This window comes from Dactylosporangium sp. NPDC005572 (assembly GCF_040605515.1).
Taxonomy (GTDB): Bacteria; Actinomycetota; Actinomycetes; order Mycobacteriales; family Micromonosporaceae; genus Dactylosporangium.
In genome coordinates, this window is the sequence record NZ_JBEXCY010000015.1 from 1 (window position 1) to 106,016 (window position 106,016).

Consider the following 106,016-nt stretch of genomic DNA (forward strand, 5'->3'; position numbering starts at 1 on the left):
CGGCGCTGCTCGCCCGCGACCGCGGCGGCCCCGCGCTGGCCTTCCAGCTGCTCTCGCAGCCGGTCCTCGACGACCGCCTCGGCACCGCGTCGATGCGCGCGGGCGCGGACGCCGCCGTGTTCAACCGCTCCGACGCGGCGACCTGCTGGTCCCACTATCTGCGCGGTCTGGACGGCGCTCCGGTACCGGTGTACGCCGCGCCGCTGCGGGCCACCGACCTGAGCGGCGTCGCCCCCGCGTACGTCCTCGCCGCCGGCCTGGACTGCCTGCGCGACGAGGCGGTCGCGTACGCCCTGGCCATGCAGCGCGACGGCGTCCCGGTCGAGCTGCACGTCGTCCCCGGCGTGCCGCACGGCTTCGGCGCGGTGGCGCCCAGGGCCCGGGTGAGCCGGGCCGCCGTCGCCGAGTACGTGTCCGTGCTGCGCGCCGCACTGCACCGAGGGGAGCCGACGTGATCGAGCCGAACAACTGGGGCCGCTGGGGTCCGGACGACGAGCGCGGCACCCTGAACCTGCTGACCCCGGAGGTGGTGCTGGCGGCGACGCGCAGCGTCCGTCAGGGCCGGGTGGTGAGCCTGGCGCTGCCGATCCGCGGCTCGACGTCAAGCCCGGCCCGCCTGGGCGTGCCCCACCTCCCGGGCCGCCCGCTGCCGCAGCACTTCATGTCGGTGGACGGCGGCGACTACGCGGCCGGCACCCGCCCGATCGGCCCCGGCCTGTGCGTCTGCGACGACGCGCTGGTGGTCTCCCCGCACGGCACGACGACGCACCTGGACGCCCTGTGCCACATGTGGACGGGCGACCAGCTCTACAACGGCCACGCCGCGTCCCGCGTCCGCAGCTACGGCGCGACCCGCTGCGGTATCGACAAGGCGGGCGGCATCGTCACCCGCGGCGTCTTCCTGGACGTGGCCGCCCGCCTCGGCGTGCCCCACCTGGACGGCGGCTTCCGCATCGGCGCCGACCACCTCGAAGCGTGCGGCGCGCAGCTCCGCCCGGGCGACGCGGTGGTCATCCGCACCGGCTGGCCACTGGTCCACGAGTCGGACCCGTCCAGCTACGCCCACCCGCAGCCCGGCCTGTCCTACGAGGCCGGCCTGTGGCTGGCCGAGCGCGACGTGGCCCTGGTGGCCATGGACAACGCCGCGATCGCGGCCCTGGACGACCACGGCCGCTGCACGGAGCCCCTGGAGGAGGACCTGCACCTGCTGTTCCTCTGGCGCCACGGCATCCACCTGCTGGAGATGCTCTGGCTGGAGGAGCTGCACGCGCTGGCCGCGACGGACTTCCTGTTCACGCTGGCCCCACTGACCATCGAGGGCGGCACGGCGAGCCCGGTCAACCCCCTCGCCGTCCTCTAGCCGACCGTACAGCGGATGCGTACCACCGGTCGCCGCCGATAGGTTGGCCGGATGCAGATCTCGGTCGATGATCGTGAGCGCCTCGACGATCTCTGGTCGCTGCAGGAGTGGCTCGGCCACGAGCCCGACCTCGCCGGCGCCGTCCGCCTGACCACGGCCCGCCCGGAGGGCCACGAGCTCGGCGCCGCGGACGTGCTCAGCGTGGCCGTCGGGAGCGGCGGGGCGATCGCGGTGCTCGCCGCGTCGCTGCGCGCCTGGTTCGCGCAGCCGCGCCGCTCGGACGTCAAGCTCACCCTCTCCCGCGGCGACACCCGGATCGAACTGGACGCCAAGCGGGTCGCCGACGTGGCGGAGGTGATCCGCGCGCTCAGCGAGCTCGAGAACGGCGGCGACCGCGGTGTCCCTGCCTGACCCGCGACGCTCCCGGGCGGTGCTGATCGGCACCAGCCGGTACGCGCACGACGACCTGCCGGACCAGCCCGTCGTGCGCAACAACCTCACCGACCTCGCCGCGGTCCTGACCGACCCCGAGTTCGGCGTGCTTCCGGCCGAGCACTGCATGGTGGTCCACGACGAGACCAACCTGACCTTCATCGGCCGGCAACTGCGGTCGGCGGCGAGCGCCGCGACCGACCTGCTGCTGGTCTACTACGCCGGCCACGGCTGCCTGCACCCGCGACTGCACACCCTCCACCTGGCGCTGCCCGAGACGGACCCCGACGACCTCGGCTTCAGCGCCGTCGCCATCGACGTGCTGAAGGACTCGATCGCCCGCAGCCCCGCCCGGAGCAAAGTGCTGATCATCGACTCGTGCTTCTCGGGCCGTGCTTTCACCGGTCACCTGGCCAGCACCGCAGACCGCGTCCGGGCACAGATCGCGGTGCGGGGCACCTACACGTTCGCGTCAGCGGCCGGCAACACCGCTGCGGTGGTCATGCCTGGCGAGCGGCACACGGCGTTCACCGGCCGCCTGCTGCGGCTGCTGCGCCACGGCGTGCCCGACGGTCCGGCCGAGCTTGATCTTGAACTGCTCTACGGTCGCATCGACCAGCTGATGCTGGCCGAGTCCCTGCCCCGTCCGGAGCGGTTCGTCGTCGGTGACATCGGGCGGCTGGTACTGGCCGGCAACCGCGCCTACGTGCCCGAACCCCCGCCGGGCAGCGACGCCGAGCGACCGGACGTGGGCCTGCGGTGGGCGGTGTTCACCAGAGCGCCCGGGACCATGTCGGACTACGGTGTGGTCGCGTCCGGCGCCGACCTGCCCGGCGACCTCGCGGCCACGATCCGGGACCACCTCGGCGGGGTGCCCGACCCCGGCGCGTTCGGCCAGGCCGGCGCGCTGCCGTGGATCAGTTTCAGCGGCTGCACCGCGGTCGACGGCGAGCCGCTGCTGGCGGTGGCGGTGACGACGGCGTCCGACGCCCGCGACGGCCTCGGCCGGGTGATCACGGCGACCCGGTTCTACGCCCTGCCGTGGCAGACGGCCGCCGACACCGGCCTGACCTGGACCGGCCTGTACCGCACGATCCGCGACATCCGCTTCGCCGACGTCGACGCGGCGCCCGCGGAGCTGGACGCGCACGACCGGGTCGCGGTCCCGCTGCACCGGATGGCGCCGCCGGTCCTGTCCGAGTCCGACCTGTCGAGGTGGGCGACGGTCGCGGCGGCGATCGTCGACGGCCGGTCCGTCGTGATCGTGGTCGACGCACTGGACCCGCCGTCCGTCGACGAGCGACTCCGGCTGCTCGACGCGATCGGTGCGCTGATGCCGTACGGCTCCCGGGCCCGCCTCCGCGCCGGCACCTGGGCCGACCATCGGGCCCAGCACCGCCTGCAGCTCCACTTCGGCCTGCGGGCCGGGCCCGGCCAGATCGCGGTGGCCTGGCATGACGACGAGTTCGAGATCCCCGTCGGCCCCCGGGGACGCATGCACCTGGACCGGCTCCGGGCGATGCGCGCCGCGGGCGCCACGGCGGCCGACCTCGTCGCCGAGCTGGCCGGGCAGCGCGAGTTCCGCGACGTCGCCCTCCCGGTGGCGCAACCGGCACCGCCGCCTCAGGACGAAGCGCACGACGAAGCGCACGACGAAGCGCCGCCCGTCGCACCGTCGTTGTCGCTGGCAGCCGACCCCGGTCCGTCGGCGCCCTCCCATCGTCGGACGGCCGTGACGCCGGGGGAGACCGCGGCACTCGTCGCGGACGTGACGCTGGCGTCGATCCGCAACGGCTTCGCCGCCGCCCTGCTGGCGGCGGTGGGCCTGCTGGTCTTCTCGTTCGGCATCGGCTCGGCCAGCGGCACCGCGGTGCTCACCGGACTCGGGCTGCTCGCCGGCGCGGTGCTGATGACCGTCGTCGTCAACGCCGTCAAGCGGGCCCGGGCCCGACGACGGTTCGTGGCCGGCACCGCGTTCGTGATGGACGTGACCCCGCAGCCCACGGTTGACGCGGTGTTCGCTCGCTGTCAGCTCCAGTTGGTGGTCAACGCACCCGGAGTCGCCGCGGTCGCCGTTCGCGTGCGGGACCCACGGGTGCCCGTCGACAGGTGGCCCGAGGTGGGTGCGCAACTCCCGGTCCTTGTACGGCAGGGTGACCCGCGGAGGGTCCTGGTCATGTGGGATCGCGTGCAGACCCACGACGAGGCCGCCGCCTCCTGACGGTTGAACGACGAGCGTCTATTGACAGGAACCCTTACAGCTTCGTAGCGTGAGAGCGCTCTCGCGGACCTGCCCTCCTCGTCCGCAGGGCTTGCTCTCGCGTGCCGGAGAGCGATTTCTGGGCCCGGGTCCGCCAGCCCGCGCCCGTCCGCCAACGACCTCGAAAGTGAGGTGCCCCCGTCATGCATCGTCTTCGCAGGGTGCTCCGCCGGGTCGCGGCGCTTGTCGTCGCGATACCCGCCGCCCTGGTCGTCGCCGGCACGCCGGCGCAGGCCATCGGGCCCAACCCGCTACCCGTCACCGTCACCAACAGCACCGGCCGCGGGGAAGCGGTCTTCCTCTACGTCATCGGCATCAACCTGGCCACCGGGCGGCTCGGCTACGTCAACTCCGCGGGCACCTTCATCGCCTGGAGCGGCGGCGCCATCCCGCCCGCGCCGGCTCCCGACGTCTCGATCGCCGGGCCCGGCAACGGCGGCAGCACGACGATCCGGTTCCCGCGCGGGTTCTCCGGCCGGGTGTACTTCTCGTTCGGAGAGCGGATCAAGTTCTTCCTGACGCCCGACGGCCTGGTCCAGCCGGCGCCGTGGGCGGCCGGCGACGCCAACCAGAACATCCTGTTCGACTGGAGCGAGTTCACCTACAACGACGCCGGCCTGTGGCTCAACAGCTCGCAGGTCGACATGTTCGCGATCCCGCACGCCGTCACCGTGACCGGCGCGAACGGCGTCACGAAGCGGACCGGCGACGTCGTCGCCAACGGGCGCACGAACGTCATCAACTCCATCAAGGCGCAGTCCGGGTGGGCGAACACCGTCGACACCCGGGCCGACGGCACCGTCCTGCGGGTGCTCGCGCCGGGCAAGGCGGCCGGCGCCGGCCGGTTCAGCGCCACCTACCTCGACTCGTACATCACGAGCGCCTGGAACGCCTACACGACCAAGACCCTGACCGTGGTGCCGTTCGCCGACCAGCCGAACACGCGGTACTTCGGACGCACCAGCGGCAACGTCATGACCTTCACCAACTCGTCGGGCGCGGTGGTGGCCCAGTTCAACAAGCCCTCCAGCGCCAACGTGTGGGGGTGCGACGGCAACCTGGCCGCGCCCAACGACCTCGTCGTCGGGCCGATCTCCCGCACCCTCTGCGCCGCGCTCAACCGGGGCACGCTGGGCACCATCGACACCCAGCCGAGCCTGAACGCGGCCGACTTCTACAAGAGCAACCCGACCAACCAGTACGCGAAGATCATCCACGCGAACATGACCGACGGGAAGGCGTACGCGTTCGCGTTCGACGACGTGGGCGCGTTCGAGTCGCTGGTCAACGACGGTGACCCGCGCTCGGCATCGATCATCCTCAGCCCGTTCACGGGCGGCGGCGGTGGCGGCGGCGGTGGCGGCCAGCCGGGCGCGAAGGCCCTGGTCAACGCCAACGGTCCATGCCTGGACGTGCGCTCCAGTGGTACCGCGAACGGCACGCCCGTGCAGATCTACACCTGCAACGGCACCGGGGCCCAGCAGTGGACCTACGTCGAGGCCGGCAGCACGCTGCGGGCGCTCGGCAAGTGCCTCGACATCCCGAACGGCGCCACGGCGAACGGCACGAAGCTGCAGCTGTGGGACTGCAACGCCACCGGCGCGCAGGTGTTCGTCAAACGGGCCGACGGCTCGTTCTACAACCCGCAGGCCAACCGCTGCCTCGACGTCCCGAGCGGCTCGACGACGCCGGGCACCCAGGTGCAGATCTGGGACTGCAACGGCAGCAACGCCCAGCGCTGGACCCTGCTGACGTAGCCACCACCGCCGCGGCTCACAACCGCGGGTCCGGCGGCACCGGCCCGCCACGCCGGTGCCGCCGGACATAGGTGTACCCCTCGGGCAGCGCCCGCTCGACGACCTCGAAGGTGCGGACCGCCTGCCGGTGCAGTTCGACCTGCTCCGCCGACGCCTGCGCACCCGGCTGCAGCCGCCGGACGAACCCGGCCACCAGGTGGGAGCGCCGAGGCCCGGCGGGTAGGCCCGGGTCCGGGAGCTGCGTGGACGCGCTGGTCTCGAGCCGTGGCAGGTACTGCAGCAGCGGCGTGCGGAGGTGCCCCGGCCGGGCCGGAAGCCAGGGCCGGCCGTACGCGTCGGTGCCGCCGTCGACCCGGCGCACCCGGCCGTCCCGGAGCAGTTCGTCGATCGCCCGCCCCACGCCGGCCAGCCGCCGCTGCGGCATGCCGAGGCGGGCACAGTCACGGATCAGGGCGTCCTCGGCGAGCGTCGCGCTGCCGTCGATCGCCAGGTACCCGACCGTCCGCAGCGTCCGCAGCACCCAGCCGGTCACCGGAAGCTCCTGGCCGGCGCCCGGCGCGCCGTCCCGGGTCACCACCCGGACGTCATAGCGATGCTGGTAGACCACGTCGTCGACCCGCTCCGGCTGCGGCAGCCGGGCGGTCTGCGCGGTGACGACGTCGGTGTCGGTGCGCCACTTGAACGTCACGAGGACGCCGGGCCGAAGGTCCGGTGGCCAGACCACGCCGGTCAGCTCCAGCTCGCCGCCGCGGCGGCGGCGCAGCGTCACGTCGTGCGCCGGCGGACGCGCGGTGTCGCCCTGGTGCTCGACGCGCAGCCGCAGCCGCCGGCCGGGCTGGATCGGCACCGGCATTCCGGCCGGGACGGAGCACCATCCGCCGTCGAGGTGGACGCTGCGCACCGCCGTCTGCCAGACGACAACCGGGTGGCCGAGCGCGTCACGGCGGCTGTTGCCGAGCAGCCAGGCGTGGTCGTCGTCCTCGGCCGGAGCGGTCAGCCGCGGGCCGGCGCCGCGGATGAGGTCCTGCGCGATCCGGTCGGCCAGCGCCTGAACCTGCTTCCCGCCGCCCTTGCCGCCACCGGCCCGCAACGCCAGCTGGGCGAGGTCGGCGGCGGCGCTCGCACCCCGGTGCGGCTCGGGGCAGCCGTCAGCCCTGACGCTCACCTGCCGGCGGTGGGCCGGGAGCTGCGCGAGCATGGCGGTCGCCCGCTCCGGCAGCGTGACGCCGGCCGGTGGTGCGCCGGTGTCGAGCACCGCCTGGACCACAGCGACGGCTGCAGTGTCGCGGCACGTCACGTGTACCCACGTGCCGCCGTCGGCGAGATCCAGCGCCGCCCGGCAGATGACCTGGACCGCGCCGTCAAGCTCGCCGGCGACGGCGTCGGTGCCTGTCCGCAGCTCGCCGTCGGCGGTGACCCAGGCGAAGCCGGACACCCGCCCGCCCGAGGCGGTCCGGGACTCGGCGGCCACCAGCGCGTGGGCCCGGCCGGCCGGAAGCCGATCCACGGTCGCCGCGCACGCGAACGGCTCCTCCTGCAAGGACGAGGACGGGGGTGAGGGCGAGGCCTTGGGCGCGGTCCGGGCCTGCGCCGGTGCCACGGTGCCGGTCGCGCCGACCGTGGCCGCGATCCGGTCGACGCAGTGCCGGCACCGCACCGGCGTCTTCGCGTGCGGGCAGGTCGCCCGGTGCGCCGCGCATGCCGCCGTGACCATGCGGGCCAGCACCGGATCGTCGTCGGCCAGCGCCTGGAAGGCCTCGTTGCCGCAGTCGGCGCGCAGCTGCTCCATCGGCAACTGGTGGCCGAACCGCATGAACTGTATCCGCAGCTCGTCGGCGGCGATCGTCGCCGCGGTGGACGCGGCGGCGGCGCGGGCGTGCGCCACGGCGGCGGAGGCCAGGCGCCTGCGCTGCGCTGCCGTCCGGGCCTCGGGCCGGGTCTCGGTCACCTCCCGCTCGACGTCGCGGAGCGTACGCCGCAGCCAGGCAGACACGCTGCCGATGGCGGTGTTCCACCGTTCGGCTACCGCCGCATGTGACAGGCCCGGACGCTGGGCCGTGCCGGCGGCGTCGGCGGCGACCGCGATGCGGAACGCGTCGTCGTCGAGCTGGCGCAGGTGGCGGACCTCCACCGTGAGCAACTGCTCTCCGACGCGCTGCCCGGCGTCGAGCGTCGCGAGCCAGGACCAGTACCGCTGCACCGGGACGTCGAGCGCGTCCGCGGGCAGGCCGCGCCGCTGCAGCGCGGCGCGCAGCCGCTCGTCGAACGGCGCACGCGCGACGTGTCGCAGCACCCTGGCGGCGAGATGATCGGGCGCCTCGCGCGGACGGAGCGCTTGCCGCTCCTGCCGCTGGCGCAGGACGCCGAGCCGGAGCCGAACCGCCCGGCGCTGGGCCGCGGCCCACTGCGCCACGCGGTGCAACCCGTCCACGTCGCTGGTGCCGAACAGCGCCGCCGCCCTGAGTTCCCCGGCGACGACCAGCTCGAGGTACCGCAGCCCCACGATCATCGCCTCGGGCCGGTCGGCGAGCGTCCCGGGCGCCGGCTGCGAGCCCTCGGCGTGGGCCCGCAGCAGCCCGCCGACGGCCTCGGTGTCATGGTGATACGGCTCGCCGGCCGGCCGCGCAGCGGCGAAGCACGGATCGCACACGAGCATCAGCCAGTTGCCGCCAGCGGCATTGACCCGGTTCGAGTCGACCTCGCGGCCGCACCGCCAGCAGGTGTACTCGAGGGACCGCGTCAGCAGGTGCCGATGCCACGGCTCCGGCGCCGGGAAGCTGGTCTTGACGCGATGTCCGGCAGGCATGGCGAACGACACCGATGGATCGTAAAGCAGCAGGCCAGACCGGTCGCCCGGCCGACCGGACAACCTTGGAAGCCCGGTGAGTCGGCCCGGACAACCGGCGAACTTCGAACGTTCGGGTGAGATATACCGCGTAACGGGCCGGATAGTGTCAGGGCCGTGACGTGGGCGGCCCGGCTCTACGTGCTGGCCACGGCCGCTGTTGCCGCCGTGGGCACGGCCTGGACCGTCGTGGGTGTCGGCACTGAGGCATTCGCATACGTCTTCGTCCCGGTCGGTGGGGCCTTCGCGACCGCCGCGGTCCATCACCTGCTCCGCCGGGGCACCCTCGACCCCGTCGCCCGCCGGTTCTGGCGGGCGCTGCTCGTCGCGTTCGGGGCGATGACCGTGGGCTACGGCTGGCTGGCGGCCGACATGCTCACGCACGCGGCCCAGGCCCGCACCCGCAGCATGCCGGTGCCGGCCGCGGCGTGTGTGGCCATCGGGTTCGGCATCGCCATCTGGGCGGTCGCCCGGGTGCCGGTCGTCCCGGCCGAGCGGACCGACCGCCGGCGCATCGTGCTCGACCGCGTCATCGCCTTCCTCGGCTGCTCGGCGGTCCTGTGGTACCTCGGGCTGGCCCCGATGCTGTCGGCCCGCGAGCCGTGGAGCCGGCAGGCGATGGTGCTGGTCGGGCTGGCCTTCCTGGTCGCCGTCGGCGCCGCGACCAAGGTGTCCTACGTGGCCGGCGGCCCGGTCGACCGGGTGGCGCTGCGCTGCGTCGCCGCCGCCGGTGGCATCACCGCCGGGCTGGTCGCCGTGCTCGGGGTCTGGTTCGGCTACGACGCCGGCGTGCCCACCGCGGCCGTCGTGATGCCGCTCGCCCCGGTGCTGGCCACGATCGGCGTCGCGGCGCAGTGGCGCGGCAGCCGCGACCCGGCCCGCGCCGGCGAGCTGCTGCCCTACCTGGCCGTGGCGGCGGCCGACGTGCCGCTGCTCGCGATCGCGTTCGGTGCACCGCCGCGCTGGCCGGGCCGGGTGGCCGTGATCGCGGCCGTGGTGGTCACCGCCCTCGTCACCCTGCGGCAGTTCATCGCGTACCGGGAGAACGCCCGGCTGCTGGCCAACACGCGCCGGCAGGAGGAGCGCCTGCAGTACGAGGTGAGCCACGACGGCCTCACCGGGCTGGCCAACCGGGCGCTGTTCCGCGAACGGCTCGCGACCGCCCTCGCCGGAAGCGGCCGGGCCGCGGTGCTGCTCGTCGACCTCGACGACTTCAAGGCCGTCAACGACCTGCTCGGCCACGGCGTCGGCGACCGGCTGCTCGTCTCGGTCGCGCAGCTGCTGCGGGCCGAGACCGGCGACGACGGCCTGCCGGTGCGGGTCGGCGGCGACGAGTTCGCCGTGCTGCTCACCGGCGACGCGGCCGACCCGGCGGAGCTGGCCGGCCGGCTGCTGGCCGCGCTCGGCCGGCCGATCAGCGAGCACCGCCTGCTGGTGCAGGCCAGCATCGGCATCGCGGTCGCCGGCCCGCACCGGCCCGGCGCCACCGTCGACTCGGTCCTGCGCGACGCCGACATCGCGATGTACACGGCCAAGCAGCGCGGCAAGGCGGGGTTCGTGCGGTACGAGGACGGCCTCGGTGAACCCGTCCTGGCCCACATGCAGCTCGGCGCCGAGCTGCGCCGGGCCCTCGACGACGGCGAGCTCGAGGTGATGTACCAGCCGATCCTGCGCCTCGACGACGGCCGGGTGGCCGGCGTGGAGGCGCTGGTCCGCTGGCAGCACCCGGCGCGCGGCGCCGTCCGCCCGGCCGAGTTCATCCCGGCGGCCGAGCAGACCGGCCTCATCGTGCCGCTGGGCCGGTTCGTGCTGCGCGAGGCCTGCCGCCAGGCGGCCGCGTGGGCGGCCGAGTTCGGGCCGGACGCGCTGCCCGAGACCGGGGTGAACGTGTCGGCGCGGCAGCTGCACGACCCCGACTTCGTCGCCGACGTCGCCGCCGCGCTCGCCGACAGCGGGCTGCCCTGCGAGCGGCTGGTGCTGGAGGTGACCGAGTCGGCGGTCCTGCGCGGCCAGCAGGTCTCCCGGACGCTGTACGAGCTCGACCGCCTGGGCATCCGCCTGGCCCTGGACGACTTCGGTACCGGCGAGTCGTCGCTGAGCCTGCTGCGGTCGTTCCCGGCCGCGATCGTCAAGCTGGATAAGTCGTTCGTCGACGGCATCGAGATCGACGACGGCCGCCCGGCCGCCGCCGACGCCCGGCGGGCGGTGGCCCGCGCGGTCATCCAGCTCGCCCACGCGCTCGGGCTGGAGACCGTCGCCGAGGGCGTGGAGAGCCCGGAGCAGGCGGCCGTGCTCCGGGAGCTCGGCTACACGCTGGGCCAGGGGTACCACCTGGCCCAGCCGATGACCGCGGAGGAGGTCTCGCGCCTCCTACACGATCGGGTAGCCGCCCCCGCCGTGGGCCTCGTCGAGGGCGTCGTAGTCGGGAGTGAAGCCGCGTCTCGGTAGCGAGTCGGCGAAGACGACGTGGCTCGGCTTTTTGTACGAGGCGATCTGCTCGCGCACGTGGGCGACGACGTCCTCGGCGGTGAGTGCCGGGTCGGTCGCGACCACGATGGCCTTCACGGTCTGGCCCCACCGCTCGTCGGGCACGCCGATGACGGCGGCCTCCCTGATGCCGGGATGCGTGGCGAGCGCGCGCTCCACCTCGGCCGGGTAGACGTTCTCGCCGCCCGACTTGATCATGCGCAGCTTCGGACCGATGAACGTGATCGTGCCGTCGGTCTCGCGGCGGGCGAGATCGCCGGTGTGGTGCCAGCCGCCGGCCTGCTTCGCCGCGTTGAGCTCGGGGCGGTTCCAGTACCCGCTGAACATGATCGGGCCGCGGGCGACCATCTCGCCGACCTCACCGGCCGGCAGCTCGGCGCCCCCGGCATCGACGATGCGGACCTGCGCGAACGGCGACGGGCGGCCGTGCGAGCCGAGCGCGCCGAGGCCCAGGCCGGTGAACGTGAGCATCCCGGCCACCTCGGACTGGCCGTAGCCGCCGAGGGCGCGGCCCCACGGGCTCTCGTCGACGGTGATCATCGCGTTCCAGGCGTCGCTGCCGGCGCTGAAGTGCAGGCTCGACAGGTCGTGCCGGGACTTGCCGTCCTCGCCGGTGTTCGCCTCGACCAACTGGTCGAGCATCGGGCCGTAGAGGAACGCCGACGTGCAGCGCTCCTGCTCGACGAGCCGGCAGACCTCGGCCGGCACGAACCCCGGCGTGAACACGTTCGTGCCGCCCAGGTGGAGCGTGGCGAGGCAGAACATCATCGTGCCGACGTGGAACAGCGGGCCGGAGTTGAGGTACGTGAACCCGGGTTCGATCTGGCGGATCCAGCCGATCGACACGCTGTGGGTGAGCAGCGCGGTGTGCGACAGCAGCGCGGCGCTCGGCCGGCCGTCGAAGGCGGCGGTGTAGAGGGCGAGCACCGGCAGGTCCGGGTCGACCGGCCGCTCGTCGTCGTTGCCGTCCACGGCACCGAGCCACTGTTCGTAGTCGTCGCCGTCCTCGATCCACCGCGCGTCCGGCGCCGCGTCCCGGGACTCGCGGGCCGCGTCGCCCAGCGCCGACTGCCAGACGACGGCACGCGGGTCCAGGTCGCGCAGCACGAACCGCAGCTCGTCGGCCGACTGCCGGGCGTTGGCGGGGCAGAGCACGGCGCCGAGCTTGGCGCAGCCGAGCAGCAGCTCGAGGACCCGGACCGAGGTCTGCCCGAGCCACAGCACCCGGTCGCCGGCCTCGACGCCGGCCGCGGCGAGCGCGTTGGCGACCCGGTTGGCGCGGTCGTCGAGCTCCACATAGGACAGCCGCTCGGCGCCGTCCACCGCCGCGGTCACCCCGGGTCGGCTGCGGCGGTGCTCGCGCGCCAGGTCGCCCAGCGTGAGCCGGTGGAGCGTATTCATGTGTGCCTCCTAGTAGGCGCCCTGTGGCGCGAAGATCCGCCGCGGGTTGTCGACCATCATCGTGTGGATCTGCTCCTCGGTGACCCCGCGGGCGCGCAGCGCCGGCAGGACGTCCTGGGAGATGTGCAGCATGTGGTAGTTGGGGAACATCTGGCGCTGCTTGACGGCGTCGATGCGGTCGCTGAAGCAGAACGCGTCGTGGGAGAGCACCATCCGGTCGGCGTGGCCCCGCTCGCACAGCGTCGCGACCGTGGCCACCCGGGTCTCGAACGGGCAGATGCTGTCGATGCCGAAGCGGTCCATGCCGAGGTACGAGCCGGCGGCGATGAGCTCTTCGAGGTACGCGATGTCGGTGGAGTCGCCGGCGTGGCCGATGACGACCCGGGTCAGGTCGACGCCCTCCTCGGCGAAGATGCGCTGCTGGTCGAGGCCGCGCCGGGTGCTCGACTCGGTGTGGGTCGAGATCGGCGCGCCGGTCTCCCGGTGGGCCTGGGCGACCGCCCGCAGCACGCGCTCGACGCCGGGGGTCACGCCCTGGTGGTCGGTGGCGCACTTGAGGATCCCGGCGCGCACGCCGGTGCGGCCGATGCCCTCGGTGATGTCGCGGACGAAGAACTCCACCATGCGGTCCGCGCCGCCGAAGATGGTGCCGGGGCCGCGATGGGCGAAGTACCCGGGCAGGGTGTCGTAGGTGTATACGCCCGTCGCGACGATGATGTTGACGTCGGTCAGCTCGGCGACCCGCTGGACGGCGGGCACGAACCGGCCGAGGCCGATGACCGTGAGGTCGACGATCGTGTCGATGCCGGCCCGCTTGAGCGCGTTGAGCTTGTCCGCGGCCTCCTGGGCCCGGGACAGCTCGTCCCAGCCCTCGGGGATGTCGGGCCAGTTCCACAGGATCTCGGGGGAGAGGCCGAAGACGTGCTCGTGCATGAGCGTCGTGCCCAGCGTCTCGGCCGGCACGGGCCCCTTGACGGTCGGGACGGCGCTCATGCCCGCGCGACGATCGGGAAGTCGGGGTGGTCGAACACCTCGTTGATCCTCAGGCCGAGGTCGTCGGTCTGCTTGAACGGCGAGCCGGTGTAGAGCGTGCCGGCGTCGAAGTAGGTCCAGGCGAACGACAGTCGCGGGCTGGTGTGGACGTTGGGGGCGGCGCCGTGGACGGTCAGCGCGGTGTGGATGGTCGCGTCGCCCGGCTTGAGGTGCAGCGGCGGCGACAGTTCGAGGTCGCCGAGCCACGGGTGCTGCTCGACCGCGGCGTCGCCGTCGCGGACGAACGAGCGCCCGAGCGGGCCGTAGCGGTGCGAGCGGTCGTAGAAGCGCAGCGAGCCCATGTCGGCCGGAGTGTCGACCAGGGCCATCCAGACCGTGAGCATGACGGCCCGGTCCATCGGGAACCAGGGGAAGTCCTGGTGGAACTGGGTGGCGCCGTGGGTGCCGCCGGCGGGCTCCTTGATGAGCAGGTTGTTGATCTGGAGCCGGACCTGCGGCGTGCCGGGCATGAGCCGGGCCGCGTTGTCGGCCATCACGGGCGAGAACACCGGCTGGGCGAAGTCGGTGTCGACCTCGGCGAGGCCGCGGTTCTGCCCGAAGGCCTGGGCCACGGCGGAGACGGAGACCGCGCCGCTGGGCCGGTGCAGCTCGTGCGCCTTGGCGGCGAGGCGCTCGATCAGGTCGCCGGAGACGAGCGCCGGTGCGTACAGCCAGCCGTGCTCGGTGTAAAACTCGACCTCTTCGTCACTGAGGCGGCGGACCGGGTCGGTCATGACGTCCTCCTTCGATTATGTTTACAATGCGACACGTAAATAAGAGCAACGGAAGGAGCGGCATGTCAAGGGAGCGGGGCCGTCCGCGGGTGGCGACGACCGACACCGAGGTGCTGCAGGCGACGCGCGAATTGCTGGTCGAGGTCGGGTACGAACGGCTGAGCTACGAGCTGGTGGCGCAGCGGGCCGGCGTCACCCGGCCGACGATCTACCGGCGCTGGCCGTCGAAGGCGCTGCTGGTGTACGACGCGGCGTTCCCGGCCGACGACATCAGGCCGATCAGTGACAGCGGCGACTTCCGCCGCGACGTGCTGCGACTGGTCGAGGCGGCGGTGCGCTCCTACTCGCGGCCGGAGACCCGGGCCGCGCTGCCTGGCCTGCTCCCGCTGTTCTCGCCCGGCTCGGAGCTTCGTGAGCACGCGCGCGACCCGCTGGAGGCGGCGGCCCGCGGCCAGTTCCGTGCTGTGGTCTCGGGCGCCGTCGCGCGCGGCGAGACGCCGGCGTCGACCGACCCGGACCTGCTCTTCGACGTGCTGGTCGGCGCGGTCGTGTTTCACCTGGTCTTCCGCGGCGGCGACCGGCCCGACCTCGCGGCGGCGATCGTTGATCTGGTCCTCGGTGTTGACGGAAATCAACATTGAGGCGTCAACATCGTCAATGTTGATTCTGCGGAGGTTGACGAAAATCAACATGGCCTGACCGTCAGGTCCCGGCGAGGGCCTTGACGACCGGCAGGAAGTCGTCGAGGTCGCGGTCGTTGTGCAGGACGAAGTAGTTCAGGCCGTGCTCGTCGCGCCAGTAGCGCAGCTTGTCGATGCGCTCCTCGACGCTGCCCAGCAGCACCTGCGGCGTCTCGGCCTGCGGGCCGACGTTGGCCGCGCTCCACTCGCCGAGGCGGCTCGCCGCGCCGATCTGCTGCACGCTCGTGCCGACGTCGAGCCTGGCCCACCGCTCGCCGGCCGCCTCGCGGACCAGGTCGATCTTGCGGACGAACGCGGCCACCCCGGCGTCGGCCTCGGACGGCGCGGTGCCGTCGGCGCGCACCTGGACGGCCAGGTTGATCGCGTCGGCCTCGCGGGCGGCCAGTCGCAGCATCGCCGGACCGCCGCCGCCGAGCAGGATCCGCGGGTACGGGCGCTGCTTCGGCAGCGGCTCCATGGCCAGCTCGTCGATGAGGTAGTGCTCGCCGGTGTACGAGAACGGGCCGCCGCTCCACAGTCCCTTGAGGACGGTCAGCGCCTCGGCCAGGCGGGCCACCCGCACGGCCGGCGGGTCGAACGTGAGCCCCGCCTTGTCGTACTCCATCCGCATCCAGCCGGTGCCGATGCCCAGTTCGAGCCGGCCCTCGGAGAGCAGGTCGACGGTGGCCGCCTCCTTGGCCAGGGCCACCGGGTGCCGGTAGTCGTTGGACAGCACCATCGTGCCCAGCCGCAGCCGGGTGGTGGCGCACGCGGCGGCGGTCAGCGCCGGCATCGGGGCGAAGCGCGGGCCGACGAAGTGGTCGGGGACGAAGAGGATGTCGAAGCCCGAGTCCTCCAGCATGCGGGCCTTCTCGGCCCAGGCCTTGGCCGAGTCGGCGAGCCGGACGACGGCCCCGAACCTGAACTCCCGGCGGGTCATGGGTTCCTGCCTTCCATCGCGTGGACGCCGGTCCACCGCTTGACCGCGGCGATCGCGGTCGCGGCGGCGTCGAGCGTGCCGTAGAGGGGGACGCCGGCGGCGACGGCGGCGGCACCGATGCGGTCGGCCGCGTCGCCGGGGGCGGTGTCGAGGTTGCGGGCGGCGACGGTCACCCGCGCCGCGCCGGTCAGCTCGGGCAGCCGGCCGAGCAGGTCGACCAGCGGGGCGAGGTCGCCGGTGCCGTAGCTGAAGTAGCTCTGCACGTTGACGTGCAGGAGCACGTCCGGATAGGACTGCCCGGCCAGGACGGGGCCGAGCACGCGGGCCGCCAGGTCCGGCGGGGAGGCCGGCCCGATCGGCACCTCGACCGGGTTGGCCACGCTCGTTCCCGCGCCGAACCCGTTGTCGCGCAACGCCTGCCGGGTCGCCTCGACGATCGGGGCGAGGGTCAGGCCGGCCCGGTCGCACGCGTCGGTCGCCAGCACCGAGGCGCCGCCGCCGGGGCCCACCACCAGCACGTCGGAGCCCGCCACGGCGGGGCGGTGCGCGTACACCTGGAGCATCCGCAGCACGCCCAGGAAGTCCTCCAGCGTGGACACCCGGATCGCCCCGGTGCCGGCGGCGATCGCGTCCCACAGCCGGTCGTCGCCGGCGAGCGAGCCGGTGTGCGAGGCGACCGCGTCGGCGCCCTGGCGGCTCAGGCCGCCGGGCAGGAGCACGACCGGCTTGCGGCTGCGGCGCAACGCCCGCACCAGCCGGGCGCCGTCGCGGGGGCCCTCCAGGTAGCAGCCGACGACCCCGGTCTCGGGGTCGTCGACCAGCCATTCCAGCAGCTCGCCCGCGGCGACGTCGATCCCGTTGCCGAGGCTCACCACCCGGGCGAAGCGGATCCCGCGCCGGCCGCCGGCGGTGGTGATGTCGCCGGCCAGGCCGCCGCTCTGCGACAGGACGCTGACCGGCCCGGGCTCCAGGCTCTGCCCGAACGTGAAGACCTGGCGGCCGCGGGGCGCGTACGTGCCGAGGCAGTTGGGCCCGAGCAGCCGGGTCTTCGCCGAGCGCAGCGCGCCGAGCAGCTCCCGCTCCCGGTCGGCACCGCCGGCCCCGGTCTCGCCGAAGCCGCCGCTGACCACCTGCACGAACCGCGCCGCACCGGCGGTGCCGGCGACGAGTGCCGGGGCCTGCGCGGCGGGGACGGTGACGAGCAGGTAGTCGACGCCGCCGGGGATGTCGGCGACCGAGGGCACCGCCGGCACCCCGTCGATCCGGTCGGCGCTCGGGTGGATCGCGAACAGGGTGCCATCCGTCCACCCCGCGGCCCGGTACGCCTGGAGGAACCGGTTCCCGAACCCCTGTTTGGTCGCCGAGGCCCCGGCCACCGCCACGGCGCGCGGCGAGAAGAGCGGCGTGAAGTCGGTACCGGCAGGCTCAGGCGGGGAAGGTTCCGAGCTGTCTCGAAGGAGCAGGCGCGCGTCCAACGCGACGGCACCCGACGGGCCGAGGGCGACCGGGTTGCATTCGAACTCGGCGAGCCGTTCGCCGAAGTGGTCGAGCAAGGGTCCGGACACCGCGACGAGCAGGGCGGCCAGGGCAGCGCGGTCCAGGGGCGGGCCGCCGCGGACGCCGTCGAGCAGGGCCGCCGCCGGGAAGGCGGCGATCATCTCCTCGGCGCCGGCCGGTGTGAGCGGGGCGAGGCGGGTGACGGTGCGGTCGATGACCTCGGCGAGGGTGCCGCCGAGGCCGAGCAGGACCAGGTGGCCGAACGGCGGCCGGTGCACGACGCCGACGATGAGCTCCAGGCCGATCGGCAGCTGCTCCTCGACGAGGAAGCCGGCGAGGGAGGGGATCCGCTCGCGCATGCGGGCCGCGGCGGCGGCGACGGTGGTGGCGTCGTGGCCCAGCTCGACGGCGCCGATGTCGGACTTGTGCACGATGTCGGGGCCGAACGCCTTGAGCACCAGCGGTGGGGTGAGGCCGGCGGGGTCGGTGCCGACGGTGCCCTTGGGAACCTGCACGCCTAAGCGGCGCAGGAAGTCCTTGACCTCGGGCTCCGGCACTACGACGGTCATGGGGCAGCCTCCCAGCTCAGCAGCGTCAGGCCCGGCTCGATGTCGTCGAAACACAGCCGCACGGCCGATCCCGTCCGGGGTTCGCCGGTGCCGGTCCAGCCGCCGGGCAGCAGCAGATCGGGCTGGTCGGCCAGGCGCACGAGGACGGTGACGTTCGGCAGCGGCACGCCGGGCGCGAAGGGCCGGTGGCTGCGGATCCAGCTCGCGACCGTGCCGTTGCCGGCGCTGGGCCGCCAGGTCCAGTCGAAGCCGCCACAGCGGGCGCACATCGCGCGCGGCGGCCAGCGCAGGTCGCCGCAGCCGGCGCAGCGCTGCAGCAGCAGCTCATGCCGGGCGACCGCCGCCCACCACTCGGCGGAGTCACGATCGGTCCGCGGCTGCCGCCAGCTCGGCGCCGGCCGCCCGGAACCAGCCGCCGCGCTCGTAGCGGGCTGCTCGGGAGTGAGCGCCGCGCTCGTCGCGGGCTGTTCGGGAGTGAGCGCGGCGCTCGTTGCGGGCTGTTTGGGGATGAGCGCCGCGTTCGCCGCGGGCTGTTCGGGAGTGAGTGCCGCGTTCGCCGCGGGCTGTTCGGGCGTGAGCGCGGCGCTCATTGCGGGCCGCCCAGGATCAGGGCCGACGTGACGCCGCCGACGTAGCCGGGCTGGGCGCTCACCAGGGCGGTGCGGGCGCCGGCCACCTGGCGCTCGCCGGCGTCGCCGCGGAGCTGGTCGACGGCCTCGGCGACGTGGTTCAGGCCGTGCACGTACCCCTCGGAGAGGTGGCCGCCGTGGGTGTTGACCGGCAACGCGCCGCCGAGGGCAGTCTCGCCGGCCAGGATGAACTCGGCCGCGCCGCCCGGCGGGCAGAAGCCGTAGTCCTCCAGTTGCAACGGCACGAGCGGGGTGAACGCGTCGTACAGCTCGGCGACGTCGATGTCCGACGGGGTCAGCCCGGCCGCGCGGAACAGCCGCGGCGCCATCAGGGCGGCGGCGCTCGGGGCCAGCGTCGAGCGGCCGGTCGAGTACAGCGTGTCGCCCCCACCGGTCGCGAACGCGCGAATGTGCACGGACGGCCGAGCCAGGTCCCGGGCGCGCGCGGCCGACGTGAGGACCACCGCGACCGCGGCGTCCGTCTCCAGGCAGCAGTCCAGCAGCCGCAGCGGCTCGACCACCCACGGGGACGCGAGATAGTCGTCCAGCGACAGGGGAGTGCGCAGCATCGCCCGCGGGTTGCGGGCAGCGTGCGAGCGCTGGGTCACCGACACCGTGCCGAGCACGCGCTCGTCGAGGGCGCCGCCGTCGAGCAGTTCGCGGGCGAGCATCGCGAACTGCTGCGGCGGTGCCAGGTAGCCGTAGGGCACCTGGTACTGGAACTCGGCGAGCGGCGGCGCGTCGCGGCCGGAGCCGCCCATCCGGAACTCCGAGCGGGCGTTGATCGCCCGCCAGCACACGATGACCGACGCCTGCCCGGTGGCGATGGCCGCGGCGGCGTAGCCGACCACCGTCGCCGACAGCCCGCCGCCGCCCGACTGGTTGAGCAGGAACGCCACGTCGCGGATGCCGAGCGCCGACGCCACCACCGGTGCCGGGGCGGAGTCGCCGACGCTGTGCGTCGCGACCCCGTCCACGTCCCGGACCTGCAGGCCGGCGTCGTCGAGCGCGGCGCGGATCGCCCGCAGCGCGAGCGTGAGCGTGCTGACGCCGGAGTTCTTCGACAGCTCGGTCCGCCCGACGCCCGCGATGGCGACCGTCGTCATGCGGACGCGTAGAGGACGAACGGGTTCCCGGCCGGGTCGTGCAGGACGGCCCGTACCTCGTGGGGACCACGCGACGGGCCGCTCACCAGCGAGGCGCCGAGCGCCGTGAGCCGCGCCACGGATGAAGCCACGTCGGTCACCTTGAACGAGGCCATCGGTGTCGTACCGAGCGCCTCGTCGCCGGCCGCGAGCGCGAACGTGACCCCGCCGCCGTCCAGCGCCGCGAACCGCTCGCCGTCGGCGAACTTGACGGCAAGGCCGAGCCCGTCGCGGTAGAACGCGACCGAGCTGTTCAAATCGCCGGTGGGGTAGAGAATGTTGCCAACACGGGCCTGACCTGGCTGCATGTCGCGCTCCTGGCGGTACCGAATGCGCTCAATGTTGACCGAGCGCTTGCTTGGTTATCGTAGTGTTGTGTTGCGGGGACGGTCAACGCGTCACATCCGCTTGATGTAACGCTTGTTCGATCAGGCATACTCGGCGGCATGACCACGACTGAGGGGCGCAAGTCCGCGCGGCCCCGCCGCGGCGGCGGTTCGGCGCCGGAGGGCTCGGAGCGGCGGCAGTCCCTGCTCGCCACCGCGGCCGGCCTGTTCGCCGACAACGGCTTCAGCGCCACGACGGTGCGCGAGATCGCCGACGCCGCCGGTGTGCTGCCGGGCAGCCTCTACCACCACTTCGACTCCAAGGAGGCGATCGTCGACGAGCTGCTGGCCAACTACCTGGACCAGCTCGTGGCGACCTACCGGAAGATCGTCGCCGAGCCGACGCCGAGCGACCTGACGCTGAGCCGGCTGATCATCGCCGCGTTCGAGTCGCTCGTCGAGCACCGCGCGGCCGTGATCGTGCTCCAGCACGAGCAGCTGCAGCTGTCGCGGTTCCCGCGGTTCGCCTACCTCGCCGAGCGCGAGGCGGAGGTGGAGCGGATCTGGACCGGCGTCATCCGCCAGGGCGTCGAGGAGGGCGTGTTCCGCCGCTACCCCGAGCCCGGCATCGTCTACCGGCACGCCCGCGACTGCATCTCCGCCGTCGCCCGCTGGTACCGCGAGGACGGCGAGCTGACGATCGCCGACGTCGCCAAGCGGTACCTCACGCTGCTGCTGCACGGTTTGAACACCTGATCACGGCGAGAGCGGCCCGCCCCAGCGGGTCCGGATCTCTCGCCGCAGCAGCTTGCCGCGCCCGCCCGAGGCGTCGTTGGCGTGCGGCAGCTCGTCGGCGATGACGACCAGGTCCGGCCACGCGGCCGGCGGCAGCGACGTCAGGTGCGCGGTCACCGCTTCGGGGGTCAGCTCGACCCCCTGGCGCGGCACGACCGCCACCAGGACCTTCTGTTCGCCGTGCTCAGGAACCCCGACGACGCCGGCCTCCGCGACACCGGGCATCGCCAGTACCGCATCCTCGATCGTCGACGGGAGCGTCAGCGCGCCCTTCTTGCGGATCGCGTCCTCCCGCCGGCCGAGCACGGTCAGCACGCCGGTCTCGTCCATGACGCCCACGTCGCCGCCGACGAACCAGCCGTCGCGCAGGGCCGCGGCGGTCGCGTCGGGCAGCCCGTCGTAGCCGGCCATGACGTGCGGGCCGGACAGCTGGATCTCGCCGACCTCGCCGACGAGCCGGCGGCCCTCGGCGTCGACCACGCGGGCCGCGCCGAGCGTGCGGGCGCGGCCGGAGCTCGACAGCGGCACGCTGCCGTCGTCCTGACGGGCCCAGCAGCTGTACGGCGCCTCGGTCTGCCCGTAGTACGAGTAGATGAGCGCGTTGGGCAGCCGGGTGCGGATGCGCTCCAGCAGCGGCCGGGGCAGCGGCTCGGCGCCGAGCATGATGATCCGGATCGAGTCGAGGTCGACGCCCTCGTGCGCGTCGGTGCTCAGCAGCTGCGCGAAGAAGCTCGGGATGACGCTGACGTGCGTGATGCGCTCACGCGGCACGGTGGCCAGGAAGCCGGCCGGGCCGAAGTCGCTCTCCAGCACCAGGCGGACCCCGCCGAGCAGGGCCGGGCAGGCGATGGCGACGAAGCCGACGCCCCAGATGATCGGGCCGGTGCCGAACGCCGAACCCGCCGGGCGGGGCACGTCGGTCCACAGGTTGGCCGCGGCGAGCGCGATCGAGTGTGTGTACGTGACCGGTTTCGGCAGTCCGGTGGTACCGGATGTGAAGAACAGCGCGAACACGTCGTCACCGCTCGCACCGATGGGCGGCGGCGCATCCGAGTCGGAGGACAGCTCCTCGGCGCGCAGCCAGGTGCGTACGCCGCTGAGCCGGTCGCGGATGCGCTCGATCACCGGTGCGGAGACGGCGTCGTAGAGCACCACCGGCGAGCCGCTCGACTCGACGACGGCCACCAGGACGTCGTCGGTCCAGTAGGGGTTGAGCGCGACGAGCACGGCGCCGAGCTTCGCCTGCGCGAGGTACAGCTCGGTGATGGCGAGCGGGTCGCCGAGCAGGCTCGCCACCCGCGTGCCGGGCGCGACGCCCGCGGCGGCGAGGGCGTTGGCGCGGCGGTTGACCCGGCGGTCGAGCTCGTCGTAGGTGTAACCGTGGCCCTGGTGGGTCACCGCGACGGCGTCGGGAGCCCGGCGGGCCTGCGCGGTGAGCAGGGCGAATCCCAGGTTGGCGTACATGGCGGTCCTTATCGGAAGGCGGGCATGACTTCCTTGGCGAAGAAGCGGATCGTGCTGAGCATGTCGTCCAGCGGCATGGCACGGGTGCTGCCGAAGTCGCACATCAGGTTGCGGAAGCCGAACTCCTGCAGCATCTTGATCTGCGCGATGACACGTTCGGGGTCGCCGATGACCTCCAGCTGCTCCCAGCGGAAGTCGGTGCCGACGTCGCCGCCCTTGAAGTAGCGGTCCTGCCAGTACTCGAATCCCTTGGCGAACTGCTGGGTCTTGCTGTCGATCGGCGCGCTCTTCTCGTTGAAGATGCGCGCGCGGTCGAACGCCTTCTCGAAGCGGTCCTGGTCGGCGCGGGCCTGCTCGACGGTCGGCGCCACGTACACCGAGCGGCTCACCACCAGGTCGGCCGCCTCGGTGTCGTGCCCGGCGGCGCCGGCCACCTCGCGCCACTTCTGGGCCGCGCGCTCCACCCGGTGGAACGGGGCGGCCGGGTCGGCGAGGATCGGGATGCCCTGACCGGCGTAGCGGGTGACGGTCTCCGGGCTCACCGCGGCGACGTAGATCGGCGGGTGCGGCCGCTGCAGCGGGCGCGGCATCAGGTTGACCTCGCCGGTCGAGTAGAACGTGCCCTCGTGCCGGAAGTTGTCGGTGGTCCACGCCCCGCGCAGGATCTCCAGCGACTCGTCGAAGCGGTCGCGGGCCTCGGCGAGGTCGATGCCGAAGCCGTCGAACTCGATGCTCTGGTAGCCGCGCCCGACGCCGAAGTCGAGCCGGCCGCCGGAGAGCAGGTCCAGCTGGGCCGCGGACTCCGCGACGCGCAACGGGTTGTGCAGCGGCAGGACCACCACGCCCGTGCCCAGCCGCAGCCGCTCGGTGCGCCCGGCCAGGTAGCTGAGCATGTTGAGCAGGTCGGGGACCGTGCCGTAGTCGCGGAAGTGATGCTCGCTGATCCACACGCCGTCGAAGCCGACCTCTTCCAGCAGTTCGGCGACGGCGAGGTTGTACTCGTAGACCTCCCGCACCGGACGGTCGTCGAAGCGGTGGAAGAGCAGGAACGACGAGAACTTCATGGGACCACCTCAGAAGATTCGACCAAGCGCTCGTTTGGTACGATAGGCGGGTTCCACGCGGTTGCACAAGACATCACGTAGACAAGCGCTTGCTTGGTTATTACCGTGGCTGGCCATGGGTCGACATGTCATCGCGGCCGATGTCGGCGGGACGTTCACCGACGTCGTGCTGGCCGGGCCGGACGGAACCATGACCGTCGTCAAGACGCTGAGCACGCCGGACGACCCGACCCGCGGGATTCTCGCGGGTGTCCGAGGGGTCCTGGACGCGTCGGGAACGGACCCGGCCGACGTCGGCCGGTTCGTCCACGCGACCACCTTGGCGACCAACGCCATTCTTGAACGCACCGGTGCCGACGTCGCGTTCGTCACCACCCGCGGATTCCGCGACCTGCTGACGCTCGGGCGCTACGCGCGGGTCGAGGAGGACCGCTTCGACCTCCTCTTCGAGCCGCCTCCGCCGCCGGTACCCCGGTCGCGCTGCTTCGAGGTGACCGAACGCGTCGACGCGCGCGGCGCGGTGCTCGTCCCGCTCGACGAGGCGCAGGCGCGCGACGTCGCCCGGCGCATCGCCGCGCTGCGGGTCGACGCGGTCGCCGTGTCGCTGCTGCACTCCTACGCGAACCCGGCGCACGAGCGCCGGTTCGCCGCGATCCTCGCGGAGGAGCTGCCCGAGGGGGTCACCGTCGTCGTGTCGGCGGAGATCTTCCCCGAGCTGCGCGAGTACGAGCGGGCCACCACCACGCTGATGTCCGCCTACGTCGGGCCGGTGATGGTGCGGTACCTCGGCGCGCTCGAACAACGCCTGCAGTCGATCGGCATCCATGCCCGGGTGCAGGTGATGGAGTCGAGCGGCGGCGTCATGTCGGCCGAGCTCGCCGGGCGCCGCGCGGTGGCGACCATCGAGTCCGGCCCGGCGGCCGGCGTGATCGCGGCCCAGGCAACCGGGGCCCGGCTCGGCCGCGCCGACGTCATCTCGTTCGACATGGGCGGCACCACCGCCAAGGCGTGCGCGATCCGCGGCGGCGTCCCCGACGTCACCCGCGAGTTCCACGTCGGCGGCAAGGGCAGCTACGGCGGCCGCCGGGCCGGCACCGGCGTGCCCATCAAGGTCGCCGCGATCGACCTCGCCGAGGTCGGCGCCGGCGGCGGCAGCATCGCCTGGGTCGACGACGGCGGCGCGCTGCGGGTCGGCCCGCGCTCGGCCGGCTCCCAGCCCGGCCCGGCCTGCTACGCGCTCGGCGGCGCCGAGCCGACCGTCACCGACGCCAACCTGCTGCTCGGGTACCTCGACCCGGCCACGTTCGCCGGCGGCACGATGCGGCTCTCGTCCGAGCGTGCCGCGACGGCTGTCCGCAGCCGGCTGGCCGAGCCGCTCGGCGTGACCCCGGCGGTGGCCGCCGCCGCCGTCCACGACATCGCCAACGCCGTCATGGCCTCCGCCGTGCACGTCGTCACCGTGCAGCGGGGCATCGACCCGCGCGGCTACGCGCTCGTCGCGTTCGGCGGCGCCGGCCCGATGCACGCGGCCCGGGTCGCCGAGCGGTTCGGCATCGCCACGATCGTGGTGCCGCCCGCCTGCGGGGTCGGCTCCGCGGCCGGCCTCCTCGTCACCGACCTGTCGACCGACCGGGTGGCGACCCGGCTCATGACGGATGTCGATGTCGAGGAACTCGCCGGCGTCTATCTCGACCTCACCACCGCCGCGCTCGACGACCTGGGCCTCGCGGACGCGGAGGTGCTGCGCTCGGTCGACGTCCGCTACCGCGGCCAGGCGCACGACCTCACGATCCCGCTGCCGGACGGCGACCTGACCGAAGCGGTGCTGGACGAGGTCGTCGAGCGCTTCTACGCGCAGTACCTGCAGGCGTACGGCATCGCCCCGCGCGACCCGGTGGAGCTGGTCAGCTACCGGGTGCGGGTCGTCCACCGGGTGCCGGCCTTCGACGCGGCCCCGGTCGCCGCCGAGGGTGACGGGGCGCCCGAAGGGTCCCGGCCGGCCTGGTTCGACGGCGCCTTCGTCGACACCCCGATCTACCGGCGCGCGACCCGCCGCGGCCGGCCGCCGGTGCCCGGCCCGCTCGTCGTCGAGGACGCCGAGTCGACCGTGGTGGTCCCGCCGGGCTGGTCGCTGCTGGTGGACGCCACGGACACCATCGTCCTGACGTGTCTCGGACCGGGTCCAGAGCCGACCGGCCCCGACCAAATCAGACTGGAGGACCGGTCGTGACCGACGACCTCACCGCCGACGTCCTGCGCAACGCGCTGCTGGTGGCCGCCGAGGAGGCCAGCATCGTGGTGATCCGCTCGGCGTACTCGACGTTCATCGTGGAGGGCTCCGACGCCTCGGCCGCGATCCTCGACCGCGACGGCCGGCTAATCTCGCAGTCGGTGGCGACGACGCTCATGAACAGCATGGCGCTGTCCGTGGCGCTGCCCTCGGTGCTGGCCGACTTCCCGCTCGCCGACATGCGCCCGGGGGACGTGTTCGCCCTCAACGACGCGTACCGCGGCGGCATCCACACCAACGACATCCTGGTGTTCCGGCCGATCTTCGTCGGCGCCGCCGTCGAGTACTTCGCCGGCACCCTCATCCACGTCTCCGATCTGGGCGGCACGTCGGCCGGCGGGATGGCGGCGCTCGCGACCGACATCTTCGCCGAGGGCCTGCAGCTGCCGCCGGTGCGCATCGCCACGGCGGCGGGCCTGGACCCGACGATCGAGCGCCTGCTGCGGCTCAACAGCCGCACGCCCGACTCGGTCGTCGGTGACGTCCGCGCGCTCATCGCCGGCGCCAACGCGGCCGCCCGGCGGGTCGACGAGCTGGTCGCCCAGTACGGCGCCGGCGCGCTGCGGCAGCGCATCGACGACTACCTCGACTACACCGAGGCCCGCACGCGGCTCGCCCTGCAGTCGCTGCGGCCGGGCACCTACCGCGCCGAGTACGCCATCGACGACGACGGCATCCACCTCGACGCGCCCCCGCTCGTCGTCCGGGTGGCCGTGACCGTCGGCACCGACGGCGTCGGCGTGGACTTCACCGGTACCGACCGCCAGGTCCCGGCGGCCGTCAACTCCAGCCTGTCGCAGTCGCTGGCCGGTGCGGTGTTCGCGCTGCGCTGCTTCGTCGACCCGACGCTGCCGATGAACGCCGGCGGCCTGCGGCCGTTCACCCTGCACTTCCCGCCGGGCTCGCTGCTCAACGCGCAGTCACCGTACCCGTGCGGCGGCCGCTTCCTGCCCGTGTACGCGGCCATCGAGGCGATCCTGCAGGCCCTGTCGGAGGCGACCCCGGAGCGGGCGATCGCGGCCTCGGGCATCCTCCAGCCGTTCTCGATCGCGTCGCGCTCCGCGCCGTACTGGATCCACCTCGCCTACGACTTCGGCGGGGTCGGCGCCCGGACCGGCGGCGACGGCCCCGACGCCACGGGCGTGCACTTCGGCGTCGGCCGCAACTCGATCCCGCAGGCCGAGCCGGTGGAGATCCGCTGCCCGCTCATCGTCGAGCAGGTCGAGTTCATCCCCGACTCGGGCGGCCCCGGCCGCTGGCGGGGCGGGCTCGGCACCCGCACCACGTTCCGCCTGCTGGCCGACGCCGACATCACGACCCGGGGCGACCGGCTGAGCGCGGCGCCACCGGGCCGCTCCGGCGGCGGCCCCGGCCGGCTGGGCGGCTTCTACCGCCGCACGCAGGACGGCCGGCTGGAGCGCCTGCCGGCGAAGAACAACAACGTCGTGTTCCGCGCGGGCGAGGCGTTCATCGTCGAGACCACGGGCGGCGGCGGCCTGGGCGACCCGCGGGCGCGCGACGTGGCCGCGGTGGCTCGGGACGTGGAGGACGGCCGCGTCACGGCCGAGGCGGCCGAGGCGGCCTACGGCGTCCGTCTGCCGTTGACTTCTTGAACAAACGACCAAGTGCCCTACGGGGATATTGGCAGCCACACGCACCACTGTTACCGTACCAACCAAACGCTTGTTCATAATCGCAACGAGCAACACCAGGAGGCGGCGATGACATCCCTGCGCGTGGGTCTGGGCTACGAGCTCGAGGTCCGGGGGCGCACCAGCGAAGTGGAGCAGCAGGCCTTCGAGAATCTCCTTGAACAGGGTGTCCTCGCCGACGGCCTCGGGTACGAGGCCCTCTGGATGGTCGAGCACCACTTCACCCGGGGCTTCTCCCACTCCGCCGCTCCCGACCTGGTGCTGTCGGCGCTGTCCCAGCGGACCGAGCGGCTGCGGCTCGGGCTCGGCGTGGTGCTGCTGCCGTTCTCCCACCCGATCCGCACCGCCGAGCGCGTCGCGACGCTCGACATCCTCAGCCGCGGCCGGGTCGAGTTCGGCACCGGGCGGGGCGCCTCGCCGCTGGAGTACCAGGCGTTCGGCATGCCGTTCGAGCAGTCGCGGCAGCTGTGGGAGACCAACCTCGACATGGTCACGCGGATCTTCGAGGCCGACGGCGAGCCCGTCCACGCCGAGAGCGAGCACTGGCTGGTGCCCGACGTCGGCGTGTACCCGCGGCCGGTGCAGAAGCCGCACCCGCCCATCTGGGTCGCCTCGACGAGCCTGGAGGGGTACCTCTCGGCGGCGCAGGGCGGCTACCACCTGCTCGGCATGACGATGCTCAAGGGCCTCGACGCGGTCGCCGAGGACATCGCCGCGTACAAGGCGGAGCTGGCCAAGCACGGCCACGACCCGGCGACGCGGCGGATCGCGCTGATGATCCCGTGGCACGTCGCGCCGACGCGCGAGCAGGCGTACGCCAACGCGGCGGACGCCGTGCTGTGGTACATCCGCCGCCAGGTGAACCTCGTGACCCCGTCCGACTACATGGACGCGCGGCACGCGACCTACCGCGTGCTCGGTCAGCTCGCGGCCGGCCAGGCGCCCGAGGAGGCGATCGAGACCCTCCGCGAGCACCACATGATCGTGCTGGACGACGTGGCCGGCTCCCGCAAGGCCCTCGAGCGCCTCGAGGCGGCCGGCATCACCGACCTCATCCTGCAGTTCCAGGTCGGCGGCCTCGCCAACGAGCACGTGCTGTCGTCCATCTCGCTCTTCGCGAAGGAGGTGGCGGAGCTGTGACCTGGCTGTCTCGGGACACCGTGCCCGCCGGGACCGGTTTCCTGCGCCTCTCGCCGGCCGCCGACGTCGCCGTGCCGCTGTCACCCGCGGACCTCGCCGCCACCGTCGAGCTGAGCCGGGAGACGTTCGCCGCGGCCGGCATCACCGCCGAGGACCGGGTCGTCGTCGCGCTCAACAGCGAGGGCGACCTCGCCGGCGCGCTGCTGACCCAGGCGTTGACCGGGCTCGCCGGCGCGACCGCGTCCGTCGGCCCGCGCGGGCGGATGCGCCTGCTGGGCGCCCTGGAGGCGGTCGGCGCCACCGCGCTCGTCATCACCCCGACCGGCGCGGCCGACCTGCTGGCCCGGCTGCACATGGAGTTTCTGGTCGACCCCCTCGACCTGGGGCTGCGGACGCTGGTCCTGGTCGGCGAGATCACCGACCAGCGCACCTGCCGCCACCTCGCCGCCGAGTTCGGCGCCCGCGTGATCGGCGTCTATGTCGACCCGGTCTTCGGCGCGGCCCTCGCCTGGCGCGACGCGTCGGACCCGCAGGACGCGTTGCACCCGGTCCGCGACGACGTCCTGGCCCTCGCCTCGATCTCCGCGGACACGGTACTGCAGGCAGCGCCCGGCAAGTCCGCCGAACTCGTGCTGACGCCGGTGTGGCACTCGACGCTGGGCGGGGCCACGATCCGCACCGGCGAGGTCGTCGACCTCATCGGTGACCCCGCCGGCATCCCCGCGCCCACCCACACCGTCGGCGACCACGTCCTCATCCGCGGCCGGTGGCTGTCGCTGCCCAGGCTGCGGGCGGTGCTGGCGAAGATCGACGGCATCGCGCAGTGGACGCTGGAGATCCGCCGGGACGGTACGCTCGACGTCGCTACCCTGAAGGTCGCGTTCGCGCGGCCGTCGCTGCTGAAGAACCCCATGTGGCACGGGCGCGTCCGCCAGGCCGTCGCGGCCGTGACACCGGTGAAGATCCAGGTCGAGGTGTTGCCCGAAGTGTCAGAGACCAGCGCGCCGCCGGTGATCGACGACCGTCGCGGCCACCACCTCGGCTCGGACCGCCATGGCCGCTGACGAGCTCCCGCCGATGCCCGACTGGCCGACGCTGCCGCGCATGCTGCTGGATCGCGCCGCGCAGGCACCGTCGGCGGTGGCCGTCGTCGACGGCGACGTCCGCCTGACCACCGCCGAGCTGCTGGCTTCGGCGGAGGCCTTCGCAGCCGCGCTCATCGGCCTGGGCGTCTCGCGCGGCGACCGGGTGGCGGTGTGGGCCCCGAACACCTGGCGCTGGGCCGTGGCCGCCCTGGGCATCTGGCACACCGGCGCCGTGATCGTGCCGGTCTCGACTCGAGCCAAGGCGATCGAGGCCGGCCAACTGCTTGACCGCACGGGGACCCGGCTGCTGGTTGCCGCCGACGGCTTCCTCGGCGTCGACTACGTCGGCCTGCTGACGGCCGAGTACGGCCCGGCCACTGCCGACGGCCCCTTCGAGCGGCTGCCATCACTGCGCGACGTCCTGCTGCTGACCTCCACCGGCCTGGCCGGCCCGTCCGAGGACTCCGTTCCCATCGAAGAGGTGCGGCGCCGGGCGCTGGAGGTCGGCCCGGAGGACCCGATCGAGATCCTCGCCACCTCCGGCACCACGGGCGAGCCCAAGGGCGTCGTGCTGGCCGGCCCGCAGATCATGCGCGCCTACTGGGACTGGAGCGAGCTCGTCGGCCTGCGCGAGGGCGACCGCTACCCGGTCGTCAGCCCGTTTGCGCACGGCTTCGGCATCAACGCCGGCCTGCTGGCCTGCATCATCCGCGGCGCCGAGATGCACCCGATCGCCGTGTTCGACCCCGACACCGCGCTGGAGCTGGTCGAACGCGAACGCCTGACGCTGCTGGCCGGCCCGCCGGCGCTGTTCGACCGGCTGCTCTCCCGCCCGGACCTCCCGGACCGCGACATCACGAGCCTCCGCTCGGCGGTGGTCGGCGCCGCGGCCGTGCCGACCGAGCTGATCCACCGCATGCGCTCGGTGCTGGGCATCGAGCGCATCGTCAACGCCTACGGCCTGATCGAGGGCTCGGTCGTCTCGATGACCCGCCCCGACGACCCGGACGAGGTGGTGGCCTCGACGGCCGGTCGCGCGGTGCCGGGCCAGGAGATCGCGGTGGTCGACGACACCGGTGCGGCGGTGCCGGCCGGCACCCCGGGCGAGGTGCTGGTCCGCGGCTACGGCGTGATGGTCGGCTACTGGGCGGCCGAGGCGCTGACCCGGGAGGCCGTCGACCCGGACGGCTGGCTCCACACGGGCGACATCGGCGTCCTGGACGCCGCCGGCAACCTGCGCATCGTGGACCGCAAGAAGGAGATGTTCATCGTGGGCGGCTTCAACGCCTACCCCGCGGAGATCGAGAACCTGCTCGGCCGCCACCCGGGCATCGCGGCGGCCGCGGTGGTCGGCGTGCCGGACCCCTCGTCGGGCGAGGCGGGCTGCGCCTTCGTGGTCCCGCTGCCGGGCGCGGAGCTGACGCCGGCCCAGCTGATCGCGTGGTCCCGCGAGAAGATGTCGAACTACAAGGTCCCCCGCCACGTCCACGTCGTCGAGTCGCTCCCGCTGACCGCGAACGGCAAGGTCGACAAGTCCGCACTGCGCCGCCTCGCCCTGACCCGAGCCTGACGGCGGCACCCCGCGCCGGCAGCGCACGGAGCCGATGGGGAGCGCCGGCAGCCCGCCCGCTGCCGGCGCCGCGCCGAGCCGCATCGACCACCTCGTGATCACGAAGACCTGTTGCACCGCCGGTGATCCTCAGGCCTGCGCCAGCCCGGGTTCCGCCATGATCGCGAAGGGTTCTGGCACCCTGGGCGACCACAACTCTTCGCGATCATGGCGTTCAAGGCCCACAGGTCTTCGTGCTGACGCGGATCGCGCGCCCCGCTGATTGATCTATACACGCTCGGCTACACACCGTTAGGCTATGGCTCCGGTACTGAGGAGGCTCCATGGCTGACGTCCGCGAGCTGCTGATCGCTTACGTTCGCGAGGCCAAGGTGATGCAGCTGTCCACGCTCGACGCGGACGGTGCCCCGTACGTGAACAACCTGTGGTTCGCGAGTGCCTTCGGGCCCGACCGGCTGTACTTCATCTCGCGGCCGACCCGGGTCCACAGCGAGAACATCCGGGCCCGCCCCCGCGTCGCCGGGTCCGTCCTGTCGATCGAGCTCGTCGATCCCAGTCACCCCGTTCGCGGCGTCACGTTCGCCGGCACGGCCGCCGAACTGCCGACCGTGGGCATCGACGAGGCGGTCGCCGTGTACGCCGGGCGGTGGCCGACGACCGCGCGGGCGATCGATCCGGAACGCCTCGCCAGCGGCGCGGCGCACCATCGGGTCTACGAGGTGACGGTGACGTCGTGGACGCTGTACGACGAAGAGCACTTCCGTGCCGACCCGCGGCAGCCGGTCGAGGCCCGCTGACCCCGGATCACGGGCGGCTCGCGACCGCCGGATTGGCGCCCGGCTGCACGTCCATGTCGAGCACGGCGGGGTTGCCGTCGAACCAGACGGCGCTGCCCCGCCTCGCGCTGATCAGCCAGCGGCCGTCCACCCGGGTCAGCTCGTCGTCGACCCAGCCGCCGATCAGGAACAGCGAGCGCGGAGCCAGGGCGTTGCGGCAGTGCTGGGCCTGGTAGTAGCTGTGTGCGGTCGCGCGGTCGCCGTCCACCTGGACCGTGACCGAGCTGAAGACGTGGTGCGTCGCGTCCAGCCCGGCCAGCACCACCTTGGCCCGGTCGCGGTAGTGGGCGGGAGACGGGTAGCGGCCCGCGACGCTCATCACGATGCTCGCGTCCGGCGTGAAGCAGGAGTCGAGCAGTTCCCAGTTCCGGGTGTCGATGGCGATCGCGTAGCGGTACAGGAGCTGCTCGATCTCATGAGCGTCGGTCACGACAGGCCCTCCAGCGGGGAGAAGACGGCATGCAGGGGCGGGCGGCGGCCGGTGTCGCCCGACATGGTCAGCAGGAGGTCGGGGACCGTGTCGAAGCCGGCCACCGTGCGGGCGATCTGCTCGTACGGGAAGCGGTGCTCGCCCAGCAGGCGCAGGGCCTCCGCCGGGGCGGACGTCGAGACGCCGCGGACGCCGGTCAGGCGCAGCTCGCGGGTGGTGATGAGGTCCGGGCGGCACACCGCGGTCACCCCGTCACCGCGGCTGCCGGCGTAGACCACCCGGGCGCGGAGCGCGGCCAGCTCCATGGCCTGGCCGAAGGCCGCCGGGGCGTGGGCGGTGATGTCGACGACCACGTCGGCGAGGCGGCCCGCCGCCGACCGCAGCGCGGCGACCGGATCCTCGCGGGTCACGTCGACGGTCAGGTCGGCGCCCAGGGCACGGGCCGTCGCCAGGCGGTCGGCGTCGTGCGGGCCGGCACCGGTCACCAGCACGAACGCGGCGCCGGCCGCCTTCGCCGCGGCAGCCGCGCAGATGCCGCGGATGCCCGGGCCGAGGATCGCCACCACCTCGCCCTCCCGCAGGGCCGGCACCTCGACGGCCCAGGTCACCGCACCGGCGAGCGGGTTGAACAGCGTTGCCGACACCGGGTCCAGCGACGCCGGCACGCGGTGGACGACGGACTCGGGAGCCAGGTAGTGGTGGGTGGCGTAGCCGCCCCACAGGCTCGGCGGTACCGACGTCGGCACCATCCCGTATGAGGTCATCGGGCCGAAGTGGACGCAGTTGGCGAGGTCGCCCGCCGCGCAGCGGGCGCAGGTGCGGCAGGCGCGGCGGTTGCTCACCGCCACCCGGTCGCCCTCCCGCACGCCCCAGCGGGAGGACGCGGCCGGGCCGATCCGCTCGATGACGCCGACCGTCTCGTGGCCCGGGACGAAGCCCAGCGGCCAGCGCATGCGGCCGGTGAAGACCTCGTGGTCGCTGCCGCACATGCCGCAGGCCTCGACGCGCAGCAGTGCGTCGTCGTCGCCGATCTCCGGCTCCCGGAACTCCTGACGCTCCAGGCGGCCGTAGTCGGTCAGGACCAGCGCCCTTGGCTTCACCACGCGATGGCCTCGCCGCCCCAGGGCGTCAGGATGCCCTGGGTGTCCTTGAACCGCTCCGGCAGGTGCTCGACGTTCATCCAGGTGGCGTTGAGCCGGCCGAAGCCGATCGTGCGGGCGCAGCGCAGGCCGAGCTCGACGATCTCGCCCTCGTCGAAGTGCTGCCGCAGCTCGTCGTAGACGCGCTCGTCGATGCGCAGGTGGTCGGTGGCGAGCAGGTCGGCGAAGCGCAGCGCGGCCCGCTCGGCCGGGGTCAGGTCGGGCGCCTCGGCCGGCCTGGCGAGCGAGCAGACGAGGTCCTCGTCGACGCCGGCGTCGATGCCCGACTGGTACCGCACGGCCATGCAGCTGCGGCACTGGTTGTGGAACGCGAGCCGGATGCGGATGAGCTCGACGAGCCGGGGCGGGAGGGTGCCCTCGTCGGCGAGCGCCTGACGGTAGGCGTCGTTGACGGCAGCGGCGATCTTGGGGCGGTGGGCGAGGATCGAGGCGTGGACCTGCTCGATCTGCTCGCGCTGGGTCGCGGTGGCCGGGTCGATGACGGCGTGGCCGGCCGCGGGCCGGATTCGGGCCATGGCGGGGGTCCTTCCAGGGGTATCACTCAGTGATATAGGGTATCGAAGAACCGATACGACGACGGTAGAGAGGGCCGATCGTGGCTGTCAAGACGATCGACGTGGTCAGCCGTGCCCTGGCGGTGCTGGAGCAGGTGTCGCTGCACCAGCCGGCCAGCCTGGGCGCGCTCGCGCGCGAGCTCGACCTGGACAAGAGCGCGGTGCAGCGCATCGTGGCCACGCTGCACGCGGACGGCTGGATCCGGCCCGACGCCGTGGGGCAGGGCGGCTGGACGCTGACCGGCCGGGCCCTCGCGGTCGGCGGGCGGTTCGCGGCGGGGGAGGACCTGCGGGCCCGCGCCCGGCGGGTGCTGCGCGAGGTCCACGCGGCGACGGGGGAGACGGTGTGGCTCGCCGTGGCCGACGGCGGCAGCCTGATCGTGGTGGACGAGATCGCGAGCACGCACGTGCTGCGGGTGACGTTCCCGATCGGCTACACGGGCCCGTTCGGCCCGGACACGGCAGGCGGCGTGGCAATCCTGTCCCAGGACCCGACCGCCGCGACCGGCCACGGAGCCGACGGGGCTGGGCACGACGGCGCGACCGAGCATGGTGAGGTGGCTGGGCAAGAGGGCGCAGCCGGGCACAGGAGCGCGGCGAGGCACGGCGATGGGGCCGGGGGCGACGACGGTGGCGTGGGGATGTCGGCCGAGGTCCGCGCGCGGCTGGCGAAGGCGCACCGGGACGGCTTCGCCGTGCAGATGGCCGGCGAGGTCCCGCTGTGGGCCGCCGCGGTCGCCCTGCCCCGCGAGGCCGGAGCCCTCCCGGCCGCGGTCGTCATCGGCGTGCCACAGAGCCGGGGCGGCGAGCCGGAGCTGCGCCGCCTCGGTGCGGTCCTGGCCGATGCGGTCCGGACCGCCTATGCGGGAGGCTGACCTGCACGACTGCGGCGGGCGCTGGGCCGAGACGTCCGGACCGCCTATGCGGGGGGCTGGCCGAGCGGGCGGTCCTCGGTCCAGTCGACGATCAGCACGCGCTCGGCGAACCGCCAGCCCTCGTCGGTCTCGGCGTACCGGTCCTGGTAGCGGATCGACATGACGAAGACGCGGTCGTCGTAGAGGTGGTGGGCCATGCAGTAGACCTCGCCCCGGTCGCCGTCGACGAGGTGGTTGCCGACGAAATGGGTGGTCACGCGATATCGGGACAGGGCCGCGATCCGTTCGGCGATCGCGGCCCGGCCACGCACGTCCAGGTCGGGCTCGCGGGCCAGCCGCCCGTCCAGGGTGAACAGGGCGGCGACGCCGTCCGCGTCCCGGCGGTCGCAGCCGCGGGCGTACTCCAGCGCCAGGCGGCGCACCGCGTCAGAGTCCATGCTCGGTCGCGATCCTCTCCATCTCGGCCCGGATCTCCGGCAGCCCCAGGGAGCGGCACGACAGCACCAGGCGGTCGACACCGGCAGCCGTGGCGCGCCGGACGAACGACGGGTCGGTCGCCGTCAGTGACACGGTCAACGTCACCTCGATCGCATCCGGGTCCCGCCCAGCCAACGTAGCGTGCCGGCGTACCACCCCGGTGAGCTCCGGCAACACGGAGAGGTCGACGCCGAGCGGGTGGAACCCGTCGCCGAGCCGTCCGGCGCGCCGGGCCGCGGCCTCGCTGTGCCCGCCGACGTGGATCGGCACCCCGCCGGGCTGGAGCGGCTTGGGGAAGCAGCGCGCGCCGCGGAACGCGAAGAACTCGCCGGCGAAGTCGCTCGGGTCGGTGCTCCACAGCGTGCGCAGCACGCGGATCGCCTCGTCGGTGCGCCGGCCGCGCGAGGAGTAGTCGACGCCGAGCGCCGCCATCTCCTCGCGCATCCAGCCGACGCCCACGCCGATCCGCAGGCGGCCGCCCGACAGTACGTCCATCGTGGCGAGCCGCTTGGCCAGCTGCACCGGATGGTGCTCCGGCAGGATGAGCACGCTGGTGGCCAGCCGGAGCCGCTCGGTGCGGGCCGCGACGTGGCCGAGCACGGCGAGCGGGTCGGGGAACGGGGTGTCGTCGGGCAGCCCGATGTCACCGTCCGGCGTGTAGTGGTGCAGCCGTTCGTAGTCGGACACGACGACGATGTGCTCGGAGAGGTACAGCGACTCGAAGCCGAGCCGGTCCGCGGTCTCGGCCAGCTCGGTCATGAACCGCGGATCGGCCGGGGCGCCTCGGTCGTACGGCGGGGCGACGGCGAACTTCATGCGGGCACCAGCTTCAGTGCGGCCTTCGGGCACGCGTCGATCGCGCGCCGGGCGGCGTCGAGCAGCTCCGGCGGTACCACTGGAGCAAGAATGACCAGCTCGTCGTCGGTGTCGTCGAGGCGGAACAGGTCGGGGGCGGTCTCGGCACATGTGCCGTAGAGGTCGCACCGGGCCCGGTCCACCTCAATCCCGCTCATCCCACTCCACCATCAACCGCTCCAGGCCGCGGCCGGTGACGCTGCGGCGATGGCGGACCTCCTGGTCCGGCGCGATGCGCAGGCTCGGCAGCCGGCTGGACAGCACCTCGATCGAGATGCTCATCTCCAGCCGGGTGAGGGCGGCGCCGACGCAGTGGTGGATGCCGTGGCCGAACGCCATGTGCTGCCCGGCGTTCGCGCGCGACGGGTCGAAGGTCTCCGGCTCGTCGAACACCGTCTCGTCGTGGCCGGCGGAGTCCTGGCTGACGAAGACGAACGCGCCGGCCGGGATCGTCGCGCCGTGCAGCTCGATGTCGCGGGCCGCGCGGCGGAAGATACCGGTCGCCGCGCCGTCGTAGCGCAGCGCCTCCTCGACGGCGCCGGGGACGCGCCGCGCGTCGGCGGCGACCTCCGGCCAGTGGCCGCCGTCGAGCAGCCGGTAGATCGAGCTGCCGACGCCGTTGGGCACGGTGTCGTTGCCGCCGAGCAGCAGGGCGCTGATCTGTTCGACCACGTCGAGGCGGTCCAGGCCCTGCGGGGTGCCGTCGACGAGCCGGCCCATCATGCTGGCGAAGTCGTCGCGCGGCTCGGCGATGCGGGCGGTGATCAGCCGGTCGACGTAGGCGAGGTACTCCAGGAAGCTCTGCGCGAGCGACCGGGAGATCGCCGGGTCGTGCCGGGCCAGGAACAGCTGGAACCAGGAGTGCACCCAGGCGTGCACCTGTGGCTCGTCCTCGCGGGGCAGGCCGATGAAGATGCCCATGAGCCGGGCCGGTGCGAACGTCGCGAAGTGGGCGACGAGGTCGGCGCGGCCGTCGGCGACGACCAGGTCGACCGACTCGTGCATCAGCTCGCGGTACCGGTCGCCGAGCTTGGCGACCGCGCGGGGCGTGAACGCCCGGGCGACCGCCCCGCGCAGCCGGGTGTGCGTCGGCGGGTCGACGTTGGCGACGAACCGGCCCAGGAACGCCTCCTGGGAGCCGAGCATCTCGCGCACGTCGTCCTCGAGGCGGTGGGCCGCGGTGAGGATGCCGTCGGAGGAGAACCGTTCGTTGTCGGCGAGGGCGGCGCGCACGTCGTCGTAGCGCGTGAGCACCCAGGCACCGAGGTTGTCGCTGTAGTAGAGCGGGCGCGCCTGTCGCAGGCGCCGCAGGAAGGGATACGGGTTGCTGACATGCCAGTCCGACGTGACGTCGTAGTCCTCGGCGGTGGCGGCGGCGGTCACGGTCATTGACGACCTCACCTCAAGAGGGCTAAGTTGTCTCTCCTAGAGAGACGCCGTCTCTCTGTTGTGCCCGGAACGGTAGGCGTCGGTTTTCATGGCTGTCAAGGGAGTCCAGTCGCTGGCGACCGGGCTGCGCGTCCTCGAACTGGTCTCGCGGCACCAGCCGGTCGGCGCGAGCGAGGTGGCCCGGCACATGGGGCTGCACAAGAGCGTGGTGCACCGCGCCCTGATCACGCTGGGCGAGGAGGGCTGGATCCGCCCGTTCGGCGAGCCGCCGGCCGTGCGCTGGGTGGTCACCGGCCGGGCGCTGTCGGTGGGCAGCGCGTTCGCCGCCGAGGCGGCCGCCCGCGAGCAGGCCCACCAGCTGCTGCGGCAGCTCAGCGCCGAGAGCGGCGAGACGGTGCTGCTGTCGGTCCGCGACGGCGACCGGCTGCTCGTCGTCGACGCGGTCGAGAGCACCCAGCCGCTGAAGGTCACGTTCCCCGTCGGCACCAGCACGACGATCGACCTGGAGACGGCGGCGGGGGAGGCCCTGCTGGCCGGGATGGGCGACGCCGAGGTGACCGAGCTGCTCGGCGAGGAGCCGGCCCGGGCCTGGCTGCCCCGCCGGGCCGACTACGCGCGCCGCGGCTACGCGACGCAGACCCACCCGGCGAGCCCGTTGTGGGCGGTCGCCACGCATCTGCCGGTGGCGCCGGACGGCTCGGCGGCGGTCGTGGTGATCGCCGTCCCGCAGCACCGCTGCGACCGTTCGTCACTGGAACGTTTGGGCGAACGTTTGGTCGAGCTGGCCCGGATCACGCGAAGAACTGGCTGATCGCGTTGACACCGAGCAAACGCTTGGTTGATGATACGCCTCACACCTCGCTGGCGAGCGAGGTGCTCATCTTCCCTCCGCCGAGGTGATTCCAATGCGCAAAAGGCCATTGCTCGCCACGATTCTCTGCCTTCCACTCCTGCTCGCCGGCGCGTGCGGCGACTCGGGTGACGAAGGCGGGGGAACCGAACAAACGATCAAACTTGTCGGTCTCTGGGAGATCAAGGGTGAGAGCTCCCAGGCCATCAACGACTACCACGACGGGGCCCTGCTCGCGGTCGAGGACATCAACGCCGCCGGCGGCATCATGGGCCGCAAGGTGGTGCTCGACCGGGTCGCGATCGACCCGCTCAACCCGCAGAAGGCCACCTCCCAGTTCCTGGAGGCGGTCGACAAGGACCCCGACATGCTCATCGGGTTCCCCTCCGCCACCGCCCTCATCTCCGCCAAGGGCCAGATCGACCGCAGCGGCATCCCGCTCATCGCCACCGCCAGCGCCAGCACGGCGCTGCGCTTCGGCAGCGCGGGCGCCAGCGAGTGGGCCTGGTACGTGCAGCCCTACGACGAGTTCAAGAACCAGGCCGCCGTGCGGTACGTCCTCGAGGACCTCAAGGCGACCAAGGTCGGCCTGATGGGCACCAACGAGGCCTACGGCACGACGAACATCAAGAGCCAGACCGCCCTGCTGCAGCAGAAGGGCCTCACGCCCTTCGCCAGCCGCACCTACGACGCGACCGCGACCGACCTGACCCAGCACGTGCTGGCCATGAAGGGCGCCGACGCGGTCATCAGCTTCACCTTCCCCAACCCGCTCGCCATCGAGATGAAGCAGTTCCTGCAGAACGGCATCGACGTGCCGGTCTTCTCCAGCAGCTCGGCGACGCTCGCCGTCAACAACAAGCTGCTCACCGGCGAGCCGCTGAAGAACCTGCACGCGGTCGTCCCCTGCGACCCGGCCAGCTCCACCGACGCCAAGGTCAAGGCCTTCGGCGAGAAGTACAAGACGAAGTTCAACGAGGTGGCCACCAGCCTGGCGGCCGGCTCCTACGACGCCGTCTGGATCGCCAAAGCCGCCATCGAGAAGGCCGGCGGTACCGATCCCGCCGCCATCAAGAAGGCGATGACCGAGATCAACGTGACCGGCAACGTCATCTGCTCCGGCAGCTACAAGGCCGACGCCGCCCACATGATGAACCGCGACATGGCCATCGTGCAGTACGCGGCGGACGGCTCGTCCAAGGAAATCAAGCGGTACACCTTCGAAGAGCTGCCGGCCGCCACGAGCTAGCCAGCGGTACTGCGGGAAGGCAGGCCATAGTGGACAACGTCATCGCGCTGACCGCGAGCGGAATCGCCTCCGGAGCTGTTCTGGCGATCGCCGCGCTCGGTTTCCTGGTGCTGCACAACGCCACCGGCGTGGTCAACTTCGCCCACGGCGACCTCATCACGCTCGGCGCCTACCTGGGCGTGTGGGCCACCACCGACCTGGGCCTGCCGGTGCTGCCCGGCTACCTGCTGGCGCTGCTGGTGATGGCGGCCGTCGGCCTGCTCATCGAGCGGACCGCGTTCGCGCCGCTGCGCAAGAAGCCGCTCATCGTGGTGGTCATCGCGACCCTCGCGGCGGCGACCGTGATCCGCGGCCTGATCGCCGTGTGGCAGGGCTCGACCCCGAAGACCCTGCCCAGCCCGGCCGGCGACGGCGCGCTGCGGATCGCGGGCGCCACCATCGCCCACCAGCGGCTGCTCATCGTCGCGGTCGCGGCGGTGGCGGTGGTGGCACTGCTGCTGCTGTTCGGACGCACGTCGTTCGGTCGCCAGGTCCGGGCCCTGGCGACCGACCCCGACACCGCCCGCCTCCAGGGCGTGCGGACGAAGGCGATCGGCATGGCGGCGTTCGTCATCTCGTCGGTGCTGGCCGGGCTGGCCGGGCTGCTGGTCGCCCCGCTCGGCGCGGTCGACCTCAACCTCGGCTTCGGCCTGATGATCACGGCCTTCGCGGCGGCGGTGCTCGGCGGCTTCGGCAGCCTCACCGGCGTCGTGCTGGGAGCGCTCGCGATCGGACTCATCGAGCAGCTGGTCGGCGGGCTTCTCTTCCCGTCGTACTCCACGATGCTCGCGCCGATCGTGCTGTTCCTGGTCATCGTGTTCCGCCCACAGGGTCTCGTCAACGTCACCAGGAGCCGGCTGTGAGCACCGTGCAGATCGACCCGGAGGCGCCGGCCGTCCAGCCGGCGCCCCGGCCGCCGCTGTGGTTCCTGCGGCCGCAGCCGCACGACCGCCGCCGCCACCTGCTCGCCATCGCGGCCTTCGTGGTCGTGGTGGCGCTGGCGGGCCCGGCCATCGGCGGTACCTCCAGGGCCAACCAGTTCCTGGTCAACCTCTGGATGATGTACTCCGTCGCCGCCATCGGCTTCTACTGGATCTTCGGCCTCGCCGGCCGGTTCGCGTTCTGCCAGACGTTCATGATGGCGTTCGGCGGCTACCTGTCGGCGTGGGTCACCAGGGAGGGCTATCCGTTCATCGCCGGCATCGGCGTGGCGATGGCGACCACCGCCGTGGCGGCCGGCATCGTCGGCACGCTCGTGCGCAAGGCGCAGCACTTCTACTTCGCCATCGCGACGTTCGCCGTGACCCAGGTCGGCATCATCGTGTTCGCCCGGGCCGACGGCTTCACCGGCCCCAACGGCCAGACCGTCGGCATCGGCGCGCCCGAGCTGTTCGGCTACGTGTTCCGCCGCGACGCCGAGGTGTTCTGGCTGTTCCTCGGCGTGCTCGCGGCGTGCCTGGTGGTCGGCGCGCTCATCGAGCGCTCGCCGATGCGCCGCGAGGCGATCTCGGCCCGGGACAACTTCACCGTCGCCCACCTGGCCGGCGTGCGCGCGAACCGGGTGCACATCGTGCTGTTCATGCTCGGTTCGGCGCTCGGCGGGCTGTCCGGCGCGATGATCGGGCACTGGCAGGGCGTGATGGGCTCCGACTCGTTCGGCATCGACCTCACCATCGGGCTGTTCCTCATCCTGCTGCTCGGCGGATCCGACTCGCTGTGGGGGCCGGTGATCGGGTCGGCGGTGTTCGTCGCGCTGCCCAAGCTGCTGTCCGACATCGAGCGCTTCGGCAGCATCGTGTACGGCGTGCTGCTGCTGGCCGTCGTGCTGGCGCTGCCGAATGGGATCGCCGAGAGCGTCCGGCGGTTGTTGCAACGGGTCTCGTCGAAGGGGGCCGGCGATGCTGCGGGCTGAGCGGATCACCGTCGACTTCGGCGGCGTGCGCGCCGTCGCGGGCGTCGACCTGGAGGTCGGCGCGAAGGAGATGCTGGGCCTGGTCGGCCCGAACGGCAGCGGCAAGACCACGCTGCTCAACGCGGTCTGCGGGGTCGTGACGGCCCGTGGCGCGCTGACCGTCGACGGGCGACGGGTCCGGCTGAGCCGCCCCGCCGCGACCCGCGCGGCCGGCATCGCCCGGGTCTTCCAGGCGCCGCAGATCTTCGACGAGCTGTCCTGCCTGGAGAACGTGCTGCTGTCCAGCCCCGACGGGCGCCTGGTCGGGCTGGTCGGTGCGGTGCTCGCCCGGCCGGCGATGCACCGCCGGGAGCGCCGCCGCGAGGCCGCCGCGCTGCGCGCGCTGACGACGGTCGGCCTGGCCGAGTACGCGTCCACGTCGTCGAAAACGCTCAGCTACGGACAGCGCCGGCTGCTCGAACTCGCGCGGGCGCTCGCCGCGGAGCCGAAGGTACTGCTGCTCGACGAGCCGAGCGCCGGGCTCAACGACGCCGAAACCGCGCAGCTCGCGCAGCTGCTGCGCGAGACGCGCGACACGGGGCTCGCCGTGGTCGTCGTCGACCACAAGATCGACTTCTTGGACTCGCTCTGCGACCGGCTGGTCGTGCTGGAGCTCGGCAAGGTGATCGCGCAGGGACCGCCCGACGAGGTCTGGCGGCACCAGCAGGTCATCAACGCCTACCTGGGGGTGGCCGGCAATGCTTGAGGTGGAAGAGCTGCACGTCCGCTACGGCACGACCCACGCGGTGCGCGGGGTGTCGCTGACCGTCGGCGCCGGCGAGGCTGTGGCCCTGCTCGGCCCGAACGGCGCCGGCAAGACCTCGACGCTGCGGGCGATCAGCCGGCTGACCACGGCCACCGGCGCGCTGCGGTTCGACGGCGAGGATCTCACCGGCCTGGCCGCCGAGCAGGTCGCCCGCCGCGGCCTGATCCACGTGCCCGAGGGCCGGCGGGTCTTCGTAGACCTGACCGTGCACGAGAACCTGCAGCTCGGGATGACCGCGCGGCAGGGCCGGGGCGGCGGGTTCAGCCTCGACGACGTGTACGACCTGTTCCCGGCCCTGGTGCCGCTGCGCAGACGGCTGGGCTTCGCGCTCTCCGGCGGCGAGCAGCAGATGACCGCCATCGGCCGGGGCCTGGTCGCCGCGCCCCGGATGATGCTCATCGACGAGCCGTCCCTGGGCCTGGCCCCGGTCGTGGTCGAAGCTGTCGCCGAAGCGCTGGTCGCTGTCCGTTCGCGCGTCGCGCTGCTCGTCATCGAACAGAACGTGCACGTCGCGGTGCGCGTCTGCCAGCGGGCCGCGGTGCTCAACGGCGGCACGATCGTCATGCAGGCCCCGGTCGAGGAACTGCACGACCGCGACACGCTGCTGGCCTCGTACCTCGGACAGCGAAAGACCGGCATCGGTGTCTGAGGTGCCGGCCCACATGTCCGCGGTCACGGGCGCGGGGGCAGTCATGGACGCTGGGGCAGCGGCGGTCGCCGGCCCGTTCGGCGGCCGCGTCGCGATCGTCACCGGGGCGGCCGGCGGTGCGGGGCGAGCCTGTGCGGCCCGGCTGGCCCGCGATGGTGCTCGCGTGGTGATCGCGGACATCGACGGCCGCCGCGCCGCCGCGACGGCGGCCGAAATCAATGCTGCGACCGCGTCCGACATCAATGCCGCGACGGCGGCCGAATGCAATGCTGCGGTGGCGGCCGGCATCAATGCCGCGGCCGACAGCACGGCGGTGACCCGAATCGCCGCCGCCACCACCGCGGCCGACATCCCCGCGGCGGTCGCGATCGCGGTCGCCGCCGACGTGAGCGACGAGGCGTCGGTCGCCGCGATGGTGGCCGCCGCCGTCGACGCCTTCGGCGGGCTCGACATCCTCGTCAACAACGCCGCCGCCCTCCAGCCCGAGCTGCACCGCCGCGACGGCGACCTGGTCGGCCTCGACCTCGACGTGTGGGAGCGGACGATGGCCGTCAACGCCGGCGGCACGTTCCTCGCGTGCAAGCACGCCGTGCCGGCGATGCGGGCCCGCGGCGGCGGCGCGATCGTGAACGTCGCGTCCGTCTCGGCGCTCGTCGGCGACGACGTGCGCGCCGCCTACGGCTCGTCCAAGGCCGCGGTGCTCGCCCTGACCCGCTACGTGGCCACCATGTACGGCCGCGACGGCATCCGCTGCAACGCCGTCACGCCGGGCCTCATCCTCACCGGCACCGCGCTCGCCGCGCTCAGCGAGCACCACCTCGACGAGTTCGCCGCCGAGCGGCTGCTGCCCTACGCCGCCGGACCCGAGGACATCGCCGCGGTCGTGGCGTGGCTGGCCGGCGCCGAGTCCCGCTGCATCACCGGCCAGTCCATCGTCGTCGACGCCGGCACGACCGCCCACCGGCCGCTGCACGCGATGCGCAACTGGTCGAACAACAGCAACAGGTCGAACAACAGCAACAGGTCGAACAACAGCAACGGAACGCGCGAACACGCATAGGAAGGAGCGTGAACGTGACCGAACAAGCCATCGGCGACGTCCTGCTGCACCTGCGCTGGACCGTCCCCGACGACCGGGTCCCCGGCTTCGAGGCGTGGTACGACCAGGAGCACCTGGCCGACATGGTCGACGTGCCGGGCATCCTCGGCGGGCGCCGCTTCGCCCGCGTCGAGAACGCCTACTCCTCGCCCAGCGAGTTCAACTTCCTCACGCTGTACCAGCTCGCCGGCGACGAGCCGCTGCGCAGCGACGAGTACAACCGCCTCTCCACCGACCCCAGCCCGTGGACCCTCGAGGTGGCCATGGGCCTCGGCCTCGGCCGGACCGTGTTCCAGCAGATCCGGCCGGTCGAGCCGGAGCCGAGACACCCGGCCGGGCCGGCGCTGTTCCACGTGCTCATGCGGGCCGACGCGGCCGTCGAGGACGACTTCACCCGCTGGTACGACGACGAACACCTCCCGGCGATGCTCGCGGTGCCCGGCGTGCTCGGCGCGCGGCGGTTCCGCGCCGTCGCCGACGACGCCGGGTTCGGCGTGCACCCGGCCCAGGCCGACCATCCCTATCTCGCGGTGTACGAGCTGGAGTCGCTCGACGTCGTCGGTACCGCCGAGTTCAGGGCGGCCGGAAAGCGGACGCCGCTGCGCGAGCAGCTCGGCGACGCGATCGCCGCGCACGTGCAGACCTACCGGCAGGTGTTCCCCGCGAGCGGTGCGTATGAGGGTCGGTGACCTCGACGTGGTCGGCGTGCCCGACGGCATCGGCCACGTCCGGCCGCTCGAGTTGTACCTCGCCGGCGGCAAGCGGCCGGAGGAGCTCGGCAAGGGCGGGCGCGACGAGGACTGGGCCGAGCACCGCGACCTGTGCCTGCCCGACGGCCGGCTGGAGATGCCCGTCGGCACGTTCCTCATCCGCACCGGTGAACGCGTGCTGCTGGTCGACGCCGGGTACGGCCCGCAGGCCCCCGCGTCGGTCAGCGGCACCCGGCTGATGGACAACCTGGCGCAGGCCGGCGTCGCCCCGCAGGACGTGACCGACGTCGTGCTGACCCACCTGCACATGGACCACATCGGCTGGTCGGCGGTCGACGGCGTCGCGACGTTCCCGAACGCGGTCTACCGCTGCCATGCGGCCGACTGGCGGTACTTCGTGGAGACCAGCGGGACGCAGGACGCCCGCTATCGCGAGGTCGCCGCCGCCACCCTGGCGCCGATCGCGGACCGCTTCACCACCTGGAGCGGCGACGAGACCCTCGCGCCGGGCGTCGACGCCGTCGTCGCGGCCGGCCACACGCCCGGCTGCACGACCGTGGTGCTCAGCTCGCGCGGTGAGCGCACCGTGCTCATCGGCGACGTCGTGCACCACCCGGTGCAGCTGCTCGACGACGCCTGGGCCCGGGTCGTCGACGTCGACGAGCAGCAGGCGCGCGACACGCAGGTGCGCCTGGTCAACGAGTTCATCCGCGACGGCACGCCGGTCGTCGGCGCGCACTTCCCCGGCCTGCGCCCCGGGCGGATCGTGCTGGATGGCGACGGCAGGCGGCGGTGGACCTAGCCATCCTGGACGACTACCAGGGCGTCGCGTTGTCCATGGGCGACTGGTCGTCGCTGCCCGTGCGCATCACCGTGTTCCGCGAGCACCTGGGGTCGCCGGACGACGTCGTCCGCGCATTGCAACCGTTCGACGGCGTCGTCGCCATGCGCGAACGCACAGCGCTGCCCGGCGAAGTGTTGCGCGCTTTGCCGCGGTTGCGCCTCGTCGCGACGGCCGGCATGGCCAACGCGGCCGTCGACCTGCGCGCGGCGGCCGAGTGCGGCATCACCGTCTGCGGCACGACCGGCATGGCCGGGGCCGTCGCCACCGTCGAGCACACCTGGGCGCTCATCTTCGCCCTGGCGAGGCAGATCCCGCGCCACGACGCGCTCGTGCGCGCCGGCGGGTGGCAGGCCGGCCTCGGCACCACGCTGCACGGCCGGACGCTCGGCATCGTCGGCCTCGGCAACATCGGCCGCGGCCTGATCCCGGTCGCGCAGGCACTCGGGATGCGGGTCACCGCGTGGAGCCGCCACCTGACCGCCGCCCCGGAAGGCGTCGAGGCGCCGGGCAGGGAGGCGTTCTTCGCCGGTGCCGACGTGCTCAGCGTCCACGTCAAGCTGGCCCCCTCCACCCGCCACTACATCGGCGCCGCCGAGCTCGCGCTGCTGAAGCCCTCGGCCCTGCTGGTGAACACCTCCCGCGGCCCGATCGTCGACACCGCCGCCCTCGTGGCGGCGCTGCGGGCCGGGCGGCTGGCCGGCGCGGCCCTCGACGTCTACGACACCGAGCCGCTGCCGCCCGGCGACCCGCTGCGCGCGGCGCCGAACGTGGTGCTCTCGCCGCACCTCGGCTACGTCACCCGGGAGTCGTACGCGCAGTACTTCCCGCAGCTCGTCGAGGACGTCGCGGCGTTCCTGGCCGGGCATCCCGTCCGCGTGCTGGAGGAGGCGCCGTGAACCCGCAGGACGTGCCCGAGCCACCGCTGTCGCCGTGGCGGCCGCCGTCGTACACCGTCGACCGGCACGGCAAGGTGAGCGGCGCCCGGCCCCGCCGCGCCAACAACTGGGGCCGCTGGGGCGCGGCGGACCAGCGCGGTACCGCCAATCTCATCACCGACGACACCGTCCGCGCGGCCGCCGCGGCCGTGCGCACCGGCCGGCGGTACCCCCTGGGACTCCCCATCGGCGGCCCACCCACCGGCGCCGTCCCGCGCGCCATGGTCGTGCGCACGTCCACCACGGCCGACGGGGTGGTCGCCCGGACCGCGGCGCACCCGGCGTACTCCGACGACCTGCTGGTCATGGGCACCCAGACCTACACCCAGCTCGACGGGCTGGCCCACGTCGCCGACCGCGACACCCTCTACAACGGCTACTGGGCCGGGCTGGTCACCGCGGCCGAGGGCGCCCGGCGGCTCGGCATCCACCACCTCATCGACGGCATCGTCGGGCGCGGCGTGCTCGTCGACGTCGCGCGCCACCTCGGCGTGCCCGTGGTGCCGCCCGGCACGGTCATCGGCCCGGCGCTGCTCGACGCGGTGTTGCGGGCCACCGGTACCGCGGTGGGCCCGGGCGACGTGCTGCTCGTGCGCACCGGCGTGCTCGGCAGCTGGGACGGCGTCCACGGCAGCCTCGGCACCGCACCGCAGGCCGGCCTCGACGTGTCGTGCGTGCCGTGGCTGGCCCGCCACGACGTGAGCCTCGTCGGCGCCGACAACTCGGCGGTCGAGGCGCTCGACGCCACCGCCGGCTCGTGGCGCATCCCGCTGCACCTGGCCGCGCTGCGCGACCTCGGGCTGCTGCTGGCCGAGCTGCTCTGCCTCGACGACCTGGCCGAGGCGTGCGCCGCGGACGGCGTGTGGGAGTTCATGTTCGTGGCCCTGCCGCTACCCCTCGTCGGCGGCGTGGGCTCCCCGATCAACCCGCTCGCGATCCGCTGACGGTCGCAGCAGGTAGCCGGATGCCAGCGCGGTGACCACGGCCGCGGTGGCGAGCAGGATGCGGTACCCCAGCGCCGTGACGAGCCCCGCCCCGACCGCGATCGAGATCGTCTGCGGCACGGTGATCATGGTGCTCGCCGCGGCGTACACCCGGCCCTGCAGGTCGGCCGGCGTGACCCGCTGGAGCAGGGTGGTGAAGCCGACGACGATCCACGGCAGGCTCACCCCGAACAGCCCGACCCCGCCGAGCACGAACGGCAGCGACGGCGGGGTCTGCAGCAGCGCCCCGACCGCCGCGGTGGCCAGGCCGAGCCCGATGACCCGCCGCTCGCCGAGCCGCCGCACCAGGGGCGCCGCGGTCGGCCCGCCCAGCAGCGCGCCGGCGCCCTGCACGGCGACGAGGACGCCGACGAACGCCGGCTGCCGGTGCAGCCCCTGGCCCACGACGGCGAACACGGTCGTCTCGGTGAAGCCGAACACGAGCAGGGCGGTCGCGGTCGCCGTGACCACGTGCCGCAGCGGCGCGGTGCGGCCGACGAACCGGACTCCGGCGAGCATCTCCGCCGACCAGTGGTGCTGCCACGGCTTCGGCCGCGGTTCGCGCAGCCGGAGTTTCAACAGACACATCACCGGTACCGCGAAGGTCACCGCGTCCAGCACCGCCACGAAATGCCCGCCGAGCAGCACGAACAGCCCCGACCCGGCGAGCGGACCGACGAGCCGCAGCGTCTCCTGGGCGGTGCGCAGGAACCCGTTGGCGTCGGCGAGCTGCTCCGTCGGCACGATCTGGATCAGCAGCGCGGACTGCGCCGCACCGAGCACCGCGTAGGCGAGCCCGTGCAGGCTCATCACGAGGTACACGATCCAGACGTCCTCGGCGCCGTCGACCAGCAACAACAGCAGCACGACGGCCGCGCTGACCAGGTTGGCGACGACGAGCAGCGGCCGCTTGCGCACCCGGTCGACGAGCAGCCCGGCCACCGGCGCGAGCAGCGTCGGCGCGGTGAAGAAGAAGAACACGAGCCCGGCCGCGGCGCTGCTGCCGGTGAGTGACTTGACCCAGACGCCCATGGCCAGCCAGAGCGCGGAGTCCCCGAGCAACGAGCAGACCTGCCCGCCGAGGTACAACCGCACATCGCGGTTGTCCATCAGGCGGCGCATCGACATCGCCCGAATCTATGTTCTTGACGGTCAGGGCGCTACGCAGAGCGTTTGTCCTCCATGTGCACGATCTGCACCGCCGGGAAGACCGTACATATGCGATCATGGTGGCATGACGACAATCATGCGAGGGCTGTGACGCATAGGTCGGCCACGGCGGTGGTTCCCGGACTGCCGGCCGGGGTGCTCGGGCAGATCGCCCGTTGCGAGCGGGCCTACCTGTGGCCCGGTGCGGTCGCCGCCGCGCTCGCGGGGTGGAAGCAGGCCGTTCATCAGCCGGCGGCGGGGCTGTTCCGGGACGCCGTGCGGGCCGGATGTCTGTGTTGTGACCCGCTCGAGCACCGCGACGTGCTGGAGCGCGCGCTCGTCGCCCTCGGCCCACGGGCGCGGCGGGCGTTGCTGGCGCAGGTCGCGCCGCTGGACGACCGCTTCCGGCAGCGGACGTTCCACGATCCGTTCACGGCACCGGACCTGGCCTGGTGGCGCCGCCGAGCCTGAGGCCGCCGCGGTGCCGTCAGCCGGCCGCCGATCGTTGGCGTCGGGCTTCGGTCAGCAGCGCCAGCAGCTCCCGGCCGCGCGGACCCTGGGCGCGCATGACGGCCTTGACGCGGTCGTCGGTGCCGATCAGCGCGACCGCGTGATCTTCGGGCACGGGTCGAAGCCTAGTCTTGGTGATGGGCCCGCCACCGCCCGTCCAGGTCGATCTCGACGCCGGTCATCCGCGCCGCGAGGGCCAGGAGGCCGGCGGCCTGGCCACCGCCGTCGGCGCCGGGCCGGGGGATCGGCAGGTCCGCGACGAGGTCGCGCAGTGCGTGCGGCTCGGTGCCCCAGGCCCGCTCGGGCGCGTATCCGTTGAACCGGGTGCGGAGCGCGCCGCCGACCGCGTGGCGGAACCAGACGTTGCCGGTCGTGCTCCACTCGGCCTGGACGGCCTCGCCGCCGGCGCTGAGCCGCTCGAGGAGCCGGTCGGCCGGGCGCGGTCGGCGGCCGGGCTCCAGGACGACGACCCATTCGCCGTCCGTCCGGACCCACGCCAGGGGCCGGGTGCTCAGCGTGACCGGGCCGGTGCCGGCCACGTCCGGGTCGGCGCCGAGGGCGGCGGCGACGTCGGCGGCGGCGAGCCCGTGGACGTACGTCGCACAGCCGTCCCAGCCCAGCCAGTGCTCGTCGAGCGGGACCCCGCCGGACCCGCCGGGTGGCTGGGGCGAGCCGAGCGCCTCCAGGATGCTGTCGCGCACCTGCTGCGAGCCCGCCTCGGTCACCGCCCGGAACGCGGCCGCGAGCGCGGACGGGCTCGTGCAGGCCCGGGCCGCTGCGACGGCGCGCGCCTGGACTCCGTGCGCATGTCGCGCCAAGGCGTCGAGGCGCTCCATCGGCGCCGGCTCCCCGGCGACGACCGCCGCGATGGCCGGGTGCTCAAGCATCCCGGCCGCGCGAGCCACGTGCCCGGCCGCGAGTCGCGCCGCCATCCGCAGCGTCGCCTCGCCGGCGCGCTGGAGCGCCGCGGAGAGCTCGGGATCCTCGTGGGTGAGCAACTCGTACCTCGGCAGCACCCGCGCGACGACATCCTCCGGCCAGAGGCGCAGTGGCAGTGTCACCATCGGCCCGTCGATCATCTCCGCGGCAAGCTCGACGCCGGTGATCCGCGCCGCGAGCGCGAACATCAACTGATGGGTCGAGCCGATCCGGTCACCCCATGGCAGATCGGCCCGCAGCAGTTCGAGCGCTTCCGGATCGGCTCCGCCCCGGTCGTCTGGGAACAGCGCCTCGAACTCGGTCACCACGGTGCCGTGGCCGGCATACCTGAACCGCGTGACCGCGTTGATGTTCCAGTAGCAGCTCACCGCCCGGCCGCCGGTCAACCGGCGCAGCACCTCGCCGCGGCTGCCCTGCCACCCGCCGACCTCGGCCGCGACCACCCAGCCACCGACCTGCCGCAGCGCCACGCGGCTGTCGAAGTCGAGCCCGGCGTCGGTGGCCTCCTCGATCGACCCGCCGAAGGCCTCAGCCACGGCGGCGAGATCCATACCTTCGACGAACGTGACACAGGCTCCGTCGCCGAGCACCGAGTCGTCCACCCACCGGTACCGCTCGACCTCCTCCACGCGCGCACACCTTACGCGGACGACCTCGGTAAGGTGGCCCGGTGCGAGGGCGAGCCGGGCTCGGCGTGATGGCCGAGGCGCTCGGGGGCTGAGCGGGGCGCCCTACCCCGCGGCGATCACCTCGATCTCGACCAGCCAGTCGCTCACGAGCGTCTGGCAGACGATCGCCGTCGTCGGTACGGCCCGGCCGCCGAGCGCGGCCACCCGGGCGGCGGCGTTCGGCTCGGCGTAGGACGGGTCGGTGAGGTAGCTCGTGAGGCGCACGATGTTGTCGACCGTCATGTCCGCCGACGCCAGGATCGCGCGGATGTTCGACCAGATCAGGTCGAGCTGCTCGGCCAGGCCGGCGCCGGGTGTGCCGTCCGGGTGCAGGCCCATCGTGCCGGCGACGAACAGCAGCCGCGCGGCGCCGCGGACCTCCATCGCGTGGGCGTAGTCGTCGGTGGCCGGGTACACGCCGTCCGTGGGGCGGTGCGGGGTCAGCTCCATCCGATCATGCTTGCAGAGGTCACCCGGGGGAGTCGGGAGACGGGTTTCCGATCGACACCGGGCGGGGCCGGGGGTCTAATGCCCTCATGCTGGCCATCCGGGCCGGGCGGCTCTTCGACGGCGTCAGTGCCGTGCCCGTCGAGCGGCCCGTCGTGATCGTCGAAGGCGCGCGCATCGTCGCCGTGCTGGCCGGGGGCGAGCCGCCGGCCACGGCCGAACTCGTCGACCTCGGGGAGGCGACCCTGCTGCCGGGGCTCGTCGACTCCCACGTCCACCTGGTGTTCGACGCGAGTCCCGATCCCGTCGCTGTCCTCGCCGGCGCGGACGACGAGGCGGTACTGGCGATGATGCGCACGGCAGCGGAGCGTGCGCTGTCGGCGGGCATCACCACCGTCCGCGACCTCGGCGACCGCGGATACCTGGCGGTCCGGCTCCGCGAGGAGACGGCCCGCACCGCCGGCCCCGAGATCCTCGCCGCCGGGCCGCCGATCACGACCGGGCAGGGGCACTGCTGGTTCCTCGGCGGCGCGGCGTCCGGGGCCGACGGGGTTCGCGCGGCGGTGCGGGAGCACGCCGCGCGGGGCGTCGACGTGATCAAGCTGATGGCGACCGGCGGTGAGCTGACCCCCGGGTCGGCCTCGCACGTGGCGCAGTTCGAGGTCGACGAGCTGCGGGCCGCGGTCGACGAGGCGCGGCGGCACGGGCTGCCGACGACCGCGCACGCCCACGGCGCGGGCGGGATCGCCAACGCCGTCGCCGCCGGGGTCGACATGATCGAGCACGGCACGTTCATGACGGCGGACGGGGCCGAGGCCGACGCGGCGATCATCCGGGCCATCGCCGACGCGGGCATCCCGATCGGTGCCACGGTCGCGCAGAAGCCCAGGCCGGGCGTCACGCCGCCGCCGCGCATCCGGAAGGTGCTGCCGCTCATCGTCGCGGTGTTCCAGCAGGTCCGCGCGGCCGGCATCCCGCTGGTGTGCAGCAGCGACGCCGGCATCGGGCCGTTGAAGCCCGTCGACGCCCTGCCGTACGGGCCGGCGATGATGGCGGCGTACCTCGGCATGCCCCCGGTGGAGGCGCTGCGGTCGGTGACGTCCACGGCCGCGCAGGCGTGCCGGGTCGGCGACCGGAAGGGCCGCGTCGCGCCCGGGTACGACGCCGACCTGCTCGCCGTCGCGGGCGACCCGCTGGCGGACCTGGCCGCGCTGACGGCGGTGCGCGCCGTGTTCCGGGCCGGCGTGCGGGTCAGGTGAGCGCGGCGAGCACGTCGCGGCCCACCAGGTGGGCGGGGCGGGTGGCGTCGAGCGACACCAGCATGCCCCGCAGCCGGTACCACGCGGTCAGCGGCGCGGCCAGCTCGTGGTACCGCCGAAGCCGCTCCCTGATCACGGGCTCGACGTCGTCGGAGCGCCCGCCCGAGGCTCCCCGGGCCAGCAGCCGGCGGGTCAGCTCCTCGTCGTCGGCGTGCAGGTGGACGGCGACGTCGGCCGTCATCCCGAGCCGCTCCAGCGACCGGGCCTGGTCGAGCGTGCGGGGCATGCCGTCGAGCACGAAGCCGCCGGCCGCGAACGCCCCGCGCACCGCGTTGAACAGCAGGCTGTCCGGCACCAGCTCGCCGCGGTCCAGGTGGCCCTGCGCGGCGCGGCCGATCGCCGTGCCCCGCGACACGTGGTCGCGCAGCACCTCGCCGGTGGCGATGTGCGGGATGTGGAAGTGCCTGGCGATCCGCGCGCCCTGCGTCCCCTTGCCGGCGCCCGGCGGACCGATCATCAGCACTCGCATTCGAAACCCTCCAAGACGAGTTCGGTGAACAACGCCAACGACGCTACGAACGCGCGCGGCGGCCACCATCGGCACAACTGCCTATCCGCGCGCGGGATGGGTACCTAGGCAGGGTGCGGGACCTGCTGCGCAACAAGCTCGTGCCGCCGCGGCTGTGCCTGGGGTACCTCGAGCGCACCGAGCTGATCGGTCGCCTGGCCCGCGGCGCCGCGCCGGGCCGGCTCGTTTACGTCGCGGCGCCCGTCGGCAGCGGCAAGTCGACGGTCGTCGCCCTCTACGCCCAGACGGTGCCGCGGCTCGGTTGGTACACGGCCGACCCGATGGACGACACGGCCACCTTCTTCTGGGCGTACGTCCTGGCGGCGCTCGCCGACGCGGCGCCGGACGCCGTGGAGCGGGCCCGGCGGCTGCTCGCCGCGCCGGGCACCAGCATCGCCCAGGACGTGCTGCCGGCCCTGGTCAACGACCTGACCTTGCTGCCGGACCCGGTGACGCTCGTCATCGACGACTACGACGCCGTCACCGACCCGGGCATCCACGAGACGCTGGGGTTCCTCGTCGCGCACCTGCCGCCGACGCTGAGCCTGGTGGTGAGCAGCCGCCACCAGCCCCCGGCCGAGTGGCCGACCAGCCGGCTGCGCGGCAGCAGCGTGCTCATGGAGCTCGGCCCCAAGGACCTGCGGCTCAGCCGGGAGGAGGCGGCCACGCTGCTGGACCGGGAGTTCGGCGAGCCGCTGGGCGAGGCCGACGCCGACCGGCTCTACGACTGCACCGAGGGATGGTGCGCGGGGCTGCACCTGGCCGCGCTGTCGCTGCGCGCCCGGCCCGACTTCCACGAGCTCATCGCGTCGTTCTCCGGCACCGACCGCAACGTCGCCGACTACCTCATGAGCGAGCTGGTGGGCCGGCAGCCGGACGAGATGCGGGCCTTCCTGCGCCGCACCGCGATCCTCGACCGGTGCTCCGCCCGAGCTGTGCGACCACATCACCGGCGAGCACGACGCCGCCGAGCGGCTGAACCGGGCCGAGCGCGACGAGCTCTTCCTGGTCTCGCTCGACAACCAGGGGCGGTGGTTCCGCTACCACCGGATGCTGCGCGACGTGCTGCGCCGCGAGCTGGACCGGATGGAGCCCGGCCTCGAGCCGATCCTGCACGGCCGGGCCGCGGACTGGCTGCAGCAGCACGGGATGGTCGCCGACGCCGTCCGGCACGCGATGGCCGCCGGCGACACGGTCTGCGCCCGCGACCTGGTGCACCGCGACTACTTCCGGGTCGCCAACGACGGCCAGGTGTCCACCGCCATCAGCTGGTTCGACACCCTCGGCGCGGCGACGCTGCAGTCCGACGCGCGGCTGCTGGTCGCCCGGGCGATGACCGCGGTGCTCTCCGGCGACCTGGAGGGCGGGCTGGCCTGGCTGCAGGAGGCCGAGGGCCGGCCCGACCTCGACCCGGCGACGCGCGACGACATCGAGGCCAAGACGGCGCTGCTGCACCAGATGCACAGCTACGCCGACGGCGACATGGCCCGGGCGTGCGACTGGTCGGCGGTCGCGCTGCGCCGGGTGCCGCGCGACGACGTGTGGCACGGCACCGCGCTCGCCCACGCCGCCGGCGTCGACCTGCGGCGGGGTGAGGACGACACCGCACTGCACGCGCTGCGCCGGTGCCTGACCCGGGCCGACGCGACCGCACACCACCTCCTCGCCGTGCGCGCGATGGGCAATCTGCAGGTGTTGTACTGCGGGCGCGGCGACCGCGACGCTGTGCGCGAATGGGTCGACCGGGCGGCCGGCGACCCGCGCTGGCAGCGGCTGGACGAGCACACGCTGACGTACGCCCGGCACTTCGCCGAGGGCTGGCTCGCGCTCGCCGAGGACCGCCCGGAGGCGGCCGAGCCGTGCCTCGATCGGGCCTGGGAGCTGGTGCGGCGCGGCCCGTACCGGGTCGAGCAGGCCGAGGTGCGGGCCACCCTGGCGATCGCCCGCGCCCGGCTCGGCCGGACCGCCGACGCTGCCGGGCTGCGCGCCGACGTCAAGCGGATCCTGGCCGGCTGCCCCAGCCCCGGCCGGCTGGTCGTCCCGGCCGGGGAGTCCGCCGCCGGGCCCGAGACCGGCGCGGGCGGGCGGCTCACCGAGCGGGAGGTGGCCGTGCTGGCCGTGCTCGCCGAGGGGCTCACGAACGCGCAGATGGCCCGCCGCCTGCACGTCAGCGAGCGGACCGTGGCCGCCCACCTGCGAGCCATCTACCGCAAGATCGGCGTCGGCACCCGCAGCGCGGCCACGCGGTACGCGCTGGACAACAACCTCAGCCACTGACGCCGCGACCACCGTCGCCCGACATCACCAGGTGTCCACGAACCGTTCCGTGGACGGCGGCGCCGGCGGGCACGCGGACAGGGTGGCGGCGATGACCGTGCGGGTGTCGGCCGGGTCGATCACGTCGTCGATCTCGAACAGGCGGGCCGCGTTGAGGGCCTCGACGCGTTCGCGGTACTCCTCCGTCAGGCGGCGGACCGTGCGCTCGCGCTCGGCCGGGTCCTCGATCGCGGCCAGCTCCTGGCGCATGCCCAGGCGGACCGCGCCCTCCAGGCCCATCGGGCCGAGGTGGGCGGCCGGCCAGGCGACCGTGAGGACCGGCTCCTTGGTGCTGCCGCCGAGCATGGCCTGCGCGCCGAGGCCGTAGCCGCGGCGCAGCACCACGCCGATCAGCGGCACCCGCAGGCGGGCGCCGGCCACGAGGAGCCGGGACGTGTGCCGCACGAGGGCGGTCTGCTCCGCCGCGGGGCCGACCATCATGCCGGGGGTGTCGACGAGGGAGACGACCGGGAAGCCGTACGCGTCGCACAGCTGGAGGAAGCGGGCGCCCTTGTCGGCCGCGTCGCTGGTGATCGCGCCGGCCGCGTGCCGGGTGTGGTTGGCGATGACGCCGACCGTGCGGCCCTCGATGCGGGCCAGCGCGGTCACCAGCTCCGGCGCGAAGCGCTCGCGGAGGAGGACCACCGAGCCGGTGTCGGCCAGGGTGGTGACGATCGGCCGCACGTCGTACGCGGTGCGCTCCCGCTCCGGCACCATCCCGCGCAGCACCGCCTGGTCGGCGGCCGGGCCCGGCGGGACCGGGCCGGTGAAGAAGCCGAGGAGGCGCTTGGTGACCGCGACCGCCTCGGCCTCGTCGGCGACGGCCACGTCGACGACGCCGTTGCGGGTCTGCACGTCGATCGGGCCGATCTCCTCGGGCGCGAACGTGCCGAGGCCGCCGCCCGCGATCATCGCCGGGCCGGCCATGCCGAGGTTCGCCGTCGCGGTGGCGACGATGAGGTCGGCCGCGCCGGCGATCACCGCGTTGCCGGCGAAGCAGCGGCCGGCGACGACGGCGATCCGGGGTACGACGCCGGAGAGGCGGGCCCAGAGCGCGAACGTCCGCACGTCGAGGGCCGACGCCACCGGTACGTCGGTGTCGCCCGGCCGCCCGCCGCCGCCCTCGGCGAAGAAGACGACCGGGACGCGCAGCCGTTCGACCAGGTGGAGCAGCCGGTCGGTCTTCTGGTGCCCGCGCAGGCCCTGGGTGCCGGCCAGGACGGTGGCGTCGTAGGCGAGCACGGCGCACGCGGCGCCGCCGACCCGGGCGGTGCCGGCGACGATCCCGTCGGCCGGGGTGCGGGCCATGAGCTCGGCCAGGTCGCGGCGCTGCTCCTGGGCGGCCACGGTGAGGGCGCCGTACTCCACGAAGCTGCCCTCGTCGACCAGGTCGGCGAGGTTCTCCCGGGCGGTGCGCCCGCCGGCCGCGTGCCGTTTCGCGACCGCCTCGGGCCGCGCGTCGTCACGGGTGCACGCCTTGCGGGCGACGAGTTCGTCCATGGACATGCACCCATGGTGCAACATCACGGACGGGTCCAGCCGGTGATCATGGCCGCGGCGCGTTCGGCGATGCCGCAGACGGTCGCGTTGGTGTTGCCGGAGACGATCGTCGGCATGACCGAGGCGTCGGCCACCCGCAGCGCGTCGATCCCGCGCACGCGGAGCCGCAGGTCGACCACAGCGCGGTCGTCGAGGCCGATGCGGCAGGTGCCGACCTGGTGGGAGTACGTGCGCAGGCTCCGGAACAGGTAGTCGCGCACCTCGTCGGGATCCTGCACGGCCGGTCCGGGCAGCACTTCGGCGCCGCGCCAGGGCTCGAGGGCGGGCGCGGTGCCGATCGTGCGGGCGATGCGCAGCCCGGCCGTCATCACCGCCACGTCGTGCGGATCGCCGTAGTAGTTCGGGTCCAGCCGGGGCGGCGCATCCGGGCGGGCGGCGCTGAGGCGGACCGTGCCGCGGCTGCGCGGGGCCATGGCGGAGATGCCGATGCTCCAGCCCTCGCCGGTGCCGGGCATCGACGGAGGCAGCGCGGGTGCGTAGTACGGCATGTCGACGAACTGGAGCTGCAGGTCCGGGGCGGCCACCGACGGGTCGCTGCGGACCAGGCCGGCGACCTCGGCGCGGTTGGTGCGGCCGGGCGGCAGCGGGCGGGCCGCGCTGTAGATGACGGTGGACCGCGGGTGGTCCTGGAGGTTGGAACCCACTCCGGGCAGGTCGGCGACGACCTCGATGCCCAGTTGCTGCAGGTGCGCGGCCGGCCCGATGCCCGACAGCATCAGCAGCACGGCCGAGCCGACCGTCCCGGCGGTGAGCACGATCTCGCGGTCGGCGCGCGCGGTGCACACCTCGCTGCCCACGCCGTACCGCACCGCGGTGCAGCGCCCGCCCGTGAACAGCAGCCGGTGGGCCAGCGCGTCGGTGACCAGGGCGAGGTTCGGGCGGGGCAGGACGGGCACGAGATACGCGTCGGCGGCGCTCTGCCGCCGACCGTCCACAATGTTCAGGTCGGACCAGCCGAAGCCCTCGTCCAGGCCGGCGTTGACATCGGGTACGACCGGGTATCCGGTCTGCTGCGCGGCCGCCAGCAGGGCCTGCGCGACCGGATGGCCCGGTGCCGCCGGAGCGACCGTCAGCGGCCCGTCGACGCCCCGCGTGGCCGGGTCGCGCCCCGGGGCGTGCTCGCTGCGCCGGAAGTAGGGCAGCAGCTCCTCGAAGCCCCACCCGGTGGCGCCGGCGGCGGCCCAGGCGTCGTAGCTCGAGCGGTGGCCGCGGGTGAAGACCATGCCGTTGATGGCCGAGGATCCGCCGACGCCGCGGCCGCGCGGCCACGGCACCACGCCGCCGGTCGCGGCCTGCGGCACCGAGACCCCGGCCCAGTCGGCCGAGGTCCCCTGCAGCGTCGGCCAGAACGGTGGCGGCGCCTCCAGGGGCGAGCGGCCGCCGGCCTCCAGCAGCAGGACGCTGACGGCGGGGTCCTCGGACAGCCGCGCGGCGAGCACGCAGCCGGCGGTCCCGGCGCCGACCACGACGTAGTCGTACGTGGTCCTCATCCGCAGGCGCTACCCCGCAGGTCCCGCTTTACGCCAGGGCGAACCGCTCATCCCTTGAGGTCGCTGCGTGAGACGCCCTCGATGACGTACCGCTGCGCCAGCACGAACAACACCAGCGCCGGCACGCCGGCCAGCACCGCCCCGGCCATGACCAGGACCGGCTCAGCGCACGCTGCCCAGCAGGCGGCGGATCGGCGGCGTGAGCAGGGCCAGGACCGCGGCGAACAGGATCGCCGCCAGGCCGAGCGCGCCGAAGTACGGCCGCTCGTGGGCCGGGTCGTAGAAGCCGGCGAGCACCCCCGCCATGGCCGTGCCCAGGGCCACCGACAGGAAGAACAGCGCCACCGTCTGCGTGCGGAACGCGGCCGGGGCGACCTTCGTCGCCAGGGACAGCCCGACCGGCGACAGCAGCAGCTCGGCAATGGTGAACACGAGCAGGATGCCGGCCAGGGCGACCAGCGGCGCGCTGTTCGGCCCGCCGCCGGCCAGGGGCAGGAACAGCAGGAACGCCACGCCCATGATCGCGGTGCCGGCGGCGAACTTCACCGGCGTCGACGGCTGGCGGTCGCCGAGCCGGGTCCACAGCGCCGCGAAGACGCCCGAGAGGATGATCACGAAGATCGGGTTGATCGCCTGTACCCAGGAGACCGGCACCTCCCAGCCGAGGACGTGCCGGTCGAGCCGCTGGTCGGAGTAGATCGTGACGACCGTGAACTGCTGCTGGTACAGCGACCAGAACACGGCGCTGGCCAGGAACAGCGGCACGAACCCGGCCACCCGCCGCCGCTCCTCGGCCGTGACCCGCCGGCTGAGCAGCAGCAGCGCGAAGTAGCCGGCCGCGGCGGCCGCGCTGAGCACGACGACGGCGGTGGCCAGCCGCCCGGCCGGGACGACGACGGCCCCGGCCGCGAGCAGCAGGAGGGCGGCGACGGCGATGCCGGCCGCTCGGGCCCAATGGTTCCTCGGCAGCGGATTCGGTACCGCACGCGCCGCGTCACCCAGCCGCCGCCGGCCGATCGCGTACTGCGTCAGCCCGACCGCCATCCCGATCGCCGCGAGCGCGAAGCCGTAGTGGAACCCGAGCCGCTGCTGGGCCAGCCCGGTCAGCAGCGGACCGGCCAGCGCCCCGAGGTTGACGCCGAGGTAGAACAGCGAGAAGCCGGCGTCGCGGCGCGGGTCGTCCGGCGCGTACAGCGAGCCGACGAGCGAGGTGGCGTTGGCCTTCACGCCGCCGCTGCCGATCGCCACGAGCACCAGCCCGGCGGCGACGCCCGCCCGCCCCGGCAGTACCGCCAGCGCCACATGACCGGCCATGACCACGACCGCACTGCCGAACAGCACCCGCTCCGGCCCGAACAGCCGGTCGGCGGTCCAGGCGCCGAGGATCGTCGACAGGTACACCGCACCGCCGTAGGCGCCGACGATGCTGGTGGCGACCGCCTGGTCGATGCCGAGCCCGCCCCGCTCCGCCTCGTAGTAGAGGTAGATGAGCAGGATGCCCTGCATCCCGTAGAACGAGAACCGTTCCCACAGCTCGACACCGAAGAGGTTGCCGAGCACGCGCGGCTGGCCGAAGAAGGTCCCCATGGGCCTCCCGGCTACCCGGCGGGGCGGTGGCTACTCCTTGGGGTGGTCGGCCCGGAGCCGCACGTCGCCGACCCAGCCGACGACGGCCCGGTCGACCCGGTCGTAGACGCTGCGGGCGCCGACCGAGACGTGCGAGACCGGCGGCAGCACGGCGGTGAGCCGGTCGTAGAGGCGCTCGGCGGCGGCGATCGCCTCCGCCCGGCTGCGCGCCACCGGGCCGGCCTGCGCGGTGACCCGCACATACCCGCTGGTCGCCTCGACCGACCAGCCCCAGACGTCGGTCTCGCTGAACTCGAAGACCGACTGGGCGTAGCCGTCGAGGTCGCGGTGGTCGTCGGCCGACATCGCGTGCTCGGCCAGGATCGCGCTGAGCTGGTCGGAGAGCGCACTCATGCCGATGATTGTCTCCCGGACGCAACGTTTTCGTTGCCCGGGTCCGTCGGGTCGGCGGCCGCTGGTGCGCTGGAACCTCGCCACGGGTGAGGTGAGCCGGGTGCCGTTCGGGTCGACCGACGCGGTCACCCCGGCCGGGGAGGTGCTCGCCACCGACGGTGCGCCGGCTGCCGGGCCTGGCCTCCGGGGGTACCTGTCAGGCGGTCGGGGTCTCGGACGACGCCCGCACGGTGGTGGGCAGCGTGTTCGAGCAATCGCGATACAGCCCGATCGTCCGGCGCTGCAACTAAGGTTTCCCTTGTGGATGCGACGTTGTGGGACGCCTCGCCGGGCTGGCTCAACACCGCGAGCTACGGGCTGCCGCCCCGGCGCGCGTTCGAGGCACTGCAGGCGATGCTCGCCGACTGGCGGGTGGGCCGCACGTCGTGGGAGGGCTGGGACGCCTCGACCGGCCGGGCGCGGGAGTCCTACGCCCGGCTGATCGGCGTCCCGGTCGCCGACGTCTGCGTCGGGGCGCAGGTGTCGCAGCTGCTCGCCCCGGTCGCGGCGGCGCTGGCCGGCCGCCGGTTCCTGGTCCCGGACGTCGAGTTCACGTCGAACCTGTTCCCGTGGCTGGTCGCCGGCTCCTCGGTTCGTACCGTGCCGGCCGGGTCGCTGGCGTCCTTCGTGGACCGCGACGTCGACGCCGTCGCGTTCAGCCTGGTCCAGTCGGCGACCGGGGCCGTCGCCGACTACGCCGCCGTGGTGGCGGCCGCCCGCGCCCACGGCGCCCTGGTCATCGTCGACGCGACCCAGGCCTGCGGCTGGCTCCCGTTCGACGGCACGCTCGCCGACGTGGTGGTCACCGGCGGCTACAAGTGGCTGATGACCCCGCGCGGCGCCTCGTTCGCCTACCTGGCCCCGTCGCTGCGCCCGCTGCTGACGCCGTACGCGGCCGGCTGGTACGCGGGCGAGGACGTCCACGCCTCCTACTACGGCCCGCCGCTGCGCCTGGCCGCCGACGCCCGCCGCTTCGACATCTCCCCGTCCTGGCCGGCGTACGTGGGCGCGGCCCCGGCCCTGGAGCTGGTCGAGGAGCTGGGCGTGGCGGCGATCGGGGCACACAACGTCGCCCTGGCCAACCGTTTCCTGGCCGGGCTGGGACGCCCGCCGGGCGACAGCGCGATCGTGACGGTCGACGTGCCGGGCGCCGAGGAGCGCCTGGCCCGGGCCGGCATCCGCGCCGCCGTCCGCGCGGGCCGGGTGCGCGCGTCGTTCCACGCCTACACGACCGAGGCCGACGTCGACGCGGCCCTGACCGCCCTGACCGGCTGACCTTTTGCCCAGTTTGCGCCGTTAGATCAGGAACGAGCTGCGAGTCTGCGCGCCCACGTTGATGACGCCGACCACCGCGCCGGCCCCGTCGTGGACGTTCATCGTCCGGTTGCTGCGCATCACCTCGCGGATGCCCGGTGGCAGCGCGGGCGGGTTGTCCTCGGTCAGGCGCATCCGGGTCGCGGCGGCGATGAGGCGGGAGGCGAGGCGGGCGGCGTCGGCGCTGACCGGGACCCGCCCGAACTCCCAACTGGACACCGTGAGGTCCAGCAGTTCCAGCGTGTGGATCAGCAGCCAGTTCGGATCGGTGAGCACCATGGCCCGTTTGGCGTTCGCCTCGACGGCGGCCAGCGCCGCCGGCAGGTGGACATAGGGGTGCCACCCCGGCGGCAGCGCGTCGAGCCGGTACTGCAGGCCCGTCTGCCGGTACAGCGCGCGGTAGTTGCGCCGGTCCACGCCGTATCCGCGGGCGGCGGCCTGCGCCTGGAGGTCGGCATGCGCCTGCTCGGCCGTCTCGTGCACGATCCGGTTCGCCACGGCCAGTCCGTCGTCGTCGTTGAGGAACTGCGCCAGCGCACCGGCCTGGTCCTGGAACCGGCCCGGGAGATGCCCGCCGAACCGCCGCCGCACGTCGGCGACCAGCGCCTCCTGCCGCACCGGGTCGACCATGAGTGGCCTGTCGGCCTGCTTGCGCCGGAACCACCGCATGCCCGCTCCTCACCTCACCGACGAATTCGTCTCGGGTCGTCCGCCCAGACCAGTTCATCACGTGATGCGCCGGGGTCAACCGTCGGGCGGCCGGTCAGGTTCGGGTCCGGAACGGGGCGAGGGTGGCCCGGACCTGGTCGCCCGCGCCCCAGTCGTCGTCGAACTGGGCCAGCACGGCGAGGTGCTGTCGCAGCTGGACGATCGGCATGCGGGCCGGCCAGTCGCCGTCGAGGGAGGTCAGCTCGGCGTAGACGGCGAAGAACCGCTGCGCCTCCGGCGGGGGCGAGGTGGACCACACGTGGGCGAGGTCGACCTCGGCCCACATGTACGACACGGCCGGGTCGATCAGCGCGGGCCGCCCGCCCGGAGTGGCCAGGACGTTCTGCATCCACAGGTCGCCGTGCGTCAGGCAGGCCGGCCGGTCCGGCAGCAGGTCGGGCAGCCGGTGGCACAGCCGCTCCAGCGCCGCCCGGTCCGCGGCGTCGAGGGCCGCGTCGACGCGGGGCTGCCCGAGCCACCGCAGCAGCCGGTGCTGTGCGAAGAACGCGAAGCCGTCGTCGTCCCAGGTGTTCACCTGCCGGCGGCGGCCGAGCCAGTTGTCGCGGTGCCATCCGAAGCGCGGATGGGTCGTGCCCAGGTGCAGGCGGGCCAGCGCGTGCGCGAACTGCTCCCAGAAGGCCTCGCTGCTCGGCCTCGGCCGCAGCATCGACAGCACGAGCAGTTCCCGGTTCGCCAGGATCACCTCGGGTGTCGCCACGCCGCCGAGCACGCGCAGGGCGTCCAACCCCTCGGCCTCCGCGACGAAGACGTCGTCGGCCGGCGCGTCGGCGAAGGCCTTGACGAACACCGCCGGCGCGTCCCGGCGGACGGCGATGCCCGCGAGCGCCGCGAGCCCACCCGTCGCCGGCTCCACCGTGACGACATCGTGCATCCCGGCCCGGAGCAGGCACTCCAGCAGGTACGTCGTCGAGCGCGTCACGACAGGCTCCTCTCGTCCGGGCACTGCGGTTCGCCGGGTCAGCGGATCGTCGCGATGAGGCGTTGCAGGGCGGCATGGGCGGGTGGGCCCCAGGTGGGCTTGCCGCCGGGGCGGCCGTGGACACCGTCGTCGCCGATGAGGATGCCGGCGAGGGCGCGTGCCGCCGCCCAGCCGCGGGCGCGGCGCATGGTCGCGGTGTCCACGGTCGGCTGGTAGGCCGCGTAGAAGTGGTCGGTGGTGTCGTCCGGGAGCAGGTTCCACGCGGCGGCGAGGTCACATGCCGGGTCCCCCGCGCAGAGGTCGCCGAAGTCGATCACGCCGCAGAAGGTGCCGTCGGCGGTGAGAACGTTCGCCGGGTGCAGGTCGGCGTGGAGCCAGAGCGCCGGGCCCGTCCACTCCGGCGCGGTGACCGCGTCGTGCCAGACCGCGCGGACGGCGTCCGGGTCGTTGACCAGCCCCCGCTCGGTGGCGGCCGTGAGTCCCCTGGCGAACCCCTCGGCGCGGTCGGCCAGCGGCCCGCCGCGGTCCCGGCCGGCCGGCGCGCCGCCGGGCGCGGGTCGGTGCAGGGCGGTCAGGAAACCGGCCAGGGACTCGGCCGCGTCCGCGGCACGCGTGACGGGGAGCCGGTCGGCGGGTGTGCCCGGAACCCAGGTGGTGATGATCCAGGGCCGAGGGAACCGCTGGGAGGGCTCGCCAAGTCGCTGCGGGACGGGGACCGGCAGCGGGAGGCGCGGGGCAAGCGCGGGCACCCAGGAGTGCTCCTTGCGCAGCAGCGCGTCCGCGGACCCGGTCGCCCAGGGGAGCCGGACGGCCAGGTCGTCACCGAGCCGCCACAGCTGGTTGTCCCATCCGCGCGCGCCGAGCCGGACCGGGCGATCGGCGAGGTCGGGGTGCTGGTCGCGGACCAGATCCCGGACCAGCTCCGCGGTGATCTCGATCTCGACGTGGGTCACGGGGAGCAACGGTATCCGGTCACCAGGTGTCTCATCGGGCGACGCCGGCGACGAGGCCGGCGGTCGCGTCCCAGAGCTGACCGGCGACGGTCTTGTCGAGGCCGGCCCGGCCCTGCCGGCGAACGGCCGGGTCGCCCCGGAGACCGCCGAAGCCGTCCGGCCCGACGTAGGCGTTGCCGGGGACGTCCTGGGTGGCGGCGTAGAGCAGCGACAGCGCCCCGCGCTCCGGGTCGTTGGTGAGGAACGTGAACCGGTTGATGACGTTCGACCGGGAGTGGGCGGCCAGTGCGGTACGGGCGATGCCCGGGCTGGCGAGCACCGAGCGGACCCGGCTGCCGGCGGCGGTCAGCCGGTGCTGCAGTTCGAGGGAGAACAGGACGACGGCGAGCTTCGACGCCTCGTAGGCGCGCATCCCGCTGTACTGCCGGGTGCGCCAGTCGAGGTCGTTCACATCGATTTTGCCCTGCCGGTGCAGCTGGCTGGTGACGTGTACCACCCGGTCGGTGATGTGCTCGAGGAGCAGGGTGGTCAGCAGGAAAGGACCGGTGTAGTTGGTCGCGGTCTGCAGGTCGAGGCCGTCGGCGGTGCGCGCGGCCGGGATGTCCATCACGCCGGCGTTGTTGATCAGGATGTCGAGGTCGCCGGACCAGGAGCCGGCGAAGGCTCGCACCGAGCTCAGGTCCGCCACGTCGAGCGGTCGGACGTCGAAGGTACCGGGGAGGCCGGCGACGGCGTGGCGGGCCTGGCCGGGGTCGCGGACGCCCAGCACGACGCGGGCGCCGGCGCGGGCCAGCTCGCGCGCCGTGATCAGGCCGAGGCCACGGCCGGCGCCGGTGATCACCACCGTCCGGCCGGTCAGGTCCGGAAGGTCGTTCGCTGTCCATCTGGTCATGGCTGCTGACTCCGTGTCTCGCGGTCCGATGCGACGGGTTCAGTGAACGCGGGCGCCACCGGCGGATGAAGGACCCGCGCAACCACTGACTGCCAGGGCGTGGCTGAGCCGCGCCGGATGCCCAACGATGGGGACCATGGACCGCACGTTCGACCATTCGTCCCTGGGTGCCTTCCTGCGCACCCGGCGCGCCGCGCTGCAGCCCGAGGACGTCGGGCTCCGCCGGGGGCCGCGCCGGCGCGCCACGGGCCTGCGCCGGGAGGAGGTGGCCGAGCTGTGCACGATGTCCGCCGACTACTTCGCCCGGCTGGAGCGCGGCGACGGGCCGCAGCCGTCGGAGCAGATGGTCGCCGCCATCGCCCGCGGCCTGCGCCTGACCCCGGACGAGCGCGACCACCTGTTCCTCCTCGCCGGCTACCGCACCGCCCGCCGCGACCTGCGCACGCGGCACGTGAGCCCCGGGCTGATGCGGGTCATGGACGGCCTGTCCGGCGCCACGGCACAGGTCATGGGCCCGCTCGGCGAGACACTTCTGCAGACCCCGTCCGCGGTGGCGCTGCTCGGCGACCAGACGCAGTACACCGGCCACGCGCGCAGCGCACCGTACCGCTGGTTCACCGATCCGGCCGCCCGCGCGCGCTACCACCCCGAGGACCACGACGAGAACAGCCGGATCAACGTCGCACTGCTGCGCGCCGCCGTCAGCCGGGACGGACCCGGCTCGGACGCGGCGGAGCTGGCCGACGGCCTGCGCCACGCCAGCGGGGAGTTCCGCGCACTCTGGGAGCGTCACGAGGTTGGCCTGCGGTGGAGCGACACCAAACGGTTCGTGCATCCTCAGGTCGGGCGACTGGACCTGTACTGCCAACTCCTGCTGGAACCGGACCAGGGCCAGTCGCTGCTCATCTTCACGGCCACCCCGGGCACGGAGAGCCGCGAGAAACTCGTCCTGCTCACGGTGCTCGGCACCGACCGGTTCGCGGTCATGACGGAAGAGGACGGAAACTGACCACTCGCGGCGGCAACCCGATAAATGCGGCGACGTCGATGGTCATCCCCGCGACAATGGCCGACGTGCAGGAGGTCGAGGTCGTCGTCGCCCACAACGAGCGTGCGACGCTGCGGGTCGGTGACGTGTTCCTGAAGGTCGACGCTGATCAGACGCGCATCGACGTCGAGGTCGAGGCGATGGCCATGGCGCCGATCCCGACCCCGGAGGTCCTGTGGCGCAGGCCGCCCGTGCTCGCGATCGCCGCCGTCCCCGGGACGGCGCTCGGCCGCCTCGGCGAGCCGTCGAGCGCGTCGCCGGCGGCGTGGGCCGCGGCGGGAGCCGCCGTACGGATGCTGCACGACGCGCCGCTGCCGCCATGGCCCGGTCGGGGCGTCGACGCGATCGCGTCGCTCCTCGACGAGGAATGCGAGTGGCTCGTCACGAACGGCGTCCTTCCCACCGACCTAATCACGCGCAACCGCCGGGTTGCCGAGGCCGCGCTCCGGCCGTGGACCCCGGTGTTCACGCACGGCGACCTGCAGATCACCCACGTGTTCGTCGCCGGTGACGAGATCACCGGCGTGATCGACTGGTCCGAGGCGAGCCAGGGCGACGCAATGTTCGACCTTGCCACCTTGACGCTCGGACACGAGGAGCACCTCGACGACGTCGTCGCCGGCTACGGCACCGACGTCGACCTCGACGTGATCCGCGCGTGGTGGTCGTTGCGGAGCCTGCTGGCGATCCGTTGGCTGTCCGAGCACGGCTTCGACCCGTCCTCGCCGGGCTGCGAGGTCGACGTGCTGAGAGCCCGGATGTGAGGATGGCAGCGGGTGGGCGTCAGGCCGTGGCGGGCATCCACCGCACGAGCAGCGTGGCAGCATCGGCACGGTGGTCTCGTTGGGCTGGACACCGTCGTCAAGCATCGTCAGCACCTCATCGGTCGACGGGCAGGCGCCGCAGCAGTCTGCCAAACCCGCGACCATCGCGCACATGCAAGCAGCAGCGCTGCGGGATGCGGAGTGCCCCTTGCCCGCCCTCGCCGTCGTGGATCTGCACCCGGTGGTGTGCCGTGCTCCGTGCGCCGTCACTTGTGTGCCGTGCTGGGCATGCGTTGTGTGTCGGGGAGTCGAACCCCACGTCTGCCCGCGACGCGCCGGAGAAAGGAGCCGAATTACCCGCCGGCTCTCGGGTTCGTGCACGCCTCCACGTCGGCTACCTGCTCCGCATCCCGGTTCAGTCCAGCAGCTCGGCCTCCCAGTTCGTGCGCTGGATCAGGGTGTCGACCTCGCGGAGCTGCCGGGCCAGGTCGTCGGCCTCGGCGCGCAGCTCGGCCACCGGCAACGCCGAGAGCATCTTGAGCTCGGAGCGCAGCTGCCGGTACCCACGCTGGCCCTCCCCGGCCGCGGCACTCGCCGCCGCGGTCACCACGCCGTGGCGCAGGCGCAGCACATCACGGCGGGCGAGCGCGTCGGTCAGCGTGCCGCCCTCGACCGTGGTCGCGGCATTGGTACGGTTGATTCGCCGGATCAACGACTCCAGCTCGTCGAGCACCGCACCGACCTCGGCAAGCAACGCCACCGCGTCCTCGGCGGGTTGCTCACCTTCCTGATAGCGGGCGCTGCCGGTGATGCGCGCCCGGAGCTGTTCGACCCGGCGTGACGCATCCGCACGCAGCGCAAGAGCCTCCGCAAGCTTCACGGCCACCAGTATCGCCGACGATGATCCACCCGGCATCCCGGTTTTCCGGGCGGACCGGTCAGGGGGCCGACGCCTGCAGGCGCTCCCGGATGATGCACGATTCGCCGCCGATCGACATCCTGACCAGGACCGGATCGCCGATGGTGACCTTGCGGCGGCGGTGCCACATCCGGTCGCCGCGGAGGGCGGGCATCCGGCGTCCGTCGGTGAGCACCACCTCGTAGTGGTCGGCGGAGTAGACCGCCGTGACCACGCCGCGGGCCTCGACCGGGTTCAGTGCCGTGTGCACGGCGGCGGCGATCATCTGCTCGCGGGTCAGCGGGCGGCCGGCGGCAACCGCTTCGAGGGCCTCCCGCGTCACCTGCGGGTCCACCCCGCGGCGCCGGCGAGACAACAGCACCAGCGCAACCCCGGGCAGGATCAGCAGCGCGAGCACCGCGACGTGTGGCCACAATCGCATCGGGTCGCCCCTCTCGTCAGCCGGTCACGGCAGTGCGCGTGTGCTGCTCGGGCAGGTGGCTGTCTTCGGTGGCCCACAGCACCACGTTGTCCAGCGGTACGCCGAGCGCCTCCTGCTCGCGGAAGAACCGTACGACGTCCCGGTCGGAGTGGCGCAGGCTGAAGTGGATCAGGACGAACACGGTGTCCGGGTGGGCGAGCACGATCGGTCGCAGCTGGCTCCACACAGTGTGCCCGACGCGGCGGGCCCGGTCGAGTTCGGTGTCGTCGAGGTAGGTGCACTCGGTGATGACGACCGGCCAGTCGGCGAGCCAGTCGTAGCGGGTCAGCGCGTCGGCGTGGGTGTCGCCGAGGTACGCGAAGAGGGGCCGGCGGATCTCCTCGTCGACCGGATCGCCGGCGGCTCGGCGGGCGGCCACGAGCCGGCCGAAGTCGGCCTGCGGCAGGGTGTCGCGCAGCCGCTGGTACTCCTGGGTGAGCCCGCGCCGGACCTCCGACACGCGGTAGCCGACGCAGGGCACCTTGTGCTCGCACTCGACGACCTGGGCCACGTGGGCGCCGCGCCGGCCGAAGCGGAACTCGTCGCCGGCGCGCACCCCGTGCAGCCGCGCCGGCGAAGCGAGCGTCGCGTCGTAGGGCGCGACCTGGTTGATCTCGGTGTTGACCCGGAAGTACTCCTGGACGTACGGCACGGTCGGCTCCGGCACGTAGATGTCCACGCCGTCCGGGCGGGTCGCCACGTAGTCCAGGTCCCGCACGTGGTCCTGATGGGTGTGGGTGAGCAGCAGCGTCTCGGCCTGCCGCGACTCGACCAGCCCGGCGTCCAGGCCCAGCTTCAGCTCGGGCACGTGGAAGTACGTCTTGTCGTTCGACCGGGAGTATCCGGTCAGCGTGAGCCCGGACGCCGGCATCGTCCAGGTCTTCCACTGGCGGAACGGATGTCCACGGCGGAGCAGCTCGGCGGTCGTGGCCACGCGACAGTTTCACACACCGGCCGCCGGCGACGCTGTCCCGGGCGGCGGGTGAGCTTGCGTGCGCCGCGTCCCGCGCCCGCGAGCGGTCGGTACCGTGGTCCCGTGAGCACCGTCGAACTGACCCGGTTCCGGGTCGCGCCCGACCGCGAAGCCGACCTGCTGCGGGCGCGGCCGGCCATGCTGGCCGACTTCCGCGCCGACCGCACCGGATTCGTCGACGCCCGCCTCGTGCGGCTGCCCGACGGTCAGTGGCTCGACATCGTGACCTGGAACAGCCACGAGGACTTCGCCGCGTCCCGGGCCAAGGGCGCCAACCTGCCCGGCATCGGTGCCTTCTTCGCCGCCATCAGCGAGGTGGTCAGCGCCGAGGAAGGCGTCGAGCACGACGGGGACAACCCGTAAACGTCACTTCGCGAACCCCGCCGCCACCTGCCCCATCAGCGTCGAGAACGGCATGTCCAGGGCGGCGTACACGTCGTTCGCCCGGGGGTCGGCGTTGTCGGCCATGATCTCGACCATGAGGGTGGCGTAGTCCGACACCTCGATCCCCAGGGCGGTCAGGCGGGCCAGACCCGCCTCCCGCTTGTGGTGGCTGAAGGTGCCGCAGGCGTCGACCGCGACCACCGGCTGGTAGCCGTCGGCCTGCGCCGCGATGGCCGGCAGTGACGCGCACACCTCGAACGAGAGCCCGGCCACGACCAGGTGGTCGCGCCCGGTGTCCCGGACCTTCGCCACGAAGGCTTCGTCGTCCCAGGCGTTGACCGTGGACCGGTCATGGATGTCCAGGTCCCCGAGTACCGCCCGCAACTCGGGGATGGTGGGTCCCCACATGCTGTCGCGCGCCGTGGTGGCCGCGACGACGGGCAGGCCCAGCACCAGCGCCGCCTTCGCCAGTCCGACCACGTTGTGCTTGAGCTCGGCGACGCCGATGTCCCGCACGCCGGTGAACAGCCCGACCTGGTGGTCGAGGAGCAGCACCGCGGTGTTGTCCCGGGTGATCCTGGTGCGCGGCTTCGCGGTCACGTTCGCCTCCAGTCGTCCGACGCCCGCAGCTACCCGCCCTGACCAGGTCGACACCTCGCGGCCCCCATATGAGGATGCTGCGTGGAGACGGGGAGCCGACATGGAGTTGACGCTGCCTGACGGGCGCACGCTGGGCTGGGCCGGCTCGGGTAGTCCCGAAAAGGTGCCAGGGCGTCGGCAGGGCGACCGCATCCGGGTGAACGGGCGGATACGGTCTCCGGCATGTATCCGCAGCCTCCCCGGCGGTTCGGCGCCGGCCACGGCGTCGTGCTGGCGCTGTCCGTCGCCGTCGTCACGGCGGTGGCCGTGCTCGCCGCGCAGCTCGTCGCCGTGCTGCCCGGCGACCGGGCGTACGCGGCGGCCGGCATCCCCGCCACCGGTCCGGCGGTGCCGGAGGGGGAGAACCCGCTGTACGCCATCCAGGAGGTCCTGGAGCAGCAGGCGAGCGCGCTGCTGCGCGGCGACCGGGCCGGCTACCTGCGGGCGATCCCGGCCGCACAGCAGGAGCTGCGGGCACAGGCCACGGCGCGGTTCGGCACGCTCACCGCGCTGCGGGTGCGCAAGTGGACGATGACGACCATCGGCATCCCGTCGCGGGTCGACGACGTCTGGAAGCTCGCGGTCGACGTCTCGTACTGCTTCGACCGCGACGACTGCACGCCGCTCGACGCCCGCATCGAGACCCGCTGGGCGGTGCCGAACGGGCGGCTGCAGCTGGTCGCCTACGAGGGCTCCGACCGGCCGTGGGACGACGGCACCGCCCTCGTGGTGAAGGACGGCGCCCGGGTCACCGTGGCCAGCGCGGCCGCCGACCCGGCGATCGCCGACCGGGTCATGCGCGCGGCCGAGGCCGCGGCCGAGACCAACGACCGCTTCGCCGCCACGTTCGGCGGGGCTCCGCAGCGGTACCACGTGTACCTCGCCGGCGACGAGGAGTGGCTCGAGTGGTACGGCGGCGCCTCCGACAACGCCGCCGCGTTCACGATCCCGCTCGCCCCCGGCGTCAGCGACGTGGTCGTCGACCACAGCACCGTCACCTCCGACGGCTGGGCCACGACCCTGCTCACTCACGAGTTCGCACACGTCGTGACCCTCGGCGGCGAGAACCCCTCGTACAGCACGTGGTGGCTGACCGAGGGCATCGCCGAGTACATCGCCAACACCGACGGCTCGGTCGAGGGGCCCGACCTGCGCTCGGTGCGCCCGTACCTCGCCGCCGGCAAGTGGGACGGCACGGTGACGCTCGGTCCGCCGCCGGCGGACACGTCCCTGGCCGACGCGAACGCGCTCTACGGCATCGCCTTCATGACCGTCCAGTACCTCGCCAAGCGCTTCGGCGAGGAGCCGATGCTGGCCTTCTTCACCCAGGTCGTCCGCCGGCACGCCTCGGTTGACGCCGCTTCCAGGAGCATCTTCGGTACCGCCTGGTCGCCCGTCGCCAAGGATGCCGCGTCCTCGATCCGCGCCGCGACGCAGGCCTGACCCGGCTGCCCTGTAGGCTCGCGGCTCATGACCGTTGACGTTGCCGAGGCGACGCCTGAAGTGCAGGCCGAGCCGTCGATCCTCTACACCGTGTACCTGTCGAGCGCGGACGAGCTCATCGAGCACATCCGCGCCGCCGACGTGCTGAACCTGGGCTTCCGCGTCGAGTCCTACCTGGTGACGACCGAGGTCTCGGCCGAGGACGCCGCGGAGAGCACCCAGACCGAGTTCGAGTTCACCCTGTTCGCCGAGCAGCCGGCCCGCGAGGACGACCGCGACTGACGACGCCCGACGACGAGGAGGCGGCCCGCGCCCGCCGTCTCCTCGGCACCGGCACGCCGGACCGGATCGCCGCGGCGGTCGGCGCCCGCCGGGTCCGGCCGGCCATCCGCCGTCGCTGATCAGGCGCGCGCCGCGCCGGCCCAGCGCTCGAGGTTGCGGCGCGCGGCCCGGGTATGCGGATGGTCCGGGCCGAGCACCCGCAGGTAGTCGGTGAGCAGCTCCTCGAACGCGACGGCCGCCCCGGCAGGGTCGCCGGCCGTCCCCCGCCAGTAGGCGAGGTTGTGCCGGGCGGCCAGCGTGTTGGGGTGGTCCGGGCCGAGCACCCGCAGGTAGTCGGCGAGCAGGGTCTCGAACGCGGTGACCGCTCCGGTGGCGTCGCCGGCCTTCCCGCGCCAGCGGGCGACGTTGTGCCGGGCGGCCAGCGTGTTGAGGTGGTCCGGGCCGAGCACCCGCAGATAGTCGGTGACCAGGTCCTCGAACGCGGCGACGGCACCGGCGGCGTCCCCGGCCTCGCCGCGCCAGTGGGCGAGGTTGTTGCGGGTGATCAGCGTGTTGGGGTGGTCGGGGCCGAGCACCCGCAGGTAGTCGGTGAGCAGCTCCTCGAACGCGGCGACCGCGCCGGCCGCGTCGCCGGTCCTCCCGAGCCACCGCGCGACACTGTGCCGGGCGGACAGCGTGCTCGGATGGTCGGGGCCGAGGACCCGCAGGTGGTCGGCCAGGAGGTCCGCGAAGGCGGTCGTGTCCGCCGGGCCGCCGGCCTCGTCCTGCCAGTGGGCGAGGGTGTGCCGGACGGTCAGGGTGTCGGGGTGGTCGGGGCCGAGGCGCTCGACGGCGGTGGCGTGCAGCTGCCGGAAGTAGTTCGCGGCGGCGGTGACCAGACCCGTCGTGCCGAGGCTGTTGCCGGCGTGGGCCAGCAGGGCGTGCCCGCCCGAGCCGGGGTTCCACAGCGCGGACCCGCTCGCGGCGGCCAGCGCGGCGGCGTTGGCGCGCAGGGCCTGGGCGTGGGACGCGTCGCGCTCCGGCTCCGGCCAGATCGCCAGCAGCCCATCGGCGGCGACCTGGGCGAGCCTGGCGCGATCGTAGGGCAGCACGGCGTCCCGGACCGCACGCTGGATCAGGGTGTGGACCCGCAGCGTCCCGGAGTCGAGGGCGGCGAGGCTGAGCCGGTCCAGGACCCGCAGGGCGTCGCGGATGTCGTCGGCGTCGATCGGCTCGCCCAGCCGCGCCGTGCACGCCTGCCGGACCGGGTCGGCGGTGAACAGGCCGGCGGGGATGCCGTTCGGGTCGAGCAGCGCCGCCACCTGCAGCAGCCACCCCGCGACGCCGGGCGGGGTGAGCTGGTCGGCCAGGGCGATCGACAGCTCCCACGTCGCGGCGACGATCGCCTGGTGCTGGTCCGGCAGCGACAACGGCCGCAGCTGGTGCAGCACCTTGGTCGACAGCCGGCGGCGGAAGCCGGTGCACGTGACGTCGCGGTCGATCAGGTACGCGGCGGCCTGGGCCAGCGCGATCGGCAGGTGTCCCAGGTCGGCGGCGAGGCCGGGCAGGTCGTCGGCCAGTTGCGGAACCGCGGCCAGCTTCACGGTCAGGTAGGCCACCGCCTCGTCCGGGGTGAACAGCTCGACCTCGATCACCTGCCGGCCCTCCATGAGGGCGGCGTCGCGCCGGCGGGTGGTCACCACCGTGCGCCCGGTCGGCGTCGCCGGCGGCCACAGCCCGGCCAGGTCCCCCGGATCGGCGACGTCGTCGAGCACCACCAGCCAGGACCGGTCGGTGGTCGCCAGCCAGGTCAGCATCCGGGCGGCCGCCGTTTCGGCGTTGCCGCCGGTCACCCCGAGGACCTCGTCGGCGCACTGGGCGAGCCCGGTCACCACGCCCGAGCGGGACGTGGCGGTCACCCACACCAGCAGGTCCACCCGCCGCTCCCGCCACCACCGGTCGGCGAGGTTCGCGGCGAGCTGGGTCTTGCCGACCCCGCCCAGCCCGGCCAGCACCTGGCAGGCCGGCACCGCACCGCCGCCGTCGAGGGCCACGGCCCCGGCGAGCAGGGCGTCGGCCGGGCGGAACTGGCGGCAGTGCGCCAGCGGCGGGATCACACCGACCCGGTGCGGCCACGGCCCGGGTGGATCAGCAGTAGGCGTGCTCACCGATCCCGACACCCTTCGCCGCCCGTGCGTCGCCTGCCAACCTGTCACGGTAAGCGACGGACCGGCCACCGGTACAGGGCTGTCAATCGGAGAGGGCGGCGGTGAGGTCGATCTCGATGAGCTGGCCGCGGTATCCCAGCGACGCCACGCCCAGCAGCGTGCTGGCCGTGGTGAAGGCCGGGGCCAGCGGCGAGGCCATCAGCTGGTCCCAGACCGCGGACAGGACCGTGCTGTCGGGGCTGACCACGTAGACGATCGAGCGGACCACCTCGGCCGGGGTCGCGTCCGCCGCGGCCAGCACCGCGAGGCAGTTGGCGATCACCTGGTCGGTCTGGGCGGTGTAGTCGCCCGGGGCGCCGACGACCGTGCCGGCCAGGTCGAGCGGGCACTGGCCGGCCAGGTGGGCCAGGCGACCGGCCGACGAGATGGTCACGTGGCTGTAGCCGGACGGCTCGTGGACGTCCGGCGGGTTGAACCTCTCGATCATCGGCCGATTCTGGCCGACCGCGCCGCGACCCCGCATCCGAATTGCGGGTAGCGTGCCACGGTGACCGACTATCGCGAGCTGGGTGAGGCCGCCTGGGGCTGGGTGCGGGCGCGGGTCGGCGACGACGACGGGCCCTGGCTGCGCGAGGAGGGCGCGTCGGCGCCGCCGGACGACCGGGACTCGCTGTACGCGGGGCTGGCCGGGCTCGCGCCGCTGCTGGCCGAGGTCGGGCTGGGCCGGGCGCTGACCGGTGACGAGCGGCAGCTCGCGGAGCGGATCGCCGACCGGCTGGTCACGCAGGCCCGCACGCGGCGGGAGGCGTCGCTGTACGACGGGCTGGCCGGGGACGCGACCGCGCTGCGGCTGCTCCAGCCCGGCCAGGAAGGCGTCCCGCTCCGGCGCATCGCCGAGCTGCGCACCGAGGACGGCTGGGACACCACGCTCGACGGGCTCGGGTACCAGGGGGCGATCACCGACGTCATCCTGGGCACCGCCGGCATCGTGATGACCGCCGTCTGGGCCGGCGACCCGGCGACCGCCGAGCGTGGGGGAGAGGTGCTGCTCGCGCGGGCCGAGGAGACCGAGGGCGGGCTCGACTGGCGGATGTGGCCGGGGTACCGGTCGAGCAGCCCCAACTTCTCGCACGGCACCGCCGGGGTCGCGTCCGCGCTCGCCGTCGCCGGTCACGCCGTGCGGCGCCCCGACTTCGTCGCGGCCGCCGTCCGCGGCGCCGAGCACCTGTTCACGGTGGGGGACCTCAGCGACGGCGGCTTCGTCGTGCCGCACACGCTGCCGTACTCCACCCGCGACGTCGAGCCGCTCACGTACACCTGGTGCCACGGGCCCACGGGGACCTCGCAGCTGTTCGCCGCGCTGGCCCTGGCGGGGGTGCGGACGGCCGGCGGCCGTGACGTGGCGGAGCTGCGCCTGCGCTGCCTGCGCACGGTCCTCGCGGCGGGCGTGCCGGCCCGGCTGCGCCCCGGCTTCTGGGACAACGACGGTCGATGCTGTGGTACCGCCGGCGTCGGCGACGTCCTCCTCGACGCCTACCAGGACACCGGTGAGTCCTGGCTGCTGGACGGCGCCCGCCTGATGGGCGACGCCCTCGCGGAGCGGGCGGTCCGCGACGCCGACGGGGCACGCTGGCGGTTCATCGAGCACCGGCAGGACCCGCCGCTGCTGCCGCCCGGCGCCTCCTGGATGCAGGGCGCGGCCGGCATCGCGGCGTTCCTGCTGCGCCTGGACCGGGTCCTGGAGCACGGCCCGGAGGCGCCGGTGCCGGACCGGCCCGACCAGTGGTGGTGCGTGCCGGACCGGCTGCGCACCACCGGGGCTCACGCCTGAGGGCGCGGCCCGAGCACCGCCATCGGCTCGCCGCCGGCCAGCTCGTACCGAACCACGTCCCCGAGCCCGACCCGCCGGCCGTCGGCGAGGGCCCGGTACGTCAGCCGCAGCTGCGTGAGCAGCACCGGATGCGACACGGCGCGCAGCGCGTCCTCGCGCTCCAGCTCGACCCCGGTCTCGTCGCACCACGCGACGACCTTCGCCCAGAACCGGTCCACGGTCTCCCAGGCCTCGACGGTCCGCGGCCCGCGCAGCGGTAGCAGGTCCTCGACGCTCAGCAGCTCGCCGGCGCCGTGCGAGGCGATGTTCTGCACGTCCTCGAGGAATGACACCGCCACCTGCGGGGCGTCGGCGAGCAGCTCCTCGACCACGGCCAGGACCGCCGCCGCCTGTCGGCCCGGCCGGCGCACGACGTCGGCCGCGATCTCGTCGAGCGGCAGCTCACCGCCCGCGGTCGGCAGCTTGGCGGCTTTCATGAGGCGCTCGACCGGAGTCGGCGGCCGACGCGAGAACAGACCCATGGCGAACGATCATGCCACCCCGAAGGCATTGACGGCGGTACCCTCCCATCCCGTATCGTCTATGGGAACAGTGTTTCGTCTATCGAAACGGAGTTCGGATGGGACGTCGATTCAGCCGCCGTGGCGTGCTGCTCGCGGCCGGTGGTGCGGTCATCGCCGGGGCACTCGCCCGCCCCGCGCCCGCCGGTGCCGCCTACTCGACCGTCGACACCTACGCGACCACCGTCAACGGCGACGCCGCGGACGTGTACCACCCGCACACCTCCTCGCCGCACCAGCCGTGGCCGGTCGTGCTGCTCCTGCAGGGCGCCGCCGTCGGGCGGGCCAACTACGCCGGCTTCGCGCGCAAGGTCGCCTCCTACGGCTTCGTCGTGGTCGTCCCCGACCACACCCGGGTCCTGTTCGGGGTGCCCGGCCTGTACGCCGACGGCGCCGAGGCGACCTGGACCGTCGCCTGGGCCGCCGCCGAGAACGCCCGCACCGGCTCGCCGCTGTACGGCCGGATCGACGCCGGCACGCTGCTGCTCACCGGCCACTCGTTCGGCGGCGCCGCCGGGCTGGGGCTGTCCACCGGTCTGTCGACGCCCCCGTTCACCGACGCTCCGATCCCGGCGCCGGCCCAGCTCAGGGCGGCCGCGTTCTACGGCACGAACAACGCCGCGCCCGGCACGACGGTCATCCCGCCGGTGGCCAACACGATCCCGGTCGCGCTCATCCAGGGCAGCGCCGACGGCGTCGCCAGCCCGGCCGGCGGCCTCGGCACCTACGCGGTGCTCTCCGGCACGCCGAAGCTGTACGTCAGCCTCACCGGCGCCAACCACTACGGCATCACCGACGTACAGAACCCGGCCGGGGCCCGCCCCGACCTGTCCCCGCAGACCCTCGACCAGGCCGACGGCGTGGAGAACATCGCCCGCTGGTCGGCGCTGTGGCTGCGCGCGCAGCTCGGCGACCCGGTCGGCCGGGCCTGGGTGTACGGGCTCGGCGACGCCGTCGACACCACCGTGGAGACCCAGTTCGAGCGTTGACCGGGGTCGATACGGTGACGGGGTGGAGGACTGGTTCGACATTGCCCTGCTCTGGCTGGCCGGCGCGGCCGCGCTGGTGGTGCTGTGCGCCTGCACCTTCGACGCCGGCTGGATCAACCCGTCCGAGCAGGGCACGGGCCCGTTCGTCACCCCGGAACGGATACACACGTTCCACGTCGTCATCTGGATCGCGGCCGCCGGCTGCCTGCTCTGCCTGGTCCGCGCCTGGTGGGGCGGCACCGGCCTGCCGCTGGCCACGGCGGCCGTGCTCGCCGGCATCGTCGCCGTGTTCGCCATGGCCATCTACTTCCCGCGGCCCCGGGTGGAGCTGCGCGCCGAGGGCTTCGCGGCCGACCGGATCGACGTCGCGACCCGCGGCACGCTGACGTTCTGGAACCGCACCGGCGCCGACCTGGTCATCTGCCTGGGCCTCAGCGGCGACTGCGACACCGGCGCGGCGGGCCCGGCCGACCTGCGCTCACCCGGCCTGACGGTGGCCCCCGACCACCGGGTGAGCGCGGTCATGCCGAAACGCGCGGGCGACTTCCGCATCACCCTGGTCAACCCGGCCCCGGGCGCCACCCGCCGGGACATGGTCATCCGCACGTACGTCGAAAGCGCCTGATGGACGCCACACTCGATGAGCGCCTGGACGAGCTCGACCGGCGCGGACTGGGCCAGGCGGAGACGCTGCTGCGGATGCTCTGCCTGCTGCCGGCCACACCGGTACCGCGGTCCGTCCTGGCCGCTGACCTGATGGCTCGGTCGGAGCTGTTCTGGGGGCTCACCGCGCCGCGCCTGGACGAGCTCGTCGAGGCCCTCGCCAGTGCCGGACTGGTGCAGGGCGGCGACCGGCTTCTCCGCCTGGACGAGGCGACAGCCGCGGCCGCCCACGCCGGCCTCGACCGGTCGGGGCAGCTCCCGGCGTGCGTGGCGCTGTGGGCGACCCTGCTGTTCGTGGCCACCGCCGACTCGGAGGCCGGCGTGGCCGACGACCCGGCCGCGGCGGACGCCTGGGAAATGCTGACTCCATTGGTACTGCGAGTGTTCGCGCACCTGGTCGACGACGCCACGCATCAGGACCCGCGCGACGTCGACCTGATCGCCAACGCCTGCCTGCACGCCACCGAGTACCTGGCGTCGGCGGGCCGGACCGCACAGGCCCGTGACGCGGCGGCCGCCGTGTTCGACGGTTGCCGGCTCGTGCTCGGCCCGGACGAGCACCGGACGCTGCTGGCGCTGGCGTTCCTCGGGTCCTGGACCGGCCACGCCGGCGACCCGGAGGGCGCCTGCGCACACTACGCGCGCTTCCTCGAGGCGTCCGTCCGCCGCAACGGGGAGGACGACGAGGACAGCGACCTGGCCCGGATCAACCTCGCCACGTGGACCGGCCGGGCCGGCCGACCGGCGGAGGCCGGCGAGCACTGTGCGGCCCTCGTCCGGATCCGCGAGCGGGTCCACGGTCCCGAGCACCCGCGGACGCTGACGGCCCGCGCCTCCCTGGCGCACTGGACCGGCGAGGCGGGCGACCCGGCCGGCGCCCGGGACCGCTACGGGGAACTGCTGCCGCTCGCCGAACGGGTGTGGGGCCCGGAGCACCCCGAGACGGTGTCGATCAGGGAGGCGGTCCGGGACTGGCAGGGTCTGGCGGAGGCGGGCTGAGCGACCGGTCCGCGCCGATGTGCACGAACCCGGCCCAGGCCGAGGGGTGCGCCGGATACCTGTCCCGCAGGCGCCTGGCGGCCAGGTTCACCGCGCGCGCCACCGAGCTCGACGCCAGCGCCGCGTAGGTGTGCCGGGTGGCCCTGGCGGAGACGGCGTCCGGGACCTCCCACAGGTTGCCGATGACCGTGGTGAAGCCGGCCAGCCGGAACGCCGTGCAGATGTGGATGCTCTCGTCGGGCAGCCGGGCACTCCCGTGGGCGGTCGCACACGCGGACAGGTAGGCGAGCGCGCCCTCCCGGCGCCGGCCGGCGATCTCCCTGATCCGCAGCGTGCCGTCACGCAGTACCAGATGGCTGTCCGAGGGTCGCGACGGGTCGGCCCTGGCGTGGCAGGCGAAGTGGACCCAGTCGGCCTCGGCCAGGTGGTCGAGCACCGCCGCCCGGGTCGCCCGCTCCGGCGGGACGAGGGTGACGGCGTCCCCGAAGAGCGCGCGCACCAGGTCGGCCTCCCGGGCCGCCCGGGGAAGCGCGGGCTGGCCGGCGGTCTCCGGTAGTGAGAACACCACGGGCGCCGCGGCCGACCCGGGACCGGCCCGGCCGAGGCTGGCGACCGTCGGCGTGTAGGAGCTCACCACGCGGTCCAGGGCCGAGCGGTCGCCGGCCCCGCCCGTGGCCGGGTGTCCGGCGGCGTGCAGCGGCAGGAACGACAGCGGGCCGGTCGGCACCCACCACACTGGACGGTCCGGCGGCACGACGCCCGCGTCGAGCACGGGGCCGACGACCGTGTCCCACAGCCAGGCCAGCGTCGCCGGCAGCACCGCGTCCCGGTCCTCGGCTGTCTTGGTCCGGTGCAGCTCGTTCACCCGCGCGGCGGCGTCGTCGAGGCGCAGGTCCGGCAGCGGTACCGCCCGGGTCGCGCCGGCGGTCAGCACCAGCGCGTCGCAGCGGTACCGCGACAGGTTCACGACGATCACGGCGCGCCCGTCGGCGGTCGCGCGGAGGTCGCCGACGCGGGGTGGTTCGAGGAACGCCGCCAACCCGGGCACCGCGCGGATCTGCGCGACGACGGCGTCGCGCTCCAGCGCCAGCCGCTGACGCCCCGGCACCGGCGACTCCAGCTGCCGGTGGAGCGTCACCAGCCGCTCGGCGAGCACCGGCGCGCGCACGCGCACCTCGTCGGCGTCGGAGCGCAGGTTCAGCGTCCGGGTCAGCAGCACCCCGCGCCCCTGCTCCAGGATCTCCAGCGCGCCGTCCGGGTCGTCCAGCGCGACGGCGACCGCGGCGGCGGACCCGGCCAGCCCGGAGAACTCGACGAGCAGCCGCTCCTGGTCGTCGCGGTGCAGGCCCAGCCAGGCGACGAGGTCCAGCAGCCCGACCGCCGTCCTGAACGCGTCCCGGGCGCTGCGCAGGTCACCGTCGTCGGCGTGGAGGTGGCCCAGCCGCTGCGCGGCCATCGCGCGGTGCAGCGTCGTGGCCTGCGCCGTGCCCGCGAGGCGCCGGTACGCCGCGGTGGCCGCGGTGAACGCCTCCCGCCCGCCGCCCCGGCGGAACCGGGCCCGATGGCCGTCGCCGAGGTTGAGCAGCACGTCGGCGAGCTCGAAGTTGTCCGGGTCCAGGCGGCCGACCGCGTCGGTCAGCACGCCGACCCCCTCCGCCAGGACCGCGTCGTCGGCGCTCGACCCGCCCAGGCTGAGCAGCGTGCCGCCCAGGTTCGAAAGGTGCAGCAGCTGCTCCGGGCTCCCGGCGGGGCTGCGGGCGACCGCGGTGCGCAGCAGCTCGACCGACTCGCGCAAGGGCTCCTCGGCCCGCGTCTCCACGCCGGCCCGGTGCAGGCAGTGCGCCAGCTCCGCGAGGTAGGTGGGGCACGCCGGATGGCCGGCGGGAACCTCGGCGACCACGCCCCGCAGCAGCTGCTCCGCCTCGCCGAGCGAGGCCCGGTCGGACGTGTACTCGAACCGGTTCCGCAGGGCGAGCGCCAGGTTCGACCGGTACGTCAGCCGGTCGGGGCCGGTCGCCGGCGCCAGCTGGACCGCCTCGCGCAGGCAGGCGATCGCGTCGTCCAGCGCGGCCACGTCACCGACCCGGGCGAAGCTCGTGCGCAGCGCGGTGGCCCGCTGGTTGAGGTGGACGGGACGGTCCGGGTCGGCCGGACCGACGTGCCGCAGCGCCCGGTCCAGCACGGCGTTCGCCTCGACGAGCAGCGCGGTGTCCCCCGCCGCGACGGCCTTCGCGACCAGCGCGTCGGCCAGCCCCGCGAAGACGCCGGGCAGGGCCGGGTGCCCGGCCGGCACGATGCCCGCCGCCCGCCGGAACGCCGCGACGGCGGCGTCGAGGCGGGCGCCGTCACCGGTCTGGCGGGCGGCGAACATCTGCGTGTTGCCGAGGTTCGCCACGATCTGCGCGTGCGTGGCCGGTGCGGTCACGGTCGTCGCGGCGGCGCGCTCGTGCGCGGAGACCGCCTCGTCGAGCGGCCCCAGGTCGCCGGAGCGCTCCATCCGGCGCAACAGGGCCAGGCCGAGGTTCGCCCAGACCCGGGACACGCCCGGCTCGTCGGCGGGCAGCCCGGCCGTCGCCGCGCGCAGCACCGTCACCGCCTCGTCCACCGCGCCTTCGTCGCCGGTGCGTTCGTGGAGCCGCACGAGGCACATCCCCAGCCCCGACAGGTCGGCCACCCGCCGCGGGCCGGCCGCGTCGACGGCGGCCCGGTAGGCCTCCACCGCCGCGCGCAGCGCCGGCTCGTCGCCGGTCAGCTCGAAGCGGTGGTAGAGCGCCACGGCCAGGTCATCCGGGCGGCCGGCCGGTCCCGCGCTCTGCCGCAGCTCGGCGATCGCCTCGTCGAGCAGGCGCAGGTCACCCTCGTGCTGGGCCTGCTGCGCGAGCCGGCGCGCCGCCCGGTGGCGGCTCGCGGCCGACGGTGACTCCGGCATGCCGGGCGGCCCTCCCTGTCGCGGTTCGAGCATCGGCTGACGGCCTCCTGCACCATAACCGGACGGCGGCCGGGTCAGCGTGGGGCCGGTTGCTCCGCGAGGAGGCGGCCGAGCCAGTCGCTGCGGGTCCGGCGGGCGGCGGCCGAGAGGGGTGCCGCCGGGTAGAGGGCGTCGAAGCCGTGGAAGCCGCCGGCCCAGATGTGCAGGTCGGCGCGGCCGCCGGCGGCCCAGATGCGGGCGGCGTAGTCGGCGCTCTCGTCCCGGAAGACCTCGGCCGAGCCGGCGTCGACGTAGGTGGCGGGCAGGCCGGAGAGGTCGCCGGCGAGTGCGGGTGAGACGTACGCGGGCACCTCGCCGTCGAACCCGTCGAGCACGGACTGCCAGCCGAACTCGTTCATCTGCCGGGTCCAGACGCCGGGGTCGCCGGAGAACTGCCGGCTCGACGTGGTGGTGTTGCGGTGGTCGAGCATCGGGCCGATCAGCACCTGCGCGGCGATCGGCGGGGTGCCGCGGTCGCGGGCCATCAGCGTGATCCCGGCGGCGAGGCCGCCGCCCGCGCTGGCGCCCGCGACGACGATGCGGGCCGGGTCGATGCCCAGCTCGGCGGCGTGCCCGGCGGTCCAGGCCAGGCCGTGGTAGCAGTCGTCGACCAGGGCCGTGCCGGTGGCCTCGGGTGCCAGCCGGTACTCCACGGAGATCACGACGGCGCCGAACTGTTCCAGCCACTCCAGCGGGATGTCGAGCTGCGAGTAGCGGTTGCCCATGACCATCCCGCCGCCGTGGATCCAGTAGACACACGGCGGTGCGGCGGCGGGCGCCGGGCCGGCGGGGCGCAGGATCGACAGGGCGATCGGGGTGCCGTCCGGGCCGGGGATCGTGATCTCGCGCCGGTCGACGGCGCGGCCGTCCAGCAGCGGCTCGACCGGCTGGGCCGCGAACGGGCGGATCTGGGCGAGGGCCTCGGCGTCGAGCCCGGGCATGAGGGGCAGGTCGGCGAGCAGGGCGCGCAGGTGGGGGTCGAAGTCGGGTCGGGTCGTCATCGCGGGGGTCCTTTCTCGAAGTGGTTGCGACTCAGAAGGTGGCCTTGCCGCCGACCGGTACCTCGTCGCTGTACTGCGACTCCCCGTCGAGCAGCGGCTGGAGCCGGGCGACGAGCGCCTGCGCGGGCTCGGTGGCGAAGAACGCGGCGTGGGCCTCCGGACTGGTCCAGCCCTCGGTGACGTGCACGACGTCGGGGTTGCCGGCCGAGCGGCCGACCAGGAAGACGACGCAGTCCGGATGCGGCAGGGACGGCGCCGCGAGCAGCAGCGCGACCACCTCGTCGCCCAGGCCCGGCCGGGCCGTCATGGTGGCGTGGAAACCATGTGTCGCGAGCATCGAATTCTCTCCTTCAGTGGATGTACGTCGGAAACCGATGCTTTGATTCAAGCAGGCTGAGCAGCAAATACGGTAGAACGATGCTCGCTTCCCCTTGCCTGATCCTCCAATCAGTGCGAGCATCGGTGCATGACGCTTGACGTGCTGCGGGACCTGCTCGCCCGGCACGCCCGGGCCGACCAGCGCACGCCCATCGATGACGTGCTGATCTCCCGGGTCGACCACACCGGCCCACCGGCGCCGTCGATGTCAGGCGCGATCCTGGCGGTCGTCGCGCAGGGCGCGAAGCGGATCGCCCTCGGCGACCGGGTCTACGAGTACGGCCCCGGGCAGTACCTCATCGCCTCGGTCGACCTGCCGATCACGGGGCAGTTCACCGAGGCCAGCCCCGACCGGCCCGCGCTCGGCTTCGGCCTGGTCCTGCGCCCGGCCGGCATCGCCGAGCTCATGCTGCACGCGGCCCCCGGCGACCTGCCGGCCGCCGCCGGCGGCACACCGTCCGGACTGGCCGTCAGCGACGCCCCCGCCGAGCTGCTCGACGCGGTAATCCGGCTGCTGCGCCTGATCGAGCGACCGCGCGACCTCACCGTGCTGGCACCGCTCATCAAGCGGGAGATCCTCTGGCGGGTCCTCACCGGCGACCAGGGTGCGGCGGTGCGCCAGCTCGGCCTGGCCGACAGCGGCCTCACCCACATCGCGCGGACGGTCCAGTGGATCCGCGACCACTACACGCAGCCGTTCCGGGTCGAGGACCTGGCGCAGCTGGCCGGCATGAGCGTGTCCGCCTTCTACCGCAACTTCCAGGCGGTCACCGCGAGCAGCCCCATCCAGTTCCAGAAGCAGATCCGGCTCCAGCAGGCGCGGCTCCTGCTCGCGGCCCGGCCCGACGACATCACCGGCGTCAGCCGCAGCGTCGGCTACGACAGCCCGTCACAGTTCAGCCGCGAGTACCGCCGCCAGTTCGGCCGCCCACCCAGCCAGGACACCACCCGCCTGCGCGCGCCCGAGGACCACGACCGGGAGCCCGCCGCCGCGCCGGCGCTGCCCTGACCCGGCCTCGCGGATCAGCTCGGCCGGAACCATTCCCGGGCGGCGGCCGTGTTGGGCAGGGCGAGGCACAGCAGCGGGTACGACGCGGCGAGCAGGTACGCCGGCACCGGCATGGGCCACCCCGCCACGACGAGCGTGACCACGCCGGCCAGCACCAGGGCGCCGAGGACGACGGACACCGTGCGGGCCCACGGGCGGCCCTGCCGCAGGCGCCGGCCCAGGACGAGGGCCAGGCCGCCCCACCCGCCCGCCACGAGGGCCGCGGCGGCCAGGATCGCGATGGCCTGGGCGGCGGTCAGCGTGTCGGGGCCGCCGTAGGAGGGCTTCCGGGCGACCACCGACGCGGCCCACACGAGCAGCGCCGCGCCGGCCAGGCCGCCGGCGCCCATGAGGTACTGCACGACCGCCAGCGTCCGCACCTCGAGCGGCGCCCCGACTCCGTTTCCCACCCGAGCGACCCTGCCAGACCGGCCGGGGCGGCGAATCCCCGATCCGTGCCGCTAGTCTGCCGGCATGGGCGCTTCGAGCTGGACCTGGCAGGTGCCGTACGAGCCGGACATCGCCGCCGCGCTCCAGCGGGCCCGGCAGGAGGCCTACGACCAGGGCGAGTTCTACCGGCAGCCGCCGAACGAGCAGGCCCACTCGATGACCGAGGAGGAGTACGTCGCCGCCGAGCTGGCGTTCATGCGGGCGAGCATGGCCGAGGCCTTCGGCTACGACGTCGGTGAGCCCGACGACGGGATGGCCCGCCTGTCCTGGTACGCCGCCCATGTCGACGTGCGCGACCCCGACTCGCTGCTGGAGTCGCAGCCGTTCTCCGGCACCCACTCGGTCATCGACGTGACGCCGTCCACGATCTCCCCGGTGCCGGACGACGAGCTGCTGGACCTGTTCGGCACGCCGCACCCGAGCCCGGAGGCGGTGGAGGCGGCCCTCGCCGACCGCACGCTCGACGGACACCAGCGCGACCACGGCCGGTACGTCGTCACCTACACGGACGGTACTGCGGCCACCATCGTCTTCCTCGGTTACAGCGGCGACTGAGCGCCTGTCCCCACCGGCTCAGCGCCGGGCGGTCACCGTCATCCGGGCGAATCCGATGACGTGACCGCTCATCGTGAACCCGGTCACGGCGGGCGGGGTGGCCGCCGGCAGGTCCAGGCTCGTCACGTCCAGGGCATGGACGGTGATCTGGTACCGGTGCGCAATGTCGCCGGCGGGCGGGCACGGGCCCAGATACCCGGTCTGCCCGGCGTCGTCGACGCCGGGCACCGCTCCGGCCGGTGGCGTCGTGTCCAGCGTGGTGGTCCCGCCCGGGATGTCCCACTGCAGCGTGCCCGGCGCCGCGGTGCTCGACGCTCTGGCGGATGCGCTGCTGCTGTCCGAGCCGGAGCGACGGCACCTGCACCTGATCGCCAGGAGCGAGTCGCCGGCCCCGCGACACCGGCCGGCGCCGGTCAGCGCCTCACTGCGGGCGCTGCTGGCGGGGATGCCGATGCTGCCCGCCTATGTCGTCGACTTCCGGTTCGACGTGCTCGCCCGCAACGAGGCCGCGGCGGCGCTGTTCGGTGCCGGCTTCGGCACCGGGACGGCGGCGAACATCGCACGCCTCGTGTTCCTGGATCCGGCGACCCGCCGGACGCAGCTGGACTGGGACCGGGTCGCCCGGGAGACGGTCGGCAACCTGCGCGCCAACCTGGCCCGCCACCGCGGCGACGCCCGGCTCGGTGGACTCGTCACCGAGCTGCGCGACGGCAGCGCCGAGTTCGGCGACTGGTGGCAGGACCACACCGTGCAGGAGCGCAACCACGGCCGCAAGCGCATCCGCCATCCGGTCGGCGGCGAGCTCACCGTCAGCTACGACGTGCTCGCCACCCTGGACGACTCCGACCAGCGGCTGTTCGTCCTCACCCCGGCTGACGCGGCATCGGAACGGGCATTGCGCGCGATCATCGGCCAGCACAGCCAGCGGCTGACCCGACCGGCCTCCGTCGCCTGAACCGTGTTCAGCGGCCCAGGCCGTAGCGGGCGGCCAGCGCCTCGACGGCGTCCTTGGCCTCCTTGAGGCCGGCGCCGGTCGCCTCGCGGTACAACTTGATCGCATGGATCTTGCGACCGGCCTGGAGCTCCTCGAGGACGCCCGCGGGCGCGGGTGGCTCGGGGACCTCGATGCCGAGGTGGGCGAGGAGCAGGTCGAGCTTGCGTTCGACGGCGGCCAGTTGCGCCGACAGGGAGCGGTCCGGCCCACTCGGTCTCAGCAGCACGAACGTGAATGTATCAGCATTCCGCGCAGGGAATTGCCGGGTCCGGGGGCCGATCCGAGGATGCTTGCATGATTGACATCGACCCGCAGGAACTCGCCGAACGATACATCGCCCAGTGGACCGAGCCCGACCCCGCGAAGCGGCGGGACGCGATCGAGCGCCTCTGGGCCGACGACGCCGCGCACGTGCTGCACCCGCCGGTCGAGATCCGCCAGGCCGCCGACCGGCTCGGGTTCGCGGACCAGGCGCTGCGGGCCGAGGGCCACGACGCGATCGAGCGCCGGGTCGCGCGCAGCTACGACGACTTCGTCGCCGGCCAGGGGTTCACCTTCCGGGCCCGGGGCGGCGCGGTCCGCCTCGACGGCGTCGTGCGGATCGGCTGGGAGGCGGTGCTCGGCGGGGAGGTCCACGGCGGCGGGGAGGACCTGCTCGTCCTCGCCGCCGACGGGCGGATCCAGACCGACTACATGTTCCCCGGGTAGTCCGCGAGCGCCGCGGCCGTCGCCGCGTCGGCGGGCAGGAACGCCTCCAGTTTCAGCTCGGCGAGGGTCACGTCGACGGCCGTGGCGAACGTCGTGATCGTGGTCATCAGGTGCAGCTCGCCGCGGGACGAGGCCAGGTGCAGCGGGACGGCGAAGCCCAGCGGGGCGTCGTCGGGCCCGAGCTCCGGCACGTACGCGGCGAGCTCGTCGCGCAGCTGCGGCAGGTGGTCGAGCCGCGCCACGATGTGCCGGGACCACTCGGCGAGGTTGCGGATGCGCGGCGCGATGCCCCGCGGGTGCAGCGCCAGGCGGTACACGTTGCGCCCCGGCCCCACGAGGTCCGCCGCCGCGCCCTCGGTGACCAGCCCGAACGCCTCGTTCGCGGCGACCAGCCCGCCACCGCCGTCGACGACGATCGCCGGGTACGGCAGGTGCCCGCGCAGGATGTGCCCGATCGCCTCGCGGACCGGCACGAGGGCCGCGTCGTCGAGCCCGGACTCGGGGTAGGCCGGCGCGTACCCGGCCGCGAGCAGCAGCGCGTTGCGCTCCCGCAGCGGCAGGTCCAGCGACTCGGCCAGCCGCACCACCATGTTGCGCCCGGGCACCGACCGCCCCGACTCGATGAAGCTCACGTGCCGCTGCGTCGTGCCCGCGCGCAGCGCGAGGTCGAGCTGGCTGAGCCGCAGGCTGGTCCGGCGTTCACGCAGGGCGGAAGGGAAGTCCACGGATCCATATTCCCTTGGCGGAATTGCCGCCGGTGCGGGTCCCGGCCGAGCATTTGACCATGGATTCCGGTGTACTGCTGCCGACCGGCAAAGCCCAGTGGGGCCCCGCCGACGACCCTCGCGACCTCGTCGGCTTCGGCCGCGCCGCCGAACAGGCGGGCTTCGCCTCACTGTGGGTCAACGACTCGCTCATCAGCCCGCGGATCGAGGCGCTGACCATGCTCGCCGCACTGGCCCCGGCGACCGGGCGGGTGACCCTCGGCACCGCCGCGCTGCTGCCGTTCCTGCGCCGCCCGGTCCAGGCGGCCCAGGCCCTCGCCTCGATCGACCTGCTGTCCGGCGGCCGCCTGGTGGCCGCGGTCGGCGCGGGCTTCCCCGGCCGGTTCGGGCGCCCCTTCTACGATCTTTCCGAAGTACCGTGGGAGCAGCGATTCCTGCGGCTCGACGAGACCGTCGCCCTGTGGCGGGCGCTGTGGGACGGCGCCTCCTCGTTCCACGGCAAGCTGCTCAGCTTCGACGACCTCCCGCCCGCCACACGCCCCTTCCGCCCGGGCGGCCCGCCGATCTGGCTCGGCGGCTTCACGCCGGGCGCGTTCGCCCGGGCGGGCCGGCTGTACGACGGCTGGCTGCCCTATCCGCCGGAGCCTGCCGACTACGCCACCGGCCTGCGGGCGGTCCGCGACGCCGCCGGCGGTCGCCCGGTGACCCCGGCGCTGTTCGTCACCGTGCGCGTCGACCGCAACGTGTCCGCCGGCCGGCGGGTCCTCGACGACTATGCTCGGGTCAACTACGGCATGCCCCTTGCCGACCTGGAGCGGATCCAGGCGGTGGTGACCGGCACGGCGTCGGAGGTGCGGATGGCACTCGACCGGTACGCGGCCGCGGGCGCGCAGCACGTCGTGCTCCGCCTGGGCGGCCTCGACCTGCGCGACCAGCGCGAGCAGCTGGAGCGCGTGGCGGGCGTGCTGTGATCGCCCGGATCTGGCGGGGCTGGGCCCCGCCCGCGACGGCGGACGAGTACCAGCGCCACTACGCCTCCGAGGTCGCCGGGCACCTGTCGCAGGTGCCCGGGTTCCGCGGTGCCCGCCTGCTCCGCTCGCCCGACGGCGATCTCGTGCTGTTCACCTCGATCACGTACTTCGAGGACATGTCGGCGGTGCGGTCCTTCGCGGGCGTCTCGTTCGACCGGGCCGTGGTCGAGGAGGCGGCCCGGCGGGTGCTGACCCGCTGGGACGAGCACGTCACCCACCACGAGGTCGTGGTGAACCTAGGCCTTGCCGGCCCAGAACCGGTCTAGCTGGTCGCAGATGAAACTCGTGCGCTCCTGGAAGACCCAGTGGCCGCACTCCTCGACGACCCCGCCGTAGGCCTCGGTGGCGATGGCGTTGGCGCTGTCGATGCAGTGCGTGCCGAACGACGACCGGCCGCCCCAGGCCATCATCGGCACGATGAGCTGCTGCGCGGTCAGCTGCCGGGTCTCGGCGGCGATCTGCGGGATGGACCCGTACAGGTTCAGGCTGCCGCGCAGGGTGCCCGGCTGGCGCATCGCGGCGACGTACGCCTGGACCTCCTCCTCCGGTACGGCGTCCGGGTTGTAGGCGAAGTCGCGGAAGAAGTGGCGCAGGTACTGCTCCTCGCGCCCCTCCACCAGCATCCGCGTGACGTCCATGTTCCTGTGCATGCCGAGGTGCCAGTAGGCGACCTGCGGGTCGACGTAGCCGGGGTAGTCGAGCCCGAAGAACGGTGTCTCGATGGTTGCGAGCGACAGCGCCCTGCCGCCGCTGAGGTAGGCGAGCGCGACCGCGGGCGGCCCGCCGAGGTCGTGGCTGAGGATGTGGAAGTGCTCGACCCCTGCCTCGTCGAGCAGTCCGAGCATGTCGGAGGCGATGGCGGTGGGCTCGTACCCGCTCTGCGGCTTGTCGCTGTCCCCGCAGCCGCGCAGGTCGGGCGCGAAAAAGCGGTAGCGGTCCCCGAGCCGGTCGATCAGGGGGCGGTACTGCCGGTGCGACTCCGGCCACCCGTGCATCCCGAGCACGACCGGCCCGGTACCGCCGGTGATGTAATGCAGCCGGATCCCGTTGGTCTCGACGCGATGATGGCGGATGTCCATCGCGGACGACTACCCACCCGGACCCGGCCAAACAACGCCGGGGCGGGCCGGCGGCGAACGTGCACGCTGCCCGCATGCCACCGGCCACTTCGCCGGCTCCCCGTTCGACCCGGCTCAGCCGGGAGCGCCGCCGCGCCGGGCCAGCGCGGCCAGGACCGCGTCGAGGGACAGGTCCGCGGCGCTGGGCAGGAGCAGGTCCGCGGCCGTGAAACGGCCGGCGTCCGCGTGCGGGTTCGGCACCGCCACGCAGCGCAGCCCGGCCGCGTGCGCCGCCGCCACGCCGTGCGCGGTGTCCTCGAACGCGACCGCGTCCTCCGCCGGCAGCCCGAGCCGATCCAGCGCCAGCAGGTAGACAGCCGGATCCGGCTTGTGCGCGGCCACCTCCTCGCCGGTCGCCAGCACCTCGAACCGCGCCCGCAGTCCGACCCGCTCCAGCATCGCGCCCACGTGGGTGACCGCGGAACTGCTCGCCACGGCCAACCGCAGCCCCAGCTGCCCGGCCCGGTCCAGCCAGTCGACGATGCCGGGTGCCGGCTCTAGCACTGAGTTCAGTGCGAGCCGGTGGGCCATCCGCAGCGCATGGCTGGACTCGCGGTCGTACGCCGGTCCGACCGCTGCGGCGAGCGCTGTGTAACGCGGCTCGTTCGCGTCGCCGCCGTGGTCGGCGAAGAAGCCGGCCGGATCGAGCTCCATGCCGTGCCGCCGCCACTCCCAGCGCCAGCTCTCCAGCAGCGTGGTCTCCGTGTCCATCAGCAGGCCGTCGAAGTCGAAGATCAGCGCCTTGATCGTCACCGTGCCAGTATCCCGTCCCGGCCGTTGCGCCCAACGGCCGGTATGCCCGGGATTGCCCTGAGGTACACCTGACTCGAATGTCTTTGAAAAGATCTGGGCGTGCTTGTCGAACGGGGTCGGTCCTTTTCGTAGCCCTGGTGAGAGCCCGGCACCGAGCCGGTCCACACACCCGCTGGAGGGCATGATGACCACCACCGTGAACCCGACCCGCGCCACCGCTTCGAGCATCGGTGCGCTGATCCGGACCGGTGTCGTCGCCGCGGCCGTGGCGAGTGCCGCCACGATGGCGGTCGCCGCCGCCGGTCACGCGGCCGGGGTCAGTCTCGACATGGCCGGCGCCCCGATCCCGGTCGCGGGGTTCGGCGTGCTGACCGCTGCGCTTTCCCTGATCGGCGTGGTCATCGCCGGGCTGCTGTCCCGGTTCGCCCGGCGTCCGCGGCGCACGTTCATCCGCACGACGGTGGTGCTGACCGTGCTGTCGCTGGTGCCGGACGCGATCGCCGACGCCGGGGTGGCCACCAAGGCGCTGCTGATGCTCACCCACCTGGTCGCGGCCGCGATCGTGATCCCCGCCGTCGCGCGCCGCCTGGCCGCCTCATGAAGCAGTACCTGCTGTCCGTGCACTCCGTCGAGGGCGCGCCCGCGCTGTCGGACGAGGAGACGCAGACCATGCTCAGGGAGACCGATCGGATCAACGACGAGCTGCGGGCCGCGGGCGCCTGGGTCTTCGGCGGAGGACTCCTGTCGCCGGACAGCGCCACCGTCGTGCGGATCGAGAACGGCACCACCACCATGAGCGACGGGCCGTTCGCCGAGACGAAGGAGCACATCGGCGGGTTCTGGGTCATCAGGTGCGCGGACCTGGACCAGGCGCTGGCCTGGGCCGAGCAGTGCGCGGCGGCCTGCGGCCCGATCGAGGTGCGCCCCTTCGACGACCTGTCCCAAGCCTGAGACATGGACCTGGCGAACATCTACCGCGCGGAGTACGGCCGCTGCGTCGCCACCCTGGCCCGCCTCCTCGGCGACATCAACCTCGCCGAGGAGGCCGTCCAGGAGGCCTTCACCACGGCGCTGCAGAAGTGGCAGACCCCGCCGCCGAACCCGGGCGCCTGGATCGTGACCACCGCACGCAACCGGGCCGTCGACCGGCTCCGCCGGGAGTCGACCCGCGAGGCCCGGCACGCCCAGGCCCTGCTGCTGCACCAACAGGACGATCCCCAGGAGGTGGGACCGGTGAAGGACGACCAGCTGCGACTCATCTTCACCTGCTGCCACCCGGCGCTCGCTCCCGACGCGCGGACCGCCCTCACGCTCCGCCTGCTCGGCGGCCTCGAGGTTCCGGAGATCGCCCGGGCCTACCTGATCCAGGAGGCGACCGTCGCCCAGCGGATCGTGCGCGCCAAGAAGAAGATCCGCGACGCCGGCATCCCGTACCGGGTGCCCGCCGAACACGAGCTGCCGGACCGGCTCCCGCCCGTGCTCACCGTGCTCTACCTGATGTTCAACGAGGGCTACGCGTCCACCGCCGGACCGCTGATCAGATCGGACCTGTGCACCGCGGCGATCCGGCTCGCCCGCGAGCTCGCCGCGCTGATGCCCGACGAGCCCGAGGTCCTCGGCCTGCTCGCGTTGCTGCTGCTGACCGAGGCGCGCCGCCCGGCCCGGCTCGGCCCGACCGGCGAACTGGTGCTGCTGGCCGACCAGGACCGGTCGTTGTGGAACCGGGCCCTCATCGCCGAGGGCCACGACCTGGTCCGCCGCTGCCTGCGGCGCAACCGGCCCGGCCCGTACCAGATCCAGGCCGCGATCAGCGCGGTGCACACCGACGGCGCCGCCACCGACTGGCCGCAGGTCCTGGCACTCTACGACCAGCTCCTCGCCCTCACGCCGACCCCGATCGTCGCGCTCAACCGCGCGGTCGCCGTCGCCGAGGTACACGGACCGGCAGCGGCCCTCGCCGCATTGGAGGACGTCGACCTCCCCGGCTTCCACCGGCTGCCCGCCACCCGGGCCGAACTGCTCGCCCGCCTCGGCCGCGACGCCGAGGCCCGAGCCGCCTACGACCAGGCCATCGCGCTGGCCACCAACGAGACCGAGCGCGCCTTCCTGCAGACCCGCCGTACCACAAGGAGAGCATCATGACCGCGACCTACACCTTCGACGTCTTCTCCAGCCTCGACGGCTTCGCCACCCACCGCGGCGACTGGGGCGGCTACTGGGGCAAGCAGGGCCCCGAGCTGATCGAGCACCGCCTCGCTCTGTACAGCGCGGAGCAGCGCATGGTCTTCGGCGCCGGCACGTACCGGACGTTCGTGCAGCTGCTGGCCCCGAGCACCGACGAGTCCGAGGTCCGCGACGCCTGGGTCACCCGGATGATGAGCTTCCCGACGACGGTGGTGTCGAGCACGCTGAAGGCACCCCTGGACTGGCCGGACGCGACCATCGCGAGCGGCGACGCGGTCGACGTTGTCGCCCGGCTCAAGAAGGAGTCCGAGGTACCGCTGCGCTCGCACGGCAGCCTGTCGATGAACCGGGCGCTGATGGCCGCCGGCCTGGTCGACTTCGTCCAGGTGACGATCTTCCCGGTGATCACCGGCCAGACCGGGACGGAGCCGATCTTCGAGCGTTCGGCCGACTTCGACCTGGACCTGCTCGAGAGCCGAACCCTGGACGGCCGCACCCAGGAACTCACCTACCGCCCGACCCTGCACACCTGAGTCGGTCCGCACATCCGGCGCGCTGATTGTTGCCCCTGATCGGCGGTGTCGGCATGCTGGTCGTTGCCGCCGGCGGCCACCGCCGATTCAGCTGTCGTCATGGACAGCCAGGACCACGCGGTGGCCGCCCCGAATCGTAGGCCCGAGCAGACCTGGACCCGGTGATGAGCTTCGACCTCGTCGTACTGGCGATGAACCCGAGCGCGACAGCAGCAGAGGCACGCGCCATGGCCGAACGCTGCGAGTATGAGCCCGAGCGCCACCCAGAAGGTGACATCGACCCACGGATCGCGGCGTTCTACGAAGAGCTCACCCGGCACTTTCCCGACCACCCGCCGTACTCCGACGACCTGCCCTGGTCATCGACGCCACTTACCCTCGGCATCGACCACGTCGTCATGTACATGCGCACGGGCGAGGTCAGCGACCCGGTGATCCCGCTTGTGAAAAGCCTCGCGCGGGAACATCACCTGGTCATCTACGACGGACACGGAGACGACGTCCACCCGCCTGCTCAGTAGCCGCGTCCCCAGCGCATGCGCGGCCTCATAGCATCGGTCGGTGCGTACTGTCTGGACCACCGACCAGGGGCCCGATCCGGCACTGCGGCAGACATTCGCCGCCGACCGGCCGGCTGCCGTCGCCGCCGCGGTGGTCGGCGGGATCGACGTCCTGGTCACGCTTGTGGACGAGCATGAGGACTTCGACTGTCACCTCGGCGACCTGCACCACGAGCGTTGCCCCGAGCATGGCATGCGTATCTGGGACCGTGCCACCGGCACCCTGATCCGCGCCGTGCCGGTCGTCTGCGACAACAGCGCAGGGTATCCGGCGGTGCTCGTCACCGTCGTGGTCGGCGGCCGGCCCCTCGCCGTGGTCCGTGACTGGGCGCGGCCGCCCAAGGTGGTCGACCTGGAAACGGGACGCCGCATCGGAACGCTTCCCGGCCACGAGGGTGCCACCGAGGTTCAGGACATCGCCACCGTGGAGCTGGCCGACGGCCCCGCCGTGGTGACCGCAGGCTGGGACGGCATCCTGCGCGTCACGGTGCTGCCGACGGGTCGGACCACGACCGTGGTCACCGGCGAGCGGTCGAACGCGGTCGCCGTCGTGCGCATCGGCGGACGCCCCGTCGCCGCGACCGGTCGCGACGCCGTGACGCTGTGGGACCTCACCGACGGCAGCAGAGTAGGCGTCCTCGCAGGGCGCGGCGACCAGGTCGCCGCCGCGATCGTGAGCTGGCCGGACGGCGACCCGTTGATCGCCGTCCTGGACACCGGCGGCGGGATCGGACTGTGGGACGTCGGCACCGGGCGTCGCCGACCTCTCGGCCTACGACCTGCGCTCAGACCGTGGAGCATCGCCACCGCCGTCGCCGCCGACGGCCGGCGCCTGCTCGCCGTCGAGGACGGCGAAGCGGTGAGCCTGTGGGACGTCCACGCCGACGCGCCGTTCCGGCCGCCGCTGGTGGGGCCGGTCCGGCACGCCCGGATGCTCGCCGACGGCCCCGGCACCTTGGTCATCGGCTCGTCGGCCGACGATGCGGTCTCGGTGTGGCGCCTCGACGATGGCGGTCGGCCGTACATCGGAGCCGGTCATCGCACTGACATCCGCTGCCTCACCGTCACCCCGAACGGGAGGATCGTGGCGGGCAGCGGCGACGGCACCCTCAGCCGCTGGCGGCTCGCCGACGGCGTTCGGGAGCCCGACCTCGATGCGCTGCCCGGGAGAGTCAACGCCGTTGCGGCGGTGCCCCACGGGACGCAGACGCACCTGCTCGCGGTCGGCGGCGAGGTGGGCGGCATTCAGGACGGCATGCTGCACCGGTGGACCGACGAGCGCCTGGAGCCGGCGATCGCGCTGGACCACCGCGGAGCGACGGACATCGCCCTCACGTTCTCCGTCGGCAGCGAGCCGGCGGTACTCACCGCCGGATGCGACGGCCAGGTACATCTCACGCAGATCCGCACCGGGCTTCGCCTGGGCACCATCTCGCAGACCTATCAGCCCCGTGGCGTCGCGATCGGCCTGATGGCCGGACAACCCGCCGCCGCGATCAGCTGGATGTTCGGCCCGTTCACCGTCTGGGACCTCGCCACCCGCACCGAGATCTCGACCCCGGCAGCAGCCAACGTCCGGATCGGCGAGGCAGCACGCGCGTGGATCGACACCGACATCGGCCCGGCCGTCGTCACGGTGCACGGGTCGCTCGTACGGCTGCACCACCTCCTGACCGGCGCCGTGTCGCAGCTGCAACCCGGTCATGACGAGCCGGTGACCGCGCTCGCCGCCGATGACCCGGCCCGCCCCGCGGCGGTGGCGATCGCGCGTACCGACAGCAGCGTGGCAGTGGTCGATGCCACCGCCGATCGGGAGGTCTGCCGGTTCACACTGCCGTACCCGGCTACCGCACTGGCCTGGGCGCCGCGCGGCCTCCTGGTCGCGGCATGCCGCCGGGACCTTCACTGCGTCGAGGTGCCCGGCTTCTGAGCCGGTGTGCTACGGGGCGATGCTGCGGAGTACGCAGAACTCGTTGCCCTCCGGGTCGGCCATGACCACCCAGCTCTGGTCGCCCTGGCCGAGGTCGACGCGGTTGGCGCCGAGCGCGATCAGCCGGTCGACCTCGTCGGCCTGGCTCGCGTCGAACGGGATGACTTCGAGGTGGAGGCGATTCTTCGTGATCTTGCCCTCCGGGACCCGGATGAACATGACCGTCGAGGGCATCGGCTGCTGCCGTACCGCTTCCACGGTCGGCTCCCACGAGGCGATCTCGACCTGGTCGCCCTTGTCCTCGATGACCGTGTAGTCCAGGACGGCTGCCCAGAACCTGGCCAGTCGGTGCGGGTCCCGGCAGTCAACCGTCACCTGCAGCAGTCTGCTCGTCATAGCGGCCTTTCCCACAGTAGCCGAGAGTCGATGCGTCGAACGTGCTCGAAGCTACCGGGGCGGGTTCCGTTCGTGCCGGGCTTTTCCTGAGGCAGATGAGGTACCCCATGCAAAGTTTGGGGCTGGGTGAGCGCGGCCTACATCTCGGGCGGCGCGAACATGGCGCCGGTGCCGGGGCTGGCCGGGTGCCCGTCGGGGTTCGGTGCCAGCGCGTCCTATCCGCACGATCCCGGCTATCACAGCGGCATCTTCAGGACCCCGATCGACTACGCGTCGATCACCTGGATCGACGCGCCCATCGTTCGCTACTTCTGAAGGCTCATCCTTCGGTTGCTACCGCTGCGACGGCGGCGTGGCGGCGATGGGTGCCGTCGCTGGGGCGTGGCAGGCGGTCGACTTCGGTGAATCCGGCTCGCGTCAGTCGCTCGGCGAGTTCGTCCAGGGGCCAGCGGTAGGCGGTCGCGACCTTGTGGTCGAAGGCGGAGAGCTCGTCACTGTCGAAGACGCCGAGTACCAACGTGCCAGCGGGGGCCATTGCTCGGCGGAACCTGGCGAGCATGCCGTCGAGCCGTTGTGGCGGTAGGTGGATCAGCGAGTACCAGGCCAGGATGCCGGCGATCGAGTGGTCAGCGGCGTCGAGGTCGTCCATCGAGCCGAGCCGGTACCTGCCGCTCGGGTGGGTCGCCTGCGCGTGGGCGATGAACTCGGGGACCATGTCGACTCCGGTGGCGTCGACGCCCAGCGAGCGGAGGTAGCCGGTGATGTGGCCGGGCCCGCAGCCCAGATCGAGCACCGGGCCGGGCCGGCCCGCCAGATGTCGTGCGATGAAGGCCAGGTCGTCGGCGTGGACCTGCTCGCTCGAACCGAACAGCTCGATGTAGAGGTCCGCGACGGACGAATATGCCTGCCGAACGTGCTCGATGTTCACCGCGTGACTACCTGTCCTCTGCAACCCTGGGCCAGCTGTAGGCGAATGAGAGTGAGAACGTCCGCTCCACCCAGTCTCTGGTCGGCTCGCCGTCGGCGGGGCCCGGGCGGGTGGTGGCGAGCCGTTCGCGTACCGCCGCAAGCTCGGCGGAGCGCTCCTGCGCGGTGGTGAGCCGGCCGGCGTCGAAGGCCAGCTCCCAGACCCGCTGGAAGCCGTATGCGGGACGGAAGCCCATGTGGAGCCGGCCGATGTCCACGTACCCGCCGCCGATCAGCAGCCGGCCGGTGAACGCGACCGGCACCGCCAGTCCTCGGTACACCTGGACGCCGCGGCGGCCCTCGACGGGCGGCACGCCGAGGTGCGCGCCGTCATAGGCGGGGCCGGTTTCGAGCTCGGCGAGGACCAACCGGCCGTCGTCGACCCGGTACGAGGCGATGTAGCCCCGGTAGCACGCCGTGCTGGTCGGCTGGGCGCCGGCCGCCTCGAACAGGCCGCTGCCGTCGACGGCGGTCACGCCGAACGGTTCACCGCGCCACTCGACCTGGTCGGCGAACTGTCCCGTCACAACAGCGAGTAGAGCACATCCGGGCCGCCGCCGCGGTCACCGGTCGCCGGGTTCGTGGCGCTGCCTGGCCCGTTCGGCGGCCTGGCGGGTGTCGTCGTCGAAGAGGACGAGACGGACGAGCTCGACGGTCGGGGGCGGGGTCTGCAACGCGGTCAGCGCCTGGGTGACGGCGTCCTCCTTGGGCCAGCGGTACACGCCGGAGGAGATCAGCGGGAACGCGACAGAGATGGCGCCGAGCTCGGCCGCGACGGTGAGCGCGTTGCGGTAGCAGCCGCGCAGCAGCGCCGAGCGGTCCTCCGTCGCGCTCCACACCGGCCCGACGGTGTGGATGACCCAGCGGGCGGGGAGGCGGCCGGCGGTGGTGGCCACGGCCTGCCCGACCGGCAGGCCCCGGCCGTACCGGCTGGCCCGCAACGCCCGGCATTCCGCAAGGATCTCGGGCCCGCCCTTGCGGTGGATCGCACCGTCGACCCCGCCGCCACCCAGCAGCGACGAGTTCGCGGCGTTGACGATCGCGTCGACCCGCTCGGCGGTGATGTCCCCGGTGACAAGCTCGATCTGCACGATCGACATCATCGCCCATGCCCGCACGGTCCGGGCGGAGGACAAAAGCAAAGGCAAGGAGATTTCGCTCCTTGCCACTTCTAACGTATAGCGCACCGGGGGGCTTGCGGCAAGACCCCGGTCCTACCGCAGAATCGGCGGCCGGACACGGCACCGACGAGGCATGGGGGTACGACGTGGGTTACGTGCTGGATCTTCAAGAGGTTGACGGGACGCAGGTCGCGGCCGTCGGTGGCAAGGCCGCGCACCTGGGCGGGCTGGCGCGGATCGACGGCGTCCGCGGGCCGGCCGGCTTCTGCGTCACGACGGCCGCCTTCCGGCGGATCATGGCGGAGGCGCCGTCGATCGACGAACGGCTCGATCAGTTGTCGCGCCTGAACCCGGATGACCGGGAGGCGATCCGCACGCTCAGCGCGGAGGTCCGCCGGACCGTCGAAGGGGTCGCCATCCCCGGCGATCTCGCGGCGGCGATCACCGGCGCGCTCGGTCGGCTCGGCGAGCGTGAGCAGGCCGCCTGCGCCGTGCGGTCCAGCGCGACGGCGGAGGACATGCCGACGGCCTCCTTCGCGGGCCAGCAGGACACGTACCTGAACGTCGTGGGCGCGGCGGCGATCCTCCAGCACGTCAGCCGCTGCTGGGCGTCGCTGTTCACCGAGCGGGCCGTGACCTACCGCCTGCGCAACGGCTTCGACCACCGGAAGGTCCACATGGCCGTGGTCGTGCAGCAGATGGTCTTCCCGGACGCGGCCGGCATCCTGTTCACGGCCGACCCCGTCACGGGCAACCGGAAGGTCGCCACCGTGGACGCCGGCTTCGGCCTCGGCGAGGCCCTGGTCTCCGGCCTGGTGAACCCGGACGTCTACAAGGTGCGCGACGGCGAGATCGTCACCAGGGCGGTCGCCGCCAAACAGCGTGCCGTCCAGGCTTCACCGGCCGGCGGGACGCAGGAAGTGGCGATCGAGCCGCAGCGGCAGGAGCAGCCGGCGCTGACGGACGCGCAGGTCGTGCGGCTCGTGCGGCTCGGGCGGCGGATCGAGGCGTACTTCGGCCGCCCGCAGGACATCGAATGGTGCCTGGTCGACGATGACTTCCAGATCGTGCAGAGCCGGCCGATCACCACGCTGTTCCCCATCCCCGAGACCGGCGACCAGGAGCACCACGTCTACGTCTCGGTCGGTCACGGGCAGATGATGACCGACGCCATGAAGCCCCTGGGACTCTCCTGCTGGCAGCTGACGGCCATGGCGCCGATGCACGAGGCCGGCGGGCGGCTGTTCGTCGACGTCACCCGGCGGCTGGCCGCGCCCGCGAGCCGCGCCGGCCTCCTGGAGGTCATGGGGAGAGGCGACCCGCTGATCAGGGACGCGCTGGAGACCGTCCTCGACCGCGACGACTTCGTCCCGACGCTCCCGGACCCGGCTCCCGGCACGCCGTCGCCGGGTGGCGCACCGGCACCAGCGCCGATCGACACCGATCCGGCCATCGTCACCGAGCTGATCGAGCGCAGCGAGGCGTCCATCGCCGCCCTGCGGCGCGACATCCGGACGAAGACCGGACCGGCGCTGTTCGACTTCCTGCTGGAGGCATTCCAGGAGCACAAGCGGGTCCTCGGCGATCCGCTGAGCATCCAGGCGATCATGGCGGGGATGGAGGCCACCTGGTGGCTCAACGACCGGCTGCGGGAGTGGCTGGGGGAGAAGAACGCGGCCGACACGCTCACGCTGTCCGCCCCCGGCAACATCACGTCGGAGATGGGACTGGCGCTGCTCGACGTCGCTGACGTGGTCCGCCCGCATCCGGAGGTGGTGGCGTACCTGCGGGGCGTCGAGAACGACGGCTTCCTGGACGAGCTGCCGAAGTTCCCGGGCGGGGCCGAGGCGCGCGACGCCATCGAGGCCTACCTCGAGCGGTACGGCATGCGCTGCGTCGGCGAGATCGACATCACGAGACCGCGTTGGCGCGAACGCCCCACCACGCTCGTGCCCGTGATCCTCGACAACGTCAGGAACTTCGCGCCGGGCGCCGCCGAACGGCGCTTCGAGCAGGGGCGGCAGCAGGCGCAGCAGAAGGCGCAGGAGGTGCTCGAACGCCTGCGGGCCCTGCCGGACGGGGAGCGGAAGGCCGACGAGACCAGGCGGATGATCGACCGGGTCCGGACCTTCATCGGCTACCGGGAGTACCCGAAGTACGGCATCATCAGCCGCTACTTCGTCTACAGGCAGGCCCTGCTCGGCGAGGCCGAGCGCCTCGTGCGGGCCGGCGTGCTCCCCGAGCGGGAGGACATCTTCTACCTCACGTTCCAGGAGCTCCACGACGTCGTGCGCACCAACCGGGTGGACGACCGGCTCATCCAGCGGCGCAAGGACGCGTTCCGGTCGTACCAGGCGCTCACGCCGCCCCGGGTGCTGACATCGGACGGCGAGGCCGTCAACGGGGCGTACCGGCGCGACGACGTGCCGGCCGGCGCCCTGATCGGCCAGCCGGTCTCCGCCGGGACCGTCGAAGGGCGCGCCCGCGTCATCCTGGACCTGGCCCAGGCCGACCTCGAACCGGGCGACATCCTCGTCACGGCCCACACGGACCCGAGCTGGACGCCCCTCTTCGTCGCCGTCGCCGGCCTGGTGACGGAGGTCGGCGGACCGATGACCCACGGTGCGGTGATCGCCCGGGAGTACGGCCTGCCGGCTGTCGTCAGCGTGGTGGATGCCACCCGGCTGATCGCCGACGGGCAGCGGATCCGCGTGCACGGAAGCGACGGGTACGTCGAGATCCTGGGGTGACCGTCAACCGGCGTCGTAGCGCCACAGCTCGGGCACCGCCCGGACGAGGAGCGCGACGGTCGACACGGTGAGCGCGCCGCCGATGCCGACCGCCCAGCGGGCGCCGAGCGCGGCAGCGCCGAAGCCGTGCAGCAGGTTGGCCAGCTGCGGACCGCCCATCAGCACGACGGTGAGCGAGCCCTGGATCCGGCCGCGGAGGGCGTCGTCCGTATGCGCCTGGGAGATCGCGTTGCGAAAGGTGCTGAGGACGAAGTTGACCGCACCACCCGCGACCAGCGCGACCAGCGCGATCCGCAGATCCGTGGCCAGGCCGAGCAGCACCACACAGCCACCCCACGTCATCGCGGCGGATGCCATGAGCGCGCCATGCCGCCTGGCTCGACTGAATGCTCCGGACAGGAGCCCGGCGAGGAGCACACCGGCCGGGTACGCCGCGAACAGCAGGCCGAGCGCGACGCCGCCGCCAACGGGGCCGCCGTACGTACGCTCGGCCAGCTCCGGAAGCAGCGCGACCGGCAGCGCGAACACCATCGCGGCGAGGTCCACGGCGAGGATCGCGACCAGCACCCGATGGCCCGCGAGGTACCGGAAGCCGTCGCCCAGCTGCCGGAGGGCGCGGCCCGTTCCTGCGCCCGCCGGCGCGGGCATCGCCGGCAGCCTGGCCACCGCCCACAGCACGACGCCGAGCGCGAGCGCGTCGAGCAGGTAGAGCGTGTCGAGGCCGACTGCCGGGATCAGCACACCGGCGAGCAGCGGGCCGGCGACGCCGCCGGCGTAGCGGGTCAGGGAGCTGAGGCTGTTGGCCGCGACCAGCTGCTCGGCGGGCACCACGCGGGGCACCGCGGCGCCCATCGTCGTCATGGTGGCGCCGAAGCTGACACCCTGCACGGCGACCAGCACCAGCAGCACCGGCACGGAGTCGAGGCCGAGTACCGCGTTCAGCCACAGGCCGAAGTAGGCCAGCCCGAGGCCGGCGTTGCCCGCCAGCAGCAACGGCCGGCGGTCCGTGGCGTCGGCCAGGACGCCGGACCACAGCGCCGCCACGACGAAGGTGCACATCGACACCGCCGCCGATCCGCCGACGGCAGCCGACGAGCCGGTCAGCGTGAACAGCTGCGTCGGCACCGCGATCAGGCTGAACGAGCCACCGACCGCGGTGACCACCGATGCGGTCCACAGGCGGCGGAAGGCGGGAATCGTCAGGGGCCGGCGGTCGACGACGAACTGACCCAGGTGCACCACGCCACCCCTTCGGCCCGTGTCCCCGACCTCCGCCAACACCGTGGCGGCCGACCGGCGGTCGGCACGTCGACCGTGCGGCTTCACCCAGGGGCAAGGTCAAGGCGGCGATGTGTACCGCGGCGCCGTCGACGAGGCCACCGGGCCGGCGGCGGCCCAGATTCGTCCGGCGCGTCCCGGCGGCGAGCACCGGATCCGCGGCGATCTGCTGCCTGGCCTGGCCGGCCGGGGTGGCCTCGTCGACGGCGCCGCGGTACACCTGCCCGGTACCGTTGCCTACAAGGGCATGATGCTGTCGGGGGTGCCGAACTTTGCCTACGCGATCGGCACTGCCCCGCCAGGGCGACCGGATGCCATGGAGGACCTCGATGAACTACCAGGCCGACGTCAAGCTGCTGCGCGCCGCCACGCCGATCGCCGGCGACGCAGACGACCGCTTCCTCGACCTCCCCGCCGGCCTCCGCCTGTGCTACCGGGTCGACGGTCCCGACGACGGCGCCCCGCTGCTGCTGATCGCCGGGCTGGGCCTGGACCTGACGTCGTGGCCGCCCGGGATGCTCGACGGGTTCACCGGCCGCGCGTTCCGGGTCGTCCGCTTCGACAACCGCGACGCCGGCCGCTCCAGCCGGATCGGCGCCCGACCCCCGGGCCGGGTGCGGCAGCTGCTGGCCCGGCCCCGGCCGGACGCCTACAACCTGGGCGACATGGCCGCCGACACCCTCGGCCTGCTCGACCACCTCGGCATCGAGCGGGTGCACCTGGTCGGCATGTCGATGGGCGGGATGATCGCCCAGACCCTCGCCGCCCGGCACCCCGACCGGGTCGCGAGCCTCACCTCCATCTTCTCCACCACCGGGCATCGGCGGGTCGGCCAGCCGGCCTGGTCGACGATCGCCCGGCTCGCCAAGCCGCCGGCCCGCACCGCCGGCGCGTTCGTCGAGCGGCACCTGGCGTTGCTGGCCCACATCGCCGGCACCGGGTATCCGCCCGACGAGGCGCTGGAGCGGGCCTGGGCGTCCGCCCTGTGGGACCGGCGCGGCGACCAGGGCTCGGGCGCGCCGGTGGCCCGGCAGATCGATGCCATCCGCGCATCCGGCAACCGCACCGCCGAGCTGCGGCGCATCACCGCGCCCACGCTCGTCGTGCACGGTGACGCCGACCGCATGGTGCACCCCAGCGGCGGCCGGGCCACCGCCGCCGCGATCCCCGGCGCCCGGCACGTGGAGGTCCCCGGCATGGGCCACCACCTCGCCCCCGGCGTCGTCGACCGGCTCGTCGAGCTCACCACCGAGCTCGCCGGCGGCGCCGGCGCACTGCGCGGAGAACCCGCATAACCGTACGGAAACGGGCCGTCAGTGGGGTAGCGCCTGCTGCAGCTGGCGACGCGAGGTCACGCCGAGCTTGCGGAACACCTTCCGCAGGTGGTAGTCGACGGTAGCGGCGCTGATGAACAGGTGCTGGGCGATCTCGGCGTTCGTGGCCCCGTCGCGGGCCAGCCGGGCGATCGCCTGCTCCTGCGAGGTCAGCTCACCGGTCGGCGGGGCGGTGCGGCTGCTCGCGGTCTCGCCGGTGGCCAGCAGCTCCTGCCGGGCCCGTTCGGCGAAGCCGGCGGCGCCCATCTCCTCGAAGTGCTCCAGCGCCGCGCGCAGCTCGGCCCGGGCGTCCCGGCGGCGTTTGCGGCGGCGCAGCCACTCGCCCAGCAGCAGGTGGGCCCGGGCGAGGTCGGAGCGGGACCGGGTGCACGCGAGTTCCTCGATGGCGGCGCGGTAGAGCGGCTCGGCCCGGTCGTCGGGGGCGAGCAGCGCGCGGGAGCGGGTGTGGAGCCCCTTCGCATAGGGCGAGGCGCCGTCGCCCGCCCGGTCGGCGAGCTCGGCGAGCGCACGCTCGGCGAGCAGCCGGTCCCCTGATCGCAGCGCCGCCTCGACCAGCTCGGGCAGCACCCGGCTGTGCACGTGCGTGCGGTCGCCGTCGACGAGCTGCCGCAGGATGCCGGCCGCCTCGCCGTAGTCTCCCCGCGAGATGGCCAGCACGGCCAGGCCGATCATCGAGGTCGCCACACTGGCGCCCATCCCGAGCTGGCGCGAGGTCTCCAGGATGAGCTGGATGTGCTCGCGGGCGCCGGGCTGGCCCCGCCAGGCGACCAGCTCGGGGGAGCGCAGCACCTCCCAGTGGGCCGGTGTGGCGCCGATGCCGGAGCGGGCTTCGGCCAGCTCGATGAGGAACGCGTCGGCGTCGGCGAGGTGGCCGTAGATGGCTTCGGTCAGCGAGCGGCTGTAGCAGATGACGTCGAGGACCCCGAGTGCACCGGTGCGGCGGGCGACGGTCGAGGCCCGTTCGAGGATCCGGTCGCGCGTTCCGGCCTCCATGATGAGCGTGCAGGAGAAGACGGTGACGAGCCAGTTGCGCAGGAACTCGTCGTCGGGTGTTGCCGGGTCGGCCGCGGCCTCGACCGCCTGCCGGATACGGGGCGCAGCGGCGCGGTGCCCCTCGGTCAGCATCGTGCCCAGCCCGCGCAGCAGCAGGTCCACGAGGGACTTCGGGTGCTCCGGGACCAGCTCGTCGACGTGCGCGGCCAGCTCGTCGAGCGTGACGTCCTGCATGAGCAGTTCGGCGCTGAGGGCCAGCTCGAAGGCCCGCAGCAGCGAGTCCCGGGCGCGGGGCGGGTCGTGGTCGCGGAACGCCTGGGCGGCGGCCAGCCATACTGCCGCCTGTCGCGGCTGGGTGTCGGGGTCGCCGAGGTACGCCAGGACACCGGCGCGCACGGCGATCGCCCGTCCCCGGTCGGCCGGGTCGATGTCGTCGGGCGCCAGACCGTCCAGCAGCGCCCGGGCCTGGACCGCCGCGCCGGCCATGAGCGCGGAGTCGGCCGCGTCGATGACCCGCCCGGTGCGCACCGGCCCGGGCGGGCTGAGCTCGGCGGCGCGCAGCAGGAACGCCGTGCGGGTGGCGTGCCCGCCGCGGTCGCCGGCC

The 106,016-nt window shown here is 73.5% G+C and carries 109 protein-coding genes; 54 read left to right on the plus strand and 55 right to left on the minus strand.

Annotated elements, in window-relative coordinates; translation table 11 throughout:
• The 5 genes from ABZS66_RS10785 to ABZS66_RS10805 form a co-directional block, all read left to right on the plus strand.
• Positions 1-455 (plus strand): alpha/beta hydrolase fold domain-containing protein (locus ABZS66_RS10785; RefSeq protein WP_354756883.1); only part of this gene is annotated, 455 nt, incomplete at its 5' end.
• Positions 452-1,360 carry a cyclase family protein gene (locus ABZS66_RS10790; RefSeq protein WP_354756884.1) on the plus strand — a complete coding sequence of 303 codons (909 nt, stop codon included), beginning with the start codon at positions 452-454 and terminating at the stop codon, positions 1,358-1,360. The genes ABZS66_RS10785 and ABZS66_RS10790, both read left to right, overlap by 4 nt.
• A 51-nt stretch (positions 1,361-1,411) precedes the next feature.
• Positions 1,412-1,771, plus strand: coding sequence for a hypothetical protein (locus ABZS66_RS10795; protein WP_354756885.1), 360 nt, complete (start codon positions 1,412-1,414; stop codon positions 1,769-1,771).
• A 19-nt stretch (positions 1,772-1,790) separates the two neighbouring features.
• A complete protein-coding gene (locus ABZS66_RS10800) occupies positions 1,791-4,013 on the plus strand; it encodes a caspase family protein (RefSeq protein WP_354756886.1) in 2,223 nt (740 codons plus the stop codon).
• Between the two features lie 182 nt (positions 4,014-4,195).
• Positions 4,196-5,809, plus strand: a complete 1,614-nt coding sequence (locus ABZS66_RS10805) for a beta-1,3-glucanase family protein (RefSeq protein ID WP_354756887.1) — start codon at positions 4,196-4,198, stop codon at positions 5,807-5,809.
• A gap of 16 nt (positions 5,810-5,825) precedes the next feature.
• Here the strand turns inward: ABZS66_RS10805 and ABZS66_RS10810 are convergent, their stop codons facing one another.
• Complete coding sequence (locus ABZS66_RS10810; RefSeq protein ID WP_354756888.1) at positions 5,826-8,627, minus strand: hypothetical protein; 2,802 nt, start codon at positions 8,625-8,627, stop codon at positions 5,826-5,828.
• A 144-nt stretch (positions 8,628-8,771) separates the two neighbouring features.
• On the opposite strand from ABZS66_RS10810, the gene ABZS66_RS10815 reads away from it, so the two are divergent.
• Positions 8,772-11,102: an EAL domain-containing protein gene (locus tag ABZS66_RS10815; protein WP_354756889.1), complete on the plus strand. Its 2,331-nt coding sequence runs from the start codon at positions 8,772-8,774 to the stop codon at positions 11,100-11,102.
• On the opposite strand, the gene ABZS66_RS10820 is transcribed toward ABZS66_RS10815, so the two are convergent.
• The 3 genes from ABZS66_RS10820 to ABZS66_RS10830 are packed head-to-tail and all read right to left on the minus strand — an operon-like array spanning position 11,025 to position 14,308.
• A complete protein-coding gene (locus ABZS66_RS10820) occupies positions 11,025-12,542 on the minus strand; it encodes an AMP-binding protein (protein WP_354756890.1) in 1,518 nt (505 codons plus the stop codon). The genes ABZS66_RS10815 and ABZS66_RS10820 overlap by 78 nt on opposite strands.
• A 9-nt stretch (positions 12,543-12,551) precedes the next feature.
• Positions 12,552-13,535, minus strand: a complete 984-nt coding sequence (locus ABZS66_RS10825; RefSeq protein ID WP_354756891.1) for a phosphotriesterase-related protein — start codon at positions 13,533-13,535, stop codon at positions 12,552-12,554.
• Entirely contained in the window at positions 13,532-14,308 is a 777-nt protein-coding gene (locus ABZS66_RS10830; RefSeq protein ID WP_354756892.1) for a phytanoyl-CoA dioxygenase family protein, read from the minus strand. The genes ABZS66_RS10825 and ABZS66_RS10830 overlap by 4 nt, the downstream gene beginning before the upstream one ends.
• Before the next feature lie 62 nt (positions 14,309-14,370).
• On the opposite strand from ABZS66_RS10830, the gene ABZS66_RS10835 reads away from it, so the two are divergent.
• Positions 14,371-14,949, plus strand: a complete 579-nt coding sequence (locus tag ABZS66_RS10835) for a TetR/AcrR family transcriptional regulator (protein WP_354756893.1) — start codon at positions 14,371-14,373, stop codon at positions 14,947-14,949.
• A 61-nt stretch (positions 14,950-15,010) separates the two neighbouring features.
• On the opposite strand, the gene ABZS66_RS10840 is transcribed toward ABZS66_RS10835, so the two are convergent.
• Genes ABZS66_RS10840 through ABZS66_RS10860 form a run of 5 tightly spaced genes read right to left on the minus strand, consistent with a single transcriptional unit; the run spans position 15,011 to position 20,076 of the window.
• Positions 15,011-15,928, minus strand: coding sequence for a TIGR03621 family F420-dependent LLM class oxidoreductase (locus ABZS66_RS10840; RefSeq protein ID WP_354756894.1), 918 nt, complete (start codon positions 15,926-15,928; stop codon positions 15,011-15,013).
• Positions 15,925-17,994, minus strand: a complete 2,070-nt coding sequence (locus tag ABZS66_RS10845) for an acetate--CoA ligase family protein (RefSeq protein WP_354756895.1) — start codon at positions 17,992-17,994, stop codon at positions 15,925-15,927. The genes ABZS66_RS10840 and ABZS66_RS10845 overlap by 4 nt, the downstream gene beginning before the upstream one ends.
• Positions 17,991-18,584, minus strand: coding sequence for a zinc ribbon domain-containing protein (locus tag ABZS66_RS10850; RefSeq protein WP_354756896.1), 594 nt, complete (start codon positions 18,582-18,584; stop codon positions 17,991-17,993). Before ABZS66_RS10850 ends, ABZS66_RS10845 begins: the two co-directional genes overlap by 4 nt.
• Positions 18,581-19,729, minus strand: a complete 1,149-nt coding sequence (locus ABZS66_RS10855) for a lipid-transfer protein (protein WP_354756897.1) — start codon at positions 19,727-19,729, stop codon at positions 18,581-18,583. The genes ABZS66_RS10850 and ABZS66_RS10855 overlap by 4 nt, the downstream gene beginning before the upstream one ends.
• Entirely contained in the window at positions 19,726-20,076 is a 351-nt protein-coding gene (locus tag ABZS66_RS10860; protein WP_354756898.1) for a VOC family protein, read from the minus strand. Before ABZS66_RS10860 ends, ABZS66_RS10855 begins: the two co-directional genes overlap by 4 nt.
• A gap of 138 nt (positions 20,077-20,214) precedes the next feature.
• On the opposite strand from ABZS66_RS10860, the gene ABZS66_RS10865 reads away from it, so the two are divergent.
• A complete protein-coding gene (locus ABZS66_RS10865; RefSeq protein ID WP_354756899.1) occupies positions 20,215-20,850 on the plus strand; it encodes a TetR/AcrR family transcriptional regulator in 636 nt (211 codons plus the stop codon).
• On the opposite strand, the gene ABZS66_RS10870 is transcribed toward ABZS66_RS10865, so the two are convergent.
• Together ABZS66_RS10870 and ABZS66_RS10875 are read right to left on the minus strand one after the other, a co-directional pair.
• Positions 20,851-22,353 carry a class I adenylate-forming enzyme family protein gene (locus tag ABZS66_RS10870; RefSeq protein ID WP_354756900.1) on the minus strand — a complete coding sequence of 501 codons (1,503 nt, stop codon included), beginning with the start codon at positions 22,351-22,353 and terminating at the stop codon, positions 20,851-20,853. It abuts the gene before it with no gap.
• Between the two features lie 8 nt (positions 22,354-22,361).
• Entirely contained in the window at positions 22,362-23,417 is a 1,056-nt protein-coding gene (locus ABZS66_RS10875) for an LLM class flavin-dependent oxidoreductase (RefSeq protein ID WP_354756901.1), read from the minus strand.
• Between the two features lie 115 nt (positions 23,418-23,532).
• On the opposite strand from ABZS66_RS10875, the gene ABZS66_RS10880 reads away from it, so the two are divergent.
• The 6 genes from ABZS66_RS10880 to ABZS66_RS10905 all read left to right on the plus strand — a co-directional run bounded on the left by ABZS66_RS10880 (position 23,533) and on the right by ABZS66_RS10905 (position 31,951).
• Positions 23,533-25,647 (plus strand): hydantoinase/oxoprolinase family protein, encoded by a 2,115-nt coding sequence (locus tag ABZS66_RS10880; RefSeq protein ID WP_354756902.1) that lies wholly within the window; start codon positions 23,533-23,535, stop codon positions 25,645-25,647.
• On the plus strand, positions 25,644-27,320 hold the full coding sequence (locus ABZS66_RS10885; protein WP_354756903.1) for a hydantoinase B/oxoprolinase family protein: 1,677 nt from the start codon (positions 25,644-25,646) through the stop codon (positions 27,318-27,320). Before ABZS66_RS10880 ends, ABZS66_RS10885 begins: the two co-directional genes overlap by 4 nt.
• 108 nt (positions 27,321-27,428) lie before the next feature.
• The gene (locus ABZS66_RS10890) at positions 27,429-28,499 is read left to right on the plus strand and encodes an LLM class flavin-dependent oxidoreductase (protein ID WP_354756904.1); all 1,071 of its coding nucleotides are present in this window, start codon (positions 27,429-27,431) and stop codon (positions 28,497-28,499) included.
• Positions 28,496-29,563, plus strand: coding sequence for a hypothetical protein (locus tag ABZS66_RS10895; RefSeq protein WP_354756905.1), 1,068 nt, complete (start codon positions 28,496-28,498; stop codon positions 29,561-29,563). The genes ABZS66_RS10890 and ABZS66_RS10895 overlap by 4 nt, the downstream gene beginning before the upstream one ends.
• Positions 29,553-31,154, plus strand: a complete 1,602-nt coding sequence (locus ABZS66_RS10900) for an AMP-binding protein (RefSeq protein ID WP_354756906.1) — start codon at positions 29,553-29,555, stop codon at positions 31,152-31,154. Before ABZS66_RS10895 ends, ABZS66_RS10900 begins: the two co-directional genes overlap by 11 nt.
• A gap of 323 nt (positions 31,155-31,477) precedes the next feature.
• Entirely contained in the window at positions 31,478-31,951 is a 474-nt protein-coding gene (locus ABZS66_RS10905) for a pyridoxamine 5'-phosphate oxidase family protein (RefSeq protein ID WP_354756907.1), read from the plus strand.
• A 7-nt stretch (positions 31,952-31,958) separates the two neighbouring features.
• Here ABZS66_RS10905 and ABZS66_RS10910 read toward each other — a convergent pair whose 3' ends face one another.
• Genes ABZS66_RS10910 through ABZS66_RS10920 form a run of 3 tightly spaced genes read right to left on the minus strand, consistent with a single transcriptional unit; the run spans position 31,959 to position 34,095 of the window.
• Positions 31,959-32,420, minus strand: a complete 462-nt coding sequence (locus ABZS66_RS10910) for a nuclear transport factor 2 family protein (RefSeq protein WP_354756908.1) — start codon at positions 32,418-32,420, stop codon at positions 31,959-31,961.
• A complete protein-coding gene (locus ABZS66_RS10915; RefSeq protein ID WP_354756909.1) occupies positions 32,417-33,523 on the minus strand; it encodes an alcohol dehydrogenase catalytic domain-containing protein in 1,107 nt (368 codons plus the stop codon). Before ABZS66_RS10915 ends, ABZS66_RS10910 begins: the two co-directional genes overlap by 4 nt.
• Positions 33,517-34,095 (minus strand): carboxymuconolactone decarboxylase family protein, encoded by a 579-nt coding sequence (locus ABZS66_RS10920; protein WP_354756910.1) that lies wholly within the window; start codon positions 34,093-34,095, stop codon positions 33,517-33,519. Before ABZS66_RS10920 ends, ABZS66_RS10915 begins: the two co-directional genes overlap by 7 nt.
• 80 nt (positions 34,096-34,175) lie before the next feature.
• Between ABZS66_RS10920 and ABZS66_RS10925 the strand changes: the two genes are divergently transcribed.
• Complete coding sequence (locus ABZS66_RS10925; RefSeq protein ID WP_354756911.1) at positions 34,176-35,009, plus strand: helix-turn-helix domain-containing protein; 834 nt, start codon at positions 34,176-34,178, stop codon at positions 35,007-35,009.
• 44 nt (positions 35,010-35,053) lie between these two features.
• On the opposite strand, the gene ABZS66_RS10930 is transcribed toward ABZS66_RS10925, so the two are convergent.
• The 4 genes from ABZS66_RS10930 to ABZS66_RS10945 are packed head-to-tail and all read right to left on the minus strand — an operon-like array spanning position 35,054 to position 37,730.
• On the minus strand, positions 35,054-35,446 hold the full coding sequence (locus ABZS66_RS10930) for a nuclear transport factor 2 family protein (protein WP_354756912.1): 393 nt from the start codon (positions 35,444-35,446) through the stop codon (positions 35,054-35,056).
• Complete coding sequence (locus ABZS66_RS10935; RefSeq protein WP_354756913.1) at positions 35,436-36,302, minus strand: LLM class F420-dependent oxidoreductase; 867 nt, start codon at positions 36,300-36,302, stop codon at positions 35,436-35,438. Before ABZS66_RS10935 ends, ABZS66_RS10930 begins: the two co-directional genes overlap by 11 nt.
• Entirely contained in the window at positions 36,299-36,499 is a 201-nt protein-coding gene (locus tag ABZS66_RS10940) for a ferredoxin (protein WP_354756914.1), read from the minus strand. The genes ABZS66_RS10935 and ABZS66_RS10940 overlap by 4 nt, the downstream gene beginning before the upstream one ends.
• Positions 36,486-37,730 carry a cytochrome P450 gene (locus ABZS66_RS10945; RefSeq protein ID WP_354756915.1) on the minus strand — a complete coding sequence of 415 codons (1,245 nt, stop codon included), beginning with the start codon at positions 37,728-37,730 and terminating at the stop codon, positions 36,486-36,488. Before ABZS66_RS10945 ends, ABZS66_RS10940 begins: the two co-directional genes overlap by 14 nt.
• Before the next feature lie 88 nt (positions 37,731-37,818).
• Here ABZS66_RS10945 and ABZS66_RS10950 point away from each other — a divergent pair, with 88 nt between their 5' ends.
• The 11 genes from ABZS66_RS10950 to ABZS66_RS11000 all read left to right on the plus strand — a co-directional run bounded on the left by ABZS66_RS10950 (position 37,819) and on the right by ABZS66_RS11000 (position 47,766).
• Positions 37,819-38,541 (plus strand): helix-turn-helix domain-containing protein, encoded by a 723-nt coding sequence (locus ABZS66_RS10950; protein WP_354756916.1) that lies wholly within the window; start codon positions 37,819-37,821, stop codon positions 38,539-38,541.
• Between the two features lie 94 nt (positions 38,542-38,635).
• Entirely contained in the window at positions 38,636-39,829 is a 1,194-nt protein-coding gene (locus ABZS66_RS10955) for an ABC transporter substrate-binding protein (protein ID WP_354756917.1), read from the plus strand.
• A gap of 29 nt (positions 39,830-39,858) precedes the next feature.
• Positions 39,859-40,731, plus strand: a complete 873-nt coding sequence (locus ABZS66_RS10960) for a branched-chain amino acid ABC transporter permease (protein WP_354756918.1) — start codon at positions 39,859-39,861, stop codon at positions 40,729-40,731.
• The gene (locus tag ABZS66_RS10965) at positions 40,728-41,780 is read left to right on the plus strand and encodes a branched-chain amino acid ABC transporter permease (protein ID WP_354756919.1); all 1,053 of its coding nucleotides are present in this window, start codon (positions 40,728-40,730) and stop codon (positions 41,778-41,780) included. Before ABZS66_RS10960 ends, ABZS66_RS10965 begins: the two co-directional genes overlap by 4 nt.
• Positions 41,767-42,525: an ATP-binding cassette domain-containing protein gene (locus ABZS66_RS10970; RefSeq protein WP_354756920.1), complete on the plus strand. Its 759-nt coding sequence runs from the start codon at positions 41,767-41,769 to the stop codon at positions 42,523-42,525. The genes ABZS66_RS10965 and ABZS66_RS10970 overlap by 14 nt, the downstream gene beginning before the upstream one ends.
• Entirely contained in the window at positions 42,518-43,234 is a 717-nt protein-coding gene (locus ABZS66_RS10975) for an ABC transporter ATP-binding protein (protein WP_354756921.1), read from the plus strand. The genes ABZS66_RS10970 and ABZS66_RS10975 overlap by 8 nt, the downstream gene beginning before the upstream one ends.
• Positions 43,235-43,247: 13 nt before the next feature.
• Positions 43,248-44,294: an SDR family oxidoreductase gene (locus ABZS66_RS10980; RefSeq protein ID WP_354756922.1), complete on the plus strand. Its 1,047-nt coding sequence runs from the start codon at positions 43,248-43,250 to the stop codon at positions 44,292-44,294.
• Between the two features lie 14 nt (positions 44,295-44,308).
• On the plus strand, positions 44,309-45,022 hold the full coding sequence (locus tag ABZS66_RS10985; protein ID WP_354756923.1) for a hypothetical protein: 714 nt from the start codon (positions 44,309-44,311) through the stop codon (positions 45,020-45,022).
• Entirely contained in the window at positions 45,009-45,845 is an 837-nt protein-coding gene (locus tag ABZS66_RS10990; protein WP_354756924.1) for an MBL fold metallo-hydrolase, read from the plus strand. Before ABZS66_RS10985 ends, ABZS66_RS10990 begins: the two co-directional genes overlap by 14 nt.
• Entirely contained in the window at positions 45,836-46,783 is a 948-nt protein-coding gene (locus ABZS66_RS10995) for a D-2-hydroxyacid dehydrogenase family protein (protein ID WP_354756925.1), read from the plus strand. Before ABZS66_RS10990 ends, ABZS66_RS10995 begins: the two co-directional genes overlap by 10 nt.
• Positions 46,780-47,766, plus strand: a complete 987-nt coding sequence (locus tag ABZS66_RS11000) for a cyclase family protein (protein ID WP_354756926.1) — start codon at positions 46,780-46,782, stop codon at positions 47,764-47,766. Before ABZS66_RS10995 ends, ABZS66_RS11000 begins: the two co-directional genes overlap by 4 nt.
• On the opposite strand, the gene ABZS66_RS11005 is transcribed toward ABZS66_RS11000, so the two are convergent.
• Entirely contained in the window at positions 47,713-48,933 is a 1,221-nt protein-coding gene (locus tag ABZS66_RS11005; RefSeq protein WP_354756927.1) for an MFS transporter, read from the minus strand. The genes ABZS66_RS11000 and ABZS66_RS11005 overlap by 54 nt on opposite strands.
• A 129-nt stretch (positions 48,934-49,062) precedes the next feature.
• On the opposite strand from ABZS66_RS11005, the gene ABZS66_RS11010 reads away from it, so the two are divergent.
• Entirely contained in the window at positions 49,063-49,425 is a 363-nt protein-coding gene (locus ABZS66_RS11010) for a hypothetical protein (RefSeq protein WP_354756928.1), read from the plus strand.
• A 16-nt stretch (positions 49,426-49,441) separates the two neighbouring features.
• Here ABZS66_RS11010 and ABZS66_RS11015 read toward each other — a convergent pair whose 3' ends face one another.
• The 3 genes from ABZS66_RS11015 to ABZS66_RS11025 all read right to left on the minus strand — a co-directional run bounded on the left by ABZS66_RS11015 (position 49,442) and on the right by ABZS66_RS11025 (position 51,521).
• Positions 49,442-49,579 carry a hypothetical protein gene (locus ABZS66_RS11015; protein WP_354756929.1) on the minus strand — a complete coding sequence of 46 codons (138 nt, stop codon included), beginning with the start codon at positions 49,577-49,579 and terminating at the stop codon, positions 49,442-49,444.
• Between the two features lie 10 nt (positions 49,580-49,589).
• Positions 49,590-51,032 (minus strand): DUF6461 domain-containing protein, encoded by a 1,443-nt coding sequence (locus tag ABZS66_RS11020; protein ID WP_354756930.1) that lies wholly within the window; start codon positions 51,030-51,032, stop codon positions 49,590-49,592.
• 102 nt (positions 51,033-51,134) lie between these two features.
• The gene (locus ABZS66_RS11025) at positions 51,135-51,521 is read right to left on the minus strand and encodes a RidA family protein (RefSeq protein ID WP_354756931.1); all 387 of its coding nucleotides are present in this window, start codon (positions 51,519-51,521) and stop codon (positions 51,135-51,137) included.
• Positions 51,522-51,607: 86 nt separating this feature from the next.
• Between ABZS66_RS11025 and ABZS66_RS11030 the strand changes: the two genes are divergently transcribed.
• Positions 51,608-52,777, plus strand: a complete 1,170-nt coding sequence (locus ABZS66_RS11030) for an amidohydrolase family protein (protein WP_354756932.1) — start codon at positions 51,608-51,610, stop codon at positions 52,775-52,777.
• On the opposite strand, the gene ABZS66_RS11035 is transcribed toward ABZS66_RS11030, so the two are convergent.
• The 3 genes from ABZS66_RS11035 to ABZS66_RS11045 form a co-directional block, all read right to left on the minus strand.
• Complete coding sequence (locus ABZS66_RS11035) at positions 52,770-53,306, minus strand: nucleoside monophosphate kinase (protein WP_354756933.1); 537 nt, start codon at positions 53,304-53,306, stop codon at positions 52,770-52,772. The genes ABZS66_RS11030 and ABZS66_RS11035 overlap by 8 nt on opposite strands.
• 274 nt (positions 53,307-53,580) lie before the next feature.
• The gene (locus ABZS66_RS11040) at positions 53,581-53,808 is read right to left on the minus strand and encodes a hypothetical protein (protein WP_354756934.1); all 228 of its coding nucleotides are present in this window, start codon (positions 53,806-53,808) and stop codon (positions 53,581-53,583) included.
• 6 nt (positions 53,809-53,814) lie between these two features.
• The gene (locus tag ABZS66_RS11045) at positions 53,815-53,964 is read right to left on the minus strand and encodes a hypothetical protein (protein WP_354756935.1); all 150 of its coding nucleotides are present in this window, start codon (positions 53,962-53,964) and stop codon (positions 53,815-53,817) included.
• A 431-nt stretch (positions 53,965-54,395) separates the two neighbouring features.
• Here ABZS66_RS11045 and ABZS66_RS11050 point away from each other — a divergent pair, with 431 nt between their 5' ends.
• Positions 54,396-55,622, plus strand: a complete 1,227-nt coding sequence (locus tag ABZS66_RS11050) for a LuxR C-terminal-related transcriptional regulator (protein WP_354756936.1) — start codon at positions 54,396-54,398, stop codon at positions 55,620-55,622.
• A gap of 24 nt (positions 55,623-55,646) precedes the next feature.
• Here ABZS66_RS11050 and ABZS66_RS11055 read toward each other — a convergent pair whose 3' ends face one another.
• From ABZS66_RS11055 to ABZS66_RS11070, 4 genes are all read right to left on the minus strand, one after another.
• Positions 55,647-57,167 (minus strand): carboxyl transferase domain-containing protein, encoded by a 1,521-nt coding sequence (locus tag ABZS66_RS11055; RefSeq protein ID WP_354756937.1) that lies wholly within the window; start codon positions 57,165-57,167, stop codon positions 55,647-55,649.
• 17 nt (positions 57,168-57,184) lie between these two features.
• Entirely contained in the window at positions 57,185-58,711 is a 1,527-nt protein-coding gene (locus ABZS66_RS11060; RefSeq protein ID WP_354756938.1) for a GMC family oxidoreductase N-terminal domain-containing protein, read from the minus strand.
• A 162-nt stretch (positions 58,712-58,873) separates the two neighbouring features.
• On the minus strand, positions 58,874-60,298 hold the full coding sequence (locus ABZS66_RS11065; RefSeq protein WP_354756939.1) for an oligopeptide:H+ symporter: 1,425 nt from the start codon (positions 60,296-60,298) through the stop codon (positions 58,874-58,876).
• A gap of 30 nt (positions 60,299-60,328) precedes the next feature.
• Positions 60,329-60,691: a hypothetical protein gene (locus tag ABZS66_RS11070; protein WP_354756940.1), complete on the minus strand. Its 363-nt coding sequence runs from the start codon at positions 60,689-60,691 to the stop codon at positions 60,329-60,331.
• Between the two features lie 300 nt (positions 60,692-60,991).
• Between ABZS66_RS11070 and ABZS66_RS11075 the strand changes: the two genes are divergently transcribed.
• Positions 60,992-62,005 carry an aminotransferase class V-fold PLP-dependent enzyme gene (locus tag ABZS66_RS11075; RefSeq protein ID WP_354756941.1) on the plus strand — a complete coding sequence of 338 codons (1,014 nt, stop codon included), beginning with the start codon at positions 60,992-60,994 and terminating at the stop codon, positions 62,003-62,005.
• Positions 62,006-62,026: 21 nt separating this feature from the next.
• On the opposite strand, the gene ABZS66_RS11080 is transcribed toward ABZS66_RS11075, so the two are convergent.
• The 4 genes from ABZS66_RS11080 to ABZS66_RS11095 form a co-directional block, all read right to left on the minus strand.
• Complete coding sequence (locus ABZS66_RS11080; RefSeq protein WP_354756942.1) at positions 62,027-62,713, minus strand: hypothetical protein; 687 nt, start codon at positions 62,711-62,713, stop codon at positions 62,027-62,029.
• A gap of 94 nt (positions 62,714-62,807) precedes the next feature.
• Complete coding sequence (locus ABZS66_RS11085; protein ID WP_354756943.1) at positions 62,808-63,692, minus strand: fructosamine kinase family protein; 885 nt, start codon at positions 63,690-63,692, stop codon at positions 62,808-62,810.
• 38 nt (positions 63,693-63,730) lie between these two features.
• Complete coding sequence (locus tag ABZS66_RS11090) at positions 63,731-64,645, minus strand: aminoglycoside phosphotransferase family protein (protein WP_354756944.1); 915 nt, start codon at positions 64,643-64,645, stop codon at positions 63,731-63,733.
• 31 nt (positions 64,646-64,676) lie between these two features.
• The gene (locus ABZS66_RS11095; protein WP_354756945.1) at positions 64,677-65,537 is read right to left on the minus strand and encodes an SDR family NAD(P)-dependent oxidoreductase; all 861 of its coding nucleotides are present in this window, start codon (positions 65,535-65,537) and stop codon (positions 64,677-64,679) included.
• A gap of 136 nt (positions 65,538-65,673) precedes the next feature.
• Here ABZS66_RS11095 and ABZS66_RS11100 point away from each other — a divergent pair, with 136 nt between their 5' ends.
• Positions 65,674-66,546: a helix-turn-helix transcriptional regulator gene (locus ABZS66_RS11100; RefSeq protein ID WP_354756946.1), complete on the plus strand. Its 873-nt coding sequence runs from the start codon at positions 65,674-65,676 to the stop codon at positions 66,544-66,546.
• Positions 66,547-66,602: 56 nt separating this feature from the next.
• Positions 66,603-67,349, plus strand: coding sequence for a phosphotransferase (locus tag ABZS66_RS11105; protein ID WP_354756947.1), 747 nt, complete (start codon positions 66,603-66,605; stop codon positions 67,347-67,349).
• A gap of 415 nt (positions 67,350-67,764) precedes the next feature.
• Here the strand turns inward: ABZS66_RS11105 and ABZS66_RS11110 are convergent, their stop codons facing one another.
• From ABZS66_RS11110 to ABZS66_RS11120, 3 genes are read right to left on the minus strand one after another with little or no spacing between them, the layout of a single operon-like run.
• Positions 67,765-68,229, minus strand: a complete 465-nt coding sequence (locus ABZS66_RS11110) for a DIP1984 family protein (protein ID WP_354756948.1) — start codon at positions 68,227-68,229, stop codon at positions 67,765-67,767.
• 58 nt (positions 68,230-68,287) lie between these two features.
• Positions 68,288-68,689: a hypothetical protein gene (locus ABZS66_RS11115; protein ID WP_354756949.1), complete on the minus strand. Its 402-nt coding sequence runs from the start codon at positions 68,687-68,689 to the stop codon at positions 68,288-68,290.
• A gap of 16 nt (positions 68,690-68,705) precedes the next feature.
• On the minus strand, positions 68,706-69,662 hold the full coding sequence (locus tag ABZS66_RS11120) for an MBL fold metallo-hydrolase (protein ID WP_354756950.1): 957 nt from the start codon (positions 69,660-69,662) through the stop codon (positions 68,706-68,708).
• A gap of 102 nt (positions 69,663-69,764) precedes the next feature.
• Here ABZS66_RS11120 and ABZS66_RS11125 point away from each other — a divergent pair, with 102 nt between their 5' ends.
• Positions 69,765-70,064 carry a hypothetical protein gene (locus tag ABZS66_RS11125; RefSeq protein ID WP_354756951.1) on the plus strand — a complete coding sequence of 100 codons (300 nt, stop codon included), beginning with the start codon at positions 69,765-69,767 and terminating at the stop codon, positions 70,062-70,064.
• Between the two features lie 3 nt (positions 70,065-70,067).
• Here ABZS66_RS11125 and ABZS66_RS11130 read toward each other — a convergent pair whose 3' ends face one another.
• A complete protein-coding gene (locus ABZS66_RS11130) occupies positions 70,068-70,685 on the minus strand; it encodes an isochorismatase family protein (protein ID WP_354756952.1) in 618 nt (205 codons plus the stop codon).
• Between the two features lie 222 nt (positions 70,686-70,907).
• Here ABZS66_RS11130 and ABZS66_RS11135 point away from each other — a divergent pair, with 222 nt between their 5' ends.
• Positions 70,908-72,167 carry a hypothetical protein gene (locus ABZS66_RS11135; protein ID WP_354756953.1) on the plus strand — a complete coding sequence of 420 codons (1,260 nt, stop codon included), beginning with the start codon at positions 70,908-70,910 and terminating at the stop codon, positions 72,165-72,167.
• A 27-nt stretch (positions 72,168-72,194) separates the two neighbouring features.
• Positions 72,195-72,449 carry a hypothetical protein gene (locus ABZS66_RS11140; protein WP_354756954.1) on the plus strand — a complete coding sequence of 85 codons (255 nt, stop codon included), beginning with the start codon at positions 72,195-72,197 and terminating at the stop codon, positions 72,447-72,449.
• 119 nt (positions 72,450-72,568) lie between these two features.
• Here the strand turns inward: ABZS66_RS11140 and ABZS66_RS11145 are convergent, their stop codons facing one another.
• Positions 72,569-74,596: a tetratricopeptide repeat protein gene (locus ABZS66_RS11145; protein WP_354756955.1), complete on the minus strand. Its 2,028-nt coding sequence runs from the start codon at positions 74,594-74,596 to the stop codon at positions 72,569-72,571.
• Positions 74,597-74,678: 82 nt separating this feature from the next.
• Positions 74,679-75,083, minus strand: a complete 405-nt coding sequence (locus ABZS66_RS11150) for a RidA family protein (RefSeq protein ID WP_354756956.1) — start codon at positions 75,081-75,083, stop codon at positions 74,679-74,681.
• Between the two features lie 60 nt (positions 75,084-75,143).
• On the opposite strand from ABZS66_RS11150, the gene ABZS66_RS11155 reads away from it, so the two are divergent.
• A complete protein-coding gene (locus ABZS66_RS11155) occupies positions 75,144-76,427 on the plus strand; it encodes a lanthionine synthetase LanC family protein (protein WP_354756957.1) in 1,284 nt (427 codons plus the stop codon).
• On the opposite strand, the gene ABZS66_RS11160 is transcribed toward ABZS66_RS11155, so the two are convergent.
• Entirely contained in the window at positions 76,418-76,903 is a 486-nt protein-coding gene (locus tag ABZS66_RS11160) for a hypothetical protein (RefSeq protein ID WP_354756958.1), read from the minus strand. The genes ABZS66_RS11155 and ABZS66_RS11160 overlap by 10 nt on opposite strands.
• Positions 76,904-77,046: 143 nt before the next feature.
• On the opposite strand from ABZS66_RS11160, the gene ABZS66_RS11165 reads away from it, so the two are divergent.
• The 3 genes from ABZS66_RS11165 to ABZS66_RS11175 are packed head-to-tail and all read left to right on the plus strand — an operon-like array spanning position 77,047 to position 79,638.
• Positions 77,047-77,976 (plus strand): hypothetical protein, encoded by a 930-nt coding sequence (locus ABZS66_RS11165; protein WP_354756959.1) that lies wholly within the window; start codon positions 77,047-77,049, stop codon positions 77,974-77,976.
• A gap of 22 nt (positions 77,977-77,998) precedes the next feature.
• Positions 77,999-78,601, plus strand: coding sequence for a hypothetical protein (locus ABZS66_RS11170; RefSeq protein ID WP_354756960.1), 603 nt, complete (start codon positions 77,999-78,001; stop codon positions 78,599-78,601).
• The gene (locus ABZS66_RS11175; RefSeq protein WP_354756961.1) at positions 78,601-79,638 is read left to right on the plus strand and encodes a tetratricopeptide repeat protein; all 1,038 of its coding nucleotides are present in this window, start codon (positions 78,601-78,603) and stop codon (positions 79,636-79,638) included. Before ABZS66_RS11170 ends, ABZS66_RS11175 begins: the two co-directional genes overlap by 1 nt.
• Here the strand turns inward: ABZS66_RS11175 and ABZS66_RS11180 are convergent.
• The 3 genes from ABZS66_RS11180 to ABZS66_RS11190 form a co-directional block, all read right to left on the minus strand.
• On the minus strand, positions 79,592-82,567 hold the full coding sequence (locus ABZS66_RS11180; RefSeq protein WP_354756962.1) for a CHAT domain-containing protein: 2,976 nt from the start codon (positions 82,565-82,567) through the stop codon (positions 79,592-79,594). The genes ABZS66_RS11175 and ABZS66_RS11180 overlap by 47 nt on opposite strands.
• Positions 82,568-82,641: 74 nt before the next feature.
• Complete coding sequence (locus ABZS66_RS11185; protein ID WP_354756963.1) at positions 82,642-83,607, minus strand: alpha/beta hydrolase; 966 nt, start codon at positions 83,605-83,607, stop codon at positions 82,642-82,644.
• A gap of 31 nt (positions 83,608-83,638) precedes the next feature.
• Positions 83,639-83,944, minus strand: a complete 306-nt coding sequence (locus ABZS66_RS11190) for an antibiotic biosynthesis monooxygenase (RefSeq protein WP_354756964.1) — start codon at positions 83,942-83,944, stop codon at positions 83,639-83,641.
• 129 nt (positions 83,945-84,073) lie between these two features.
• Between ABZS66_RS11190 and ABZS66_RS11195 the strand changes: the two genes are divergently transcribed.
• A complete protein-coding gene (locus ABZS66_RS11195) occupies positions 84,074-84,994 on the plus strand; it encodes an AraC family transcriptional regulator (protein ID WP_354756965.1) in 921 nt (306 codons plus the stop codon).
• A gap of 14 nt (positions 84,995-85,008) precedes the next feature.
• On the opposite strand, the gene ABZS66_RS11200 is transcribed toward ABZS66_RS11195, so the two are convergent.
• Positions 85,009-85,443 carry a hypothetical protein gene (locus ABZS66_RS11200; RefSeq protein WP_354756966.1) on the minus strand — a complete coding sequence of 145 codons (435 nt, stop codon included), beginning with the start codon at positions 85,441-85,443 and terminating at the stop codon, positions 85,009-85,011.
• Positions 85,444-85,507: 64 nt separating this feature from the next.
• On the opposite strand from ABZS66_RS11200, the gene ABZS66_RS11205 reads away from it, so the two are divergent.
• On the plus strand, positions 85,508-86,038 hold the full coding sequence (locus tag ABZS66_RS11205) for a hypothetical protein (protein WP_354756967.1): 531 nt from the start codon (positions 85,508-85,510) through the stop codon (positions 86,036-86,038).
• 18 nt (positions 86,039-86,056) lie between these two features.
• Here ABZS66_RS11205 and ABZS66_RS11210 read toward each other — a convergent pair whose 3' ends face one another.
• Complete coding sequence (locus ABZS66_RS11210; RefSeq protein WP_354756968.1) at positions 86,057-86,266, minus strand: YbhB/YbcL family Raf kinase inhibitor-like protein; 210 nt, start codon at positions 86,264-86,266, stop codon at positions 86,057-86,059.
• Between the two features lie 19 nt (positions 86,267-86,285).
• Between ABZS66_RS11210 and ABZS66_RS11215 the strand changes: the two genes are divergently transcribed.
• A complete protein-coding gene (locus ABZS66_RS11215; protein ID WP_354756969.1) occupies positions 86,286-86,993 on the plus strand; it encodes an XRE family transcriptional regulator in 708 nt (235 codons plus the stop codon).
• 7 nt (positions 86,994-87,000) lie between these two features.
• Here the strand turns inward: ABZS66_RS11215 and ABZS66_RS11220 are convergent, their stop codons facing one another.
• Positions 87,001-87,258: a ribosomal protein L7/L12 gene (locus ABZS66_RS11220; RefSeq protein WP_354756970.1), complete on the minus strand. Its 258-nt coding sequence runs from the start codon at positions 87,256-87,258 to the stop codon at positions 87,001-87,003.
• A 68-nt stretch (positions 87,259-87,326) separates the two neighbouring features.
• Here ABZS66_RS11220 and ABZS66_RS11225 point away from each other — a divergent pair, with 68 nt between their 5' ends.
• Positions 87,327-87,740 carry a hypothetical protein gene (locus ABZS66_RS11225; RefSeq protein WP_354756971.1) on the plus strand — a complete coding sequence of 138 codons (414 nt, stop codon included), beginning with the start codon at positions 87,327-87,329 and terminating at the stop codon, positions 87,738-87,740.
• Here ABZS66_RS11225 and ABZS66_RS11230 read toward each other — a convergent pair.
• A complete protein-coding gene (locus ABZS66_RS11230) occupies positions 87,722-88,465 on the minus strand; it encodes a helix-turn-helix transcriptional regulator (protein ID WP_354756972.1) in 744 nt (247 codons plus the stop codon). The genes ABZS66_RS11225 and ABZS66_RS11230 overlap by 19 nt on opposite strands.
• 59 nt (positions 88,466-88,524) lie before the next feature.
• On the opposite strand from ABZS66_RS11230, the gene ABZS66_RS11235 reads away from it, so the two are divergent.
• Together ABZS66_RS11235 and ABZS66_RS11240 are read left to right on the plus strand one after the other, a co-directional pair.
• A complete protein-coding gene (locus ABZS66_RS11235; RefSeq protein ID WP_354756973.1) occupies positions 88,525-89,436 on the plus strand; it encodes an LLM class flavin-dependent oxidoreductase in 912 nt (303 codons plus the stop codon).
• Positions 89,433-89,762, plus strand: a complete 330-nt coding sequence (locus tag ABZS66_RS11240) for an antibiotic biosynthesis monooxygenase (RefSeq protein WP_354756974.1) — start codon at positions 89,433-89,435, stop codon at positions 89,760-89,762. Before ABZS66_RS11235 ends, ABZS66_RS11240 begins: the two co-directional genes overlap by 4 nt.
• On the opposite strand, the gene ABZS66_RS11245 is transcribed toward ABZS66_RS11240, so the two are convergent.
• On the minus strand, positions 89,733-90,575 hold the full coding sequence (locus ABZS66_RS11245; protein WP_354756975.1) for an alpha/beta hydrolase: 843 nt from the start codon (positions 90,573-90,575) through the stop codon (positions 89,733-89,735). The genes ABZS66_RS11240 and ABZS66_RS11245 overlap by 30 nt on opposite strands.
• A 114-nt stretch (positions 90,576-90,689) precedes the next feature.
• Entirely contained in the window at positions 90,690-91,367 is a 678-nt protein-coding gene (locus ABZS66_RS11250; protein WP_354756976.1) for an HAD-IA family hydrolase, read from the minus strand.
• A gap of 184 nt (positions 91,368-91,551) precedes the next feature.
• On the opposite strand from ABZS66_RS11250, the gene ABZS66_RS11255 reads away from it, so the two are divergent.
• From ABZS66_RS11255 to ABZS66_RS11280, 6 genes are all read left to right on the plus strand, one after another.
• Positions 91,552-91,968, plus strand: a complete 417-nt coding sequence (locus ABZS66_RS11255) for a DUF6069 family protein (protein WP_354756977.1) — start codon at positions 91,552-91,554, stop codon at positions 91,966-91,968.
• Complete coding sequence (locus ABZS66_RS11260; RefSeq protein ID WP_354756978.1) at positions 91,965-92,318, plus strand: YciI family protein; 354 nt, start codon at positions 91,965-91,967, stop codon at positions 92,316-92,318. The genes ABZS66_RS11255 and ABZS66_RS11260 overlap by 4 nt, the downstream gene beginning before the upstream one ends.
• A gap of 3 nt (positions 92,319-92,321) precedes the next feature.
• On the plus strand, positions 92,322-93,509 hold the full coding sequence (locus ABZS66_RS11265; RefSeq protein WP_354756979.1) for an RNA polymerase sigma factor: 1,188 nt from the start codon (positions 92,322-92,324) through the stop codon (positions 93,507-93,509).
• The gene (locus ABZS66_RS11270; protein ID WP_354756980.1) at positions 93,506-94,084 is read left to right on the plus strand and encodes a dihydrofolate reductase family protein; all 579 of its coding nucleotides are present in this window, start codon (positions 93,506-93,508) and stop codon (positions 94,082-94,084) included. The genes ABZS66_RS11265 and ABZS66_RS11270 overlap by 4 nt, the downstream gene beginning before the upstream one ends.
• A gap of 164 nt (positions 94,085-94,248) precedes the next feature.
• Positions 94,249-94,605: a hypothetical protein gene (locus tag ABZS66_RS11275; protein WP_354756981.1), complete on the plus strand. Its 357-nt coding sequence runs from the start codon at positions 94,249-94,251 to the stop codon at positions 94,603-94,605.
• Between the two features lie 40 nt (positions 94,606-94,645).
• Positions 94,646-96,574 (plus strand): WD40 repeat domain-containing protein, encoded by a 1,929-nt coding sequence (locus tag ABZS66_RS11280; protein WP_354756982.1) that lies wholly within the window; start codon positions 94,646-94,648, stop codon positions 96,572-96,574.
• A 9-nt stretch (positions 96,575-96,583) separates the two neighbouring features.
• Here ABZS66_RS11280 and ABZS66_RS11285 read toward each other — a convergent pair whose 3' ends face one another.
• Positions 96,584-96,970, minus strand: a complete 387-nt coding sequence (locus ABZS66_RS11285; protein WP_354756983.1) for a VOC family protein — start codon at positions 96,968-96,970, stop codon at positions 96,584-96,586.
• Positions 96,971-97,096: 126 nt separating this feature from the next.
• On the opposite strand from ABZS66_RS11285, the gene ABZS66_RS11290 reads away from it, so the two are divergent.
• On the plus strand, positions 97,097-97,285 hold the full coding sequence (locus ABZS66_RS11290; protein WP_354756984.1) for a hypothetical protein: 189 nt from the start codon (positions 97,097-97,099) through the stop codon (positions 97,283-97,285).
• Positions 97,286-97,289: 4 nt separating this feature from the next.
• Here the strand turns inward: ABZS66_RS11290 and ABZS66_RS11295 are convergent, their stop codons facing one another.
• Genes ABZS66_RS11295 through ABZS66_RS11305 form a run of 3 tightly spaced genes read right to left on the minus strand, consistent with a single transcriptional unit; the run spans position 97,290 to position 99,027 of the window.
• Complete coding sequence (locus tag ABZS66_RS11295; protein ID WP_354756985.1) at positions 97,290-97,898, minus strand: class I SAM-dependent methyltransferase; 609 nt, start codon at positions 97,896-97,898, stop codon at positions 97,290-97,292.
• 7 nt (positions 97,899-97,905) lie between these two features.
• Positions 97,906-98,463, minus strand: coding sequence for a hypothetical protein (locus tag ABZS66_RS11300; RefSeq protein ID WP_354756986.1), 558 nt, complete (start codon positions 98,461-98,463; stop codon positions 97,906-97,908).
• A 36-nt stretch (positions 98,464-98,499) separates the two neighbouring features.
• Positions 98,500-99,027 carry an O-acetyl-ADP-ribose deacetylase gene (locus tag ABZS66_RS11305; protein WP_354756987.1) on the minus strand — a complete coding sequence of 176 codons (528 nt, stop codon included), beginning with the start codon at positions 99,025-99,027 and terminating at the stop codon, positions 98,500-98,502.
• Positions 99,028-99,203: 176 nt separating this feature from the next.
• Here ABZS66_RS11305 and rph point away from each other — a divergent pair, with 176 nt between their 5' ends.
• Positions 99,204-101,807 carry a rifamycin-inactivating phosphotransferase gene (gene rph, locus ABZS66_RS11310; RefSeq protein ID WP_354756988.1) on the plus strand — a complete coding sequence of 868 codons (2,604 nt, stop codon included), beginning with the start codon at positions 99,204-99,206 and terminating at the stop codon, positions 101,805-101,807.
• 3 nt (positions 101,808-101,810) lie between these two features.
• Here rph and ABZS66_RS11315 read toward each other — a convergent pair whose 3' ends face one another.
• Complete coding sequence (locus ABZS66_RS11315) at positions 101,811-103,046, minus strand: MFS transporter (protein WP_354756989.1); 1,236 nt, start codon at positions 103,044-103,046, stop codon at positions 101,811-101,813.
• Positions 103,047-103,414: 368 nt separating this feature from the next.
• Here ABZS66_RS11315 and ABZS66_RS11320 point away from each other — a divergent pair, with 368 nt between their 5' ends.
• The gene (locus ABZS66_RS11320) at positions 103,415-104,380 is read left to right on the plus strand and encodes an alpha/beta fold hydrolase (RefSeq protein WP_354756990.1); all 966 of its coding nucleotides are present in this window, start codon (positions 103,415-103,417) and stop codon (positions 104,378-104,380) included.
• Between the two features lie 18 nt (positions 104,381-104,398).
• Here ABZS66_RS11320 and ABZS66_RS11325 read toward each other — a convergent pair.
• Positions 104,399-106,016 (minus strand): LuxR C-terminal-related transcriptional regulator (locus tag ABZS66_RS11325; RefSeq protein ID WP_354756991.1); only part of this gene is annotated, 1,618 nt, incomplete at its 5' end.

Bases quoted from the DNA above. Each gene is read 5' to 3' on its own strand.
- ABZS66_RS10950 (WP_354756916.1), top strand. From the start codon at position 37,819: ATGGCTGTCAAGGGAGTCCAGTCGCTGGCGACCGGGCTGCGCGTCCTC.
- ABZS66_RS10865 (WP_354756899.1), top strand. From the start codon at position 20,215: ATGACCACGACTGAGGGGCGCAAGTCCGCGCGGCCCCGCCGCGGCGGC.
- ABZS66_RS11135 (WP_354756953.1), top strand. From the start codon at position 70,908: ATGTATCCGCAGCCTCCCCGGCGGTTCGGCGCCGGCCACGGCGTCGTG.
- ABZS66_RS10850 (WP_354756896.1), bottom strand. From the start codon at position 18,584: ATGAGCGCCGCGCTCACGCCCGAACAGCCCGCGGCGAACGCGGCACTC.
- ABZS66_RS10875 (WP_354756901.1), bottom strand. From the start codon at position 23,417: ATGAAGTTCTCGTCGTTCCTGCTCTTCCACCGCTTCGACGACCGTCCG.
- ABZS66_RS11225 (WP_354756971.1), top strand. From the start codon at position 87,327: ATGATTGACATCGACCCGCAGGAACTCGCCGAACGATACATCGCCCAG.
- ABZS66_RS11080 (WP_354756942.1), bottom strand. From the start codon at position 62,713: ATGCGGTGGTTCCGGCGCAAGCAGGCCGACAGGCCACTCATGGTCGAC.
- ABZS66_RS11095 (WP_354756945.1), bottom strand. From the start codon at position 65,537: ATGACCAGATGGACAGCGAACGACCTTCCGGACCTGACCGGCCGGACG.
- ABZS66_RS11165 (WP_354756959.1), top strand. From the start codon at position 77,047: ATGGGACGTCGATTCAGCCGCCGTGGCGTGCTGCTCGCGGCCGGTGGT.
- ABZS66_RS11255 (WP_354756977.1), top strand. From the start codon at position 91,552: ATGACCACCACCGTGAACCCGACCCGCGCCACCGCTTCGAGCATCGGT.
- ABZS66_RS11025 (WP_354756931.1), bottom strand. From the start codon at position 51,521: ATGGAGCTGACCCCGCACCGCCCCACGGACGGCGTGTACCCGGCCACC.
- ABZS66_RS11175 (WP_354756961.1), top strand. From the start codon at position 78,601: ATGGACGCCACACTCGATGAGCGCCTGGACGAGCTCGACCGGCGCGGA.
- ABZS66_RS10935 (WP_354756913.1), bottom strand. From the start codon at position 36,302: ATGAAGTTCGCCGTCGCCCCGCCGTACGACCGAGGCGCCCCGGCCGAT.
- ABZS66_RS11005 (WP_354756927.1), bottom strand. From the start codon at position 48,933: ATGTCGATGCGCCGCCTGATGGACAACCGCGATGTGCGGTTGTACCTC.
- ABZS66_RS11285 (WP_354756983.1), bottom strand. From the start codon at position 96,970: ATGACGAGCAGACTGCTGCAGGTGACGGTTGACTGCCGGGACCCGCAC.
- ABZS66_RS11140 (WP_354756954.1), top strand. From the start codon at position 72,195: ATGACCGTTGACGTTGCCGAGGCGACGCCTGAAGTGCAGGCCGAGCCG.
- ABZS66_RS10990 (WP_354756924.1), top strand. From the start codon at position 45,009: ATGAGGGTCGGTGACCTCGACGTGGTCGGCGTGCCCGACGGCATCGGC.
- ABZS66_RS10930 (WP_354756912.1), bottom strand. From the start codon at position 35,446: ATGGACTCTGACGCGGTGCGCCGCCTGGCGCTGGAGTACGCCCGCGGC.
- ABZS66_RS10970 (WP_354756920.1), top strand. From the start codon at position 41,767: ATGCTGCGGGCTGAGCGGATCACCGTCGACTTCGGCGGCGTGCGCGCC.
- ABZS66_RS10870 (WP_354756900.1), bottom strand. From the start codon at position 22,353: ATGTACGCCAACCTGGGATTCGCCCTGCTCACCGCGCAGGCCCGCCGG.
- ABZS66_RS10890 (WP_354756904.1), top strand. From the start codon at position 27,429: ATGACATCCCTGCGCGTGGGTCTGGGCTACGAGCTCGAGGTCCGGGGG.
- ABZS66_RS11115 (WP_354756949.1), bottom strand. From the start codon at position 68,689: ATGCGATTGTGGCCACACGTCGCGGTGCTCGCGCTGCTGATCCTGCCC.
- ABZS66_RS10975 (WP_354756921.1), top strand. From the start codon at position 42,518: ATGCTTGAGGTGGAAGAGCTGCACGTCCGCTACGGCACGACCCACGCG.
- ABZS66_RS11105 (WP_354756947.1), top strand. From the start codon at position 66,603: ATGGCCGACGTGCAGGAGGTCGAGGTCGTCGTCGCCCACAACGAGCGT.
- ABZS66_RS11270 (WP_354756980.1), top strand. From the start codon at position 93,506: ATGACCGCGACCTACACCTTCGACGTCTTCTCCAGCCTCGACGGCTTC.
- ABZS66_RS11320 (WP_354756990.1), top strand. From the start codon at position 103,415: ATGAACTACCAGGCCGACGTCAAGCTGCTGCGCGCCGCCACGCCGATC.
- ABZS66_RS10805 (WP_354756887.1), top strand. From the start codon at position 4,196: ATGCATCGTCTTCGCAGGGTGCTCCGCCGGGTCGCGGCGCTTGTCGTC.
- ABZS66_RS10900 (WP_354756906.1), top strand. From the start codon at position 29,553: ATGGCCGCTGACGAGCTCCCGCCGATGCCCGACTGGCCGACGCTGCCG.
- ABZS66_RS11065 (WP_354756939.1), bottom strand. From the start codon at position 60,298: ATGGGGACCTTCTTCGGCCAGCCGCGCGTGCTCGGCAACCTCTTCGGT.
- ABZS66_RS10840 (WP_354756894.1), bottom strand. From the start codon at position 15,928: ATGACCCGCCGGGAGTTCAGGTTCGGGGCCGTCGTCCGGCTCGCCGAC.
- ABZS66_RS11180 (WP_354756962.1), bottom strand. From the start codon at position 82,567: ATGCCGGAGTCACCGTCGGCCGCGAGCCGCCACCGGGCGGCGCGCCGG.
- ABZS66_RS10830 (WP_354756892.1), bottom strand. From the start codon at position 14,308: ATGACCGACCCGGTCCGCCGCCTCAGTGACGAAGAGGTCGAGTTTTAC.
- ABZS66_RS10825 (WP_354756891.1), bottom strand. From the start codon at position 13,535: ATGAGCGCCGTCCCGACCGTCAAGGGGCCCGTGCCGGCCGAGACGCTG.
- ABZS66_RS10920 (WP_354756910.1), bottom strand. From the start codon at position 34,095: ATGGCCCGAATCCGGCCCGCGGCCGGCCACGCCGTCATCGACCCGGCC.
- ABZS66_RS11150 (WP_354756956.1), bottom strand. From the start codon at position 75,083: ATGATCGAGAGGTTCAACCCGCCGGACGTCCACGAGCCGTCCGGCTAC.
- ABZS66_RS10820 (WP_354756890.1), bottom strand. From the start codon at position 12,542: ATGAATACGCTCCACCGGCTCACGCTGGGCGACCTGGCGCGCGAGCAC.
- ABZS66_RS11275 (WP_354756981.1), top strand. From the start codon at position 94,249: ATGAGCTTCGACCTCGTCGTACTGGCGATGAACCCGAGCGCGACAGCA.
- ABZS66_RS10940 (WP_354756914.1), bottom strand. From the start codon at position 36,499: ATGAGCGGGATTGAGGTGGACCGGGCCCGGTGCGACCTCTACGGCACA.
- ABZS66_RS11030 (WP_354756932.1), top strand. From the start codon at position 51,608: ATGCTGGCCATCCGGGCCGGGCGGCTCTTCGACGGCGTCAGTGCCGTG.
- ABZS66_RS10860 (WP_354756898.1), bottom strand. From the start codon at position 20,076: ATGCAGCCAGGTCAGGCCCGTGTTGGCAACATTCTCTACCCCACCGGC.
- ABZS66_RS10855 (WP_354756897.1), bottom strand. From the start codon at position 19,729: ATGACGACGGTCGCCATCGCGGGCGTCGGGCGGACCGAGCTGTCGAAG.
- ABZS66_RS11070 (WP_354756940.1), bottom strand. From the start codon at position 60,691: ATGAGTGCGCTCTCCGACCAGCTCAGCGCGATCCTGGCCGAGCACGCG.
- ABZS66_RS11235 (WP_354756973.1), top strand. From the start codon at position 88,525: ATGGATTCCGGTGTACTGCTGCCGACCGGCAAAGCCCAGTGGGGCCCC.
- ABZS66_RS11055 (WP_354756937.1), bottom strand. From the start codon at position 57,167: ATGTCCATGGACGAACTCGTCGCCCGCAAGGCGTGCACCCGTGACGAC.
- ABZS66_RS10980 (WP_354756922.1), top strand. From the start codon at position 43,248: ATGTCCGCGGTCACGGGCGCGGGGGCAGTCATGGACGCTGGGGCAGCG.
- ABZS66_RS11190 (WP_354756964.1), bottom strand. From the start codon at position 83,944: ATGCTCGCGACACATGGTTTCCACGCCACCATGACGGCCCGGCCGGGC.
- ABZS66_RS11035 (WP_354756933.1), bottom strand. From the start codon at position 53,306: ATGCGAGTGCTGATGATCGGTCCGCCGGGCGCCGGCAAGGGGACGCAG.
- ABZS66_RS11045 (WP_354756935.1), bottom strand. From the start codon at position 53,964: ATGAGCACGCTGCTGCCGCGCAGCCGGCTGGTCGGCCACTCGGCCGGG.
- ABZS66_RS11195 (WP_354756965.1), top strand. From the start codon at position 84,074: ATGACGCTTGACGTGCTGCGGGACCTGCTCGCCCGGCACGCCCGGGCC.
- ABZS66_RS11160 (WP_354756958.1), bottom strand. From the start codon at position 76,903: ATGAAAGCCGCCAAGCTGCCGACCGCGGGCGGTGAGCTGCCGCTCGAC.
- ABZS66_RS10835 (WP_354756893.1), top strand. From the start codon at position 14,371: ATGTCAAGGGAGCGGGGCCGTCCGCGGGTGGCGACGACCGACACCGAG.
- ABZS66_RS11260 (WP_354756978.1), top strand. From the start codon at position 91,965: ATGAAGCAGTACCTGCTGTCCGTGCACTCCGTCGAGGGCGCGCCCGCG.
- ABZS66_RS11205 (WP_354756967.1), top strand. From the start codon at position 85,508: ATGGGCGCTTCGAGCTGGACCTGGCAGGTGCCGTACGAGCCGGACATC.
- ABZS66_RS10880 (WP_354756902.1), top strand. From the start codon at position 23,533: ATGGGTCGACATGTCATCGCGGCCGATGTCGGCGGGACGTTCACCGAC.
- ABZS66_RS11050 (WP_354756936.1), top strand. From the start codon at position 54,396: ATGCTGCGCGACGTGCTGCGCCGCGAGCTGGACCGGATGGAGCCCGGC.
- ABZS66_RS11245 (WP_354756975.1), bottom strand. From the start codon at position 90,575: ATGGACATCCGCCATCATCGCGTCGAGACCAACGGGATCCGGCTGCAT.
- ABZS66_RS11185 (WP_354756963.1), bottom strand. From the start codon at position 83,607: ATGACGACCCGACCCGACTTCGACCCCCACCTGCGCGCCCTGCTCGCC.
- ABZS66_RS10795 (WP_354756885.1), top strand. From the start codon at position 1,412: ATGCAGATCTCGGTCGATGATCGTGAGCGCCTCGACGATCTCTGGTCG.
- ABZS66_RS10905 (WP_354756907.1), top strand. From the start codon at position 31,478: ATGGCTGACGTCCGCGAGCTGCTGATCGCTTACGTTCGCGAGGCCAAG.
- ABZS66_RS10945 (WP_354756915.1), bottom strand. From the start codon at position 37,730: ATGACCGTGACCGCCGCCGCCACCGCCGAGGACTACGACGTCACGTCG.
- ABZS66_RS10955 (WP_354756917.1), top strand. From the start codon at position 38,636: ATGCGCAAAAGGCCATTGCTCGCCACGATTCTCTGCCTTCCACTCCTG.
- ABZS66_RS11040 (WP_354756934.1), bottom strand. From the start codon at position 53,808: ATGACGAGCGTCACCGGGTCCGGCAGCAAGGTCAGGTCGTTGACCAGG.
- ABZS66_RS10845 (WP_354756895.1), bottom strand. From the start codon at position 17,994: ATGACCGTCGTAGTGCCGGAGCCCGAGGTCAAGGACTTCCTGCGCCGC.
- ABZS66_RS11060 (WP_354756938.1), bottom strand. From the start codon at position 58,711: ATGAGGACCACGTACGACTACGTCGTGGTCGGCGCCGGGACCGCCGGC.
- ABZS66_RS11265 (WP_354756979.1), top strand. From the start codon at position 92,322: ATGGACCTGGCGAACATCTACCGCGCGGAGTACGGCCGCTGCGTCGCC.
- ABZS66_RS11100 (WP_354756946.1), top strand. From the start codon at position 65,674: ATGGACCGCACGTTCGACCATTCGTCCCTGGGTGCCTTCCTGCGCACC.